Genomic DNA, 115,343 nt, shown 5'->3' with positions numbered 1-115,343 from the left:
AAATGCTAAAATCGGAATTACGGCGATGTCCTGAAAAAGAAGAACAGCAAATGACGAACGTCCCACGGAAGTATTAGATAATCCTTTTTCTTTTAAAGTTTGCAATACAATGGCCGTAGAGGATAATGCGAGCGCTAAGGAAACGGCCAGTGTGGTTTCCCATTTCCAATCCATAAAATAAAGACATCCAAAAAATAAAAGAAGCGTTGTTCCAACTAATTGTGCGGAACCCATTCCAATAATAAATTTCCTCATTTTCCAAAACTTACTGGGTTCCAGTTCTAAACCAATTAAAAACAACATCATCACAACGCCAAATTCAGCAAAATGCATAATATCCTGGCCTTCCTGACCAATAAACCCCATTACATAAGGGCCTATTATTATGCCGGCAAATAAATAGCCTAAAGTAGAACTTAATCCTAATTTTTTAGCAATAGGAACACAAATAACGGCAGCTGATAAATAAATAATAGCCTGAAGTAAAAAATTGGTATCCATGTTATTGTTGTATTGTGGCAAACCATTCGTTCAAATAATGGTACTGCAAAAGTACTTCCGTATCTAAATTATTGTTGTTTATGTAATCTAGAAAATGGCCATACATTAAACCGTTTTGTTTATAATCATCTTTGGACATATTGTGTGTGCCATGCACAACAAAAGGGGGTAAGTAAATCATGTTGCATACTTTTGCGGTTTGGTTAAACGGCTCGAGCAATTCGGGAATACTGTACCGTTCACTGCCGGTTTTGCAATAATTTTCTTTGTCTCCGCCGGTAGTAATTACTTGAAAAATAATTTTATCTTGCAAGGCTTTTCCTTTTTTTCCGTATGCCCAGTTGTGTTCCAGTACCATATCAATCCATTGTTTCATCAATGGCGGACAACTATACCAGTACATGGGATGATGCCAAATGATGATGTCATGCTGACTTAACAAAACCTGTTCGTGTTTTACATCAATATCAAAATCAGGATACTCTTCGTATAAATCATGGAAAGTTATGTTTTCTGATTCTGGAATATTTTCCACCAAGGCTTTATTTGCGTGCGATTTCTCGTAAAGTGGATGGGAAAATAGGATTAATATTTTGTTTTTTGACATAAAATTGATAAGGTGATTAGCTTATTGAATTATATTTTTTTTTTCGCATTTAAAATTTAATAATGATATTAATTGCTACAGTACTACTAAAAATAAAACAAGAAATCCTGGCAAAAAAATCGATAGATTTATTGAGAACGTCTCTTAATAAAGATAATAATTTATTTTAGACGATGGTAAAATACATCTCAAATAAAAGAGGACCCTGTTGAATTATAATTTTATCAAACTTGGAGTACAACAAAAGACCTTGTTTTACTTTTCAAAAAAGGCAGTGAGTAATTTTTCGTTTCCTACAATCCAAAGAATATCATTTTTCTCTAAGATAATATCCGAATTCGGGTTAAGAATCCGTTTTTCATTTCTTTCAATCCCGACGATCAGACCATTCGTTTTTTCTCTTAGCTGTGATTTCCGAATGCTTTTTCCGATAAATTCTTCATTTTCTAGTTCTACTTGTTTTAATATTATAGCGGTTTCTTGTACTAATTCAGGAACTTCAATTTCATTCTGATCCAGATAAGATTTAAATATTTGAACTTGGTCATCGGTTCCAATGACGCAAATTTCATCACCGGGAAATACACGTTCATTGCCATCAGGAATATTTATAGTAATGCCTCCACGTTTTATAAAAGCAATATTAATACCCATGTTTTCTCGGATTTCAAGTTCATTCAATGCTTTACCTGCCAGATTTGATTCTTTGGTAATTTCGAAAAATGCCATATGCCCGTCCCAAGGAGTTAAATCACTTCGTTTCTTCTGTGCTTGAGAAATTTCTCTATCATTGAAATTTCGAAAAAAGTGAAGTTCAATTTTATTGTACAAAGTGTTTAATTTTTTTGGGAACAATAAATAAACAGATATTGCAGCGATCAAAGCGACGAAGGCTATCCAAGGCGACAAAAAATTATTTAATAAGAAGCCAATAAAAAAGATTCCTAAACTAATTCGGATTAGAATCAATACCATTATTGGACCACGATGTTTGCCGGCTTTTTGTAAAGCTTCAATCTGCTCTACCGCCACTTTTCTGAAGGATAACGCCCATAAAAAAGGAGCTATTATTATGGATGTTACCAAGGCTGCTGCTGCGTTTCCAAATTTAGAACTTTCTGTCATTGGAATAATATAGCGGTCAGATAAAATAATTATGGCAATAATAATTACAGAATGAACCACAATTTGTGACAACTTTGCTTTCAAAACAATCTGCCAATTACTGGTCGTTTTTACAGATTGTGAATTCACACTATATCGATCTATAGCATCTATCAATTTTTTAGGCAGTATTTTTATTAAGCGTTCATAAACTGGCAACGCTATTTTGATCATAAATGGGGTAGTGAAAGTCGTTACTGCTGAAACTGCAACAATAATTGGATACACAAAATCACTTGTCACTTTTAATGTCATTCCCAAGGTGGCAATGATAAAAGAAAACTCGCCAATTTGTGCTAAACTCATCCCTGACTGGACTGATTGCTTTAGGGGCTGACCGGCAATTAGCGCTCCAAACATCGTACTTATCGATTTTCCAAAAATTGTAATTAACGTGATTACTACAACAGGGACTGCATATTCTACTAAAGTATTTGGGTTGATTAACATTCCTACCGATACAAAGAAAACAGCTCCAAATAAATCTTTTACGGGTTTAATTAAATGCTCAATTCTTTCTGAATGAATGGTTTCAGCAATGATAGAGCCCATTATAAAGGCACCTAGTGCTGGGGAAAAACCTGCTTTTGTAGCTAAGATAACCATCATTAAACAGAGTGCGATTGATATTATCAATAGGGTTTCCTCATTGAATAAATTTTTTGCTTTTTTAAGAAGGGTGGGTATGAAAAAGATACCACCTACAAACCATAATATTAAGAAGAAAAAGAGTTTTAAAACAGATTCGAATAACTCCATTCCTGAAAATTGTTTACTGACAGCTATTGTTGAAAGTAAGACCATCAGCAAAATGGCTACAATATCCTCTATTATCAAGGTTCCAAAAACAATTCCAGCAAATTTTTTCCCCTTTACATTCAGCTCATCAAAAGCACGAAGAATAATTGTTGTTGAAGACATCGATAAAATAGCGCCTAAAAAAATACTATCCATCAAGGACCATCCCATCCATTGTCCGACGAGATACCCTAAAACGATCATAGTGGTTATTTGAAACAGCGCCGTAATAGCGGCTGTACCTCCAACTTTCATCAGTTTTTTAAAACTAAATTCCAGGCCTAAACTAAATAAAAGGAAAATAACACCAATCTCAGCCCAGACTTCGATACTGTTTATTTCTTGTACTGATGGAAAAAAAATAAAATTTGGCCCCGCTAAAAAACCAGCGATTAAATATCCTAAGACTAAAGGTTGTCTTATTTTTTTGAATAAAAGTACCGCAACTGCAGCGGTCATTAATATTAATCCTAAATCACTGATCAGAGGATGTAAATGTTGTGTTATTTGTGATGTTGCTTCTATGGGATTCATTGATGGATGTACTGATTTGTATTAAATGTTTTTTGGTATTGTTGTAATATATAATTTTATTATTATTTATCAAAAAAAACGTTAAAGGATAACTTTTTTTTATGATAATTTTAGTCTTAAAAGAAAATTCTGCTCCCATAAAACGTTAAAATTTTATAGAAGCAGAATTTAATAAGAAGACGGGTTATTTTTTTTTAGCTGATTCCCAAAAAATTACTAGGAGTTATTTGCATTAATTCAGCTTTAATGGCATCCGAAACTTCAAGTGTTGCTATAAAACCGTGAATCGCTTTTTTATCAATAGCTTCATTGGTTCTGGTCAATCCTTTTAATGCTTCATACGGATTAGGATATCCTTCACGACGCAAAATTGTTTGAATTGCCTCGGCAACTACAGCCCAGTTTTTTTCTAAATCTTCGTGGAATTTTGGCTCGTTCAATAACAATTTGTTCAAGCCTTTCAAAGTAGCTTCAAAAGCGATTAACGTATGTCCTATTGGTACACCAATATTTCTCAAAACGGTACTGTCCGTTAAATCACGTTGCAATCTAGACAAAGGTAATTTAGCTGATAAATGTTCGAAAATCGCATTGGCCATTCCTAAATTTCCTTCTGAATTTTCAAAATCAATAGGATTAACTTTATGTGGCATAGCTGAAGAACCTATTTCTCCCGCTTTGATTTTTTGCTTAAAATATTCCATCGAAACATACGTCCAAATGTCTCGGTCCAAATCAATGATGATTGTATTTATTCTTTTCAACGCATCAAAAAATGCAGCAAAATGATCGTAATGTTCAATTTGAGTAGTAGGGAAGGAGTGGTGTAAACCAAGGTTGTCCTCCACAAATTTCCCTCCAAATTTTCTCCAGTCAATTTGAGGATACGCCACATGATGCGCATTGTAATTTCCAGTTGCACCACCAAATTTAGCTGCAAAAGGAATATTAAACAACAAACGCATTTGTTCTTCCAGACGTTCTACAAAAACACCAATTTCTTTACCCAAGCGCGTTGGTGAAGCCGGTTGTCCGTGGGTACGGGCAAGCATTGGAATATCGCGCCATTCGACACTTAGATCTTTTAATTTTGATGTCAAAGTGATCAAGGAAGGCATGTATACTTTCTCGAAAGCTTCTTTTGTCGAAAGCGGAATCGCCGTGTTATTAATATCTTGAGATGTTAATCCAAAGTGAATAAACTCTTTATATTGGGATAAGCCTAGTTTTTCAAAAGCATCTTTGATGAAATATTCTACCGCTTTTACGTCGTGGTTGGTTACTTTCTCCGTCTCTTTGATCCAAAGGGCATCTTCAGTAGAGAAGTTTTTATAAATATTACGTAAACTGTCGAATACATCTGGGTTTACGGTTGCAAGTTGAGGCAAAGGTACTTCGCACAAAGCAATGAAATATTCAATTTCAACCAATACACGGTATTTGATTAAGGCTTCTTCAGAGAAAAATGGAGCCAGCGAAATAGTCTTGTTTCTATATCTTCCATCAATAGGAGAAATAGCATTCAATTCGTTTAAAGTAGTCATTGTTTTGTTGTTTGTTCGAAAGGCGCAAATATAACCCTTTCGTGACAAAATAGAAAACGAATGGTTTTTAAATAAAGCCGATTAGCTTCTTTTTTAGTGTTTTCATTCCTTCTGATGCCACTTCAGGAATCACATCTAATGGATTTCGGAGATTTGGAATTTTTATGGGTTTTGGATCAATATAAAAAATAGGTGTTTCGCGGGATGTAAAATCGATTAATCCGGCTGCAGGATACACTTGCAAAGATGTCCCAATCACCGCAAAATAATCTGCACCTTCACTAATTCTAATGGCTTGATCAAGTGCTGGAACTTCCTCGCCAAACCAAACAATATGTGGACGCAATTGATTTTTATTTTCATCGCAATCGCCAAAATTCAAATCGTCCTGCCAATCCAGAATGTAATTTGGGTTTTTGGTGCTTCTTACTTTCAACAATTCGCCGTGCAAATGCAACACATTCGTGCTTCCGGCGCGTTCGTGTAAATCATCTACATTTTGTGTGATGATGAAAACATCAAATTCATTTTCTAATTCAGCCAGAATTTGGTGGCCTAAATTAGGGTGCACTTCCTTGAGTTGTTTTCGTCTTTGATTATAAAAATCCAGCACCAAAGCCGGGTTTTTATGCCAACCTTCTGGAGTGGCCACATCCAGCACATTATGCCCTTCCCAAAGTCCGTCGCTATCCCGAAAGGTTTTGATGCCACTTTCGGCACTAATCCCCGCTCCTGTCAAAACCACTAATTTCTTTTTCATTTTATATCAATTTGGGCGTGACCACAAGGGTCGGGCTTTCAGCTTTATCTTTTTGGCTAAAAAGCCCAAAAAGGATACCGCCTCTATCCCTCACGCAAATTCCGCAATCATTTATAATTCAGCTTTTATGGAACAATCCCAAAAGCAGCTGTCAGAATCTACTTTTGAAGCTATAAAGCTAGTCTTTTTTACTATTTTTGCATAAATAAATATTCTAATGGTCGACATTGATTACCTTAATTTTCTTGAAAATATCCTAACGGATAACCGCAAAGAAAAATTCCTGAAAATATTAGAAAACAGAACCAATCATTTTACCATTGCTGTAGAAGATATTTTTCAAATGCACAATACCAGTGCAGTGATGCGAAGCTGCGAGATTTTTGGAATTCAGGAGTTGAACGTTATCGAGCAACGCTACGGAAAAAGTATCGACAAGGAAATTGCCATGGGCGCCCAAAAATGGGTCGATATCAATACCTTCGACAGCATTACAAACTGTGTGGACGCGTTAAAAAGTAAAGGATATCAAATAATCGCTACCACGCCACATGAGAATGATTGTTTGATGGAAGATTTTGACATTTCGAAACCCAGCGCTTTATTTTTTGGAACAGAAAGAGACGGATTATCAGAAGAAATTTTGAAGCGCTCCGATGGTTTTCTAAAAATTCCCATGGTGGGTTTTACAGAGAGTTTAAACATTTCAGTCTCAGCTGCAATCATCATTCAAAACTTGACGAATCGATTGCGCAATTCAAATATTGATTGGCATTTATCCGAAAATGAAATTTTAGAAAAGCGATTGGCTTGGGCCAAAAATTCAATAAAAGACATTAAGCGAATTGAAGAACGGTATTTTGAGGAGCATTAAAACGTTGTTTCACTTTCTAGTTGTATGTCTTTTATATTGTTCGGATTCATTTTATAGCGATAGACGCCGTTATTTCCAATGACAAATAAAGCGAATCAAGGGTTAAAATATTAAGTTTATAAAGGCAGCTGCAATCTTGCCAAGCAGCTGCACTAATAATCCTTTTGCGGATCTAACTTTGCATGCTCTTTGAATATTTGTGTTTTTAATCAACTAATTAAAAAGAGATTCTATAGACTGTCTGATTCTAGACCTTCGCTAGCGCGAGCGTCCCGCTCGTGCCCACAATCTAAATCAATTCAAATCAATTTCTAAAATCGTTTGGTCGTTATTTCCATAATTCCTAGCACTACTATATTTCCAATAGATCCCCGCTAGCGCGTGCGTCCCGCTCGTGCCCACAATCTAAATCAATTCAAATCAATTTCTAAAATCGTTTGATCGTTATTTCCATAATTTCTAGCACTACTATATTTCCAATCTATCGGATCGGTTACAAAACCAGATTCTACAGGGTTTTGATGAATATAGGTAAGCTTTTGTTCAAAAACTTTTAACGACCAAATCTCAATGGGATGATTATCCTGTCGCCAAAATTGTCTATGCTTTACATTGCTATTCTTTTTTCCTGCTCGTTCCATAATCCAAAGCATCCATTCTCTTCGACTTTCTTGAGCGTTTTCTTCAATTGTTTTGAGCAATTTTTTTGATGTAAAACCTTTGAAGTCAAGCATCAATCCTGATGGGTCTCCATTTTCGGAACGAAATATTAAATGCACATGACTAGGCATAATACAATAGCCGTAAATCTCCATTCCCTTTTTCTTTCGACAAAAGTCCAATGACTCAATAATATTACAAAAATATGCGTCTCTAGTAAATACATCAATCCAATTTACAGTTGCGAAGCTCACAAAATAAGCTCCCGTTTTCTCTCCAAATTTATATTTTGTGCTCATTTAGTTTATATTGTGTTTACTTTGTGGGCACGAGCGAGACGCTCGCGCTAGCGGGGGAATTATGCAAATTATTTGAACGATTTTTTGTATAAATTATCTAACATAGAGAAAGGAGGTATTAGACAGTTTGACGTCCCAGCGCTTTGCGAGGTTGCGGACTAAATAAGCCTTAACTTTTAGGTTATTACTGAACTTTATTGATATGCCAAAACTTTGAATTAATCACTTACCCCGCAATCTTGCAAAACGCTTGTTATACCACGTTATACAAAAAAGTGAACTCCATAATTTATGAAATTCACTCTTTATTATAAGTTAAAATTCAGATTTAATCATTCAAAGTACATTTTGTGCAAGAACCAGCATCACAATATTTTGCACCCATAAATGATTTTTTTACACAACCAGAACCACTACTACAACTGCAAGTAACAGCTGCATCATCAATTTCAGAAATACCTAATTCTGTTGAAAAAGAATTTGATTTTACTGGAACCATTATTTCATTACCAAATAAATTAACTTTTGAAAATGAATAACCCGCAGGTGGATTTTTGTTTTCAGTAATAAAACTTGGTATATTTTTATCATAAATTACAGAATAAAATTCCAAAAGTGCTTTTTTAACTTCTGTTTTATTTAAAAAATGCTCTGAAATACTTTTAGAAATAATTTTGTTTTTCGATGAAGTTAAAAGACTTTTTGATTCAGATACAAAACTAACCCCCATATTATAATCAATTATTCCAAGAATTTTAATATTTTGTTTTGTTCCAATTCTAGCTGTTGACATCGTGCATGTTGTACAACCACTATTCATTACACAATAATATTCACCTTGAGCTTTTACAGGAGAACAACCTGAACCTTTTGTGAATGAACATGTAACACTTACATCAGAAATTTCAGCGATTGCTCGATGACCTGAATTACCATTTGAGTCTAATTCTGAAATTAAAAAGTAAAAATCTTTTGGCAAACGTATTTCAAAGTTATCTTCGGATTTTTTAAAAACTTTGCTACCTTCAGGAAATGGAATGCCTTCAGTTCCAGAATTTATAATATCTGCAATTCTTTTTGCATCTTTACTTGAGTCAAGTGTTTCTACTTTTATCTCATTTTCTTCATTGGAACAGCCAATAAAAAGAATAGATAATGCCATAATGATTACTAGATTTGTAAAATATTTTTTCATTTTTTATATAGTTTAAATTATTACTTTTAAAAGTATAAAATTTATTTTATTTGTTCGCAAGTAATTAAATTATAATTACTTGCGAAAATTCGGAAAGATTTTTTATCTTTTTTTCATAACGTTATTCAATAATGTGGTATAACGTCCCGCTAGTAGGCGATGGTCGGGCTAAATAAAGCTATTATTTCGGATAATCACTATTTTTTCAAGTACAAAACCAACTTCAAATTAAGCCTAATTCCCGACTATTGCTTACTAGCTGTTAGCGGTAGTGCTTAGTTCTCTTTAAATTCTATTCCGTTAAATTTCGCCCCATTTTTTGTCATGTAACCTTCATATTTTTTTTTATCTAAAACATCTTTAATATCACCATTTTCTCCAACTTCAACTATTGGTGGGCAATCACTACATTTATATTCAACAGCAACAAAACTCAATTTATTTCCATTCTTTTTAACCGCTCCTTTGTAACGATACATTTCACCAGTTTTTTTGAAAGCTGATTTTTCATCTGTTGTTATCGAAACTGAATTTCGTTCAACTATTACGCTATCATTTTTAAAAGTTAAATTTGTTTGAAAGTGCTGGTTTGCAGCATCAAAATATTCATCTTCCTCAAGTCCCGATAATGTTTTTCCATTGAGCGAGTTATTTTGACAAGACGATAAAACTAAACATAAAAAAGTCAAAATAATTTGGTGTGTTTTTTCCATAATAGTGTTTTTGCGTTATTTTTTCAGAGCATTACCGCTAACTTGTATATAGGCGATACAAACTTTCGCATATACACCCATATATGGGTAGATTGGCGAAGGTTTCTTTCGCTTTATTAATTTCCAAATATGTAAATAATTCTTTACAAATCATCAAATGCGTTTTTTATTTATTGTACGTTTTTTTGTAAACGTGTATTTGATCGCTACTCTTTTATGTATCGCAAAATCACTAGCCCCGACAGCAGCGGAAAGCCTATGCCGGTTGAAAAACATTTTTTTCTGGTGGTGGCAGAGCAACCAAAGGAAGCTACTGACAGCGGCTAGAAAAAGGGTTTGAAACCAAATAGCTTGCAGCGTAGGGCGGGAATGGCTCCTGAAATAAATTAAGAACAAAAAAAATTCCCCAACTACTTTCGTAATTGAAGAATTTAATTTTGAGGAATTTAAACGGTTTTTAGTTCACGATAACCCATTGTCCTGAAGCGATTAAGCTCTCGGCTTTTTTGTATTTCATTTCCTGCGTTTGTCCGTTGGCCACGTTCTGAATCGTAACAGTATCATTGCGATTAATTTTTGGCATATCTCTCACGATAGTTTCGGTAACTTGGCGTTGTTGCGTTTGTCCCGCTTCACGATTTTGTGTTGCTAATTCATCAGAATTCAGCACCTCGTCTTTGCTCAATTGAAAGTCTTCTTTCTGACGTACTTCTTTTGCCTCCTGAATTTGTTGGTTTTCTTGAGCCGGTAAATCGCCTTTGAACAAGAACGAAATTACTTCTTTATTGACATTGTCAATCATAGCTCTAAACAAATTGAAAGCCTCGAGTTTGTAAATTAGCAATGGATCTTTTTGTTCGTGAACCGCAAGTTGTACCGATTGTTTCAACTCATCCATTTTACGCAAGTGTTTTTTCCAAGCTTCATCAACAATAGATAATGTAATATTTTTTTCAAAATCAGCAACAAGTTGTGCTCCCTCAGTTTCGTAGGCTTTTTTCAAATCAGTAACTACATTCAACGATTTGATTCCATCTGTAAATGGAACAACAATGCGTTCAAATTGGTTGTTTTTGTCTTCGTAAACATTTTTTATAATAGGAAATGCTTCTCTGGCGCTTCGTACTGTTTTTTCGGTGTAATATTCTAATGTAGCTTTGTATACTTTGCCAGTTAATTCCATTTCGCTGAGTTTTATGAACTCACTTTCAGTAACCGGTGATGTAATAGAGAAATAACGAATTAACTCAAACTCAAAGTTTTTGAAATTGTTAGTCGCTTTGTTTTGATCAATAATGAGTTCGCAGGTGTCATACAGCATGTTGGCAATATCCAATTTCAATCGCTCTCCAAACAAGGCATGACGACGGCGTTTGTACACTACTTCACGTTGCGCATTCATGACATCATCATATTCCAGTAAACGCTTACGAACACCAAAATTGTTTTCTTCTACTTTTTTCTGGGCACGCTCGATCGATTTAGTCATCATAGAATGCTGAATCACTTCGCCTTCCTGCAATCCCATTCGGTCCATTACTTTTGCCACTCTTTCAGAACCAAACAAACGCATGAGGTTGTCTTCCAGAGAAACATAAAACTGAGAACTTCCCGGATCACCCTGACGTCCTGCACGACCACGCAACTGACGATCCACACGACGCGAATCATGACGTTCCGTACCTACAATTGCTAATCCACCTGCGGCTTTTACTTCGGCAGATAATTTAATATCGGTACCACGACCAGCCATGTTTGTTGCAATTGTTACCACACCAGGTTTCCCTGCTTCTTCAACGATTTGCGCTTCTTGTTTGTGCATTTTTGCATTCAAGACATTGTGTGCAACACCTCTCATTTTCAACATTCGGCTTAACAATTCTGAAATCTCTACTGAAGTTGTACCAATAAGAACCGGTCTCCCTGCTTTAGATAATTCTGAAACGTCTTCGATTACGGCATTGAATTTTTCACGAGTAGTTTTATAAATAAAATCTTCTTTATCTTTTCTGGCCATTGGTCTGTTCGTAGGAATTTCTACTACGTCCAGTTTGTATATTTGCCACAACTCACCTGCTTCAGTAGAGGCTGTTCCTGTCATTCCTCCCAGTTTGTTGTACATTCTGAAGTAATTCTGTAATGTAACTGTTGCAAATGTTTGTGTTGCTGCTTCAATTTTTACATTTTCTTTGGCTTCAATAGCTTGGTGTAAACCGTCAGAATACCGGCGACCGTCCATTATACGTCCCGTTTGCTCATCAACAATCATGATTTTGTTGTCCATGATTACATATTCTACATCTTTTTCGAATAAAGCGTATGCTTTCAAAAGTTGTGTCAGGGTGTGGATGCGCTCACTTTTGATTCCGAAATCTTGAAATAATTTTTCCTTCTCTTCCGCTTCTGCATCTTTATCAAGTTTTCTTTTTTCGATAGCGGCAATTTCGGTTCCAATGTCCGGAAGTACAAAAAAGTCAGAATCAGTATCTCCGGAAAGGAATTGGATACCATTGTCAGACAGTTCTACCTGATTGTTTTTTTCTTCAATAACAAAATACAAAGCCTCATCAATCTTGTGCATTTCTCTTTTGTTATCCTGCATGTATTGATTTTCGGTTTTTTGAAGCAATTGTCTAATTCCTTCTTCACTCAAAAATTTAATCAATGCTTTATTTTTTGGTAATGCTCGGTAGGCTCTTAACAATTGGAATCCACCATCTTTGGTATTTCCTTCTTTTATTAATTTTTTAGCTTCAGATAGGAAGCCGTTTGCCAATTGACGTTGTAAACTAACCAAATTTTCAATTTTCGGTTTCAATTCATTAAACTCATGGCGATCTCCCTGAGGAACTGGACCTGAGATAATTAATGGTGTTCTTGCATCATCAATCAAAACAGAATCGACTTCATCGACAATCGCATAATTGTGTTTTCTTTGAACCAAATCTTCTGGTGAATGTGCCATGTTATCTCTCAAGTAATCAAAACCAAACTCATTATTGGTTCCGTACGTGATATCAGCATCATAGGCTTTTTTTCGTCCTTCTGAGCTTGGCTGATAATTGTCAATACATTCTACTGACATACCATGAAATTCAAATAAAGGTGCTTTCCATGTACTATCTCTTTTTGCCAAATAATCGTTGACAGTCACTAGATGTACTCCGTTTCCTGTCAATGCATTTAAGTAAAGCGGCAAAGTTGCCACTAATGTTTTTCCTTCACCTGTTTGCATTTCTGCTACTTTTCCTTCATGTAAAACCATTCCGCCAATTAATTGTACGTCATAGTGAATCATGTCCCAAGTAATTTCTTTACCCGCAGCACTCCAAGAATTTGCCCAGATCGCAGTGTCTCCATCTAGAGTTATATAGCTTTTTGTTGCCGAAAGTTCACGGTCTTTTGCAGTGGCAGTTACAATTACTTGTGTACTGTCTTTGAAACGTCTAGCCGTTTCTTTGACTACAGCAAAAGCTTCCGGAAGAATTTCTAACAACGTTTTTTCCGAAATATCATAAGCCTCTTTTTCCAGCGCATCAATAGCGACGTAAATATCCTCTCGTTTGTCGATATCTTCAATACTTTCAACTTCTACTTTCAGAGCACTAATTTTAGCATCTTTTTCAGAACGGTCTTGTTTTATTTTTTCTTTGAAAAATGCAGTACGCGCTCTAAGCTCATCATTAGATAATGCCATTAAAGGAGTTTCAAAAGTTTTAATTTTGTTAAGATACGGCTGTAAAGCTTTCACATCTTTTTGAGATTTATCCCCAACAAAGACTTTGATAATACTATTTATAAAACTCATAATATGTTTTTATTTCTGTTTGTGTAATTCTGTAAATTTAAACAAAAAAAAAGCCTCTTTAGAGACTTTTTCTTGGTTTACTTTTTAATATTCATCCTCATTCCAAAGATAATCTTCGTCTGTAGGATAATCTGGCCAAATTTCTTCCATTGATTCATATATCTCGCCTTCATCTTCTATAGACTGAAGGTTTTCTACTACTTCTAATGGAGCTCCAGCTCTAATAGCGTAGTCAATAAGTTCGTCTTTGTTAGCAGGCCACGGTGCATCACTTAGATAGGATGCTAATTCTAATGTCCAATACATCTTGTTGTCTGTTTAGTTTTGTGCAAAAATAAATTTTTTACTGAAAAAGACAAGTAAAAAATCATTTATTTTAATAAAAAGTTAAGAACGTTTTTTTTGATTTAAATTTTGCGGTTAAAAAGTTTGCATTTTTTCACTATAAATACAACTGAAAAAGACCTTAAATGCTGCAAATTATTTTCTAGGAATCCATTGAACTTCCGTAGCTTTCAGATCATGAGACAACTTTCGTGCCAACACAAAAAGGTAGTCAGAAAGTCGGTTCAGGTACTTTATTGCGATTTCTGCAACCGGTTCGTTGTGGCTTAAATGAACTGCTAAACGCTCCGCTCTACGGCATACGCAACGTGCTATATGACAATATGACACGGTTGTATGTCCTCCAGGAAGTACGAAATGAGTCATGGGTGGTAATGCTTCTTCCATGCTGTCAATTTCATTTTCCAACAGTTCAATATCTGATTCAATTATTCCGAGTTTTTTCAAACGAAGTTCGCCGTTTTTCAGTACTTCTTTTTCCGGTGGCGTTGCTAATATAGCGCCTACTGTAAACAAACGATCCTGAATCTCGATTAGAATTTCTTTGTAATGGGAATTCATCTCCTGATCTCGGATTAGTCCAATGTGAGAATTCAATTCGTCTACCGTACCATAACTTTCTATTCGTGCATGATCCTTTGGGACTCTGGTTCCGCCAAAAAGTGCCGTGGTTCCTTTATCACCAGTCTTTGTATATACTTTCATCCAAGGTTTGTGTTAATTTGTAATTTGTTTGATGGAAACAAATTTACTGTATTAATTCCACTATTGCCGTAACAAATCGTTCCAGTGAACCTTCACTTAAATTGAAATATAAATCAGGTTCAATGCATTCAATTTCCATTAAATAAAGTTCATTATCAATCAGTATCCCATCTACCCTGGCGTACAGTAAGTTCTCTTGAAAAGTATCAACAACTTTTTGTGCTTTTTCAATCAATTCTGAACTGGGATGTACCAAATTATAGATGCCACCAAATAGGGATTGTACTCTAAAATCTCCATTTACCGGCTTTTTGTTAACCGCATGAGAGAATTTTTTATTGAAAAAGATAAATGAAGTTTCACCTAGAGTCTGAATCTCCGGCATAAATTCCTGTAACAGCAAGTCTTTCTCTGCAGCTATGGTCGCATATTTCTGGTTTATTTCTTCACTATCTGATGTTTCAAAAACTTCAGTGAGATACGATCCTGCCGAAAATGCGGGTTTTATGACTGCTTTTTTCCAATGGGAAGGTAGGTGTTCAGCTAGATTCAGAGTGTCTGTTTTGTCAATAAATACGGTTGGTAATATTGTGATTCCTTGCTTTTGCATTTCACGCAAATAAAACTTGTGTATGTTTTGTTTGATTATTTCAATCGGGTTAAGTGTTTTGATACCCAGTTTTTCTATTTGGTGGAGCCAAATATTAAATTCGGTTTCTTTTTCGAAATAATCCCAAGTATTGCGAAAAATTAGGTAATCAAAATCAGCCCAGTTAATGGTTTTGTCACTCCAAATCACCGCTTTGGCGTTAATATTATGTTTGGCTAGTGCAGGAATTATTTTTTGATCTTCAGGATTTAAATCGGGAAGTTTTTGGCAGGTTAGTATGGCGATATTCATTTTAGGTACTAGTTTTTATTTGGGGTTTAAAAGATATTTGTAAGTGAGATTTTTTAGCCCGGATAGAAGCGGTATCCTGTTTCTTTTTTCTTTTTAAAAAAGAAAGAGATACAAGCGTATAGCCGGAAAAAGCTCCTAAAAAAAATTATTTGGTCGTATCGCTTTCAATAATTCCGTCACGCAAACGTATAATTCGATGCGCATACGCGGCAATTTCTTCTTCGTGCGTTACTAAAATAACGGTGTTCCCATTGGTATGGATGTCTCCAAAAAGTTTCATGATTTCAAGAGAGGTTTTGCTGTCTAAATTTCCTGTAGGTTCATCCGCTAAAATGATGGACGGCTTATTGACCAAGGCACGTGCAATTGCCACCCGCTGGCGTTGACCTCCTGAAAGTTGGTTGGGTTGGTGATCCATTCTGTCAGCAAGATTTACTTGTTCTAAAACTTCCGTGGCGCGTTTATTTCTATCAGATTTAGAGAAACCGGCATAAATCATGGGTAAAGCTACATTGTCTAGTGCGGTTGTTCTGGGTAAAAGATTGAAAGTTTGGAAAACAAATCCTATTTCTTTATTGCGAATTTCGGCTAATTCATCATCTTTCATCTGGCTGACATCCTTCCCATTCAGGATGTAACTACCAGAAGTTGGCGTGTCTAAGCAACCTAATAAATTCATTAAGGTAGATTTTCCGGATCCTGAAGGTCCCATTAATGCTACGTATTCGCCTTTATTTATTTCTAAATCAATGCCTTTGAGAACATATACAATTTCATTTCCAAGCACAAAATCTCGTTTGATATTGGTTATTTTGATTAGCGGGTTTGCCATTAGAATGTATGATTTTTTGACCTTCGACGGTGCGTAGGGTGCTATTAAATTAGATTTTAAAAGTACAAAAGACTTTTGAATTATTAATAAGTAGATGTTTTTTAAATTTGTTACATTTTGAGCTTAGATTTATGCGGTCAGATAATTTTTTATTAATGAAGTACTTGCGTTTATTTCTATTTTCTTGGTAAATGTATTTTTTAATACGTTAAATCATTCTATTAAATTTTATGTTATTATAGTATAAATTTGTATAATTTACACTTTATTGGTATTTATTTCATAATTATTTTAATTATTTATAACATTTTTTGGTTATAATTGATAATATAATAATATTACTTATTTTTGTTAAAAGTATTAATCAAATCAAGAAGTTATGAAAAGTACAAAAATGGTGTTAGGAATAGCGGTAGTCGCTTTAGGATTTGCCTCCTGTAAAGATGAAAAAACAGAGCAAGCGGAGAAAATAGTGGATTCTTATGTGATGTATGTGGATTCATTAGGGAATGTTTCTTCCGAGAATGCTAAAGCAAACTGGCAAGGAATTGAAGCTACGTATCAATTAAAAAGTGGTAATGCAAAGGCAGCATTGGCAAATATGAAAGACAATGCGGAGGCGCAGAAATACCTTGATGAAGCAAATGCTAAATACGAGGCTTTGAAAGCAAAATACGAAGCCGAAATAGAGGCTCAAGATAAAGCCGCCGCTGCTGCAAACCCAAAACAACAAATGAGGAATGCTTTATTTGGTGAAGGGAAAGTGGGTGAGGATATGAGTTTTGTCTGGGTGGATAAAGACAATGTTCTTAGCGTGTACCAGCAATTTGTAGATGCAGTTGAAACGAACAAAGATAAGTATTCTCGTGAAGACTGGGACGAAATCAAATTGATGTATGAAGCATTGGACAGTAGAAAAAATACAGTTGAAAAAGAAGGACTTTCAGTGGATGATAACAGAAAAATTTCGGGTTTAAAATTAAAATTTGCACCAATTTATACGCTAAACAGAATGGGAGCAAAATCTGGAGAAATGAAAAAAGCTAAAGAATAAAAAGTAGTTATTCTATATTGAAAATGGCAGTCAGCAATGGCTGTCACTTTTTTTAGGTTCGAATCACAAAATGTTCTTTTGGTTGTTCTCTCCTAAAAAATACCAATCCCCACTGAAATGTGTCAATTGTTACCGTTACTTTGGGATGGTTTTTTATAATTTCCCAAGCTTGTTCCATTTCTGGCGACCAGTGGATGTCATCGAATATCCAAAGGGTTTCGTTCGTAATGGTAGGAAGTAATACTTCAAAATAGTCTAATGTTGCTTTCTTGGAGTGATTGCCGTCGAAGTAAATTAGGTTATGGGTTTTAGGCTTTAGGCTTTCGGTTTGTAAATAAGTACTGAACTCTGTTATTTCGGAACATATAGTATTGAAATTGAATTTTTTAAATTGCAATTGAGCTTGTCTAGCGGTTTCAGGACAACCTTCTAAAGTGATTATTTGGGCTTTTAAATTCCCTAAAGCTAGGGCAGAAGTCGCCAATCCCAATGAAGTTCCAATTTCTAAAATAGAGTCCGGTTGAAAATAATTGGTGATTCTAAAAAGTAATTCAGCTCGCTTGGGAGAAATCCCTGCTGTTTTGGCAATCTTGGCAATAACTCTGGAATTCGATTTAAACACTTTGGAACCCGCACCAAAATCAGTGACTTCAATGGTATTATTGTTTGCTAAAAGCGAGTTTCTATATTCTCTTAAAATCGTATATTCCGGTTTTGATTTTTTATCATAAAAGCATCTCGTCAATAAAGTAAACACAAATGGCGAATGCACCGCATGCTCATTTTTTGAGTGCCAAAGGAATTGTAAATACGATTTGATTTGAAACAGCATGGAACTTTTTTGTTACACAGAGATTCTCAAAGAGAAAACACGAAGATACACTGAGTTTTTCAATTTTGTGAATCTTTGCGGTTGCTTCGTGCATCTTGGTGAAAGAACATTGTGGGTGCGAAGATAGTAAGATAATAGTCGAAAGTCAAAATACAATTCTATCATCTTTGCGCTTCGACTTCCGACAGTATTGCTTCGAAACATTACGACTTTAAAAAGGCTATATTTGTAGCCTTGGAATTTACACAAGAATAATATCCATTTTTTTTACGATGATGATTGAACAAATAGAACATAAAACTACGATAAGCTCTGAAGAAATTGACCGCTGCATCGCTATTTTAGCACAATTGAATACGGATACGGATCAAATATTTGATATTCCAAAAGAGCAACGCACCGCTTTAATCAAAGCGGCAGGTATGTTTTCCAGACCCGATCGTGACGAGCTTTCCCGGAGAAAAAAAGACGGTAAAGTGGCTGCTAAACGCAAAATGGAAAAGCGAGACCGAACCGCCCGTAAGGTAACCGGAATCCGCCATGCGCGTGAAGCAAGTGTTTTTATGGCGCCAAAACTTTTGGCTTACAATGATCTTGTGAACAAAGAACAATTGGAACTGGAAACTCCACGAAACTGTTACGTGTGTAAAACGGAGTTTACTAAAATGCACCATTTTTACGATACAATGTGTACCGATTGTGGCGATTTTAATTATGCCAAACGTTTTCAAACCGCAGATGTAAATGGGCAAGTTGCCGTTATCACAGGTTCTCGTCTAAAAATTGGATATCACATTACGTTGATGTTATTGCGTGGTGGAGCAACCGTTATTGCAACAACTCGCTTTCCGGTGGATTCCGCATTGCGTTTTTCTAAGGAAGACGATTTCATGGATTGGGGACATCGTTTGAAAATTCACGGATTGGATTTGCGACACATTCCAAGTGTAGAGATTTTCTGCAATTTTATAGAGCAAAAATACGATCGTTTGGATATTCTGATTAATAATGCAGCGCAAACGGTGAGGCGTCCTGCGGGATTTTATACGCATCTAATGGAAAATGAGGAGCGTTCTATCGCTTCTTTGCCGCAACAGGCACAAGAATTATTGCTGGATCATACCAATTGTTTGGATGAATTAAAAGTGTTGACAGCAGGGGCTTCCTCCAATCAGAATATGCCGGTGACTTGGCACGGACCAGAACCTGGAATTGGGTTGCGGGCTTCCGCTAAATTGTCTCAAATTCCGTATTCGTTTGATAATGCTTTGGTGGCAAATGAAGTTTTCCCGGAAGGGGAACTTGATGCCGATTTACAGCAAGTCGATTTGAGAAAAACCAACAGCTGGCGTTTACGTTTGGGACAAATAGAAACCACAGAAATGATCGAAGTGCAACTGGTAAATTCCGTGGCGCCTTTTGTATTATGTAACCGCCTTTCGGAAGTGATGAAGAAAGAGAACACCGGAAAAAAGCACATCATTAATGTGTCGGCGATGGAAGGGAAGTTTCATCGCTTTTTCAAAGAAGACCGTCATCCGCATACTAATATGGCCAAAGCCGCTTTGAATATGCTGACGCATACTTCCTCAGGAACTTTGGCAAAAGACGGCATTTTTATGAATGCGGTCGATACCGGCTGGGTAACCGACGAAGATCCTGCAGAATTAGCCAAAAGAAAACAGGAAGAAGAGGATTTTCAACCGCCATTAGATATTGTGGATGGAGCAGCACGAGTGATGGATCCGTTGTTTGACGGTATTAATACAGGAAAACATTGGTGCGGGAAGTTTTTGAAAGATTACAATCCGATTCCTTGGTAGAAATCCCCCTAACCCCCGAAGGGGGAATTAAAAAAGGATATAGAATAAAACAACCACAGTAGAATTGGATTTTGCTGTGGTTGTTTTGTGACTACTATTGTGAGCGCAAAGTCAGAGACATTTGCGCAGCATAATCAAGAACTATTTTATGCTTTGAAGAGCGGGGCTTCTAAAAAAATAAGGAAAAAATCTGAAATTATATTTAAACCAGACTTTTTTTCAGGGTAATAAAATACTTAAAGCCTGTTTAGATGAGCTAGGAAGGGAACTTTTGATTTTTATTAAAACTTTCGGATAGCTGTGAAAAGAAAACTACAAAGCGTCAAATGGACTTTCTATTAATTCTAATATTTCTTACTAATTTGTAATCACTGTTTTTCCTAAAAAACACAACCTCAACATTTCTAGCGTTACCGCTAAAAATATTGGGGTTGTGTATTGATAATTAGTCAGTTTTGTCATTGCGAGGCACGAAGCAATCACATAACGAGAGCAAAAAATGGGATTGCTTCGTGCCTTGCAATGACTCTAGCCTTCTATCTTCGCGCTCAGTTCAAACCAGCGTTCCTCTTTCTCTTCAATTTTATTGATGAGGTTTTTTTTAATTAGTTGAATCTAGTTTTTAAAAAGATTTGATACAGAAACATTGTGATGAGGTATTATTCTTTAACTTTAAAACGCTTTAATTCTGCTACTGGTTCAATAGCATGGTATCCTTTCCATATTTTAGGATCGTATGATTTTAAGGATACAATGTTGAATTCATTTTCAACAACTTTAGTAACATCAGTATCTGTTACAAGGGAATGTGATAGATTTAAAAATTCAGTTTTAGTCGTAGAGTTTCCTTCATATTTTATGTCTAATGATAGAATGTCTTTGTCTTCTTTGGTGATTTCAATAAATTTCAAAGGTCGGTTTATATAAAAATAATTCCCATTTTCTTCAGAGGCATAATGCAAGTAATAATTCTTGTTTTCAGATTTTTTGCGAAACATTAAAATTCCTTTGTTGTTATTTTGGGCTACTTTAATGCCTAAAAGCCATTTTAAATTAACATTGTGTAGATTTTCTCCTTCATCAAGTTGGTATTCAGCTCTAAGAACTGCATAATCCGACTCATTAATGTAGAGTTTACCGGTAAATTTTGCACTACCTTTTTTTGGTAAAAATGAAAGTACAAATGCATAATCGTTATCCTCAGTAAAAGTAGTTCCTTCAAATTTGTAAGTGTACAGTTCTGGATTATTTATAAAATCATGCTCAGAAGATTTACCTAAATTATTGTTCTTGATGAATTGTGTTAAATTGTATTTGGTAGTTGTTAAGAGCGTACTTTGATCTGCTGTTTTAGATTTTGTTTTCTTTTTGTTGAAATCTTTTCTTAAAGAAATAGTATCTCGAGAACCGATGAGTCCACTTTTAATGCGGTAATACTTTGTAGAATCTAAGTGCTTTAACATTGTTTTTATACCAATTTCTTTCAACTCTTCTGATGAGGTTGTACTTCCTTCATTTTTGAGAACAGTTGCTTTAAGAACGTTAATTTTATGTGATTCAAATGACTTATTATCTTTTTTAATAGTATGAGTAAATAAATTACACAACATGTCTGTATACTCTTTTGGGGGTGATTTAATTAAGGCATTGGTGAAATTTTGAACATCACTATTGACTTGCTTAAGCGCTTGTTTTGAAAAACCTGTCGACTGATTTATATCAACTACAACTTCTTTAGGATATGTCGCCGTTGATTTTCTCACAAATAACATGTCTTTAATAGGATTATCGGTATTTCTATAATTTATAGAAAGATTAGCCTTTACCGCAGCCATTATAACATAAGGATTGGGTTTTTTACCATTTACTTGTACATCATTTAATTCAAAAATAGTAGGAGTGAGTGCTATGATATAATCTAGTTTTGATAATTGACTCACCTTAACTTCAAGATTTTTGTAGCCTAGATAGGTAATGATTAGTGTATTTTCATCTTGAATTGCAGTTTCAGATAGGTTAAAAAAACCTTCGGCATTTGAAATCAAATGCTCTTTTTTATCAATATTGATGGTGGCGTAGGGAATAGGTTCTTTAGTAGTTGCATCAATTATTTTTACTGAAATATTTTGTGACCAAGAATATTGAAAAAACAAAATAGTACTCAACAAGAGCAGGTATGGAATGAATTTAGATTTTTTTTTGATGGATGTGTTTGTAGATTTTACGTTCATTTGAGTTGATTTACAGTTTGATGATTGAAATTGATAGTCAAATGTATATGTTATTTCAATACTCAAGTTATGTAATTGTGCTAATTTTCTGTCAATATACTCATGCGAAAAACCCCACCACAAGCTACTATTATGTAATTTGTGATGGGGTTTTTACAAAAATTGAATACAATTATAAGTTTTTTATCCTTCCATTTTGGCACTTAATTCAAACCAACGCTCTTCTTTGAGTTCCATCTTTTGGATGAGGTTTTGCAATTCATTTCCTTTTTTCTCGATGTCAGCATCAGTAATTTTTCCGTCCGAAAATAATTGCTCAATAGCTATTTTCTGAAGCTCTAAGTCCTTGATTTCTTTCTCTGTTTTCTGGAATTCTTTTTGCTCGTTGAACGTTAGGTTACCGGTTGGATTGTTTTGTTTCCAGTCTTTCTTTTCGGCTTTGTTTTCTTCTTTTTGAGCAACATCAGCACTGTCTTCATAAGCTCTAAAATCAGAATAGTTTCCAGGGAAATCTTCCACTACACCTTGTCCTCTAAAAATGAATAAGTGATCCACAATTTTATCCATAAAATACCTGTCGTGAGAAACCACTAAAAGACAACCGGGATAGTCCAAAAGGAAACTTTCCAAAACATTCAGTGTCACAATATCCAAATCATTCGTAGGCTCATCCAGAATCAAGAAGTTCGGATTCTGAATCAAAACTGTACACAAGTACAAACGTTTCAATTCTCCACCACTCAATCTATCGACAAAATCATATTGTTTTTTGGCATCAAACAAGAAACGCTCTAACAATTGCGAAGCGGAAATTAATTTTCCTTTCATCAACGGAATAAATTCTCCATATTCCTTAATCACGTCAATCACGCGCTGACCCGGTTTTGGGTTGATTCCGCTTTGCGTATAGTAACCTACTTTTATCGTTTCACCAATCACCACTTTTCCACCATCAAGCGGAATAGTTCCAGTCAATAAATTCAAGAAAGTAGATTTACCAGTTCCGTTTTTCCCAATGATTCCAATACGTTCGCCACGTTGAAAATCAAAACTGAAATTATCCATAATGACATGATCCTTGAATTTTTTGGAGATTTTGTGAAGCTCGATAATCTTGCTTCCCATACGTTCCATGTTAATTTCAAGCTCTACTTTGTTTTCACGGCGGCGGCTTTGTGCTTTTTCTTTGATGTCATAGAAGTCATCCTGACGGGATTTAGATTTGGTCGTTCTCGCTTTTGGCTGACGACGCATCCATTCCAGTTCTTTTACAAAAAGGTTTTGCGCTTTATCCACACTCGAATTTTCTGATGCAATGCGTTCCTCTTTTTTCTCTAAATAATACGAGTAATTTCCTTTGTATTGGTATAATTTTCCGTTATCCAGTTCGATGATTTCGTTACAAACACGCTCCAAGAAGAAACGGTCGTGCGTCACCATAAACAACGTAATATTTTCTTTAGTAAAATAGCTTTCCAGCCATTCAATCATCTCTAAATCCAAGTGGTTGGTAGGCTCATCCAGAATTAATAAATCGGGACGATTGATCAAAATAATAGCTAATGAAAGTCTTTTTTTCTGTCCACCAGAAAGATTTTTTACTTTCAGTTTGAAATCTTCCAACTTCAGTTTGAACAGAATTTGCTTGTATTGTGTTTCAAAGTCCCACGCATTGTGCTGATCCATTCCGTCAAAAGCTTTTTGGTAGGCTTCTTCGTCTTCCGGATTTTCTAATGCTTTTTCATACGCTTCAATCACTTTCAAAGTCTCATTATCCGATGCGAAAATGCTTTCTTCAATCGTCAATTCTTCCTGCAAATTGTTATTTTGCGAAAGGAAGGCCATTTTGATACCTTTTCTGAGTACAACTTGTCCGGTATCTGATTCTTCCAAACCGTTAATGATGCTCATGATAGTCGTTTTTCCAGAGCCATTTTTGGCAATGAAGGCGATTTTTTGGTCTTTACTAATTCCAAAAGAAATGTTTTCAAAAAGTGTTCTTTCTCCAAAAGATTTAGAGATATTTTCGACTGATAAGTAATTCACTTTGTAGGGTATGAGTTATAAATTATAAGAGATGCATGCATTACTAAACATAACTTTTTTGCAAAAGTAATTCATTTATATTAGGTTTCAAGTTTTATCGTTTAAGTAATGTTAAAACTAAACATGATAACCTGTTTTTTAGGAGCGAATGACTTGGTTTTAGTTGGAACTAAAGGTCCAGCTTTCATTCTAAATGAAATTCACTGAACACCGATGAAAATATTAACTTGGTGAAGTACTCTTTTAGTCCTTAAAGAAAGAACAAAAAAAATTTTTCCCTTCCTTCGGGGCTAGTGGAGAAACATGTTTTTTTTAATTTTCAATAAAATGACGTAAATTTGAGTGGTTAAAAATTTGTATCATGAAAACGGAGACTTTAAAAATCAGCATCACGCAAAGAATCTTAAGTATTAACGACAATAAGATTCTTAGTAAAATAGCAAAACTTCTTGATGAAGAAAATATAGTTGGTTATGACGCAGATGGAAACCCAATTTCTGAAAAAGAATATACTAAAGACATTCATGAGGCTTTACATCAATTGAATGAAGGAAAGTTAGAAACCTATTCTAGTGAAGATGTCAGAAAAAAAATTCTAGGTTAATGAGGGTGCTTTGGAGTAAAAAAGCATCAAATGAACTAGAAGCTATTTATAAGTACATAAAAAAAGAAAGTCCTCAAAATGCTATTTTAGTATTTAATGAAATTTATGATTTGGCAAATTCTCTGCCGAATTTTCCTTATAAATTTCCGGTTGAGCCAATAATTAATATCCAAAAAGTTAGATTTGTGGTCATTTGGAGTTTTAAAATTATCTATTCCGTAGAGAAAGAAAGTGTTGTAGTTTTGAGAATTTTCAACACGAAACAAAATCCCAAAAAACTAAAACAATAAGCTTTGCAACTATCCGTCATTATTCTCAATTACAACGTTCGCTATTTTCTGGAGCTCTGTGTTTTAAGCGTTCAAAACGCATTAGAAACCATTGACGCCGAAATTATTGTAATTGATAACAATTCTTCGGATGACAGTTGTGCAATGATGCAAAAGCTTTTTCCTAACGTAAAACTCATTCAAAACAAAGAAAATATTGGCTTTCCCAAAGGCAATAACATTGGGGTAGCCCAAGCGCAAGGCGAATACATTTGCGTTCTGAATCCCGATACTGTTGTTGCCGAAGATACGTTTGTGAAAGTATTGGCTTTCGCCCAAAAACAATCGGATTTAGGAATTGTGGGTTGTAAACTCATTGATGGAACCGGAAGATTTCTGCCCGAAAGCAAACGTGGCGTTCCGACACCTTGGGTCGCTTTTACCAAAATCACGGGTTTATACAAATTATTTTCTGGAACATTCGGGAAGTATTATGCGCAACATTTAAGTGAAAACCAAACCGGAAAAGTAGCCATTCTTGTGGGTGCTTTTATGGTTATGAAAAGAGATTTGTATCTTGAAGTAGCCGGATTTGATGAAGATTGTTTTATGTATTCTGACGATATTGATTTGTCGTATCGAGTCCTGAAAGAAGGAAAATTCAATTATTATTTCCATGAAACGACCGTAATTCATTACAAAGGAGAAAGCACGGTTAAGGATGAAACGTATATGAAACGGTTTCAGGAAGCGATGAATTTCTTCTACAAAAAGCATTTTAAAAGTGCTTTATTTTTCTCCCTTTTTATGAAAATTGGGATTATCTTTTTTTCTTTAGCGAAAATGTTTCAAGGGAAACCAGGAATAAAAATCATTCCAAAATCATATCTTTTGTATTCAGCTAACCAAAAATTAGCAGATAAGCTCCATTTGGTTTTGCAAAAAAAAGTCCTGTTTCACGATTTGAAAACAGAAAAAACAGTAATTTCGTCTTCTGTTAAAAGTAAAATAGGTGCAGAAATTATTTTAGATAACGAATTCATTTCTTTCAAAAAATGTATCGCAATTCTCGAATCTTCAAGGAATAAAGGATTTACCTTTAAAATTATACCAAAAAACGCTAATTTTTTAATAGGAAGTAATAATAGTAATGAGAGAGGTGAGATTATAGAAATAGAGTAAAAAATTACATTTAATGTAATTTATGTTTGAAATATTTAGTAATTTCGCAAACTGAAAATCAATATCACCTTTTAGGTTAACAATATGGCAAGATTTGAATTAAAACTTCCAAAAATGGGAGAAAGCGTTGCAGAAGCAACCATTACAAACTGGTTAAAAGAAGTTGGCGACAAAATTGAAGCGGATGAAGCAGTACTTGAAATTGCTACTGATAAAGTAGACAGTGAAGTGCCAAGCGAAGTTTCGGGAATTTTAGTAGAACAACTGTTTGGTAAAGATGATTTAGTTCAGGTAGGGCAAACTATTGCTATTATTGAGACTGAAGATGGAGCGCTTGTGCCAATTGTTAAAGAAGCTGTAGCTCCTGAGGGTATTGCTGAAGTAACAAAAATGGTTAATCCCGAAGCTTCAGGATCCAACGAAAGTGTTGCGACTCCGGTAGATTTGTCTTCCGATTACTCGGAATCTGAAAAATTCTTATCGCCTTTGGTAAAAAATATTGCTAAAGAAGAAGGGGTTTCTGTGGCTGAATTAGCAGCAATTTCGGGAACAGGAAAAGAGGGAAGAGTGACTAAAAATGATATTTTAGAGTATGTAAAAAACAGAACTAGTCAGCCTGCTATTGCAGTTCCGGTGGCAGCAGTTCAAAAACCGGTTGCAGTTCCAACAGCTCAAAAAGCCGCTCCGGTATCCGTAAGCGGTGGTGATGAAATTATAGAAATGGACAGAATGCGCAAGCTAATTGCGGGATACATGGTCGCTTCGGTACAAACTTCGGCTCACGTACAATCGTTTATCGAAGTCGATGTGACAAATATTGTGAAATGGAGAGAGAAAAATAAAGTTGCTTTCGAAAAAAGAGAAGGGGAGAAGTTGACGTATACTCCAATTTTCATGGAAGCGGTTGCTAAAGCGATAAAAGATTTTCCAGGAATGAATATTTCTGTGGATGGCGATTATATTATCAAGAAGAAAAACATCAACTTAGGAATGGCTGCTTCGTTACCAAACGGAAATTTAATTGTTCCCGTTATTAAAAATGCGGATCAGTTGAATTTAGTTGGAATGGCTAAAGCGGTCAATGATTTAGGAGGTCGTGCAAAAGCTGGAAAACTAAAACCGGACGATACTCAAGGCGGAACCTATACAGTTACTAATGTGGGAACTTTTGGAAGTGTTTTTGGTACGCCAATTTTAAATCAGCCTCAAGTGGGTATTTTAGCCCTTGGAGCAATCCGTAAAATGCCGGCAGTAATCGAAACTCCAGAAGGAGATTTTATCGGGATTCGTCAGAAAATGTTTTTGTCACACAGCTATGATCATAGAGTGGTAGATGGAGCTTTAGGGGGCAGTTTTGTAAAAAGAGTCGCTGAATACTTAGAAGCATTTGATGTAAACAGAGATGTTTAAAAGCTAATATTTAGAATAAAAACCCGATTGATTTTTAAAAACCAATCGGGTTTTCTTTTTTTAAGATTTTATGAAACTTTAAACGGTGAACTTTAAATGAAATTAAACCCAAATTTCTATATTTGTAACCACACAAAAATTAAAAATGGAACTCAAACTCAATAAACCAATTTGTTTTTTCGATCTAGAAACCACAGGGATTGATATCGGAAAAGATAGAATTGTAGAAATCTCAGTTTTAAAAGTTTTTCCGAACGGAAATAAAGAAAGTAAAACTTGGTTGGTCAATCCAACAATCCCAATTCCACCTCAAACAACCGCTGTTCATGGTATTACCGATGAAAAAGTAGCAAATGAACCTACATTCAAAGAATTGGCGACTCAAGTGTATAATATGATTAAAGACAGTGATTTGGCTGGATTTAATTCGGATCGTTTTGATATTCCGTTATTGGCTGAAGAAATGCTACGTGCCGGAGTAGATTTTGATATGAAAGGAAGGGTTTCTGTTGATGTGCAAACCGTTTTTCATAAAATGGAAGAGCGTACATTGAGCGCAGCTCACAAATTTTATTGTGAAAAAACACTTGAAAATGCACACTCTGCAGAAGCAGATACCATGGCAACTTACGAGATTCTGAAAGCGCAACTGGATCGCTATCCGGAACTTGAAAACGATATGAAATTATTGTCCGAGTTTACAACAAGAAAGAAAATTGCTGATTTCGCAGGAATGATTGCTTTTGATAAGGATGAGGAGGAGATTTTTACTTTTGGAAAACACAAAGGAGTCAAAGTGGGTAAAATTCTGGAAACAGAGCCCGGTTATTTCAGTTGGATTCAAAATGCCGATTTTCCGTTGTACACCAAGAAAGTTTTAACGGCAATTAAACTACGAAAACTGAATAATAAATTAAGTTAATTTTTGAATTTTTCAATCATTAAATTTTTTAATTACTAAAAAATGAAAATAATCTGTATCGGTAGGAATTATACCAATCACATAGAGGAATTACAAAACGAGCGGCCCACGGAACCTGTGGTTTTCATGAAACCGGATTCAGCCGTTTTATTAAAACAACATCCGTTTGTAATCCCGGAATTTTCGGAAGAGGTGCACCACGAAATCGAAATTATAGTCAAGATAAGCAAAGTAGGGAAATACATCGAGCCTAAGTTTGCTCATAAATATTATGACGAAATTAGTGTGGGAATCGATTTTACCGCTCGGGATTTACAAGACAAATTAAAAGCAAAAGGGCTGCCTTGGGAAAAAGCCAAAGCATTTGATGGCTCGGCAGTTATAGGTGAATTTGTATTAAAAAATCAATTTAGTTCCGTAGAAAATATTACTTTTGAATTAAAGAAAAATAATGAAACGGTTCAAATGAGTAATTCGAGTTTGATGCTCTGGAAAATTGATGAGCTGATTTCATACGTTTCTCAGTTTTTCACATTAAAAATTGGCGATATCATTTTTACAGGAACCCCGGAAGGAGTGGCAGCGGTAAAGCCGGAGGACGTTTTAGAAGGATTTTTAGAAGGGCAACAACTATTTAGAATACAAGTAAAATAATGGCAATAAACTACAACCTGTCAAAAGTGTACGCACTGTCGGACAACGACCCTGAATTTGTAAATGAAATTCTGACTTTGTTTGTGACTGAAGTTCCGGCAGATCTAGAGCAAATTAAAGAAGGAATAAAAAAGAAAGACCACAAGCATGCCTATGCTTATGCACACAAAATAAAGCCAACCCTGGATTTGATGGGACTTAATGTTGCTTTTGAAGAAATTCTTCAAGTTGAAGCCTGGACAAAGACTGAAGGTAAAAAGAAAGAAATCAAAGAAACGTTTAAGAGTGTAAAAAATCAGGTGAAAGAAGCCATTAAAGAAATTAAAAAAGACTTTGATTTGTAAAATTTGGGCGTGACCACGCTTTCACTTACGTTAAAGCGTGGTCGGGCTATCCGTTGCAAACGAAGTTCACTGAACCCCTATTAAAATAATTGTTTAGGTGAAGTAATCTTCCGAAAAAACGGAAGGATTTTCACTGTTATCCCTCACGCAAAAAAAGGAATCTGCCAATTTACACTTTCCTTTTTTAAATACAGTTTTACAAAATAAGCAGCACCAAAAAAAATGAAAGCAACCATAGTTACCATAGGTGACGAAATTTTAATAGGCCAAATTGTCGATACAAATTCTGGTTTTATAGCCAAATCGTTAGATAAAATTGGTGTTGAAATCAACGAAATGATTTCGATTAGTGATGATAAAAAACACATTTTTGATACGTTTACAGCACTTCAAAACAAAGTCGATTTGGTTATTATAACTGGAGGTCTAGGGCCAACAAAAGATGATATTACCAAGAAAACATTTTGTGATTACTTTGAAGATGAATTAGTTGTTGATCAAAAAGTGTTAGCTCATGTCACGCAACTTATAGAAGGTTTTTATAAGCGAACCATTACGCAAATCAATAAAGATCAGGCGCTGGTTCCTTCGAAATGTACGGTACTTCACAATCAGGTAGGTACGGCACCAGGAATGTGGATGAAAAAGGAAAACACTGTTTTTATTTCGCTTCCTGGAGTTCCTTATGAAATGAAGTATTTAATGGAGCATGAAATCATCCCGAAAGTAGTTCGGGAATATGAGCGCCCTTATATAATTCATAAAACAATTCTGACCTATGGTCAGGGCGAGAGTCTGGTGGCGGAACGAATAGAGGATTGGGAAAATAACCTTCCTGTATTTATTAAGCTGGCTTATTTGCCTGCTCCGGGACGCGTACGATTGCGTCTTTCGGCACGTGGTACAGATAAAAATAAATTAGAGACTGCGCTACTTGAAAATGTAAACTTGCTGGACGCAATTATTCATGATATCATCGTTGGTTATGATGAAGACGAAACGATTGAAGTTGCAGTAGGGAAACTTTTGACCCAACAAAACAAAACCATAGCCACAGCCGAGAGTTGTACAGGGGGTAAAATAGCAACGCTTTTAAGTGCTGTTGCCGGTGCTTCCAATTATTTTGCAGGAAGTGTAGTTTCGTACTCAACCCAAGCTAAAATAGATGTTTTGGGTATTCCGGAAAGTCTGATAAAGGAATATTCCGCAGTCAGTAAGGAGGTAGCTTCTGCAATGGCTTTGAGCATAAAAAAGAGAATGAATACGGATTATGCAATTGCGACAACAGGAAATGCCGGACCAACAAAAGGCGACTCAGATGCAGAAATTGGCACTGTTTTTATTGCAATAGCAACACCAAAGGAAGTAATTGTTGAAGAATTCAATTTTGGTCAACCCCGTGAAAAAGTGATAGATAGAGCGGTAATAAAAAGTTTAGAACTAGTACAGAAAGAAATTTTAAAAAATGTGCAGTAAATATGTTGCTTAATAGGTTTATTTTTCTTTTCTTTGCACCCTGATTTTGAATAACGATAAAAGATAAGTATAATGTCAAGAGTTTGTGACCTTACAGGTAAAAGAGCGATGGTAGGAAATAACGTTTCTCACGCTATGAACAAAACTAAGAGAAAATTTTCTGTAAACTTAGTTAAAAAGCGTTTTTATCTTCCAGAAGAAGATAGATGGATTACTCTACGAGTAGCTGCATCTACGGTAAAAACAATTAATAAAAATGGAATCGCTGCAGTTTTGAAAAAAGCAAAAGCAGAAGGATTTATTAAATAATCCCTTCCAAAATAAAAAAATAGCAAGATGGCAAAGAAAGGTAATAGAATCCAGGTAATTTTAGAATGTACTGAACACAAAACATCAGGTGTTGCAGGGACTTCAAGATACATAACAACAAAGAACAAAAAAAATACTCCAGACAGATTAGAGATTAAAAAATTTAATCCAATCTTGAAAAGAGTAACTGTTCACAAAGAAATTAAATAATAATTAGAGATTTTAATAGAAATCTAGAAATGGTCACATTTAGAGATTTTATTTAAATTTAAATAACATTTGAATCATGGCAAAGAAAACCGTAGCATCGTTACAGACATCTTCTAAGAGATTATCAAAAGCCATCAAAATGGTGAAATCTCCAAAAACAGGTGCATATACATTCGTAGAATCTATTATGACTCCAGAATCAGTTGATGAATTCTTGAAAAAGAAATAATTTACAACAGCAGTATATAGAAAAGCTACTTTCATTCGGAAGTAGCTTTTTTATTTTCTATATTTACCATTAGAAATTGTATTTGTTCTTTGGACTTAAATACTTCATTCTTAATACTATTTACACAATGAGTTTTTTCAAAAGAATATTTTCATCAGACAAAAAAGACCCGAGCCTAACCGAACAGGCGAAGCAAACATTAGATAAAGGTCTTGAAAAATCAAAAACAAATTTCTTTTCTAAGTTAACCAAAGCGGTTGCCGGAAAGTCAAAAGTGGATGAGGAAGTCCTGGATAATTTAGAAGAAATTCTGGTTGCTTCCGATGTTGGTGTCAATACGACTTTGAAAATCATTGAAAGAATAGAAAGTCGGGTAGCAGCAGATAAATATCTGGGAATTGAAGAACTCAATCTGATCCTTAGAGAAGAAATTGCGGCTTTATTATCAGAGACTAACTCCGGTGAAGCCACTGAGTTTGTAATTCCAACTCAGACTAAGCCGTATGTTTTGATGGTAGTGGGTGTAAATGGAGTTGGTAAAACTACTACTATTGGTAAATTAGCCTTTCAGTTTAAAAAACAAGGATACAACGTTGTGCTGGGCGCAGCTGATACTTTTCGAGCCGCTGCCATTGACCAGTTGCAAATTTGGGCAGATCGAGTAGGAGTTCCTATTGTTCGTCAGGATATGGGAAGTGATCCGGCTTCGGTGGCTTTTGATACCTTGCAATCCGCGGTGGCGCAAGATGCGGATATCGTTATCATTGATACCGCAGGTCGTTTGCATAATAAAATTAATTTAATGAACGAATTGACCAAAGTAAAACGAGTGATGCAAAAAATTGTTGAAGATGCGCCACATGATGTTCTGCTAGTTTTGGATGGTTCAACGGGTCAGAATGCTTTTGAACAAGCCAAACAATTCACTGCCGCTACTGAGGTTACTTGTTTAGCGGTTACAAAACTTGACGGCACTGCTAAAGGCGGTGTGGTGATAGGAATTTCAGATCAGTTTAAAATTCCTGTAAAATATATTGGTGTTGGAGAAGGAATTGAGGATCTTCAGGTTTTTAATAAATATGAATTTGTAGATTCATTCTTTAAATAAAAGACAATTATGGATTTTTCTTCTTTAAAAAATGTACCACCACTATACCTTTATTTTGGGAGTATAGTTTCTTTTATAACGGCTAATCTTATTCGAGATATAAGTATCAGTCTGTATTATTTTTTGATACTTATGGGATTGGTTTTCTTTGTTTTAGGTTTTCTTAAACGTTTGAAAGTCAAGTAGATTTACTGATGTAAAACGCTAGGTTTCTGCTGTAATATTTCATCAAAATCAGGTAAAGCTAAAGTTGGATTATCAAGGTTTACCACCTCTCCCATTCTGATAACGACCATTTTCTTGCTCGGAATGACATAAATTTTTTGATCGTTTTTGCCTAAGGCCATAAACATGTCGGCAGGAGCTGTTGGTATTAAACTACCGTTGAATTCCAATTGGCGTGATGACCATTGAAATGATTTTCCATAACAATTCGGCCGTTGACAAGAATGATACTAGATTTTGTTACCCAAGTGGCGCCGGTTAGTGGAAGGAAATAGAGTGTATCTGTTGGAGTAGGCGTTGGTTCTGAAGTTTCAGAACTGTAGCTTATGCAAAATATTGTGAGGACGATACGGTAGATTATTTTTTACATTTTGCTCTAATTTAGTTCTAATTGCCTTATGGTTATTAATATATAAAATAGTTTAATGTGTTCTACTTTTTTTGTTTTCTGTGAATTTAATAAGAGTAACTTTGTTGTATGCAATTTAAGTATGGTTACTTCAAAATACCTAGCCCTGATTGAAGCGGAAATCCTTTTTTAGCCGCTTTTTAGGCGGATAAAAAGATTGAAGTGAAAAGCAGGAAATAGCTCCTAAAAATATTAATTATATGAAAAATACATTTAGCTTTCTTTTTATTGCATTCCTTTTTGTGGGATGCCAGCAAGAAATTATACCTGCTGATATTGCCAACATAAACGGCTATTGGGAAATTAAAAAGGTTGTTTTTGATAAGGGGGAAAACAAGGAGTATAAGATGAATGAAGTGTATGATTATTTTGAAGTTGACAAAAAGAATAAAGGGTTTCGAAAGAAAGTCATGCCACAACTAGACGGTACTTTTATGGTGAATGATGCGTATGAAAAGGTTTCAATTCGATTTGCAGATGACAAGGCGTTTGTGGATTATTCAACACCTTATATGAAATGGAGTGAGGAAATAATTGCAGTGTCAGCGGAAGAATTAGTATTACTGAACAAAGAAAAAACAGCATATCATTACAAGAAAGCAACACCAATAAATTTACTGGGCGATGGCAAAGAGACTAAATAATCAAAGTACGATAGGGGATGTTTTGAAACAAATTATCCAAGTAAATAAGCTGCAGCCCGGAATGGATCAAATGGACGTAAAATACGCTTGGAAAAACTTGATGGGTAACGGTGTGAACAGTTATACCAATAATGTAGTTTTGAAAGGAAGTACGTTGTATGTAGAGTTGACCTCGTCCGTTTTACGAGAGGAATTAAGTCATGGTAAATCAAAAATTGTGGCTATGATTAATGAGGAACTAAGACGAGATGTGGTGAAGGATGTGGTTTTAAGGTAATGATTTTAGATTGTTGATTAACGAATTTAGATTTCAGATTTTTGATATAAAAAAATCCCGTTTCAATTTTGAAACGGGATTTCTATTTTATTATAATTCGTAACTGTCAATTGCGACTGAAAACCGATACTAGAACTGCTCTCTTCCGGCAAAATGGAACGCACCTTCGATAGCTGCATTTTCATCGCTATCAGAACCGTGAACTGCATTTTCTCCAATAGAGGTTGCGTATGCTTTACGGATAGTTCCTTCAGCAGCGTCAGCTGGGTTTGTAGCTCCAATTAGAGTTCTGAAATCTTCAACAGCGTTGTCTTTTTCTAAAATAGCAGCAACAATTGGTCCTCTTGACATAAACTCTACTAATTCACCATAGAAAGGTCTTGCAGCGTGCACTTCGTAAAAAGCTTGTGCATCAGCAACAGTTAATTGTGTCAATTTTAAAGAAACGATTTTGAAACCTGCCGTAGTAATCATTGCAAGTATGTTTCCGATGTGTCCGTTAGCAACAGCATCCGGCTTGATCATGGTAAAAGTTCTATTAGTAGCCATTTTTATTTTTTTTAATTTTATGCAAAATTAGCATTTTTTTATTGAATATTTTTACAATTAAGTCATTCAAATAATCGTAATCTGATTAAAGTACAATAATTTCAAATTTATTATCCAGCGGTTGGAGTTGTTTGACTAATGTAGGAATCAGATTGTCTCCGTATTCCAAATAAAATTCGGAAAAATTAGTTTGTCGTTCCTGTAAACTTTGGTTGGGAAACAGCTCATTTTGCAAGTAGGTGATGCGTTGTAAAACGTCACTTAGTTTTCTTTTTTGTGCTTTTAGCAATCGTTTTTCCAGATTTTCTAATCCTTTGTTTTGCTTTGTTTCCTGGGCTTTTACCGCTCCAATAAAAGATTTATCGGTTTTGGTCGCAACATCATAAAGCTCCTGAAATTGTTTTTCCAATTGGATTTTGAGATGCGTTAAATCGACTGGGAAATCTGATAATTCTTTGGTTTTAGTAGGTACTAAATTCGCCTGTTTCGAAAATAAATTTTCCCAATTCAATTCTAATTTGTCTGCTTTTTTAGCTTGCTTTTCGGTTGCTAATAGTACGGAATTTCTAAGCAAAAGTATTGGAAAAGTTACTTTTGCAGCGGCAAAAAACGATTGTAGCTCTAGCCAATAGGCAATCTCTCCTCCTCCGCCAATGTAGCATAAGTTGGGGAGAATCACTTCTTGATATAACGGACGCATAATCACGTTAGGACTGAATTTCTCTGGATGATTTTCTAAAAGGGATAGAATTTCTGTTTCAGAAAACTCAATTTTAGTATGGTTTATTTTGTATCGATCATTTTCAAAGATGATGCGTTCTCTGATACTATCTTCAATATAAAACAAATTGATTTCACGAGGATTCACTTGAATCGTATACTCTTTTAATTTTTCGGCAGTTTCTAGTACTAATTTATGCGAGGATTGGTGTAGTAATTCTTCTTTTGCAAAAGGAATAAAAGCTCTTTTTAAGTCTGAATTATCCGCATCTAAAATGACTAAACCATTTGCACCAAATAATGCATTTGCCAAAAATCGTGTGGCATCGGCTAAATTATCGTGTTTCAGATAAGAGTCTTTGAATAATTTTTTTAGAGTATCTGCATTCGTACCGGAACCTAATTCCAGCGCATATACTTCTAGAAAATCGGATAAACCTTTAGTAGACAATCGTCCAACAGGACCTGTACTTTCTTTGTTCCAACGGAATTTTTTGCCTTTAAAATTAAAATAATTGATTTCTTCAAAATCATGGTCTTCGGTAGCCATCCAGTAAATGGGGACAAAATTATAGGTGGGATATTTCGCTTTTAATTCGGTTGTCAAATTAATTGTCGAAATAATCTTGTATAAAAAATATAAAGGTCCACTGAATAAATTTAGCTGATGGCCAGTGGTTACAGTAAATGTATTTGGAAGGGCTAAAGTTTCAATATTTTGTTTTGTTAAAACAGAAGTTGAAATAGCCGAATATTGTTTTTTTAATACTGAAACTAAAATATTTCTTTTATTGTCATTGACATTTTTTTTATCCATTTCGACTCCCTCTCCTTCGGGGAGGGCTGGGGAGGGGAAGTTATTTTGCTTTTCAAGGATTTGCTTTTCAAAGTTTTCCAGCGTTGGAAATCTATTGTATAGAGAATGTAAATTATTTTTTTGATCTAAATAATCGTTCATCAAAGAAGAGAAATATCCTGAATTTTGATAGCTGATACAGTCGGTTGGCATATGGAATTTTATTTGAGGCTAAATTACCGAAAAATATTGGAACTATAATATTTGTTACTTTCGAAAAATAGTATCAATTTTATCAAAAAAAATTAACAATTTTATGAAAGATAATTTAAAGCTTACGAATAAAAATTCTTTAAAACATGTTCTTTTTGGCAGTTTAATTGGTACAACTATAGAGTTTTTTGATTTTTATATATATGCTAATGCAGCAGTTTTAGTTTTTCCTCAATTGTTTTTTCCTTCAACAGATAATACTAATTCTGTTTTATTATCTCTTGCAACTTTTTCGATTGCTTTTCTTTCCCGACCTTTAGGTTCCGCAGTCTTTGGCCATTATGGTGATAAAATTGGACGTAAAACCACCTTAGTAATTGCATTATTAACAATGGGGATTTCAACTGTTTGTATTGGTTTTTTACCAAGTTATGCCAGTATTGGAATTACAGCTCCTTTATTACTTATGTTGTGTCGCTTTGGTCAAGGAGTTGGTTTAGGTGGCGAATGGGGTGGAGCGGTTTTATTGGCAATCGAAAATGCTCCGCCTAATAAGCGTGCTTGGTATGGTATGTTCCCGCAATTGGGAGCTCCAATAGGCTTGTTGCTTTCAGGTGGTACTTTCTTGATTTTGACAGACACAATGAGTGCCGAAGCTTTTCTGGACTACGGGTGGAGAATTCCGTTTATAGGGAGTTCGTTATTGGTTGTTGTAGGTTTCTATATCCGATTAAAAATTGATGAAACTCCTGCTTTCAAAAACTCGAAAAAAGAACAACAAGAGGTTAAAATTCCCTTTTTTACTTTATTAAAATTTTATAAAAACCAATTGATTTTTGGCACATTTGCGTCGATTACAACTTTCTTGGTTTTTTATCTCATGACGGTGTTCACGCTTAGCTGGGCAACGTCAGATTTAGGTTATTCCAAAAGGGATTTTCTATTGATGCAATTGTTTTCGGTATTGTTTTTTGCGCTTTTTATTCCTGTTTCTGCTTTAATTGCGGATTGTATTGGGCGTAGAAAAATGCTTATTTATGCAACGATAGCAATAGCTGTTTTTGGTTTTGCATTTTCATTTTTCTTAAATTCTGCCAGTTCGGTTCTTGTGACTTTGTTTTTATGTGTTGGAATGGCGCTGATGGGATTCACATATGGCCCATTGGGGACTTTTTTATCGGAACTGTTTCCTACAACAGTGCGTTATTCAGGGACCTCTTTGGCATTTAACATGGCAGGAATTATCGGAGCCGCTTTTGCCCCTATGATTGCGATTTGGTTAGCTACACAGTATAGCCTGACCTACGTTGGGTTTTACTTAAGTACAGCAGCCTGTGTCTCTTTATTTTCATTGTTGATGGTCAGCAAAAAAGAGCATAAGTTTTGATAATTTGCTATCGCTTCAAACTAAAATGACCTTTGTATTCATTTTCATCAGTTCTGGTTGCTGTATACCAATAATCACCTGATGGAAGTTGATGACCATTAAGACTTCCGTCACATGAACTATTTTTGAGTTAATTGTTTAATTCTTTGCTATGTATATACCATCGCTTGCTTTCTTTAAATCGGCAGCAGCATCATCATTGCAACCACGTAGGTTTTTGGCACAATCAAAACATTGACTTTGCATTGTAAATGAAAAAGGAAAAATTCGCTTCAGAAGTAAGATTTACAGCAAGATAAATATAATTAAATACCTATATATTACGTTGAAACTAAAAATAGCTTTGTTTTATATTTGAATCCAAAGAATAAATAATAATATGGACTTTTACTTTGGTGATAAGAACAGAATTATCCCTTATTTTTGCACAAAACTTATTTCTTTTGAAAACCAAATTATTCATCATCACGCCTCCGTTTACCCAACTCAACACACCGTATCCGGCGACCGCTTATATTAAAGGGTTTCTGAATACCAAAAACATTGAGTCTGTTCAGGCGGATTTGGGTATTGAGGTGATTTTGGAATTGTTTTCTAAAGAAGGTTTGCAAAATGTGTTTGCTATTGCCACAGCTAGGACCCAAAAGCTAACACCTAATAGCCAAAGAATTCAAGCTTTGCAAGATGAATATGTAAAGACGATTGATCCCGTGATTGCTTTTCTGCAAGGAAAAAATCCAACATTGGCGCTTCAAATTTGTCAGGAAGATTTCTTGCCGGAAGCGTCCCGTTTTGCACAATTGGAAGAACTTGATTGGGCTTTCGGAACGATGGGAACACAGGACAAAGCCAAGCATTTAGCGACTTTGTATCTCGAAGATATTTCAGATTTTATTGTGGAATGTGTTGATGCTAATTTTGGTTTCAGCCGTTATGCAGAACGTTTGGGACGAAGTGCGAATTCTTTTGACGAATTGTATGAAGCCTTGCAACAGGAACCAACTTATATTGATACCGTTCTTCTTTCTATTTTAAAAGAAAAAATAGAAACTATAAAACCTACATTATTCTTGATTTCAGTTCCGTTTCCAGGAAATTTGTACGCGGCTTTTCGTTCGGCACAATGGGTTAAAAAGCATTATCCCAATATCAAGATTTCGATGGGTGGTGGTTTTCCAAATACAGAATTGCGTTCACTTTCTGACGCTCGTGTGTTTGAGTTTTTCGATTTTATTACTTTGGACGATGGGGAAATGCCAATAGAAGAATTAATCTCTAATATTGAATCCCGAAATTTCGGGACAGATTACAATTCTTATAAACGAACCTTTCTGTTGGAAGACGGAAAAGTAGTTTATAAAAATAATTCCCTGAAACACGATTACAAACAATCACAAGTAGGAACTCCGGATTATTCGGATTTATTTTTGGATAAATACATTTCGGTTATCGAAATTGTGAATCCCATGCACCGCATGTGGAGTGATGGGAGATGGAATAAACTTACCATGGCACATGGTTGTTACTGGGGGAAATGTACGTTTTGCGATATTTCTTTGGATTACATCAAAATTTACGAACCCGTGGCGGCCAATTTATTGTGCGACCGAATGGAGGAAATGATTGCCCAAACAGGTGAGAACGGATTTCATTTTGTAGATGAAGCGGCGCCACCGGCTTTGATGCGGGCTCTAGCTCTCGAAATTCTTCGTAGGAAAATAGCCGTGACGTGGTGGACGAACATTCGATTCGAAAAAAGTTTTACCAAAGACTTGTGTTTGCTACTTAAAGCTTCCGGTTGCATTGCGGTTTCTGGTGGTCTCGAAGTAGCTTCTGATCGATTATTAAAATTGATTGACAAAGGCGTTACGGTGGAGCAAGTGGCTAAAGTCACCAGAAATTTTACCGAAGCAGGAGTCATGGTTCATTCCTATTTGATGTACGGCTATCCTACGCAAACCATTCAGGAAACGATAGATAGTTTCGAAATGGTGCGTCAGTTATTTGAAGTTGGGGTATTACAATCGGGATTTTGGCATCAATTTGCTATGACGGCGCACAGTCCAGTAGGCTTGTATCCAGAGAAATTTGGTGTGACAAAAGAAACCGAAATCATTGGAACTTTTGCCAATAACGATATTAATTATACCGATGCAACAGGAATCGACCATGATAAATTCAGTTTTGGACTTAAGAAATCGTTGTTCAATTTCATGCACGGAATCTGTTTTGATTACGAATTGCAGGATTGGTTTGAATTTAAAATTCCAAAAACTAAAATTTCACCTGATTTTATTTTTGATGCTCTACAAGAAGACAATGATTTTAGCGTCAAACCCACTGCTAAAATCGTTTGGTTAGGCGGCAAACCATTTGTGGAACATTTTACCAAATCTAAAAAAGGAAATTCTTGGGAACTAATGACTTTGATATTTCATGATAAAAAAGAAAGTTTCAGTATTCAAACGAATAAAAGGGAGGGAGAATGGCTGGTAGAAATGCTACAGAAAATCGCTGTTTCGAATTCTAAAACTCACAGCTTTCAAGAAATAAAAATAGATTTCGAATCATATCTGGAGGACTTTGAATTGTTTTGGTACTCCAAACCAATTAAAACGCTGCGGGAATATGGGTTATTAGTATTATAATTTTATTTTTGATACCTATACTAAATTAGCATAAAACTTTCTTCATTGGTTTACGAAAACGTTTTCTTTTGCCTATTTTTACGACCATAAAATAAAAGCAAATGAGTATTGGTTATAAAGTTAATGTAAATGACACTTTTCATTTTGATTTAGAAAAGAAAAGTATTTCACAACTGGATGCAGTAAGTGTGGAAACGAATAAGTTTCATGTTTTGCACTCAAACACTCCTTATCAAGCGGAAATCATCACTTCTGATTTTCTTCAAAAAAGCTACACCGTAAAGGTAAACAATAACACCTACACCGTTGCCATTTCAAATCCTTTGGATGTTTTGATTAAGGAAATGGGATTCGAAGTAGGGCTTACCAAACAAGTCAATTTTATCAAAGCACCCATGCCAGGTTTAATTCTCGAAATCAGTGTGGTAGTAGGACAAACCGTCAAAGAGAATGACAACCTTATTATTTTAGGGGCCATGAAAATGGAAAATAGCTTTCTTTCTCCGCGTGATGGCGTTATCAAAACCATATCAGTAATGATGGGCGATGCCGTAGATAAAGGACAGTTGTTAATTGAATTCGAATAAAACACCACTAATTTAAAAGAAAATTTTAAATTATATAACGCAATTGATTGTGAGAGAATTAAAATTAGCGAATCTGCGGTTAAAAAATATAAAATGAAAAAATTATTAGTTGCCAATAGAGGTGAAATCGCCATAAGAGTGATGAAAACCGCACAAAAAATGGGCATTAAAACTGTAGCAGTATATTCTACTGCCGACAGAAATGCACCGCACGTAAAATTTGCTGATGAAGCCGTTTGGATTGGCGAAGCTCCTTCTAATCAATCCTATTTATTGGGAAGTAAAATCATAGAGGTTGCGAAATCATTAAACGTAGATGCAATTCATCCCGGGTACGGATTCCTGAGTGAAAATGCTGATTTTGCCGAAGAAGCAGAGAAAAATAACATCATTTTTATTGGTCCAAAGTCGAAAGCGATCAAAATCATGGGAAGTAAATTAGCGGCGAAAGAGGCTGTTAAGCAATACAACATTCCAATGGTTCCGGGCTTTGACGAAGCCATTACGGATGTCGAAAAAGCGAAAGTGGTTGCCAAAAAAATTGGTTTTCCAATTCTGATTAAAGCCTCTGCAGGTGGTGGCGGAAAAGGAATGCGTGTGGTAGAGAGTGAAGCTGATTTCGAATCTCAAATGGATCGCGCCATCAGTGAAGCGATTTCCGCTTTTGGTGATGGTTCTGTTTTTATCGAAAAATATGTGGGTTCGCCAAGGCATATCGAAATTCAAGTTATGGCAGACAGCCACGGGAATGTGTTGTATTTATTCGAAAGAGAGTGCAGTATCCAGCGTCGTCACCAAAAAGTAATAGAAGAAGCGCCTTCTTCGGTTTTAACACCTGAATTGCGTAAAAAAATGGGAGAAGCTGCTGTTTTGGTAGCTAAATCATGTGATTATTTAGGAGCAGGAACTGTCGAATTTTTATTGGATGAAAATAATAATTTCTACTTTCTTGAAATGAATACTCGTTTGCAGGTAGAACATCCTGTTACGGAATGGATTACAGGAACTGATTTGGTTGAACTTCAAATCAGAGTGGCCAGGGGAGAAGCATTAGCAATAAAACAAGAAGATTTGAAAATAAAAGGGCATGCAATGGAATTACGTGTGTATGCCGAAGATCCGATGAATGATTTCTTGCCGAGTGTGGGGAATTTGGAGGTGTATCAATTGCCAGTTGGCCAGGGTATTCGTGTGGACAATGGTTTTGAACAAGGCATGGACATTCCTATTTATTATGATCCTATGTTAGCCAAATTAATTACGTACGGCGAAACCCGCGAAGAGGCCATTCAAATTATGCTCAAAGCCATTGAAGATTATCATGTGGAAGGCGTACAAACAACGTTGCCTTTTGGGAAATTTGTTTTTGAACACGAGGCATTTCGTTCCGGGAAATTTGACACGCATTTTGTAAAGAACTATTACAATATGGATGTATTGAAAAATCAAATGGAGCAAGAAGCCGAAATCGCTGCTTTGGTGGCGTTGAAACAGTATTTTGAAGATCAAAAAATCGTACACTTACTAAACTCTTAAAACGTCAGTTCGAGTTGAGCAAAGGTTTTAAACAAAAAACCTTTGGGAAGTATCGAGAACTTTACATTTCACAAGGCTTCTCGATACAATTTTAAACATTAAAGCTATCGCATTACTGTTCAAAACCACTCGAAGTGACGAAATTTTAAAAAACAATAGTATCCAATTAAATAAAGTATGGAATCTAAAATAAAAACATTAAACGATAAAATTGCTGAAGCTCATTTGGGCGGCGGTAAAAAACGTATCGAAAAACAACATTCCAATAAAAAACTATCGGCAAGAGAGCGCGTCAATTATTTGATGGATGAAGGCTCTTTTGAAGAAATCGGGATGTTAGTTACCCATCGAACGTCTGATTTTGGAATGCAAAAAGAACTGTTTTTTGGAGATGGTGTCATTACCGGATACGGAACTATAAACGGTCGATTGGTCTATATTTTTGCGCAGGATTTTACCGTTTTTGGGGGATCATTATCTGAAACTCATGCCGAAAAAATTTGTAAAATTATGGATATGGCAGTCAAAATGGGCGCACCCATGATTGGCCTGAATGATTCTGGTGGGGCACGTATTCAGGAAGGTGTTCGTTCGTTGGGTGGTTATGCTGATATTTTTTATAGAAACGTACAAGCCAGTGGCGTAATTCCGCAAATCTCTGCAATTATGGGTCCCTGCGCTGGTGGAGCGGTATATTCACCAGCCATGACTGATTTTACGATGATGGTTGAAGATACCAGTTATATGTTTGTAACAGGCCCGAATGTCGTGAAAACAGTAACCAATGAAACGGTGACTTCAGAGGAATTGGGAGGGGCAAGCACGCATTCTACGAAATCCGGTGTGGCGCACATTACTTCTGCTAATGATGTGGAATGTCTGGAAGATTTGAAACGCTTGTTGAGTTATTTACCACAAAGCAACAAAGAAAAAGCACACAATTTACGGTATGAACTCAATGATGAGGTTCGTCCCAAATTAGCGACTATTATTCCGGATAATCCCAATAAACCGTACGATATGCACGAGGTAATTAGCGGCATTATTGACGAAGATTCGTTTTATGAAATTCATAAAAACTATGCCGAAAATATCTTGGTGGGTTTTGCTCGATTGGGAGGAAAAAGCATTGGGATTATAGCCAACCAACCGATGATTTTAGCGGGTTGTCTGGATGTGAACAGCTCGAAAAAAGCAGCTCGATTTACTCGTTTTTGTGATTGTTTTAATATTCCGTTATTGGTTGTAGTGGATGTGCCGGGTTTTTTGCCGGGAACGGACCAAGAATGGAATGGAATTATCGTTCACGGAGCGAAATTATTGTACGCTTTAAGCGAAGCGACCGTGCCACGAGTTACGGTAATTACACGTAAAGCCTACGGTGGTGCGTATGATGTGATGAACTCGAAACACATTGGTGCCGACATGAATTTTGCTTGGCCCAGTGCCGAGATAGCTGTAATGGGAGCCAAAGGGGCCTCTGAAATTATTTTCAAGAAAGAAATCAATGAGGCCGAAGATCCTGCAGCTAAACTTTTAGAAAAAGAGGCGGAATATGCGGATTTGTTCGCAAATCCGTATACCGCTGCTCAACGTGGTTTTGTGGATGAGGTAATCTTACCGGAAGACACCAGACGCAAACTGATAAAAGCCTTTAGCATGCTAGAAAATAAAGTTAGTGTTACTCCAGATAGAAAACACGGGAATATTCCGTTGTAGTATTTTTTTAAGAAATGAAAAAACCACCTGATTATTTTAGGTGGTTTTTAGTTTTACATTTAATATCAAAAACTAGTTGGTGTTTTGGGGGATCATTTGACGTTTTAGTATCTTTCAATCGGACTATAAAAATTAAATTAGAATTTGGTTAAAAAAACAACTAGATGAAATAGGACAGATGTGGAAAAAGTGGTTTGTTACTGCCACAAATTTCTTTTTTATTCGAATCGTTTTGATCCGGAAACGCTATTGGAGGAAACCATGATGGCGCTGGATTACGCCGTACGAAGCGGAAAAGCATTGTATGTGGAAATTTCTAATTATACAGCAGCGCAAACCAAGGAAGCTACTGAAATACTGAAACAATTGGAGACACCCTGCTTTATTCATCAAGTGAAATATTCCATGTTTGCGTGGCAACCAGAAGCGGGATTATTAGATGTTCTCGAAGACAAAGGAGTGGGTTGTGTTGCTTTTTCTCCTTTGGCACAAATGGCCTTGGCTTGGTTGCTAAAAGAGAACCGAATCACTTCTGTTTTGACAAGGATAAAAAATAATCTTTTTTTAATTCTGAAAAAAAATGAAAAGTTGCCATTTAAAAGAGATTTAAGAAAGATTAGAATGCTTTTTTAAAAGTATACCGCTGATAAATAAGGTTTTATTATAAAAAAAATACTTAGTTTGAAGTGGCTTATTTTTTTTACTGATAAAAATGGTTAACTTGCGGCATAGAAAAAAACTGATATGTCTTACAAAAGTAGGCTGTGTTTTAGTTTTATTCGAGTGATTCCATGAAAAGATTGATTAGATTAAATACGTACTATAAACTACTGATGTTGATACTTTCGGCAAGTATTTTCTTTTTTGTAATTTACATCACCTTATATCTTTATACTATTCAGGAAGAACGGAATTTTTACAAAATCACTTACAATCAATACGATAAAGAAGTGAGATCTTTGTTTAGACTCAATTCTAAAACCACTACCGCCACCATTATTGATGTTACCCATTGGGATAATTTGGTTAGTTATACTATAACAAAAGATAAAAAATGGTATGATAAATATATTCTAAGCGAATTTGAAACCTATTCTGCTGATTACATTGGTGTTTATGGTTTAGATCAAAAAATAATAAATAAAACAGCTTCCCCTAAGATTAAAAGCCTTGACTTTATCCCAAAAGAGATGATGACAGTGCTTTATAAATCGAAACTAAAAAAATTCTATATTAAAATTCCAGAAGGAATTGTCGAGGTTTTTGGTGCAACGATTCATCCTTCAATAGATCCCAAAAAGAATAAAACAGCGCCGTCCGGTTACTTTTTTATAGCTAGACTTTTAGATAAGCCTTTTTTGAATTCTTTAGGAAATATAAGCAGTTCAAAAGTTAATTTAGTTCCGGCGCATCGTACGGTTCTTGAAGAAAGTGATTTTGTAATTGTAAGTTTAGATCTGAAAGACTGGAAAGATGACGTTGTGGCTACATTGCTTTTCAAAAGGCCGTTCAATTTGAATTATAAAAATTCAAAAGAAATTCTTTTTATTGTGGTGCTGGTTTCTTTATTGAACATTTTTATTTTTGTGTATTATACAAAACGATGGGTTTATAACCCACTAAAATTAGTCAAAAGTATTCTAGAAACAGGTAATATTAAAGCGATAGCTTCTTTAAGAAAATTCAAAGGAGAGTTTGGGTATATAGGGAATCTTTTTGAAGAGAACAGCAATCAAAGGAGACAATTAGAGATATCCAAACAAAAGGCGGAGGAAAGCGATACCTTAAAATCTTCTTTTTTGGCTAATTTATCGCATGAAATCAGAACTCCTATGAATGCCATAATGGGATTTAGTGATTTGCTAACGGATGCAAATTTGACAGAAAGTGAGAAATTGGAATATTTAAAAATAATAAAAAACAGTGGGAACAACCTGGTTTCAATAATTGAAGATCTTATTGAAATGTCTAAAATTGACGCCAAGCAAATTACACCTAATTATAAAGGATTAGACATTGAAAAATGTATGACAGAGTTGTATGATTCCATCAAAGTTACGATTCCTAAAGATAAAAATATTCAATTTTATATTCTTGAAAATTCAGCTAAAATTACAGAAAATATTCTTACTGATGAAACGAAACTGAAACAGATTATTGTGAATTTAATTACAAATGCGGTAAAATTTACCGATAATGGATTTGTTGCTTTTGGATACACAGTCCACAAAGAAAAAGGAATTTTAGCGTTTACTATTGAAGATTCAGGGATCGGTATGAGTACAAATCATCTGAAAGTAATATTTGATCGTTTCCGAAGAATTGAAGGGGACGGCACTACTGAATTAACGGGATTAGGTCTTGGTTTGTCCATCTCGAAGGCGTATGTAGAGATGCTGGGTGGGGAAATAACAGTGACATCTACAATTGGAGTAGGATCTGTTTTTACCTTTTCGTTTCCATTAAAATTTGATCAGACTGAAAAAGACATTGTGTCAAGTAAGACGATATCTTTTTCAGGAAACCAGGAGAATGAAATAATTTTAATTGCTGAAGATGATACTATCAATTTCTTGTTGTTAAAGAAAATTATTGAGTCAAAAAACCATACAGTTTTGCGTGCTTTTAATGGTCAGGAAGCAGTTACTATTTGTACCGAAAATCCGGATATCAGTTTGGTTTTTATGGATATAAAAATGCCTATTTTGAGTGGTTATGAGGCTTTTGAAAAAATAAAGTTAATTAAACCGGGACTTCCAGTCATAGCCCAGACAGCGTATTCATCCGCAGAAGAGAGAGAAAAAATAGTTCAGTGCGGCTTTAATGACTACATTACAAAACCTTTGGACAAGGAAAAAGTCTTTGCGATATTGGATGTTATTTTTATGGAAATTAATTCCTAGAATTATCTGAGGAGTTCCTCTTGTAACACTTTTTGGTTTTTTATTCTCAACCTCTAATGAAAGGCATAAGCCAAATTCTTTTGTCGGCTTTTTTTGGATTTTTACTAAAGTTTTAAGGAGTGTCTTTGGTTATATACAATTTTCAAGAAGAAATAGTGTCGCTTTTTATACAGTAAGACGATACAATTTCCTGTTTCAAAACTACATTTTCAAAAAAATTAAAACATAAAAAATGATATTTAAATCGATAAATCCATTCTCGCAAGAAATTATCGCTGAACATGAAGTGCTTACGAATGGGGAATTAAATCAAAAACTGCAACTGTCTGAGCGGGCCTTTAAAAAGTGGAGGAATACCACTTTTCAGGAAAGGGCGGATAAAATGAAAAAATTAGCTTACGTTTTAAGAGCAAATAAAGAAAAATTAGGATTGCTTATTACCAATGAAATGGGTAAAATTGTGTCCGAAAGTATTTCTGAAGTCGAAAAATCAGCAGCAAACTGCGATTTTTATGCGGAGCATGCGGAACAAATGTTGAAAGATGAATATTATGATACGTCTTTCAAGAGCCTTTCCGTTTACGATCCTTTGGGAGCTGTTTTTGCCATTATGCCTTGGAACTATCCTTTTTGGCAGGTATTACGCTATGCTGCGCCGGCAATTATGGCGGGGAATGTGACGCTTTTGAAACATGCTCCTAATGTTATAGGTTGTGCCAAAGCTATTGAAAATGCCTTTTTGGAATCGGGTTTTCCTGAAGGTGTTTTTCTGCAAATTACTATTGATATTCCCCAGGTTGAAAGTGTTATTGCTTCAAATATTGTGCACGGAGTGACTTTGACCGGAAGCGAAAAGGCTGGCTCCTCAGTGGCTTCCTTGGCTGGAAAGCACATCAAGAAATCAGTGATGGAATTGGGTGGTTCAGATGCATTTATCGTTTTGAATGATGCTAATCTAGAGAGAGCCGCCAGTATTGCAACACAATCCAGAATGCTCAATGCAGGTCAGGCTTGTATTTGTGCAAAACGTTTTATCGTTACTGAGAAAGTAGCGGATGAATTCTCTGCTCTTTTTGCTCAAAAAACACAGTTGTTGCAGCAAGGGAATCCGCTCCAGCAAGGGATTGATATGGGGCCTTTGGCTCGATTGGACTTAGCGAAGCAATTGTCCAGCCAATTGCATAAAGCATTGGAACAGGGTGCCAAGTTAATTGTGGGCGGGGAGCGGGAAAATTGTAATTTTCAACCCACATTGATTGATTTTGTAACTGTAGATAGTATTGCTTTTCAGGAAGAAACTTTTGGTCCGTTAGCAACAATTATAAGGGCTAAAGATGAAAATGACGCCATTGCCATTGCCAATAATCATCATTATGGCTTGGCTTCTGCCCTGTGGACTGAAGACCGTGAAAAGGCATACACCTTGGCGAGGAGAATAGAAGCAGGAAATGTATTTGTAAATTCATTAGTGCGTTCTGATTCCAGAGTCCCTTTTGGAGGCATAAAAAAATCAGGCTATGGCAGGGAATTAGGGGCCGTAGGGATCAAAGAATTTATGAATATGAAATCATTGGTTATAGAATAGTTTTGTTCAGCTACTAGTATTCAGTTGGTGTGGATAAAAAAAGGAAAACGAGAACCGGAATTGTAAGTACAAAACCAGTTCTCGTTTTTTTTATTTAGTTTTTTTGTTTCGTAAAACCTTTTTGTCCTAGTTTTTTGGACTAGTAGGTATAGACTGCTGCTTTTATATCGTTAGGTGTATTGGATAGAATAACAATAAATGGATATCCTTTGCGAGCAGCATTCTCTTTTAATCGCTTTTCTCCTCCATGTATAAAGGAGGTATTAGTTTCTCCTTTTGCTTTTCCATAAAAACTAGTGATGACCCCGGATTTTTTTAGACCAATTGTCTGAAAGTCTTTTAAGACGATTACTTTTTTATAATCTGATTTTGCAAGGACATTGATTTTTTCCGAAACTAGTTTTGAATCGGCAGCTGATTTTTCATTTAATTGAGCAACGGCATATTGGCTTATTTTTTTTTCTTCACTACTGCCTGGTACTGCAAAATAAACCAGATTATTCTCCATTTTGATGAAGTTTACATCCATTTTTTTGTTGTCATGCGTAATGATTTCGTGAGTTTGTGCAACTAATGCAACATTGAATAAAATTGTGAATAATATAAATAGATTTTTCATGTGTTCAGATATTAAGGGATTGTTTGCTTTTGCTGTTTTGCCAACTTCTTTAATTTAATTACAGCGCTTTACTTTCAGCTAATAAAAAAATACTAGAGTACAGTTCATTGCTATCGATAGTAAATCATATCTCAAGTGTGTAATGGCTTTATATGGGTATAGCTCCTTTTGGTGTATTAGGAAACATATAATAAAATCAAGCGATGCCCTCCGGAGGTGGAGTTGAATTTTTTAAATGCGACTCTTTTGCTTTGAATAAATCCAAAGCGTTTATTCTGTTTGGAACAATGGAATCGTATGCTAATGCATTTGGGAGGGCTACGGTACCTATGAAAAGCGTTTTTAGTTTATTCTCGAAATTGTTTTCTTCCGTATTATTTTCAAACACTTCGTACACTTCGTATTTCCTGTCAATGACAAAAACAGCAACTGCCTCACTAATCCATGTAACGGAAAAAGCAATAAAAAGGACTATAAGATTTAATTTAATTAGGGTACGAAGCATGGTATAAATTTAATACAATTGAATGGGAGTTACCATTAAAATTTTCATAAAATAAAAAATAGAAAAAACGGTTTTTGTTACTGTTTAATTCTCATTGAAACTCGTTTCTTAGACTTAAAAAAAAAGGATAATTTTTTGTGTTACAAAACGTAGAACTATAAAAAACAAAATTATTTAAATTTAGTGAAAAACATATAATTTTTTTTAACTGTTTTTTTATGGGGGTTGTTGTTATTAAGTATATTTATTTATTGATAATATTCTATTTTTTATATTTTAAATTTATTTTAATCAAAAAAATAGGGGGTGTAATGTAAAATTTAATTATTGAATTTTTAAAATACTTTCGTAAAAATATGAAATTATGATTTTTTTTCATTGATTTTTCGTTATTGATAATTCTTTTCTTAACGAGATAAAAAAGTAAAAAATAGTAATTTAAGTGGAGTAAAAGTTAATAAATTCGCTTTAGGATTAGGGAAAAATTAACACCTAAAGCAGCATAAAATAATGTTTTTAGCAATTATTTTAGTTCTGATTTTTTTAAATAGTAACCAAAACCAAATAATTACCAAGCTGTATTATTAATTAAAACACCTTAAAGATGAAAAAAACAGTAACTATCTTAGCAGTATTGCTAACCACAACTTTTATATTTGCACAAGAAAGCTCTGCGGTTCCAGCAACAACTTTTGCAGGATCTGCAGATGCATATTACAAATATGATTTTTCCGGAATAGACAACAGTTTGACAAGTTTTACTAATTCTCATAACTCGTTTGAACTAGGAATGGTTTCTATTGAAGCATCACATAAAAGGGGTAAAGGTTCTGTTTTTGTAGATTTAGGTTTTGGTAACAGAGCCGCTCAGTTTACTTATAATGATACCAATGCAACTTTTATGATTAAGCAATTAAATTTCACATATGAATTTTCAGATAAGTTCAAAGTTACTGCTGGTAGTTTTGGAACTCATCTGGGATATGAATTATTGGATGCTGTCGATAATAAAAACTACAGTATGTCCTATGCCTTTACTTACGGACCCTTTTTTAATACAGGGGTAAAAGCACAATATACTACTGGAAAATTCAGTTTTATGGCGGGAGTTACTAATCCTACAGATTTTAAATCTACTATTGATGCAGGCTCAACTCAAAAAACGTTTATAGGGCAACTTGCGTTTCTGGGCGACACAGGTAGCGCCTTTTTTAATGTAACATCTGGTAGTAGTAATCCAGCTTCTGATGAAAATAAGACGCAGTTTGATTTCGTTGGAACAAAGAAACTTAGTGACGCATTTTCCTTAGGGTTTAATGGTACGTATGCAATGACTGATAACGACTTTGACAGTTCATTGGATGGAGAGTGGTTTGCATTAGTAGGCTATGCAAATGTTGCTATAAAAGAATCTCTAAGTCTGACATACAGATTGGAATATTTAGATGCAAAAGAGGCAACTCCTGCGCTGGGATTGCTTGCTGGAACTAGTGTTATAGGGAATACATTGTCATTAAACTACAAGGTTGGTAACTTGACTATCATTCCGGAATTCAGACTTGACTCCGCCTCTGAAGCTATTTTTTCAAATAATGATGCTGCTCCAAAAGTCTTGACCGCATTTGCACTGCTCGCTACAACCTATTCATTCTAGTATTTAAAACAATATTTTTTTTGCTGCCAGGATACTCTTTTGTATTTTGGCAGTTTTTTTTGTTTAAAATTTCCTAAAGTACCCGTTGGGTGTAATTAGTTTTTGATGGAAATTTTCGTCAGTTCGAATGATCCCGCTTTTGGGCGGGATTATATCAAGAACTAGAAAATTAGTATTAAAAACGGTTCTCGATACACGTCACTTCAAGTGCGAAGCGTATCGAGAAGCTTTGTTCCGTTTTACTCCACAAAAAACACTCGGACTGACGTTTTGAACAATTGCACTCAACGAGTGCCAATGTATGACTAAAAACTAATGCCGATTTTGGTTTTACTTCAGTACTCATTAATAATTTCGGCAGTGGTTTGGAGAAATATTAATTATTCAATTTTGGACACAAAAAACGGCTCTTTGAAAATTCAAAAAACCGTTTAGGATTGTTTTAGGGGCTTTTGCTATTGTTGTTTGTAAATAGAATAAATGGTATTTCTTGTTTTCTCATCTAAAACATCAGTAACTTCATCTTGAATATAATGAAGTTTAAAAGCAATAATAGCAGCAGATATGTTTTTAGTGTCATACCCAATAATTCGTAATCCCTGATCGACATTAAAATCAAAAGGAGCTGTTTGTAGAAATTCATCAGGCCAAATTCCAAAACCTTTTTCGGCTAAAATTTTCCAGGGAAATAAGGCGCTGGGATCTTTTTTTCTGGTTGGGGCAATATCCGCATGACCTAAAATGTTTTGAGCAGGAATGTTATAATCTTTTTTTAACTTAGTTAGAAGGGCTAATAAGCTATTGATTTGTGATTCTGAAAACACTTCGGATCCGTTATTGTCGAGTTCAATTCCTATAGAAGCTGAATTAATATCCGTATTTTTTCCCCAAGAACCATTTCCGGCATGCCAGGCTCTTAGGTAGTCATTCAGCATTTGCACGACTTTACCATCATCTGAAATTACATAATGGGAACTTACCTGAGTTTCTGTTTTTGTAAATGTATTTATGGTTTGTTGCAATGAATCTTGCGCTGTATGATGAATAATGATAAAATTAGGCTTGCGTAAATTAAAATTGACGGTACCAATCCATTTTGTATTGATTCCATTCTCCAAAAACGTAGATCCCATTTTGAAAATAGTATCCTTATAGGTATGTAATTGCTGCGTGTATAATGTATCTCTGTTTAATTCAACCGGAGGAACAACCGGAAGGGGTTTAGGATCCTTATTAGAAATCGTTTTTTTTAATGTTTTGAGTTTGGTGTCATATACCTTTTCAGTTTTCTTGTATGGATTTGTGGAGCAAGCAGCAATAGCAAGGGCGAAAAATAGGGTATAAAAAATATTTCTCATTAGGATTTGAGTTTTATAATGAAATAAAAAAACGATTATTTCGATTTCTTTTTAGACTTTGATTTTTTTGGATTTTTCTGCTCTTTTTTTAAAATAATGAATTTTTCCTTCTGATCTTCATTTAATAATGCCATTAATTTTCTATCGGTAACTTCAGATAGTGCCTCGATGTTTTTAATTTTATCTTCCTGACTGGTTTCTGCCTTTAGAAGCATTCCTTGAGTTCTGAAGCTTTCAATGAAGATATTAGACATTGCTACCACTTGGAGTTCATCCAGATTAAGTTCCGGTTTTATAGTTTCCATTATTTTAGCAACTGAAACTTCAACAGGAATTTCTTTAGGTTTTTCAGGAGTTCTGGTTTGATCCATTCCGCTATTCATCCTACGATTTCCTCCGTAACCGTTCCCGTTTCCATATCCATTATTATAACCGCCGTTTCCGTATTGTGCTGAAATGGTGTGGACTGATAATAATACAAATGTGATCACTAGTACTGATTGAATTGTTTTCATGTGTAGCATTTTAAAATATTAAAAAATCGTTTAAAAAATTATACCGGTTCTCCGTACAAATCAAATTCCGTTGCTTCGATAATTTTGATCATCACAAACTCTCCTGTTTTTACATAATGTTTTGATGCATCTATTAAAACCTCATTGTCTACGTCTGGACTGTCAAACTCAGTTCGGCCTACAAAATGGCCACCTTCTTTTCTGTCGATGATGCATCGGAACGTTTGACCTACTTTTTCCTGATTTAAATCCCATGAAATTTGTGATTGTAACTCCATAATCTCATTGGCGCGCTCTTGTTTTACAGTATCTGGAACATCATCTTCCAGTAAATAGGCATGTGTGTTTTCTTCATGAGAATAAGCAAAACAGCCCATTCTATCAAATTTCATTTCCTGAACCCAGTCTTTCAATATATTGAAATCTTCTTGTGTTTCTCCGGGATATCCTACGATCAAAGTGGTGCGTATTGCAATTCCAGGTACTGCTTCGCGAAACTCTTTTAATAATTTTGTTGTTTTTGCTTGCGTTGTTCCGCGACGCATGGATTTCAAAATTGAATCTGAAATGTGTTGCAACGGAATATCAATGTAATTACAAATCTTAGGTTCGCGTTTCATGATTTCCAGTACATCCATAGGAAAACCGGTTGGAAAAGCATAATGCAAACGAATCCACTCAATTCCTTCTACTTTAACTAAAGCTTCCAGTAGTTCTCCAAGCGCTCTTTTTTTGTAGATATCTAATCCGTAATACGTCAAATCCTGAGCAATCAAGATCAATTCTTTAACGCCATTTTTTGCTAGACCTTCGGATTCTTTTACCAGTTTTTCAATTGTTTGTGAAACGTTTTTTCCTCGCATTAAGGGTATTGCACAAAAACTGCATGGTCTGTCACAACCTTCGGAAATTTTTAGATAGGCATAATTTTTTGGAGTTGTAGTCAGTCGTTCTCCAAGCAACTCGTGCTTGTAGTCCGCTCCCAAGGCTTTTAATAATTGTGGTAGCTCTGTAGTTCCAAAAAATTGATCCACATTTGGAATCTCTTTTTCTAAATCAGGTCGGTAACGCTCGGACAGACATCCAGTAACAAATACTTTATCAACTAATCCTCTTTCTTTTTTGTCCGCATATTCCAGAATCATGTTGACAGATTCGGCCTTGGCATTATCAATAAATCCGCAGGTATTTATTACAATGATATTTCCCTCTTCGGCTTCCGGAGCTTCATGCGTAACGTCTTTGCCGCTTGCGCGTAGCTGACCCATAAGCACTTCACTATCATATACATTTTTTGAACACCCAAGAGTGATCACGTTTATTTTATTCTTTTTTAAAGACTTCGTTCTCATAACATTAGAATCCCGATAATTTGGGAATTTTGCAAAATTACACTTTTTTATTCAAACGGAACTTGTTTCTGTTTCTTTTTCTTTTACACTTTTTAAGGAGCTATTCCTGCTGTACGCTACAAACAAAGTTCACTGAACTCCTATAAAAATGACTACTAGGGGAAGTAATCTCCCGAAAATAATCGTGAGGATTTTCACTGCCATCAGGGCTAAAAAAAATCCGTTTCACAATCACGAAACGGATTTTTCTAATTCATTTTTCAGGACGTTACAACTCAAACAATAGTGTCAAAGAAACATTGTTGTTAATAGCATCTATACTTGCTCCATCAGTGAATCCTTGATTAAAAAAACCTTGTTGGGAATTTCTTTTGGCATAGGAATAGGCTAAATCCAGTTTGGTAGATCCAAAATTATATCCTAAACCTGCGGAATACCCAGTTAAATCACCCACGGTTACGGCATTTTTATACGGACTTTGTTCGTACCGGTATCCTGCTCTTAGACTTAATGCCTTAATTTTATATTCGGCACCTATTCTTAACTCTCCGGTAACGTTGAGCAATTCATTCATGTCATTATTTAAGGTTCTGAATAAGGGATCGTTTTCAGGTTTAAATTTGGTGTCACTGTAATCTTTAAAAGCGTAATCGATACTGATTAATCCAGATTTTCCAAATACGTAGGCAAAACTCCCGGTCAACTTACTTGGCGTTTGCAATTTATAGGGTTCGTAAACATTAACCACTTGCGGGTCTACCACATCTTGTGGTAATTCACCGGTTGAATTGCCGCTTACCGTAATTAACTTTTGTGAAAGCTCGTCGTTCAAAGTATACCATGTAGAAGATTCATAGGCCATACCTACTCGAATTTCGTTAGTAATTTTTGCAATAGCACCTACTTGAAATGAAAATCCCGATCCGTAAGTATAAAGATCATTGTCAAATTGTACTCTTGTGATTTGATCATTAGTGCCTAATGGGTTGCTATTGTCTTCGTAAAAGCTAGACGATTTATTGAAATCAGTAAAGTGAGAATTTAAATTTAGTCCAAAATAAAATTGGTCATTATAAGAGGTTGCTGCATTAAAGGATAATTTTCCGTTGTATCCCGTACTGTAAACGGAATTTTCTTGATAATAATTTCCTCCAGCAGGAACGTTGGATAAAAAAGTAGAGTTGTTATTGGACTCGTCTGCGGCATTTAAAACATAACCTTGATACCCCAAAAAAGCTTGCTGAGCTGCGAAGCCACTTAAATTTGGATATTGACCATTTGGAAGATTACTACCCAAGAAAGAATACAATTGGGATATAGATTCTCCCGGATTTGTGTTTACAAAATCCTGAGGAACTGGAGCACCACCGTTCCCATTATTGGCATAACTCAAAAAATAATTAGCTATAGAATTGTTTGGATTGGTTCCTGCTGAAAACAGCCCATTATCAAAATTATTGGCGTTTTCATAATTTATGGCTAAGGAAATTTTTCTCCACTTGCTGTTTGGGTTTCTGGTATTAAAAACAAATACAATTCCTGCTTGATTCAAATCAAAGGAGTTTTCTTTCTCTGTTGCTGTCCCGCCAAAGTAATTTGAATTATTTTTAGTATCGAAGTTAGTCAATGTAACAGCCATTTGATTATTGGTAAACACCGCTGAACCAGCAGGGTTTACATTGATAGATGACAGGTCGCCCCCAAGCGCTCCAAAAGCACCGCTCATGGCTCTGAAACGGGCTGTTCCATTTAAATTGTCCTGTGAATACCGAAGTGCATCAGAAATTTCTTGTGATTGGGCTACGGTAAACGATAAGCCAGCGAGTAATAAATATAGGTGTTTTTTCATTTTTTGTTGGGATATTTAATTTTTATCAAAAAGGATGGTTCCGCACTATTTTTTATCCTCTTCCACCTCTTCCACCACCGCCAGATGATCTACCACCACCACTACCACCAGATCTTCCGCCACCTGAATTATTAGATCTGGACATGTTTGAACTAGGGCTATAAGACGACGGGCTGTTGTTGTCATTTCTTGTTGGTGTGAAAGATCGTGAAGGCGCATTGTTTTGATTGCGCACATTGTTTATATCGGATCTTCTTCTGGGAGTATTGTACGAACTGTTTTGTGGTTGACCTTGATTCCTAGAGAATGTAGGACTTGTTCGGTTGATGCTATTCGTTGCGTTTCGTCGCAAATCAGTGGTGTTGTTTCTAAAGTTGGCGTTATTAGCTCGTCTGCCAATAGTGGTATTGGTTTGGTTTCTGGAATATTCTCTGCTTGTTTGATTGGTGTTGTTTATCGTATTTGAATTGGAATACGAAGACCCTCTTCGGCCTGCATTAGAAGAATAATTGACATTGTTTTGACCATCTCCATAGTTTCCCCAGCCGTTACCGTACCAATTGTTCCATCCCCAATTGTTTCCATACCAGTTGTTCCATCCCCAATTGTTGCCATACCAGTTATTCCACCCAAATCCCATGCTCATTCCCCATCCAAAACCACCGTTAAATCCCCAGTTGTTTCCGTACCAGTTATTCATGCCCCAATTGTTCATACCCCAATTGTTTCCGTACCAGTTATTCATACCCCATCCGTTGTCATAGACATTTACGGATTGCGCATTACCTCCCCATCCAGGATAAGTAGTGTAGTTTTCCTGAAGAGTGTCATTTTCTAAATCATAATCACTGTAAGTATCTACATCTGTAAAAATTTCATTGGATTGGTAGTTGTTTTGAAGTGAATTGAAATACGCAGTATATTGGTTATTTGGATCATTTTGTGGTTCTCGTTCAGTAATTTTGTAGGAAGTGTTACCATATATTCCGTCAGAATCATAGTACGAACTGTTTTGATAAGAGCTGCAAGAGGTCAACAATAGTGTTAAAAAACTGATCGTATAATATATTGATGTGTTCGGGGCGGAAAAAGGGGTAGTTTTCATATATGTGGAGTTTTTATTGTTGGACAATACAAAAATAGTTAGTTTTGCGTAATTATTAGTTAAATAAATATTAAACAAAATTTGTGCCAAAATATAAAACATGGGTAAGAACTTAACTACAAGAGCGGAAGATTATTCAAAATGGTATAACGAGTTGGTTGTCAAAGCCGATTTAGCCGAAAATTCAGGGGTGAGGGGGTGTATGGTTATCAAGCCTTACGGATATGCAATTTGGGAAAAAATGCAAGCGGAGTTGGATCGAATGTTTAAAGAAACCGGACATCAAAATGCATATTTCCCTCTATTTGTTCCTAAAAGCATGTTTGAAGCCGAAGAAAAAAATGCAGAAGGTTTTGCTAAGGAATGTGCTATTGTTACCCATTATCGATTAAAAAACGATCCTGACAGACCTGGTAAACTAATGGTGGATCCCAATGCAAAATTAGAAGAAGAATTAATTGTACGTCCTACAAGTGAAGCTATTATTTGGTCTACTTATAAAGGATGGGTACAATCGTATAGAGATTTGCCATTACTGATTAACCAATGGGCAAATGTGGTGCGCTGGGAAATGAGAACGAGATTGTTTTTGCGTACCGCAGAATTTTTATGGCAAGAAGGGCATACCGCTCACGCTACTAAAACAGAAGCGGTAGAAGAATCAGAAAAAATGATGCATGTGTATGCTGATTTTGCCGAGAATTTTATGGCAATTCCAGTTATAAAAGGAATAAAAACTGAAACCGAGCGTTTTGCTGGAGCAGAAGAAACCTATTGTATCGAAGCGTTGATGCAGGATGGTAAAGCATTACAAGCGGGGACTTCACATTTTTTAGGGCAAAACTTTGCTAAAGCATTTGATGTCAAATTTGCTACAGCCGAAGGAAAGCAAGAGTACGTTTGGGGAACTTCGTGGGGTGTTTCTACTCGTTTGATGGGGGCATTAGTGATGACGCATTCAGACGACCAAGGCCTGGTATTGCCTCCTAGTTTAGCGCCTATTCAGGTCGTGATTGTTCCTATTTATAAAACAGAGGAACAATTAGCGGCAATAACTGAAGCAGTAACTGTTTTGACTGTGGCTTTGCGAAAATTACAAATCGCTGTCAAATATGATAACAGAACCACTCAAAAGCCTGGTTTTAAATTTGCAGAATGGGAATTAAAAGGGGTGCCGGTTAGGATTGCTGTAGGTCCTAAAGATTTAGAAAATGGAACTTTTGAGGTTGCAAGAAGAGATACATTGACTAAAGAAGTCGTTTCTAAAGATGGAATTGAAACGTATATCAACGATTTACTAGCGCAAATTCAAAAAGAATTATTTGAAAAAGCATTGCAATATAGAAATACACATGTTACTGAGGTAAACAGTTTTGAAGAGTTCAAAGCGGTTTTAGATGCGAAAGGAGGTTTTGTATCAGCACATTGGGATGGAACTGCAGCAACTGAGGAAAAGATTAAAGACTTAACGAAAGCAACCATCAGATGCATCCCTTTAGACCGAATAGAAGAAGCGGGAAGCTGCGTTTTTACTGGTGAAAACTCAGTAGGCCGAGTACTGTTTGCGAAGGCATATTAAAAAAAAATAATTTTTTTTGCATGTACTATTGTACGTTTCAAAAATAGTTGTATTTTTGCATCCGCATTAGAGAAGCAGGGCCCGTTCGTCTATCGGTTAGGACGCATGGTTTTCATCCATGTAAGAGCGGTTCGATTCCGCTACGGGCTACTATTTTTTTTGCAGGTTAAAGTGATCCTGAACTCAGAGGGAAAATGGCCCGTTCGTCTATCGGTTAGGACGCATGGTTTTCATCCATGTAAGAGCGGTTCGATTCCGCTACGGGCTACAAATTCAATTTTGATTAATTGATAAAACTTAGGGGATAATGGTCCGTTCGTCTAGGGGTTAGGACGCCAAGATTTCGTCTTGGTAACAGGGGTTCGATTCCCTTACGGACTACAAAAATATAGTAAAAGATAAAAACATAATAAAATGGCAAATCATAAATCAGCTCTAAAAAGAATTAGAAGTAACGAAAAGAGAAGAGTATTAAATAGATACCAACATAAAACTACTCGTAATGCTATAAAAGCATTAAGAATAGCGACTGATAAAGTAGATGCTACTTCTAAATTATCAAACGTGATTTCTATGATTGATAAATTAGCTAAAAAGAATATCATTCATGATAACAAAGCGTCTAATTTAAAATCTAAATTAACGAAGCTTGTTGCTAAATTGTAATTAAAACAATTTATTTTATATAAATAAAAAGCTCTCATTCTTAGGATGGGAGTTTTTTTTATGGGTAATATTAGCTAATCTTATTCTTTAAATATTCAAGCATAGATAGGGTTATTGGTTTTGATAAAAAGTCAATTACCATGGGGTATTTTTTTGCTTTTTCTAAGTCTTCCGGATCAATTGTAGAAGAAAGTACAATTACCTTAATAGCACTAAAATCTGAAAACTCCGGGCTGTTAAAATAATCCAGAAATTCCCATCCTCCCATTACGGGCATATTTAGATCCAAAAAAATTAATTGCGGATGGTGGTGTTTGTCATCATTATTTTGTCTGATAGTATTAAAGTATTTCAGCGCTTCTTCGCCATTTTGAGAAGTAATTATTTCGTTAGAAAAGGATGATTTGTTGATTACTTTTTTGCATAGCATAAGTGTTATTGGGTCATCATCAACACATAAAATTGTATCTAACATATTATTTATTTTTAAAAGTTAATGTAAATATAGTTCCTTTATTGACTTCACTTTCAATATTAATTGTTCCTCCCATAGTTTCAACTTGAGATTTTACTAAATAGAGCCCTAATCCTTTGCTGTCCGGATAATTATGAAATCTCTGGTAAAGGCCAAAAACTTTATCTCTGTTTCTTTCCAGATCGATGCCTATTCCGTTGTCTTTGAAAATTAATACAATTGTGTCGTCAATTTCGCTGGTTGTGATTGTTATTTTTAGTTTTCTATTTTCGGATTTGTATTTTATAGCGTTGGTTAATAGGTTTAGTAAAATGCTTTCTATATACGCTTTATTGATGTTGATAATTGAAACTTTTTCAAAATTAATTTTTATAATGGGTTTGTATAATTCAATTTGAAAGTTGAGTTGATTGAACACATTTTCAAAAATATCTTGAAGAAGTACTGCTTCTTTTTTGATTGATGGATTGTCTTTGATGATGATTACTTTGACTAAGTCATTAATGGTTTCGTTTAATAAATGCGTAGATTTATTGAAGCCATATAAAATTTCTTTTAACTCTGGATTGTCAATAGGAATGTCTTCGATTAAGTTCAAAAGTCCTGTCAAATTTGATAATGGAGCCCTAAGGTTGTGTGAAGTAATGTACGAAAACTGTTTTAGATCTTTGTTGTTTTGTGTTAGCTCTCGAATAAGCTGTTCTTTTTCCTTTTCTTGTTTTTTTTCATCAGTGATGTCTCTCTGGATGGAGATCCAATGTGAAAGTTCGTTATCAGTATTGTATATTGGTATCATGGAGAAGCGTACCCAGTATTCTTTTTTGTTTTTTGTATAGCTGATGGTTTCAATAATGCACTCTTCTTTATTTTGTATAGCGGCTATCAGTTTTTTTAATTCCTCGTAATCTGAATTGGGACTATTAAAAAGTTCTGGGGATTTTCCTATACTTTCTTCGGAATTGTATCCTGACATGATTGAAAAAGCCGGGTTTACGTAGGTGATATTTGGGATATTTCCGTCGATCGAATTGGCTTCGGTGATGATGATGGAATCTTTTGATTGAATAATAACAGTCTCTAGCAATTTTAGTCTTTGTTCTTCTTCTTTTTGTTTTGTGATGTCTTGAATGGCTCCAATCATTCTAACGGCTTTCCCATTTTCATCTTTCAAGAGAAAACCTCTGTCAAGAACATACTTATAGGAATCGTTAGCGCATTTAAAACGGTATTGATCTTGCCAGTTTTCGGTTTTTTGTTCGATAAAAGAGTAGAGTTTGACAGACATTTTAATACTGTCCTCGGGGTGAATTTTATCAAACCACCATTTTGAACTATTACCAACTTCGTATTCTTTATAGCCAAAAACAGTTTCAATACCTTTGTTCCAAGAAAAGCTGTCTTCTTGTATTTTCCAATCCCAAATAGTATCACTTGTCGCTTTTGCTACAATATGGTATTGTTCATTCGATTCCTTTATTTCATCATTTGTGTTTTTCAGCTTTTCAAAAATGGATATGTTTCGAGTGTCATTTTTTGATAAAATGAGTTTGAAAATTATTCCGGTTAAAAATATGTATAAGATGTCTTTTGTGAAAGTGTAAAATTGGTGGTTTGAATCAGAAATAAAAGGTTGTAATAATTTATGACTAATGGTTGCTACAAACATTGAAATTACAATGTAAATGATAATTATTTGATTGGTTTTACTTTTCATTACTCAAATATAAATAATTATTTGTGAATTATTAAACAACATAATAACTTATTTTTCGTGATTTTTTTAAAGACCTATTTCTGTGTCTAATGCGTTAAGAATATGTAAACTATTACATAAATATTTTTTATATCAAAATAAAGTGTACCTTTGCACCCATTAAAAATCACAGATGGAATCTATTAGAAACATTGCAATTATTGCCCACGTCGATCACGGTAAAACAACTTTGGTTGATAAAATTATGTATCACTGTCAGTTATTTCGCGATAACGAAAATACAGGTGACTTAATCCTTGACAACAACGACTTAGAGCGTGAAAGAGGTATTACCATTACTTCAAAGAATGTTTCTGTAGTATACAAAGGAACAAAAATCAACATTATTGATACTCCTGGTCACGCCGATTTTGGTGGAGAGGTAGAGCGTGTATTGAATATGGCTGATGGTGTTTGTCTACTAGTAGATGCATTTGAAGGGCCTATGCCACAAACTCGTTTTGTATTACAGAAAGCACTAGACCTTGGTTTGAAACCATGCGTTGTTATTAATAAAGTAGATAAAGAAAACTGTACTCCTGAAGAAGTGCATGAAAAAGTTTTTGACTTAATGTTCGAATTAGGAGCAGAAGAGTGGCAGTTAGATTTTCCAACAGTTTACGGATCAGCTAAGAACAATTGGATGTCTGATCATTGGGAAAACGTAACTGATAATGTGGAAGCATTATTAGATATGGTTATTGCTAATGTACCGGCTCCTAAAGTATCAGAAGGAACTCCTCAAATGTTGATTACTTCATTAGACTTCTCTGCTTTTACAGGTCGTATCGCTATTGGTCGTTTAGAAAGAGGTGTTTTGAAAGAAGGAATGCAGATTTCTTTGTGCAAAAGAGATGGTGTAATCATGAAATCACGTATTAAAGAATTACATACTTTTGAAGGATTAGGTCGTAAAAAAGTGCAAGAAGTAATTGCTGGAGATATTTGTGCAATTATTGGAGTTGAAGGTTTTGAAATTGGGGATACTATCGCTGATTTTGAAAATCCGGAAGCCTTACAAACAATTACTATTGATGAGCCAACGATGAGTATGTTATTTACCATCAATGACTCTCCTTTCTTTGGGAAAGAAGGTAAATTTGTAACTTCTCGTCATATCAGAGACAGGTTGAATAAAGAATTGGAAAAAAACTTAGCGATGAAATTGGGTGAAACTGATTCAGCGGATAAGTTCATGGTTTTTGGTCGTGGAGTACTTCACTTGTCTGTTCTTATTGAAACAATGAGAAGAGAAGGGTATGAGTTACAAATTGGGCAACCACAAGTTATCATCAAAGAAATTGATGGCAAAAAATGTGAGCCAATTGAGGAATTGACAATCGACTTACCAGAGAATTTGTCTGGAAGAGCGGTAGAGTTTGTTTCTTTCCGTAAAGGAGAAATGTTGAGTATGGAAACTAAAGGGGAGCGTATGATCATAAAATTCAATATCCCGTCTCGTGGAATCATTGGATTGCGTAACCTATTGCTTACTGCTACAGCTGGTGAGGCTATTATGGCACACCGTTTTATAGGATATGAGCCTTACAAAGGAGAAATTTCTGGACGTAACAAAGGGTCATTGATTTCTATGGAAAAAGGAAAAGCGATTCCTTACTCTATCGATAAATTGCAAGATCGTGGTAGATTCTTCGTTAATCCTAATGATGAAATTTACGAAGGTCAAGTAATTGGAGAAAACTCCCGTAGCGATGATATGTGTGTCAACGTAACTAAAGAGAAAAAACAATCTAACGTTCGTTCATCAGGAAATGATGATAAAGCTAGAATTATTCCTCCAGTTATTTTCTCTCTTGAAGAAGCTTTAGAGTACATTCAAAAAGATGAATATGTTGAGGTAACTCCAAAATCGATTCGTTTGAGAAAAATATATTTGACAGAAACGGATAGAAAAAGATTTAAAATCTAATTTTATTTTTATAAAACTGAAAAGCCATTCGTTGATTCGAATGGCTTTTTTTTTGGTGTTTAGATCCCTTTTATTGGTTTTAATTCGCTGTTTGCTACACAATTTTAATGGTCTCTTGTGAGGTATAAATGTCAGTTGTTTTTTTTGCGACACATTTTAACTATGACGGTATTGTACCATAAAATTTAGATTAATTGATATTCATAAATAATATTATCCGGGATTTGCATGAGGGATAGCAGCAAGCTACCGAAGTAGCGCGGATAGCCCGACAGCATAAATAGAAAGGGCTAATTCCGCATATTGATGAGTAGGCCTTTTCTATTTATGGTGGCATGCCCTATTAATTGTTTTATCGTTTCAAACTAAAATGACCTTTAGCTTCTCTTCCATCAGCTAATTTTATGGTATACCAATAATCATCAGAGGGTAATGGCTGCCCTGTAAAAGTACCGTCCCAGCCTTGACTGGAAGCTGTAATTTGTTTTAGTAATTTGCCGTATCTATCATAAATATAGATGGTAGAATTTGCATTAAAATCAGCATTTACTCCTTTTACATTCCAATAATCATTTTGGCCGTCTCCATTTGGAGTGAAAAATTTAGGTACGCCAATTAAGGCTATTTTTTGGCTCACTGTTCCACAACCATTTTTGTCATTGATGTATACTTCATGAATTCCAGCTGGTACATAATCAAAGAAATTTGAATCTTGAAAAGGTCCGGACGGAGCATCAAGACTGTATTCATAAATTCCTTTTCCGGATACATTAACGGTTACCGTATTTGTATCTGCTAGATCAACTACATCAATGCTGGTAATACTAGCAATATCAGAAGCTGTAACTTTTATAGTTCGAATTCTAGAACATCCTGAAACTGTTCTTACTTCTACAGTGTAGTTTCCTTCTTGATTTACATCTAGCGTGTAGTTGTTCTCATTTGGTAGAAGAACGTTATCTTTAAACCATTTATAGGTGTAGTCAGTAGTTGGGGATCCATCTTGAATCCCTGCATTTAGTGTTACAAAAAAAGTAGGAAGATTAGAGCATACCAATTCGTTTTCTGATCCATCAGAATTTAAGTTTATAGGTGGTAAACTATTTACAATGAAAGGTAAAATAATTGAAGCTTTACAGGTTGAGTTAGCAGTATTCTCCACAACGGCTGTAATGTTTTGGGTGCTGCTAATGAAAGGATTTGGCAACGGACTAGATAAAGAAGCTCCATTTGCATCAAAATATTTGACAACCATTCCTGTTTGATTTCCTAAAATCGTATTCTGAAAAGTACTCGTATTAAAACCAAACTTACCATCTTGTAACAGAGGATCTATTTCATCATCACATACGGTTGTTAAATTTACAGTTACTTGGAAAGCTTCTGGAAGATCATCCACTGTGAATGTTATCAAAGTTTCGTCAAAACATTTTAAAGTTGAATTATTAGTAACAATTGCTTTTATCGTTTGTGTGCCTGTAGTATAGGTTGAAGGAAATGGGCTTGATATCGAATTGTTGTTTTGATCAAAATAAGTAACAGTAACATTAGTTTGTCCTTGTTTTAAATCAGATTCTAATGTAGCTGTATTAAAAGTATATTTTCCATCTTGGTTGTCATCACATTGTCTTGGGATAGACACAGCGTAAGCAAACGGAAGTTTTTCAACTGTAAGTGTTACGTAATGTCCCAAGCCATAACAAGCATTATCTGTATCACTGTCTACGCGGCCCCAAATTTCTTGAGTGTTTACGTAACCAATATTTCTGTAATTAGAGATATTGGTGATTGCATTTATTTCTGCTAATGCATCGGCTTGATTGCGATAAAATGTTATTGTATAATTTCCCGCGGGTAATAAATTTTTTATATCTGTTTCTGCACTGCTAAAGTCAAAAGTACTTACACCATCTCTTTTATCATTGTTTGCATTGTTATTGCCGTTTATGTCTAATAAATCATCACATTGCACGAACTTTCTTTTGAATGTACTTGGAATTTGTGTTGCTAAAACTTTTAGGGTCAATTCAGCTACACTAAAACAACCATTAGAATTAAGTACTCTTGCATATACTTTCATAATTCTAGGTGTTGTATTCGTAAAAGCCTTAGGCGTACTAATTAACTCTGAAGCGTTTGCCGTTGTAGCACCTAAAAATGAAGTGTAGTAAGAAAAGGTTTCATTTGCAAAATTGCTTGAAATCTCATCATTTTTAACCGTTAGATTAAATGTGGTTACCTCATCTAAATCATCGTCACATTGAATAATCGTTGCATTATTTACTGTTGGTAACGTATATACAATTAAAGTAGTGTCATTTGAAAGTAAGCCACAACTGTTTCCAATTTTATCTAATTTTACACGATATTTATATCCATTCATTGTGGTTTTTACACTGGTAACAGTCAAGGAATTTGTAGTTACTCCAGAATATGTTGCGTTGTTTGTAATATTATTCCAAATAGTTCCATTAGTGGATACTTGCCATTGATAGATGTTTCCACCATTATCAGCTAGAGTAATTACTGCATTTTGTAGTTCACAAGTTGGCGAAACTGTTGGTTGTGTTGTTATAGTTATAGGAGCAGCGGTAGTGTAATTACTATTTGGTGTAGTATATCCTAAGCCGCTTATTACTTGACCATTTGTATTTACTGAAACTGGATTATTGCCCAATACTCCGTCATTGTTTGGGTCTAAGAATCCGGCTTCGATGACATCATTGCATAAATCACCATCAGCATCTAAATCACGATAATTTCTGATTCCATCAGAATCAAGGTCATTTCCCGTTTCTATTGAATCTAAAATCCCATCGTTATCACTATCTAAATCCAAATAATCAGGGACACTATCGAGATCGGTATCAATAGGAGTAAGTCCTGGCTCAAACGCATTATCAATTCCGTTTTTATTGGTATCGGTATTTGTTGGTACTACAGTAGCATTTATTTGTGCTTCAATGGTATCTGCAATTCCATCATTATCGCTATCACTGTCTAATTGATCCGCAATTCCGTCATTATCGGAGTTTTTAGGAACGCAAACAGCGTTTACTGTTAATGTGGATTTATTGGAATTAGTATCCGATAAATTTTTATGAGTGAAACTAATTGAGTTCGATAAATAGGTTAAAAACTGAAATGTCCCTGTACCTGCTGCCAATGGAGTGATGCTGTTTAATCTAAATCTGATTTCAAATGAAGAATGCTGTTTTACCCCACTTTCATAGATGCCATCATAGTTAGTATCAATTAATAGTTGGTCACTTGGATTTAGTACAGTAATGGTTTTGTTTACATCTGAATTTACTATATATTCAGCATCAGCATTCAGCAAGTCAGTTGCATTTGCGGTAATAGGATATTTCATTTCGAGACTGATTGGATTAGAAAAAGTCATTTTATAACTAACAAAGTTTCCTTTTCCTGCTGGTACATTGGAAATAAAACTTCCGTCACTGCTTCCAATAAATGGCGTTGTACTTGCAGTTGTTGACGTGGTAATTGTTCCAGTAAATGAATTTAAGTAAAGACCAACTGCTACAGTTCCATTTGAAGGATTTGAAAGATCCAAGACTTGATTTCCATAGGATTCTGTGCAATTTGTAATACCGTCTTTGTCATTATCAAGATCAATATTGTCATTTACGGTGTCAAGATCTGTATCTGTTTCGCAAGTACTAACAGGAATTAAATCAGACAATACAGGTGGAGAATTACATCCTGAAATACTGCCTCGTACTTGATAGTAACCTGGCTGCGTTGGGGTATAAGAATTGCTGTTTGTATTAGGTATTACTGCGTTATTGAAATACCATTCAAAACTATCATATGATGAAAGTGAACTTACTTTTAGAATAACATTTGGGATGCAATTTGAATTAGATACTGTAATTTTATCAGTTACAATTTCTGGTTTTGTGTCAAAACCGGAATAATAACCGCCATAAGTAGCCGCGCCATTTGTCCCAAAGTAAGAAACATAGACTTGTCTGGTGGATTTTACTGATATATTGCCGAATAAACCATTACTTGTATATCTCACAAAACCTGAATTTCCTGTTACAGGAATAGCAGTGTTATTATTGAGCGTATTGTTGTTTACAGTCACGGTAGCTCCTGTTTCAGTAACGATATTCAATCCGCCATTATAAATTGTGCTTCCTATCAATTCAATAGAAGGTATATTATCAACAATGCTTGGCGTTGCACAATTTAAGGGCGGGACAAAAAATAAATTTTGATTGGCAGGAGAATTACTTCCCCCAATACTTTGATACGCAAATACACTTTCGGATGCTTTTACATAAAGATTTCCATTGACAAATTGGTTCCCATCTATAGCGATATAATCACCAGGATTATTTAACGTTATATAGGGAGTTATGCCATCATTGAGGTATATTGAGGTTAATGGTTTATTAGCAATCAATAAAACACGTTCTAACTCCTCGTTCGGAACCGCACCAAGTCCTTTAACAAAAATATATTCTTTACCCGTTTTTTCAAAAGGGACAATTTGGTCAAAACCGACATCTCTGCCTGCGGGAGAGCCCTGAGCATTAAATAATGTACTGTTACTGCCTCCAAAAGATCCTGAATTAACTACTACTGGTTTGTCTGATTCAACTAAAGCGCCAATCATTTTAGAGCTGTTAGACACGGAATTGTTGTAGTTTTCAAGTGCAATAACATAACTTTCGTTTTTATTTAGATTAGCAGTGATAGGTCCAGAAACAACTGTTCCATCTGTTAAAATAGTTCCAAAAGGAATATTAGAAAGAGTAATCTTTGTTCCATTTTCTGTAGCAAATACTGAAGCGAAATTTAAAAGTGATGTATCAAAAAGAGGATTTAGCATTGCGCCCAATCTAAATGTAGTTCCCAGCGCACTATTTCCTTTTGACACTAATCCTCCCGCATGCACATACGATACTATTCCATTTTGTATATTTCTACCGGCATTGACTCTAACGCTTACATAAATTAAATCCTGAGCTTCAACAATGTAACCTTTATTAGCAATAACTCCTATTTGAGTTTTAGAAGTAAATAACTGTGTGTCGATTCCTTGTCCAATATCATGTCTGTAAGGATTACTGTTATTGACTGTTGCTGAAATAGTCGCTCCGCCAATCGCTGTAATTTCGAGTTTTACATTGGTAATACTAGGAGTAGAAATATATAAATAATGATCACCGGGTAAATTATTACTTGCCGCCGTAAGAGGCGGTATATAATGTGTTTTGCTAAATTGAGCAAAGCAACTTATTGATAAAAAAGTGAAGAAAATAAGTAAAGTTTTTTTCATGTGTTAAAAATAACAAAATTTATATTATCTTCTTACTGAAAAATCGCCTTTTATTACTTTGCCAGTATCAAATTCCAGCTTTTCACTGACTTTTGCAGATTGGATTCCTTTGATTTTGCAAACCAACTTTAAGTTTTCCTTAGCCGTCATGTAGGGATAAAAGTTAGGTATTTCAATAATGGTACCCACTTTTTTCAAGGCTTCATGAGTTTTCATTGTCCCGCCAAAAGCGGTATACACTGGAGGTTTTATTGACCACATTCAGCGCAATTCCTAAAGTAGTTGATTTCCCGCTGCCGTTAGGACCTAGAATCCCGTATACAGTACCTTTTTGTATTTCGAAAGAAACGTTTTTTAAAGCTTGAAGTGTGCCATAACGTTTGTGGAGATTTTTAATAAAGAGTATCGTTTCCAAAGGGGTCATCTTTATAATTTTATATAGGACGAATAAGGTATGATTTTGGTACTCTAAAATTCATTTTAGTTTATTTCTTCGATTAATTTACGTAATAAATCTAATTTTTGTGACGTAATAGGTTTGTCGATATAGTCTTTTACTACACGGTATTTTTTTGTCTTTTCAATATCATTAGGGTCAATTGAGGATGTCATGATGAAAATTGTAATTTTTTTTTCTAAGGCTATCAGCAAAAATTCATCTAAAAATTGCCAACCATCCATGACCGGCATATTTAAATCTAATAAAATAGTGTCCGGCAGGTTTTCATTAGTATCAAAACAATGTTTTAATTTATCTAAGGCTAATTGGGGATTATGAAAAGATTCAATTTCGTCACAAAACTTATTTTTAGAAATGAGAATGCTCATCAATTTTACATTTAATTTATCATCGTCAATGATGTATGTTAATTTATTCTTCATATAAATAAATTTTAAAATTAGAACCTTGCCCCACTTCACTTTCTACTTCAATTTTTCCACCCATGGCTTCCAGCTGGTTTTTGGTTAAGAATAATCCAATTCCTTTCGCGTCTTCATTGCCGTGAAACGTTTTGTACATACCAAAAAGCTTGTGACCATTTTTTTCTAAATCTAATCCCAAACCATTATCTTTGAAATTGATAATGCTGTAATTGTCTTTAGCTTCGTAGCTAATTTCTAAAGTTGCAGTTCTATGGGGGGATTTATATTTAATCGCATTGGTAAATAAGTTAAGTAATATGCTGTCTAAATAAGCGGGGATAGCATTTACAATCAAATGGTCAGGAATGGTGTGAGTAATTACTATTTGACTCTCTTTGATGGCCTGACTCAAAGCCATTCTTGTTTTTTCAATTTCTTGCCTTAAGCGAATTCCTTTCTTTTCAATATTTATTTTTTGCTGAATGGTTATAATCTCATTCAAATATTCAATTGTTTCAGAGAGTTTTTGGGTGCCTTCTTTGAATAAATCAAAATAAGATAGTTTTTCAGTAATATCATCGGTATGATCTATCACATCAATTACCATAGATAGATTGCTGGTGTGGGAGCGGATGTTGTGGGAAACAATATGCGTGAAATTGTATAATTTATTATTTTGAATGTTGGTAATATCCAATAATTTTTTTAACTCTATTTCTTTTTCAATTCTTGAGGTTACATTTCGGCCTACGCCTATGAAATGAATAAAGGTATTATGGCTGTCAAATACCGTTGTTATATTAAGTTCAAACCAATATTTTTCTTTGTTTTTAGTGTAATTAAGAATGGTGATTTTTATACTTTCCTGATTCTGAATTGCCTTTCGCAGGAATTCGCAGGCTTGTTCATCCGTTTCTGGACCTTTAGAGGCATAGCCGGGTTTTTGGCCTATTACTTCTTCCATTTTCAACCCTGTAAGGTCTAAATAAGCCTGATTTGCCCATACTGCTTCACCGTTAGGATTTGCAATTACAATGGTGTCTGTAGTTTCGGAGGCTGCTAGGGAAAGCAAACTCATTTTTGCTTCAACATTTTTTCTTTCGCTGATATCTCTGACAAAACAGACTAAATAGGTAATGTTGTCCACCATAAATTTTTTGCCTGAAGCAATTTCAACAGCAATTGATTTTCCAGATTTGGTCCTTAAGGATGTTTCGTTGACAGTATATTCATTCTTTGTTAAATTGTATTTCAAGAAAAAACGAAGCTCTTTTCTAAATGTCATAGGAAACAGTTTCGAATGGTGTATTCCTTTGATTTCCGAATCATAATATCCGGTAAGTTCGGTGGATCTGGAATTACAGTCTGTAATAATACCATTAGAGGTATCTATAATTAGGATGGCATCATTGGCACTGGAAAAAACAGAAGAGAATTTTTCAACACTGAGCTGAAGTTCATTGATTAGATTTTGCTCCTTTGTAATGTCTTGAAAAGTACCTAGTAGAGATACTGCTTTTCCATCAATCACATCGACTTGACAAATGCATTCTACATATTTGATATTGTTTTTTGCGGTCGTAATCTCAAATTTATCACTAAATGGAATCCCGTGGTTTATTGCACTATTAATAAGAACTTTGATTCGGTCTCTATTCTCACCCATGGTGTAAAAATTAATTCCATTCCCAATTATGGGTTCATAATTTTCAGGAACTTCTAGAATACATTTCGTAACCGCATCCCAAAAAATGTGATTCGTTTGCAGGTCCATTTTCCATATTCCAATCTTAGCTGATTGAGCCGCCCTGAAATAAAGTTCTAGTTTGTTCTTCATCAGTAGGTTTTAAATAGTTAAAGAGTCTTGGAGACTACCAAATATAAAGGTTATTTTTTTTTGTATCAAATATTTTTAACATAAAATGATGGTTTTGCTATTTATATCTTATTTTATTGTCTAGTCAGTATTTATTTTATGAAAAAAAATGAGAATTTATTAAAATATCTTTTAGAAACTAATCGCAAGCAACGCCTTAATTTATCGTAAATTTGTATTAAATTTTTTTTTCAATGAGTGAGCCAGTAATGCTTTTTAAAAAACCATCCTATCCTGTAAATAAATCACTTTTAGAATACTTGGGACGGTTTGATCGCTTGTCAAAAGTTTCTATTTTTTACGATGACTTATTGCGTTTTTCCGGATCAATAACGGTCTATGATAAAAATGACCAGGATACGTTATGGATACGGGTATACTACAATGATTTTGAGCGAGAAGAAATTGATTTGAATCTAAAAAAAATCTATTCACTACTCCATTCTGACGGTAATCTGGGGATTATCAAATTCTTGAATGTGGATTCCATTGATTACTGCACTTTTGGAAATTCAAAACCTTTTCGAATAAAAGTCAGGAACATACTAAATGATAATTACACCCATTTTTATATTAAAAAAGCAGATGCTTCTCGTATTTACGGACTGGAGTTAGAGCATATTCTTTCTCCGGACAAAATAAATTTTTTAGTATATGAAGACACTTTAATAGAAGAACATATTATGGGGATTCCTGGTGATGTGTTTATGAAAACACTGCTCATTGATTGCACCGAAACCGAAAAAGCGCAAATAGCCAAAGAATTTGTCAAGTTCAATGAACGCTGTATGATTCGATTATTAGGGGATATGCGTTCCTATAATTATGTAATTGTGCCCACCCATGATTTTGATCAAGTGGTCTATAAAATACGTGCTATTGATTTTGATCAGCAATGCTACGAAGGAAATTTCAAAGTGTACCGCCCTCAGTTTTTTAAAGAAAATTACCCCATGGTAAAATTAGTTAAAGAAAAGCTTCAAAACAGTTCCATAGAGCAATATAAGGATGAAGAAAGAGCCGTTTTAGCCAAAAGAATCCTTTCTGCCGAAAACAGGATCAAGCGGTTGTTGAAAATTATGCGCGAGGACGTAATTGCTCCCGAGGCACATATTGAACAATTGCGATTAGAGCTTTATCGGTACACCAATGATTTGAATTTTAAAAGTGCAAAATCAATGGGCGGTATCATGAGTGCAGCTTTTCATTTTATTACCAGAAATTTCAAAACCAGTACTTTATTCAAAACAAAAGTATAAATTTCCTTGTTTTTCAGTTGAATCACGGTATTGCTGTGTTTTAAAAAAATTACCTAGTTTAAACTGGAAAACGCTCGATTTTTAGGAGTAATGCTTTGGCATAATTGGCGTGACAATCTACATTGGCACCCGCAATTTCTTCCAAGGCTTCGATAAGCTTATGAAATGAAATCAAGGTTTTAAACGGACTTTCTTTGAAAAATGGATGCGCCATTTTTGGTAGTTTTTAAGAACCGTAAATTTACAAGGTTGGTTTTTGCATTTATTTCTAAAAAAAATCTCCAATTACACTTTCGTAATTGGAGATTGATATCATTATTGGTGCTTTAAACGGCAATAGAACACTGTAAACTTAAACTAGCTCTTCTCTTCTTTGTTGAAATAAACGAGATAGTAGTACATTTGTTTTTCCTCGTCCCATCCTTTTTCAACATATTTTTCAGCACTTTCAGGATTGATAAAATCCATTTTAATTTGGATGTGTGTGTCTAAATTAATGATGTTTTTGATTGATTTTCTAGCATCAGAAACTGCTGCATTTGCAATAGGAAAAGAAGTAACATCTTCAATACTGTATTTTTCTCCTTTGTCCATTTTGTAGTTCTTGAATTCAGGAATAAGGTCTGGATTGTCTAAAACTTCGTTCAGGAAATTAGTTTCTTCAAACTGATCATTTTTGGCAAAATAGTTCACGGAACGGTTCATGAACATTACTTCTTCTTTCTTGTCCTCGGCTGGGAAAACAACATCCTTAGCAAAGTTCTGACAAAATTTTAAATACTTTTTAGTGATAAAGTTTTCATCCTCAAAAGCATCTACTGATAAGAAATGCTCTAGCCAGTATCTGGCATCGTAGCGGTTGCTGTCAACAGTCAGGATTTTGTATCCTTCCTCTTTTTTATAATTAAAAATGATGCAGCCTTTATCTAACTTGTTTAAACTCACACCTTGTTGCAAAATCATCTCTAAATGGGTTGCTTTTTCTTCAAACTGCAAGAAATCTGCTTGTATTTCACTTTTGAAAATCCCTATCGCATCCACGACATTATTATCAATACTTACGTTAGATAAATATGTAACGTACACTTCGCCATTCTTGATATGCGGATGATTGGATTGCTCAAATAAGTGGGTTGTGATTTTTTTAGAAATCTCATGAACGCTACTTGGATTGTCAAAAACTTCTGTTGCAAACTTGAACATATCATTGTAATCCAAATCAATTTCATGGGCAAACTGAAAATAGTTTTCTTCTTTTTCTCTAAAGGGTTTAAAGAAAAATTCTTTCATCAAGGGAACAATTTCATCATTTAAATTAAAGGGCTGCTCTGATAAAAAAATGGCTTCGTTTCTGCTTTTATTACCCACTCTATGAATGGATAAGTTCTCGATGTGTGTGTTATATAAGTTGATCATGTTTTTTATAAGATTTCCTCCCCTCAGTCCCTTCCTAAGGAGGGGTAGATGAGACGTAATTTTGTATTTGTTAATTTTTTTTATAATTGTCTGGAATCATACCTAACAAAGAAAGCCACGTAAAAAAATGTTCATTGGGTATCAATACGGACATTCATTTTATTTTTATATGGTTAGTCGCCCTCACCTTTGGAGCAGGTTGGGGAGAAGGCTAATTCCAATTCTCCTCAAATCCGTAGTCTTCAAAACTATCATCGCCTTCAAACATGTCCAGATCATCTTCGTCCAAGCCATCTTCAAATTCATCATTATAGTTATCGGCATTGTCAGATTCAAAGTTTTTCTCCATCGCTTCATCCGGCATTTCCCCGTGAGAAAAAATAGTTTCCGGATATAAATTACCCAGCACTTGGTCTTCTACAGCAGCAAGTTCTACAAGGAATGTCCACATATTGATAAAGTCATAGACATAAAGAATTTTGGTATTTTGTTTGTCTAAAATATCAGATAATTGATAGTCACTCATGATTTTTTGCTCACCGGGAACATCACCGGTATCAAAAAGTGAAATTTCCTCTTCTTGGTTCCAAGTCTCATCACAAGTATAAAAAGAAGCTACTTCCATCCCGTCAAAACCAAAAGAATTGAAAATAGCATTGTGTAAATCTTCTAAAGTATCGTCTTCAAGTATTGCAATGTCTCTAAAAACATCTTCTTCCGCGTCTAGAATCACTCTAAATTTATAAACCATAATCTTTATTTATATTAAAAGTCCAAAGGTAAAATATAATTTTAGATTTAGATTTCAGATTTCAGATTTGTTAATAAGATTTTTGCGTATGCACGAGAAAGGAATACATCAATGTCAAAGTCTTTTTGAAGAAAAGAAGGAAAGTGTATTTTGTTTTCAAATCACTTATTTGAATAAAAAGTTACAGTTTTTTTATTTTAAATACACGGGCTACTCTTTTTCGGTACTGGTGGTATTTTTTATGATTTGGGTATTGTCTTTTTGATGTCATGTTATTTACAATCAATGCAATAACAAGGAGTATGAGTGAGCCAGTTAGCACAGGATACAGCACATACCAGTATCCCAGTTCTTTAATTTTTGAGGAGCCAATTATGGCTATCAATGCTGTGGCACCTCCCGGCGGGTGAAGCGTCTTTGTCATTTGCATCAAAACTATAGACAAGGAAACTGCAAGCGGTGCGGATAACCATAGAATATCAGGGGCAAATTTAGCAATTGTTACACCTATAATAGCTGAAACCAGGTGGCCGCCAATAAGGTTTCTAGGCTGTGCTAATGGACTTTGAATCACACCATATACCAATACACTCGATGCGCCAAAGGATCCAATTAAATATATAACATCAGATTCTGGTAAAGCTTTTGATTGCAAATAGGCTATTATTCCAATGCCAATAAAAGAACCCAAAAAAGCCCAGGAATGTTCTTTGAAATCAACCAAAGTCTCCTTGTAGAGGATGTATTTGGTTTTGCGATAACTCCTTTTTATTTTTTGAACGTGCATAGGAGATTATTTTATTAAACTTGGCGAATAGGAATAAACGGTAAAAGGGTAAATCATTTTTGCCGTATATTTTGATATTAAGCAAACCAACAAAATAGGAATAAACAAAGTGTAATCATTCGTTAGCCCACAAACTAAGAAAATAGAAGTAAAAGGGGCATGAATACTGGCGCTTAAAACGGCAGCCATCCCCATGATAATAAAGTTTATCGGAATTACATGAGCATTAAAATAAGTGTTTGTAACTAAAGCAAGAAGCAATCCTAAAAAAGCACCCATGAAAAGACTGGGTGCAAAAACGCCTCCATCTCCTCCTGAAGCAAGTGTGGCTGATGTTACAATGGGTTTCAGGATGATGATGCCAATGATTGTTAGTGCCAGAGGGAAAGTCAATGACATTTCATTCGAACTAACAAAAATAGTTTTAATAGCATGATAGCCTTCGCCATAAAGCTGTGGAAACAGGAATAAAGAGGAACTTAAAATCAGCGATCCTATTATAATTTTGAAATATGGAATTTTTATTCTCGTAAATTGGGCTTTGAAAAACAATACACTGCGCGTTAGATACACAGAATTCAATCCTGACAAAATGCCTAAAAGAATAAAATAGGGAATGGCTTTAAGATGCCAAGTTGTAATATTTACTGCAAACAGTGGTTTTTCGTCCAATAAAAATACCAGCCCAAAAGCAATGGCAACCGCAATCAAGTTACTAAGTAAGAATGCTCGAGTGACTTTTCTAGAAATAACCTCTATCGCAAAAAGAATTCCAGCGATCGGGCTGCTGAATATAGCTGTAATTCCAGCGGCAATTCCGGCACATATCAATTCAGTTTTGTATTGTCTAAACACATTTTGCTTTCTTTGAGCAACGGAGCCAATGGTTGCCGAAGCCACAACAGTTGAGACTTCTATCCCGGTGGAACCGCCAAAAACGACGGTCAATAATCCGTTAATGAAATGAGAAGGGATTTTATAACTGGGTAAATTTTTAGATTTAGAATTGGTGCTTTCAAAGATTTCTTTTATGCCTTTATTTTCCTTTTTCTTAAATAAATATTCCCTAAGAAAATAAATAATCGACAATCCAAATACGGGGAAAATAACTAAGAATAGTGGATTGATAGTCGCTTGATGAAAAAATATTTCCTCATAATATTCTGTAGCATTTTTTAAAATAACACCTAAAAAAGCAGAAAGAAAACCAATCAAAACAGAGACAATAACTAATTTTCGGAATTTAATGAAGCGATAATTTTTTTTTATTCTTGCAGTAGTGTTCATTTAAAAGGGGGATGGAATCTTTATTAGTGTAATAAAAAGAATTTAACTCAATGTTGCAAAGATAAAGAAACAAAGCCAGATTAGAATTAAAAAAAGAAAGGCATGGTTTTCTTTTGCGATTCTGGTATTATTTTATTCTTTTAAATTTAGGAAGTATCTTATTTTTCATAAAATTCTAAAGGTAATTCATCCGGATCGGCAATAAAGAAGAACTTTTTTTGGGTAAATTCATCGATGCGTATTTCTTCGGAAGGGATGTTTTGATTCACAAAATAATCGCGTGTTTTCTGAATATCGGCTACTTCAAAAGCTAAATGACGCATTCCTGCCGCTTCAGGAGCGGAAGAACGTTTTGGCGGATTTGGAAAAGAAAATAATTCTATTACATATTCTCCGTTAAGTGCCAAATCAAGTTTATACGATCGTCTTTCCTCACGGTAAATTTCCTGAATAATGGTAAGTCCTAAAACAGTTGTATAGAACGTTTTAGATTTTTGATAATTGGCACAAATAATGGCAATATGATGAATTTTGTTAAGTTGGATCATATTATTGTTGATTTAATTGCCGGATCACTTTTGCCGGATTTCCTACCGCCAAAGAATTGTCAGGAATGTCTTTAGTAACCACTGAACCTGCACCAATAACGCAGCCATTTCCAATAGTGATTCCAGGACAAATAACGGAATTCCCTCCAATCCAGCAATCATCACCAATGGTTATTGGCAAGGCATTTTCCAGCGTTTTTCTCAGTTCAGCATCCAGCGGATGTGTGGCGGTGTACAATTGAACTCCCGGTGCAAAAAAGACATTGGAACCAATAGTGACATTGGCACAGTCTAAAACAACACAGTTTACATTGAAATACACATTTTCCCCACAACTGATATTGTAGCCGTAGTCGCAAAAGAATGGAGGTTCAATATATAGATTTGCTCCGGCATTGGGAATCAATTCTTTTAGAATTTCTCGTGCTTTTTTAGTTATTCTGTATTCCACAACATTTAATCGGTGGAGCAAATTTTTAGATTTTCGCCTGTCTTTTACTAAAACAGGATCGCCTGCTAAATAATATTCTCCGGCAATCATTTTCTCTTTTTCGGTTTTTATTTCCATACTTAGTTTTTTTGTTTTTGGGCATGCCCTGCGCAAAAGCTCCGGTCGGGCTATTCGTTACAATCTTTCTTGTCTAGCTTTAACAGCTTGCCAAGAAAGGATTTTCACTACTATCCCTCATGCTGATCCTGCTTTTGAAGCGCAATAGTACGTTGTAAATATAATCTAAAATTAAAATTATTACAACTCATCCTCGTATTTCAACAGTTCAGTATTGTATTGTTTTTCGACCTTCTTTTCTAAAATATATTTGATTCATAAAAAAATTAAATACGATGAAACTAACATGTATTAAACAGCCAAATCATTCCAAGAAAAGTCTTAATTCGATTTTTTTATTTGCCTTTTTATTATTCAGCTTGACTATTTTTTCACAAAATACAGTTTCCGGGAAAGTGGTAGATGAAAAAGGAAAACCGGTTTCTGGAGCTAATATTTTTATCGAAGGAACGTATGATGGTACTTCCAGCAGCGAAAAAGGCGATTTTAGTTTTACGACTACAACAACTGGAAATCAGAGTTTGGTGGTGAGTTTCCTGATTTATGAAACTTTAAAAACCATAATTGATGTCGCTAATTTTAAAAATAAAATCATCAAATTACGAGAAAGCGTTACGTCTCTAGATGCAGTTGTGATTACGGCTGGAACTTTAGAAGCGGGCGATAAAGCTAGAGTTTCGGTTTTGAAACCATTAGACATCGTAACTACAGCGGGTTCTGCGGGAAATATTATTGCGGCTTTGCAAACGTTGCCAGGAACACAAACGGTAGGTGAGGATGGGCGATTGTTTGTTCGTGGCGGCGAGGCTAATGAAACACAAACTTTCGTTGATGGGATTCGGGTGGCGCAACCTTATGGCGCAACCATGAATAATCTGCCTACACGAGGAAGGTTTTCTCCTTTTCTGTTCAGCGGAATTTCATTTTCTACAGGCGGCTATTCAGCGGAATATGGCGAAGCGTTATCCAGTGTTTTACTTTTGAATACACAAGATGACCCAGACCAAAATAAAACTGAAATAGCATTGATGACTGTGGGTTTAGGAATTGGAAACACCCAAAAACGGAAAAAAAGTTCGTTGAGCGTAAATGCGAATTACATCAATTTAGCGCCGTATCAGGCTTTGATTCCACAAAATGTGGATTGGAATAGTCCTTTTCAATCGTTGTCTGGAGAAACGGTGTACCGTTATAATTTTAATAATGGGATTTTGAAAGTATACGCTGCTTTTGACTCTTCAAAATTTGATATTAATCAGGAAAATATCAATTCGCCGGAGAAAATCAGAGTTGATTTAAATAACAATAATTTCTATTTAAATTCGTCTTACAAAGGCGTTTTTGGGAACAATTGGCAAATTACTTCTGGATTGAGTTATGGCTACAGCAACAACAAAATAAATTTAGATTCAGATAAAGTGGCGAATGATGAAAATGCAGCTCATTTGAAATTAAAATTGAAAAAAAGTTTTTCTGAAAGAGTAAAAATTTCCTTTGGGGCAGATTATTTTATTACCCAGTTCAATGAAGATTTCAACGAAAATTCAGGGTCGGTTTTTACCAATGGCTACAATGCGAACATTGCGGCTGTTTACACGGAAGCTGATATTTTCTTCTCTAAAAAATGGGCTGCAAAAGTAGGCTTAAGAGCTTCGAATAACAATTTGCTGAACGAAACCGCTATTTCCCCCCGAATTTCATTTGCCTATAAAATGGCAAAGAACAGTCAGTTTTCATTTGCTTATGGCGATTTTACTCAAACTCCAAGTGCTGAATACATTAAATATTCCAACAACAATCAGTTTGAAAGCGAAAAAGCCTCGCATTACATTTTGAATTTTCAATACCATAAAAACGGGAAAACATTTCGTGCCGAAACCTATTATAAAGACTACAGTAATTTAGTAAAATTCGACACCCAAATGGCCGCATATAATTCGGTTTACAATAATACCGGTTCTGGCTATGCTAAAGGTTTGGATTTGTTTTGGAGAGATGGAAAATCAATCGAAAATTTAGAATATTGGGTTTCTTATTCCTACATCAATACCGAAAGAGATTATAAAAATTTCAGTTCTCAAGTTACACCAAGTTTTGTTGCGGATCACAGTTTATCAATCGTTACTAAATACTGGATAAACGATTGGAAATCGCAAATAGGTTTCACGAATTCATACAGTTCCGGACGATCCTACAATAATCCAAATGAAACGAAATTTATGAATGGAAAAACCAAATCGTACAACAGTTTGAGCTTCAATTGGGCGTATTTGCTCTCACAACAAAAGATTTTATACTTCTCGGTCTCTAATGTTTTAGGAAGTCAAAATGTTTTTGGATACGAATATGCGAACAATCCGGATAATGCGGGCTTTTATAACAGAAAAGCAATTATTCCTACGGCCGATCGTTTTTTCTTCGTAGGATTCTTTTGGACGATTAGCAACGATAAAAAAGACAATCAGTTGAAAAATCTTTAAAAATGGTCATAATGTCAAAGGTATAAAATCCTAATAAACGTAAATTCATTCCACTTTATGACTTTCGGCTTTAAGACCTTTGACTGAATCACAATTCATCCATCAAAATTGACAGTTCAGTATTTATAAATTTTAATCCAATGAAAACCGAGATACTTTTGAAGTATAAATAACACAATGTTTCAATCATCAAAAAAACAACCATTAAAAACAAGAAATCATGACCAAAATTATCACCACAATCGTATTTTTTATCTGTAGTTTATTATCGGCTCAAGGGCAATTTGAACAAGGTATGGGAAAAGCATTCCAATTATGGGGCGAAGGAAAAAACACGGAAGCTTCTGATTTGTTCGAAAGAATTTCCGGTGCTGAAAAAACAAGCTGGTTGCCAAATTATTATGTTGCATTGGTGAATACCACAACTGCTTTTAGAACAAAAGATAAAGATCAAATGAATTTATTACTTTCGAAAGCGCAAAAATCATTAGATTTAGAAATGGATAAAAATCCAAATAATGCCGAATTATTGGTTATGCAAGCAATGATTCATACGGCTTGGATTGCTTTTGACCCAATGACAAACGGACAAAAATTATCCGGAACGGTTATGGAATTGTACGGAAAAGCACAAGCAATTGCTCCGGAAAACCCAAGAGTTGTTTTTGGTAAAGCCGAATTTGAAATTGGTGGAGCTCAATTTTGGGGAACAGACACGAAGCCAATGTGTGCGCAAATTGAAAAAGCTATCGGACTTTTTGCTACTTTTAAACCTGAAACACCTTTTTCTCCAAAATGGGGATTGGACAGAGCATTAGCAGCACAGAAAAATTGTAAATAATTCAGTTGATTGTTTCGAATTAGTCATTTTAATGAACAAAATAGAGAATAAAAACTATTGAAAAAAAGAGAATAATGTATATAAAACCACAATTACTAAAAGCTTTATTTATTGGGGTTATAATTTTTTTAGTGTCATTTCTTATTGAATTTATTACTGTTGGGAGTGAGGTGTTTAGTCCTAGATTGTACGTTTACTTTTTATATTGTATGCTTTATAGTGTTACTTTGTATCTTGTAAATGCTGCTTTGTTCGTATTTTTGGACAAAGTTTTTAAAGATAATATTTACGTTCCAAAACGGATACTAATTGGATTTGTAAGTTCTTTTTTTCTCACCTTATTTGTGATTTTTTTGTTGCGAATTTTTATAAAAGTAATTATAGAAAGAAACTCATTTTCAGAATTTTTGTCCAATGAAACTCCTCAGGCTTATATAGAATCATCAATTATTACTTTTATTGTACTGTTAGGCGTTCACGCTTTGCATTTTTATAAAGCTTACAATGAAAATAAAGTCAAAGAACAGAAAATCATCGCAGGAACCGCAAATGCTAAGTTTGAAAGTTTAAAAAATCAAATAGATCCCCATTTTCTTTTCAATAGTTTGAATGTTTTAAGTGCTCTTATTGAAGAAAATCCAGAAAATGCGCAACGATTTACGACTTCATTATCTAAAATTTACCGGTATGTTTTAGAACAAAAAGACAAGGAATTGGTTCCAGTGGAAGAAGAACTGGCTTTTGCCAAAACCTATATGAATTTATTAAAAATGCGTTTTGAGAACAGCTTGTTTTATGAAGTACCAACAACAGCTATAAATCCAGAAGCCAAAGTGGTGCCACTTTCTTTACAGCTTTTGCTCGAAAATACGGTAAAGCACAATGTGGTTAGCGAACAAAGACCGTTATATATCAGGATTTATGTGGAGGGTGATTATCTGGCTGTTCAAAACGATTATCAAAAGAAAGAAGTGTTGCAAGATCGGCAAGGTGTTGGCTTACAAAATATTGTCAACAGATATAGAATTATTACTACTAGAAAAGTCCTGATTGCTCAAAACGAACAAACCTTTACGGTCAAAATCCCCATTTTAACTAAACAAATTACAGGTATGGAAACACAATATAGTAACGATGAAACTGGAGCATATTTGAGAGCATCAGAACACGTAAAAAAACTAAAAGGATTCTACGGAAATTTAATTTCATATTGTTTAGTAATCTCGTTTTTGATTTTTATTAATTTAAGTTATAGTGCAAATTTTCAATGGTTTTGGTTTCCGTTATTGGGTTGGGGAATGGGACTTACTTTTCATGGTTTTGAAGTTTTTGGGTACGGAAAATCATGGGAAGAGCGAAAGATTAATGAGATTTTGAAAAAAGACAATCAGAATAATAAATGGAATTGAGATTCCCTAAATTTTAAAAAAAATACAAACTAATATGGACAACTCAGAAAAATATTTTCAAGCAAAAAAGCAGGTAGGAAAAATAAAAGATTTTTACAGACATTTAACGGTTTATAGTATTGTGATTATTTCTTTGGCAATCATTAATTTGACTACATCCCCTCAATACTTATGGTTTTTTTGGCCGTTATTTTGGTGGGGAATTGGATTGTTTTTTCATGGCATGAAAGTCTTTAATTATATGCCGTTTTTGGGAACTAATTGGGAAGAAAAAAAGATTAATGAGTTGATGGATAAAGATAAAAATCAAAACCGCTAATATCATGAAAACAGATGCAATTACAGAGTTACAGTATAATGAAGCGCTCGCACGTGTAAAAAAAATAAAAGGATTTTACATACATTTGATTGTTTATCTAGTAGTGAATTTAATGATTGTGTTTGTCAATATTCAAGATTTAGATGTTGGTGAAAGCTATTTTAAAATGGAGAATTTCTTTACGGCTTTCTTCTGGGGAATTGGATTAACAACTCACGCTTTTTCTACTTTTTTGCCCAATTGGATTTTTGGAAAAAACTGGGAAGAGAAAAAAATTAAGGAATTGATGGAAAAAGAGAAAAGCGAAAAATGGCAATAAGGATAAATGTTCAGTGTTCAGTTTTTTTAGTATTCAGTAAAACCTCTTACTTCTATTCTCTATTTTCTAACCTCTAACTTAAAAAATGACAACAATAATTATCGAAGACGAAAAACCAGCGGCGAGGTTGCTCCAACGAAAACTGGAAAAACTAAATATTAAAGTTGGAGTGCTATTGCATTCCGTGGAAGAAGCTATTGCTTGGTTTTCTAATAATGAACATCCGGATTTGATCTTTCTGGACATTCAATTGTCAGATGGATTATCGTTTGAAATATTCGAAAAAGTATCTATTAAAAGTGCAGTAATTTTCACCACGGCTTATGATAAATATGCTTTACGGGCTTTCAAATTGAACAGTGTTGATTATCTTTTGAAGCCTATTGACGAAGATGATTTAGAGGTTTCCGTTACAAAATTTAAGGCGCGTTTACCTAAACTGGAAACAGTACAATTGGATTTTGAACAAATCAAAAAAATGCTGTCTAATCCATTTGAAAAAAATTACAAAAAAAGATTTTCTGTAAAAATAGGCCAACATTTAAAGGTGATTTCTGCCGATGAAATTGAGTGTTTTTTTAGTGAAAATAAAGGAACCTATTTGCATACTTTTGACAATAGGAATTATTTAATAGAAACAACTTTAGAACTTTTGGAACAGGAATTAGATCCAAAGGATTTTTATCGGGTAAGCCGAAAATTCATAGTTCCTCTTAAAGCAATTAAAGAAATTGTAGTCTATAGCAACTCCCGTTTGAAAGTTATTTTACCTTCTTACAAAGACGAAGAAGTAATTGTGAGTAGAGAAAAGGTTTCTGATTTCAAGAGTTGGATAGGCTGATAATGGTATTAAACAGATAAAGTATATAATGGGTATTAAATAACTCTTTTTTAGTGAATTAGGTATTTAGTATAGAATATGTCTATAGTGCTTTTATACCTTTAAAAATGTTTTTCGGATTCCAATTAGAACAAAAATGAGTGCCGTGTAAAGTATAAAAAACGGAATGATATATTCAATTAAATTCATAGGTAACATTACCGCAATTATCAATAGTTGGAAGCCCAAACCGTAGATAGAAAGTATCGTCATAAACCAATTAGGAAACGTTTTTACTTTGTAAGCTTCTTTATCAAGTGTGTGAATGATCTTGTCGAATGTGCCATAAACGAGGGTGTAAACACGGAACAGAATATCGACAGATTTTTGGGTTTCGCCGGGTAAAGCTCTGGGTGATTTGTACTCGAAAATTTTACTGGTAGTGTCTCCGCCAACGGATTTATTTCTTAAAATCACATAGTAGTAATTGTATAAAGTGCCCTGCAATTGGATGCCGATAAAAGCCAAAATAGTAACCCAAAATGATGTTTTTGAAACATAACAAATAGTCATTAAAAGCAGAAAATTTAAGATGATATCAAATACACTGTCCAAGTATCTTCCAGTATAAGAAGGCGTGTTTTTTAAGCGTGCCAGTTCACCATCTGCTGCATCAATCATTGATTTCAAAATGATAAAAAAACTTGCGAAATAGTAACTTCCTTGCAGAATACAGTAAATAGCAATCAAGCCCGAAACACCAAAAAGTAAGGTGACATGAATAGGAGTAAACCGAGTGTTTTTTAATTGATTGGCAAGAAATTTTCCAAATGGTCTTCCATAATCTGATAAATCTAAAAATTTATCTTGAGCGGCAAGTTTAGACATTTATGTTGGTAAACAAAGAAATGCGACAATATAGTCAGGTATTATTTTGAATTGAACACGGTTTAAACCGTGGGTTATGTTTATTTCTTATTTTGATAATCGGTGTAAAGTGAATGTCATTGCCGTTAATAAAAAGAAAGCCATCACTTGATGTAGTAATCCCAACCAAAGTGGGACACTGTAAAGCAGAGTAAGGATACCTAATGCAAATTGCAAGAAGACAATCAACACCAATATATTGATTCCTTTTTTCTGAAGTGAGGAAAGAGTGTATTTTCTGCTTGTAAAATAAAGAGCAAGAATTAATCCTACCACGACATACGCCATAGTTCGATGTACGAACTGAACGCCGCTTTTTCCTTCGATAAGATTTAAAAACAAGGTGCTTTTTTCTATAAAGACACTCTCGTGAATGAATTGACCATCACTCATCAGCGGCCAATGATTGTGAATCAAACCCGCATTTAAACCCGCAACAAACCCGCCATAAATGATTTGGATAACTAGAAAAATTAATGCGACACGCGCAAGATTTCGTAATGGAGGTATAGCTGTCGCTTTGTTTGGGTAGATTAAATCCAAAGCTACCCAGAGTGTGTAAGCAAACGTTATAAAAGCAAATGTAAGGTGTAATGCCAATCTAAAATGACTTACATCCGGATTGTCGATTAATCCGCTACGTACCATAAACCAACCCAGAAATCCTTGAAAACCACCCATGAATAGTAGAACAACACATTTTTTTATAGTCTCTGTCGAAAGACGTTTCTTGAACAAGAAGTATATAAAAGGAAGGATAAACGCTAAACCTATTATTCTCCCTATAAAACGGTGAAACCATTCCCAGAAATAAATGAATTTGTAATCACTTAACGTAAAATCATTGTGGATGTTTATTTTTTGGTACTCCGGATATTTTTTATATTCTTCAAAAGCGTGTGACCATTTTTCTTCTGTTAAAGGAGGAAAAGTATCAGTTACTAAATGCCAGTCGGTCATTGATAAACCGGAATTGGTCAATCGGGTAATTCCTCCCACTACAACCATCATAAACAATAATAAGCATCCTGATAACAACCAAATGATAACGTAATTATTCTCTTTTTTCATTGTTTGAAATTAATTTTTGCAAAGATATTTGAAATGTAATTAATTGTTAATTCAACAAGCGTTAATCTTTAATCCGATTTTTGCGGCTCTTTTTAGCATAAATTGAAAAGCAGCTTCATATTCATTTGGAATTTCTCCTTCTAAAATGGCTTCTTTTATGGCTTCTTTCAGCATTCCGATTTCTTTTGAAGGCTTTAAGTTAAATTTTTCCATAATTTCTTCACCTGATATTGGTGGCTGGAAATTACGTACCTGATCCCGTTCTTCGACTTCTACAATTTTCTGGCGGACGATTTCAAAATTATTGTGGTATTTCTTGAATTTATTTGGATTCTTCGTTGTGATATCCGCTTCGCATAGTGTCATTAAATTCTCAACGTCTTCGCCAGCGTCAAAAACCAAACGGCGCACTGCAGAATCCGTTACCGTATCTTGGGATAAAACAATCGGTCGTGAACTCATCATGACCATTTTTTGCACAAATTTCATTTTTTGATTCAACGGCATGTGCAAACGTTCAAATATCTTTTTTGCCATTTTGCCACCAAGAAATTCATGTCCGTGAAAGGTCCAGCCTTGTTTTTTAGTAAAACGTTTCGTTGGTGCTTTACCTATGTCGTGCAATAATGCTGACCAGCGCAACCAAACATCATCAGTATGCGGACAAATATTATCGACAACTTCCAGCGTGTGATAAAAGTTATTTTTATGGGTATGGCCTTCAATTTCTTCCACTTGATTCAGAGCAGTCAATTCTGGAAGAATAATATCTAAAAGTCCAGTTTTGAACAATAGCAAGAATCCTACGGAGGGTTTGTCTGTCGAAAGTATTTTATTCAATTCATCGACAATTCGTTCTCCGGAAATAATTTTGATTCGTTCCGCATTTTTGGTTATCGAATTCAGCGAATCTTCTTCGATTTCAAATCCCAATTGGTTTGCAAAACGAATCCCTCTCAACATGCGCAAAGGATCGTCAGAAAAAGTAATATCCGGATCCAAAGGGGTTCTGATTATTTTGTTTTTTAAATCTTCCAATCCGTTAAAAGGATCGGAGAGTTCTCCAAAATTAGCGGTGTTCAAAGATAAAGCCAGTGCATTTATGGTGAAATCACGACGATTTTGGTCGTCTTCTAAGGTGCCGTTTTCTACAACTGGATTCCTGCTTTCAAAATTATAGGATTCTTTTCTGGCTCCAACAAATTCAATTTCGGTGTCTTCAAAACGCAGCATCGCTGTTCCGTAAGTTTTGAAAACCTGAACTTTTGGTTTGTTAGGAAGCAGTTGTGACACTTTTAAAGCCAATTCAATTCCGCTGCCCACGGCAACAATATCAATGTCTTTTTTAAAGTCTCTCTTCAAAAGTAAATCTCTTACGAAACCACCAATCACATAACTGTCAACGCTAAGTTCTTGAGAAGCTTGAGAAATTACTTCGAATATTTTGTTATGTAAGGCTGTTTTGTAGTTCATTTTTTATTACCGCAAATTCGCTAATTATTTTTTGGTATCAACGATACGTTTGTATTCTAAAGAGGTCAAGTTAAAATTAACCAATATTGCAAGTTTGTTTCCAGAAATTTTTAAATAATTTAAACACTGATTGTAATGACTATTGTTAAAACATTCGACAGTTTTTATTTCAAGAATTATTTTGTCATGGATAATAAAATCTGCATAAAATTTATGTTTTAAAATTGAATTTTTATAATTAACTGAATACTCTTTTTCCCTCTCATAGTGAATATTATTTTCGTTAAATTCAAATTCTAAGGCATCTTTATAAATTAAATCATCCATTTTTAAAATTGAATTAGCGGTAAAAAAACAATTATTTCCGAATCACTTTTACCTGAGAATCACTTGTCAATTTTATAATTGTAGATGGTTTTCCGGCAATTTTTTCGCGATGCAAATTTACAACATAGTCCACGCCTTTTATAATTTCAGGACTGATTTCTTTGAAACTTTTTGGAGTAGGTTGTCCGGAGATATTTGCTGATGTGGAAACCAACGGTTTTTTCATTTTTTCCATCAATTTAAAACAAAAAGGTTCCTTTACAAGTCTAATTCCTAGTGAGTTGTCAGCTGCGATTAAATTGGGTGCTACGTTTCGTGGTTTGTCCAGAATTAAAGTGGTTGGGTTTTGATTTGCCAGTTCACTATCGGTCAGGTCAGAGAAATCCATAATTTGCCAGGCTACTTCCGGAATGTCTTTGAATACATTGTAAATCATTTTATCGCCATTCATCAAAACAATCATGCTTTGGGTTTCGGCTCTTTTCTTGAGTTTGTAAATTTTAGCGACAGCCTCTGGATTTGTGGCGTCACAACCAATTCCCCATACGGTATCAGTGGGGTAGAGGATGATTCCTCCATTTTTTATGACTTCGTAAGCATTGTGTATTTCTTGATTGATATCCATGATTATAGATCGATTATTTTATAAGTGGGAATTGCTTTGATTTTTAATTTATTATGATAAACATAAAGATTAATTAATCTTTCAGATATAAACCCGAAAATTCGTGCTTGATAGTCATCCTTGGGAATACTGACTTTAGATTCCAATTCAAATAGAATAGAAAAAAGCCAGGTGTAATAATCATCCCAAATTTTCTTGGAACAAATCATCATATTTGCTACATGAAACAGTCGACCTTCGTCTAAATGGGTTACAATACTTTCTTTGTATTGCGGGTACTTCTCACTAATTATTTTTTTTGTTAAATCCCAATCTTCTTTTCGGTGATCTTCACAGTAGTTTTGAGTCAGTGTAGTATTTTTAAATTTATATGGTTTACAAAGAATTACATCGTACTCCGAGAGTATTTTAATGATTTTTTTTTCTAAAATTTCTCCATCAGTTTTAACTAATTTTGTTTTTTTAAAATCATCAATCTTAATTTTTTTTTGAGCGGAAGGTTGGAAATTATAAAAGGGATTGAAAAAATTAAAATACCTCCTGTAATGACAGATTCCAACGTATTCAACATCCGTAATATTTTTCCAAATCCAATAAGAAGCAGTTAATTCACAGTAGTTTTTGTTTTTATTAGCAATGTTATCGAGCGTGTTGTCTCGCAAAATATTTGTTGCAATGTCTACATTTTCGCCGACTTGTATCGGGATATGCAATTCGTTAAATAAAATAGGGGTCTCTTTATGTGTAACTGTAAAAATTTTAACCATTTTCTAGTTCTTTTTTAGATTTAATTAATGCGGATGCAATTATTTGGTGCATGTCGTAATATTTGTATTCTGCCAATCTGCCTCCGAAAATTACATTATTAAGGGTTTCGGAAAGCTTTTTATAATTGAGATATATCGCTTGATTTTTTTCGTCATTAATAGGATAATAAGCCTCTTTTTCGGACGTCCAATTTTCAGGATATTCTTTTGTCACTACAGTTTTCTTTTGGTTGCCAAATTCAAAATGTTTATGCTCTACGATCCTAGTATGTTGATATTCAATGTCATTATAGTTAATGCCTGCATTTCCTTGAAAATTCTCGGTATCCAGAATTTGTGTTTCAAATCGCAACGAGCGATATTCTAGTTTTCCAAACCGGTAATCAAAATATTCGTCAATTTTCCCCGTGAAAACAATTTTTGTTGCGATATTTTCAAAGTACTCTTTGTTTTCGAAATAATCTGTATCAAGTTTCACTTCAATGTTTTCCAATAAATTTTCTATAATTTTATTGTAACCTCCAATGGGGATTCCTTGGTAGCGATCGTTAAAATAATTATTGTCAAAAGTAAATCTAACGGGAAGTCTTTTAATAATGAAAGCAGGCAGTTCGGTGGCCTTTCTGCCCCATTGCTTTTCAGTATACCCTTTGATCAAGGTTTCGTATATGTCTTTTCCCACCAATGAAAGTGCTTGTTCTTCGAGGTTTTTAGGGTTGTCGCTTCCAAACTCCTTAATTTGCTGCTCAATTTTATTTTTTGCTTCAGCCGGCGTTTTGGTTCCCCATAGCTGATAAAAGGTATTCATGTTAAAAGGTAGATTATAAAGTTTACCCTTTGAAAGCGATAGAGGCGAATATACGAAATGATTAAAATTCACGAATTGATTTACATAATCCCATATTTTCTTGTCATTGGTATGAAAAATATGCGGGCCATATTTGTGGACATTTATTCCTTCAATATTTTCACAATAAATATTTCCTCCGGTGTGTTTTCTTTTATCTAAAATTAAACACTTTTTACCCGCTTTTGTTGCCTCATGCGCAAAAACACTACCGAAAAGACCTGATCCTACTATTAAATAATCATATTCTTTTTTCATTCAACAAAAATAGATATTTAATACTAAATTGCAACAAATTTCAAATTGATGTTTATGTTAGGAAAAATACAAGTAGGTTATTTAGTCTCGTACGATTATGAACTATTAAAAAATTCGATACCAACAATATACAAAGAATCTAATACTATTTTTTTAGCTATTGATAAGGAACGAAAAACATGGAACGGTGAATTTTTTACTATTGATGATACTTTTTTTGAATGGATTGATGCATTTGATGTTGAAAATAAAATTGCTATATATGAAGATGATTTTTACGTGTCAAGTTTAACTACAATGGAATGCGAGGTTAGAGAAAGAAAAATGCTTTCTGATAAAATGGGAATAGGAAATTGGTTAATTCAAATTGATGCAGATGAATACTTTTTAGATTTTTCAGGTTTTATAAATGATCTTAGGAAGTATGATTCTTTTTTGAAAAACCCAAAAGAAAATCCTGTTCAAATAGGTTGTTTTTTAACTCACTTGTACAAATACACTAATGAAGGAATATTGTATGTTGAAAATCTTACAAGAGTTTTACTTGCTACAAACTATCCAAATTACAAAGTAGGCAGAAAGACAAAAGCAAGGGTAATTTACACGGATAAAATTCTTTTGCATGAATGTTTATCAAGAACCGAAGACCAATTAGCTTTCAAATTAAAAAATTGGGGACATAATGTACAAATTAATAACTCTTTCTTTGAAAAATGGAAATTAGTAAATCAAGAAAATTATAAAACATTTAAAGATTTTTATTACATAGAAGCTGATACATGGAAGACTTTAGGTTATTTTCCTACAAAAAATATAGATGAAATTAAAAACTATGTTAGTAATAATAAAGTACTTAGAATTTCATCACTTTATCTTTTTTTTAAAAATTTCGGACAATGGTTTAAGTATTTAGCTAAATAATATTTTTGCTTTTATTAAAACAATCGACTAATCTTATAATAAAACAATTGAAAAGAACTATAATTTTTAATACGTCATTGATAACCAATCAAAAGGTGTTAATTGATATCATTGAAAGCTTCAATTCAAAAGGAATTCTTTTTGGCGACGGAGTGCGAAACAAAATAAAACTTTTTAAATTAGAAGGGAAAACGATAAATATCAAATCTTTCAAAACCCCAAATCTGATCAATAAAATTGCCTACAAATATTTCAGAAAATCTAAAGCCAGACGTTCTTTCGAATATGCAGCTATTTTATTAGAAAAGGGAATTGGTACGCCACAACCTATAGCTTGTGCTGAAAATTTCACTTTGTTGGGATTACAAGAAAGTTTTTATATCAGTGAGCATCTTCAGGCAGAGTTAACTTTCAGAGAATTAGTGCTGCAACCTGATTATCCGGATCATGAGAATATCTTGCGGCAGTTTACCCGATTTACATTTGATTTACATCAAAAAGGAATTGAGTTTTTAGATCATTCTCCAGGAAATACTTTGATTAAAAAAGCAGATGATGGAAGCTATAGTTTCTACCTAGTTGATTTAAATAGAATGAATTTCCATCAGTTTATGGACTTCGAGCTACGCATGAAAAATTTCAACAGGCTTACGCCAAAAAAAGAAATGCTGGCAATAATGAGTGATGAATATGCCAAACTTTACAATAAGAAATACGATGAAGTTTTTGTAAAAATGTGCTTTTATACCAACGATTTTCAAATGAAATTTCATAGAAAAATTGCTCGTAAAAAGAAATTATTGTTTTGGAGATAACTGTTGTTGTCTTTTCCAAAGTTGTTCTAATTCTTGATATCGGATGTGAATTGAATTGGCGTTTAAATAGCAAATAATCAAACCTTTTTTTCCGTCAAGAAATCCTAATCGGATAATGTAATTGAACAAAAAATTATAAGCAGGATGTAAAAAATTTAATAAAACCGAAGGCTTTTGCTTTTTTAAAAACTTCTCCTGTGCTTTGAATTCTCCGTACCGAATCGTTTTCGATTTATACGCTTGAAAATTAGCATAGGAATAATGAATCAGTTTGTTTTTTAGAACACCTATTTTTCCATTTACTTTTAATTTTTCATGAACAAGCCGGTCTGTGTTATATTCAGCTTGATTTTTATTAAAAAGCCTAAATATTTTATCATTCTGATTCCCGCTGAAATGCAATACTTTGCCTTCAAACATAAAAGTTCTATAGAAAAGAAAAGCCGAAAAGGTTTCATTGGTTTTTATTGTGGCTATAATTTCATTCTTTAATGCAGGAGTCAGTCTTTCATCTGCATCCAAAAATAAAATCCAGTCATTTTTTGCATGTAAAATAGCAAAGTTCCTTTGAGAAGAATAGTTTTCGAATTTATTTTGAATGAAAGTGACTTTTTCAAATGATTTACAAATAGCTTCTGTTTTATCGGTACTGAATGAATCGACAACAATAATTTCATCAGCAAAATCTAAATCAACCAAAAGTGGCTTAATTTGATTTTCCTCGTTTAATGTAATTATTAAAACTGAAATGTTCGTGTTGTGATTGTATTTCATTAATTTTTGAATGTTTTACAAAAATAGAATATTATTCTAAATGTGTTTCCAAGAAAGTATGTAAAGCAGGAATAATCAACTCGGGAGTAAACTCTTTGTAAAACGCAATGGTTTCTTTTTTTATGATTTTAGCCGTTTTACCTTCAAATAAATCAGGTTTAAACTCTTGTAAATGCAGAGAAACATGATTAATTCCATCTTCAAATGTGGCCCATCCTTTTTTGTCAATCCAAGGCGAAAAAATAATAAAAGAGGGTTTTTCTAATGCTTTTGCCATATTTATTGCCCCGCCATCGTTGCCAATTATCATATCACAATGATTCATGATGGCGATAAACTCTCGAATGTTTTTTCCTAAGAGGGAGAAATAAATTTTTTGTCTAGTACTTTCTTTACACCCATTGTAAATTGTTTTTGCATCTTCAATTTGCTTTGGAAAATAATTAAAAAGAATATTCACATCTTCCTTATCTGCAATAAAATCGACTAATTGAGACATATATTCCAACGAATAGGTTTTGTCTGGACTGCTTCCAATTATGCTGACCATAACTGTTTTTTTAGATTGGTCTATACCGTGAGATTCAAAAAGTGAACTAGCAAAATCATTCTCTACTTTTGTGACATAAATTCTAGGAAATGTTTCTAATTCAATATCCAGATGCAAAGGATTTAGCAATGCTAATCGCTGTTCAATTATTAAACCTAAATTGGTATTGGTCGTTTTTTTTCTAATCACCGTATCCGTATAAAGAAAGTCTCTTCCTTTTTTCCAATACGATATTTTTTGTTTTGCATCCGATAACAATACGACAAGCCAGCTTTCTAATTTGGAATACGCATCTATAATAATATCATATTTTTCAGTTCGAATGGATTTCAATAATTTAAAATATTCCCATTTGCTTTTTTGATGTTTTTCCTGGAAAAGGATGAGATTATCGAAACTTGTATTTCCTTGTAAAACAGCAATGGTAGATTCGTAAACCATATAATCAATTTGCGCTTTTGGGTAGGCTTTGCGCAAATTATTGCATAATATGGAGCTTACTAAAACATCTCCAATCATTTTTTGTTGAATTACAAGTATTTTCATTTGAAGTAAATTTGAAAAGTTATGCTTTTGTTTTCAAGTAATTCATTGCACGAGGACTAATCCAGGTTTGTTTTCGTAGGACATTTAAATAATAAATGGATAAATTTTTAAGCATCAATCGATTCACTTTCAATTTTGGAATAAAAAATAAAAACACGCTTAAAAGCGACAAAAATAGTTTCTCACTAAGAACTCCTAAAATTAATAATGTATGTAAATAGAGTTGTATTCCTGTTGAAAATTGATTGCTGATGTACACGTGTTTTGAGATGATCACTTCTGTTTTCGTGAGTGCTTTTGTCTTTACGTTTAATCGGGATGCACCACCATGTTGATGGAAAATAGTAGCTTTTCGGGTAACGGCAACTTTTCCATCCGTATCAGAAATTTTTTTACAAAGTGCAACATCTTCAAAATAAAGCCAAAAATCTTCATTCCAGCCTTGAATTTTGTTAAACCATTCTCGGCTTATGAAAATGACCGCTCCGGTAACCCAATCTGGATAAAACAACTCATTGTTGTTATTAAAACGTTTTTCTAATTTTGCCTTATTCAGTTTTCTAAAAATAGATCTTGACACTCCGAAAAATCGTCCTAAAGCCGGAAATAAATTGTTTTGTTTGTAAAAAACTTCGTTTTCGTTTATTTGTAAACAGGATAAAATTCCAATTTCTGGATGGGAAACAGCCGTTTCTAAAAGAGTTTCAAGGGCTTCAAGAGTAAGTTTTGTATCTGGATTTAAAAAAAGGAAATGGTTTCCCGTAGCAATGCTTGCACCAAAGTTGCAACCATTTGAGAAACCATTATTACCAGTGTTTTCTATAAATGTAAACTTGGAATATTTTTGTTTAAAAATGTTGAATTGTCCGTCATTCGAAAAATTATCAACAATGATGACTTCGAATGAGAATGTTTTCGAAATAATTGTATCAATGGATTCTAAACATTCGTCTAAGGCTTTCCAACCACGGTAATTGACAATAATTATTGAAATATCCAATAGGTCTTTTTATAAAGATTTTTAAACGAATACGGATTAAACCGCTACGTCATATTCACGTAAAGCATTATTCAATGATGTTTTTAAATCAGTTGAAGGTTTACGAGTTCCAATGATTAAAGCACAAGGAACCTGGAAGTCTCCTGCTGGAAATTTCTTAGTGTAACTTCCTGGAATCACAACGGAACGGGCAGGAACATATCCCTTCATTTCAACGGGAGTTTCTCCGGTTACATCAATAATTTTTGTGGAGGCAGTCAGGCAAACATTGGCACCAAGTACAGCTTCTTTCCCAACATGTACCCCTTCAACTACGATACATCGGGAACCAATGAAAGCGCCGTCTTCAATAATTACAGGAGCCGCTTGCAAAGGTTCAAGTACGCCACCAATACCAACGCCACCGCTTAAGTGTACGTTTTTACCTATTTGAGCACAACTACCTACGGTTGCCCATGTGTCTACCATAGTTCCTTCGTCTACATAAGCACCAATGTTTACATAACTTGGCATCAAGATAACACCACTGGAAATATAAGCACCGTAACGCGCTACTGCGTTAGGAACAACACGAATTCCTTTCTCGGCATAGCCTCTTTTCAATAACATTTTGTCATGGTATTCGAAAATTCCAGACTCTAATGTTTCCATTTTTTGAATAGGGAAATACATTACTACTGCTTTTTTTACCCATTCGTTTACTTGCCATCCCTCTCCAACTGGTTCAGCAACACGTAATTTTCCGGTATCTAATAATTCAATAACTGCTCTGATAGCATCAGTTGTTGTAGTTTCTTGTAACAAAGCACGGTTTTCCCAAGCTTGTTCTATAATCGGCTGTAATGGATTCATTTTTGATAGATTTTTGACAAAGATAGGGTTTTTAACTAAAAGCAAAAAGTCAAATTAATTTGAAAATGTTATATATTTGTACTTTAAATTGTAGGTACTATGGAAACCATTAGATTAGAATTTCAACCCGAAATCAAAGCCAAAATTCTGGAGTTATTGAGTTCCTTTTCATCAGATGAACTTACAATAGTTCAGGAAAGGTCAATTTTTGAAGAAGAAAAAAGAATGCTTCAGTCTAGGATTGATAAGATTGATAATGGTACTGCTGTATATTCTACTTTTGAGGAATTGGATATTTTGCTGGAAAAAACGATATCAAAATATGAGGATTAAATTAACTATCGAATTTAATCATGATTTAGATGATATAATTGATTCCATTTCAAAAGACAAACCGCTTACTGCAAGAAAATTTAAAATTGCATTGATAAAAAAATAAAAAAAGAGATGCAGCAGCCTTTTCTTTTCAAAAAATCAATTTATTTTGATAATGAAAACACAAGAGATTATGTTTTTAAAGGTTATACAATCGTTTTTAAAGTTGATGTTGCACACGAAACTGTTTTAGTTGTCGCAATTTTGAAACATAGGAATTCGTTTTAAGTAAAAATAGTATGGAAACCATTAGATTAGAATTTCAACCCGAAATCAAAGCCAAAATTCTGGAGTTATTGAGTTTCTTTTCATCAGATGAACTTACAATAGTAAATAGTACAGGAAGACGAGGCGTTTACTAGAAATAAAAAAAAATTAGACGCTTCACTAGAAAAAAATCATAATGGTACTGCAAAACTTTATACAATATACTAAGTTGATGCCTATCTTGATAAAGTGATTTCAAAATATGAAAATTAATTATTCTGATTTTTTTTATGGATTTAGCCGATTAAGCTCAATATGTTTGTAAAACTTCTTATAAATGCCTAGAATTCTCTCCATAGACTACGGTCAAAAACGAACCGGAATAGCGGTTACTGATGAAATGCAAATTATAGCTTCGGGTTTAACCACAATCCCATCGGCAACTGCAATTGCTTTTTTGAAGGATTATTTTGCCAAAGAAAAAGTAGAAGCCGTTCTTATTGGTGAACCCAAACAAATGAATGGCGAACCCTCAGAAAGTGCATCGATCATTAAAGGATTTGTCACGCACTTTACCAATCATTTTCCGGAGATGAAAGTCATTCGGGTTGATGAACGGTTTACTTCAAAAATGGCTTTTCAATCCATGATAGATAGCGGCATGAGTAAGAAACAGCGTCAAAACAAAGCACTTATTGACGAAATATCGGCCACGATTATGCTTCAGGACTATTTGACCAGGAAAAAATTTTAAAATCAGTGTAAAAAAGCTATTTTTTTGCTAAAACGGTTTGATAAATGTAACTTTTGAGGTAAAATTTATGCTTTTTTTTGTGAATATATCATTTACCTTTGCACTTTAAAATCTAGTTATGCCTGACACAACCATACGTACAAATAGTGAAGTAGTTCTTATTGGAGCTGGAATTATGAGCGCCACGCTGGGCTTAATCCTAAAAGAACTGCAACCGGATATAAAAATTGAAATTTACGAACGATTAGATAGAGCGGCGGCTGAAAGCTCTGATGCATGGAATAATGCAGGAACTGGACATGCTGCTTTTTGTGAACTCAATTACACTCCCGTAGGACCTGATGGAAGCATCAGCCCAAAAAAAGCGATCAGTATCGCGGAGTCTTTCGAAGTTTCCAGACAGTTCTGGGCATATCTCGTTCAAGAAAACAGAGTTCCTTCTCCTGAAAATTTTATTAAAAGCATTCCCCACATAAGTTTTGTATGGGGAGAAAAAAATGTTGCTTATCTTAAAAAAAGATTTGACGCGTTGCATTTGAATCCTCTTTTTAAGCAAATGGTTTTTAGTACTGATTTTGCACAATTAAAAGAATGGATGCCGCTGGTTATGGAAGGGAGATCAGAAACCGAAAAAGTGGCCGCCAGTTCAATGGCAATTGGGACAGATGTAAATTTTGGAGAATTGACCCGAAGTATTTTTGGTTATTTAGCAAAACTAGATGGGGTTACCATTCATTATAACCACGAAGTTCAAAAATTAAAACAACGAGAAGATAAGTTATGGCGCATAAAAATCACTGATTTAGCTTCCGGTCAAAAGAGAAAAACATACTCTAAATTTGTTTTCATTGGTGCTGGCGGTGGTTCCTTGCCATTATTAGAAAAAGCAAATGTGCCCGAAGGCAAAGGCTATGGCGGCTTCCCAGTGAGCGGACAATGGCTAAAATGCACAAATCCGGAAGTGATTGCAAAACACCAGGCTAAAGTATATGGTAAGGCAAGCGTGGGAGCACCACCAATGTCTGTACCACATATTGATTCCCGAATGATAAATGGAGAAAAGCAATTGCTTTTTGGTCCTTTTGCGGGTTTTTCGACTAGGTTTTTAAAAAATGGCTCCTATTCAGATTTACCTTTATCGATAAAATCAGATAATATTATTCCAATGTTAGCCGCAGGTATTAAGAATATACCCCTTACCAAATATTTAATTGAGCAAGTGCGCCAATCCCCTAAAGACCGAATTAATGCGTTAAGAGAATATGTTCCCAAGGCACGATCCAAAGACTGGAAAATTGAACGTGCCGGACAACGGGTACAAGTGATAAAAAAAGACGAAAAAGAAGGAGGCATACTGGAGTTTGGTACCGAAGTAATTACCACTGCAGATGGATCTTTATCCGTTTTGCTGGGGGCTTCTCCAGGTGCTTCAACAGCAGTTTCTATTATGATAGATTTGATAGGAAGATGTTTCAAAGAGGAAATTAAAACGGCGGAGTGGCAGGAGAAATTAAAAATCATGATTCCTTCTTATGGTCAAAATCTCAATGAAGATCCAATTTTATTAGAGAAAATCAGAAAAGAAACGGCTGCCGTCCTAAAACTGAATAATTAGAAAGTCAGCACAAAAATAAAAAGCGTTTGAATTAGATAGGAATCTGGTTCAAGCGCTTTTCTTGTTAAGATTCCTTTAATGCTGTTGTGGTTTTTAAAATAGTTTCGGATAAACTGGTCAGCCAGATTAATTGTTCGATTACCAATTGTGCTTCTTGCATTTTCAATTGAAAAGCCTTTTCATCAATAGGAATTCCTGCTTTCAATTCTCGGGCACGTATATTTTTCAATTCGGTAAAACGTAGCGCTAAATCCTCTTTGGGAAGGTTTTCTTTTAGCTTGAAATCATTTTCCTTCAAAAGCGCTATGGCCTCATCCAGATTTCTAATCACAGTATCCACCACCACATTGAATGCTTCAGATGCGGAGGTTGTTTTATGGGATTGAATGTAAGTTCCTAAAGACGCTAATGAGGAGAGAAGAGAGTGATTTAATACCGTTAGTTTATAGACTTTAGGCAGCTGTTTTTGTTTTGATTTAGGCTCTTGTGCCATTCTCTGAAAAGAAGCCATTAAATTCCCAATCTCGATGAAAGCATTTTTACGAGCCAAGCGGTACGATGTAGAAACGGTTCCTTTTTTATTATAAAAAATTGAAATTTCCTTCAGGTAATTTTGATTGGCATTGATGGATTTTTCTAAATGCATGGGCATGTTTAAAAATTCCCAAGAAGGCCATAAAAAATGATTGGCCAAAAAAGCAAGACCGGCACCTACAATGGTGTCCAGTATTCTAAATTGAACAAGATCCCCTATGTTAGGAGTCACAATTCCATAAATAAAAACAACATACATGGTTACAAATGTGGCACTGACTTTGTAATTTGTTTGGGTAAAAGAGAATCCTAAAAGCAAGCTAAGAATAGAAAGAATACTGATTATAATGTTGTCTTTGACAAAGAAAAGAATTCCAAAGGCAATTAATCCACCTAAAACAGTACCTAGAATTCTATGAAAAGAACGTTGTTTAGTCAAGCCGTAACCGGGTCGCATGATAACGATAATAGTCAATAAAATCCAGTATACATTATGAAAAGGCAGTATTTTTCCAATAATAAAACCAACTAATAGCGCTATTGTTAATCGTAAGGAATGCCTGAAAATAGTGGAGGAAAAACTCAGATTCTCTGTCAAAGTACGCCACGGATAATACTGCGGCGTTAAGAATTTTTCTAAATCGGTATCGATTCCTGTAAAATCCTGTAAATTAACAATTGAGGTAAAAGCACGTTCTACAATTTTTATTTTCTCGACTTGCTTTTCCGCATATTCCAGCATAGTGGTAAGCATAAAAACGCCTTCTGAGGCAGAATTTTTTCCTAAATCTTTTTCATAATCAGTGATTGCCAGCTGTAAGGCGTTCAAATCGTTTAGCAATGTGTGTTTTGGAATATAATTCTTTCGTTTTTTTACACTTTCAGATAATTGCTTTAAACTTGTAGCCAAATTGTAGGCTAAGTTTTGATACGTCAGCAAGACCCTTGGATGATTGTCGAATTTTTGGTGCAATTTTTCATGGTCAAATGCTGTAGACAATGCCACTTCAAGGATTTCTACCATTGCTATAAATACAAGCAACATTTTTCGATTTTGATTAGAAGAACCTGCGCTGATATGGCTGTTAATCAATACTTCTCTTATGTTTTGATGAATGGTGTTCAACTCGACCTGAAGGTTTAACTGCTTTTCAATAATTGCTTTTTTATCGGCGTCTATGGTCCATAAATCTCCTCTTAGTTTCAAATATTTAGCCGTAAGTTTGATGCATTCAGCAATTTGTAATTCGATGTAGCGATGTGGTCTGATGTAGTGAAAAATAAGGGAAACAACGAGGTAGAATAATCCTCCTGCTAGAATCAAACCCGAATGTTGCACCATTGCCCAACCGGTATTTATATTAGAAAATGTCAAGGAGAGTGAAATCAGGGTGGAGAAAGAAACCATTGTAGCTCGTTGTCCGTAAACGGATAACATGGATGTCAGGAAAACCAACAGGGCTAAAAAAGGATAAAAAATCCAAGAATACGGATAAATTATATTTACTAGCAAATTCACACCAGCAACAAGAATGGTGGCTACAAGAATCCCGTTGACTTTATGTTTCAGACTACTTGGAATGTCACTGGGATAAGTAAAAAAGGCTCCAAGAGCTATTGTAAAACCTACTTCGAATTTGCCAAAAAAAGAAAACAGCATCACCGGAATTACAGTGGCGATAGTTACTTTTAGGGCATTAGTGAAATACGTCGTATCAGTAAATTTTTGGATTTTATGAATCATACAATTGCATTGTTTGCAAAGGTAAGGATTGTAAGAATTTTTAAAGGGAATACTATCGGTCTTTTAACCTAAATTTTAAATAGTGATGAATTATCATTAGAGCATTATTCATTGGCTATTTTTTTACTATTTTTGCAGACCGAATTAAAAGAGAACTTATTTCGATTTTAATAGCTAATATTTAATACAACACGAATGATTTTACCAATTATAGGATATGGTGATCCAGTTTTAAGAAAAACAGGGGAAGTTCTTTCACCAGAACATCCAAACTTGAAAGAAACGATTGCCAATATGTATGAAACAATGTATAATGCCTATGGTGTGGGTCTTGCTGCACCACAAGTAGGATTAGCGCTTCGTTTATTTGTAATCGACACGACTCCTTTTAGCGACGATGAGGAATTAGAAGATGCAGAACAAAAAGAATTAAAAGGATTCAAAAAAACCTTTATCAATGCAAAAATGATACAAGAAGAAGGTGAAGAATGGAGTTTCAATGAAGGCTGTCTGAGTATTCCGGATGTCAGAGAGGATGTTTATAGAAATCCAACCATTACAATTGAGTATTGCGAAGAGGATTTTGTAATGAAAACCGAAGTTTTTGAGGGATTAATCGCCAGAGTAATCCAACATGAATACGATCATATTGAAGGAATTTTATTCACCGATAAAATTTCGTCATTAAAAAAACGATTGATTCAAAAGAAACTGAAAAACATTTTAGAGGGAAAAACATTCCAAGACTACCGAATGAAATTTTTTGCCAAAAAAGGAAGATAAAACAGTTTTTTAACTTCGCTTGGTATGATTTTTGGTTTCAAATAAAAATAAATAAGTCAAATTCTTAATAATAATTCCACAATAACATGAATTTAGAAAAAATATTAGCCATTTCTGGGAAACCAGGTTTATATGTATTGAAAGTGCAAACAAGAACCGGATTTGTAGCAGAATCATTAGCGGATGGAAAAAAAATCACCGTAAATTTGAAAAGCAATGTAAGCTTACTATCGGAAATTTCAATTTATACCTATGAAGGCGAAAAACCTTTAGCTGAAATCATGCAAAAAATTGCTGATAAAGAAAGCAAAGGTGCGGCAATATCCCATAAAGAAGACAACACTACATTGATGGCTTATTTCAAAGAAGTTTTACCTGATTATGATGAAGAAAGAGTATATCCTTCTGATATCAAAAAAGTGCTGAACTGGTATAATATGCTTCAAGCAAAAGGACTTGTTACTGATGAAGCTCCTGCTGCTGCAGTGACAGAAGAGGTTGCAGCCGAAGAAACTCCAGTAGCGGAAGTTAACGCTCCTGCTAAAAAAGCAAAAGCTAAAAAAGAATAATCATATTTTAAAATACTATTTAATCCTGTTCAGTTGTTTTTCTGAACAGGATTTTTTTATTTTTACCAAAAACTATCCCTAATGAATTCAAGACAAAACCAACTGCAAGCTTTCGAACGAGTATTAGATATTATGGATGATTTGCGTGAAAAATGTCCTTGGGACAAAAAGCAAACTATGCAAACCTTGCGCCATCTTACCATTGAAGAAACCTATGAATTAGGCGATGCTATTTTAGACAATGATTTGAACGAAGTCAAAAAAGAATTGGGTGATTTGTTGTTGCATATTGTTTTTTATGCCAAAATAGGAAGCGAGACGAACGATTTTGACATTGCTGATGTGTGTAATGAAATTTGTGAAAAGCTAATTCACCGTCATCCCCATATTTACAGTGATGTGGTGGTAAAAGACGAGGAAGAAGTGAAACAAAACTGGGAAAAACTAAAACTCAAAGAAGGCAGAAAGTCCGTTCTGGAAGGTGTTCCAAGAAGTTTACCCGCATTAGTAAAAGCAAGCCGAATCCAGGAGAAAGTAAAAGGAGTGGGTTTTGATTGGGAAGAATCGCATCAGGTTTGGGATAAGGTTCAAGAAGAATTAGACGAATTACACGTTGAGGTTGAAGCAGGAGATCAGGATAAAATTGAAGCCGAATTTGGGGATGTTTTATTTTCAATGATCAATTATGCCCGATTTTTAAATGTAAATCCAGAAGATGCTTTGGAACGAACCAATAAAAAATTTATCAAGCGCTTTCAATATTTGGAAAGTAAAGCAGGAGAATTGGGAAAACCTTTAATGGATATGACACTTGCTGAAATGGATGTTTTTTGGGAAGAAGCGAAGAAACTATAGTGTTTATTATTAAATAATTAAATTAGGATCACTTATAAAATTATCCAATGCCAGAAAATAAAACCGAGTTAAAACGTTCTTTAGGATTAATTGATGCCACGAGTTTAGTTGCCGGTTCTATGATAGGATCCGGAATTTTCATTGTAACATCAGCCATGGCAAGAGATATTGGTTCTGCTGCCTGGTTATTAGTTATTTGGTTGGTAACGGGATTAATCACGGTTGCCGCGGCATTGAGTTATGGAGAATTGGCAGGAATGATGCCTAATGCGGGCGGACAATTTGTGTATATTCAACGCGCTTATGGGCGATTGGTTTCTTTCCTGTATGGTTGGACTGTTTTTACAGTAATTCAAACGGGAGTTATTGCGGCTATAGCGGTTACTTTTGCGAATTATGCCGCTATCTTCTTTCCTGTTTTAGATCAAACTCTTTTTAGGGTTGGTACTGGTTTTATTTTTTCGTATCAAAAAGTATTGGCTATTTTTAGTATAATCCTGTTAACCTACATAAATACCAAAGGAGTAGAAAGCGGAAAAACAGTTCAGTTGCTCTTTACTTCGGCAAAATTAATAGCGCTTTTTGCCTTGATAATTTTAGGATTATACGTGGGTCTGCAAACGGATGTTTTGTCCAATAATTTCGCAACTATGTGGGAAGCCAGCAAAACGGTAGTCAATCCTGATGGAACAATTACAGTAACAAAATTAGCAGGAATGGCTATTTTGGGAGCAGCAGGAGCTACCATTATTAATTCCTTGTTTTCTAGTGATGCTTGGAATAATGTCACTTTCATTGCAGGGGAAATTAAAGAACCTAAAAAGAATATCCCCCGTAGTTTGTTTCTTGGAACCTTAATTGTTACTGTTATTTATGTTTTAGCAAATCTGGCGTACTTGGCTTTATTGCCAATGCAGGGAGCTCCAAACGCTGCTGATATTGCCAGTAACGGAATCATGTTTGCCAGTAATGATAGAGTAGGAGCGGCCGCAGCAAGTATGATTATGGGAAATGTAGGTGTTTTTGTAATGGCTGCATTGATTATGGTTTCTACTTTTGGATGCAACAGCGGATTGATTCTTTCGGGAGGACGATTATTTTTTGCTATGGCAAAAGACGGACTTTTTTTTAAACAGGCTACAGAACTGAATAAAAACCAGGTTCCGGCCAAAGCATTGTGGGTGCAATGCATTTGGGCTTGTATGCTTTGTGTTTCAGGAAAATTCGGGGACTTATTAACCTATGCTACTTTTGCGTCATTGTTGTTTTATATCCTGACTATTCTGGGAGTTTTCATTCTTAGAAAAAAAGAACCCAATGCCGATAGGCCTTATAAAGCGTTTGGATATCCGGTTGTACCCGCACTTTATATTGTGGTGACATCAGCCATTTGTCTGACTTTACTGATTTATGACACCTTCAATACGGGATTGGGATTGTGCATTGTGGCGTTAGGAATTCCGGTGTATTATTTTGTAATGAACAAGAAAGAGTAAAGCAAATGGAATTAATTAGCTAATTTTTTGAGTGAATTGATGTCTTTTTAAAACGATTTTTTTACCGGTTAATTCAATCAATCCTAGTTTTTTTAAATCCGAAAGTAAACGGATACAGCTTTCAATGGCTGTTCCAATCATGCTGGCTAGTTCATTTCTCTAAAGTTGTACTTTTAAGGAGTTATCTTCGTTTTTTCCAAAGGTGTCATGCAAATAGAGAAGCGTCCCGGCTAATCTTCTCTTGACTGTTTTTTGGGCTAAATGCACCATGTGATCGTCGGCTTCTTTTAGATCACCGCAAATGCTTTTCATCACATTCATCGAAAACTGATTGTTCTTGCCAAAGCATCCCATCACTTCTGATTTTGGAATACAAATACCATCTTTTAGACAGTAAATACCATTTACATTCTCTCCCTCTTCAAATGTAACCGCTCCTTTTTTACTACTATGGGAGGTTTTACAATAAGAAAGTTTTAGTAATTCGTCTTTTGTTAAGGTTTTTAAAGAGCTAAATTATCTGACGAAACGTTGTTCGCATTTGCTCATATTCTTTGGTGTTAAAAGGCAAATGGATATACAAACTGATACCTTCAGAACGATTGCTCTCTGTGAAAGATTTCTTCAAAATTTCTTTAAAATTTCTTTTAAAAAATCAGTTTCATCCCAATACGGAACTGTAGGATAACTGGTGTATTTTGGTTCCGAAACATTGTATTTTTGAATTAAGGAATTTTTCATGGCAAAATCATTTATCGTTAGTCAAAAGTAAAGCGACTGCTCACATATTAAAATGACAATTATCATATTGAAAAAAAACTTTTACAAAAAAAAGAGGCTTCAAAAGCCTCTTCACAAAAAAATTTGTTCTTTAAATAGTAATAGAACGATCATGTAAAGCAAATACAGGATGTACCTGTGGTTGAATAAAAGCTGAAGAATGAATGCTGTCAGCAGAAAAGAATGAATGTGACTTTTCTGTTTGAATTGAATCCAATGAAATAGCATTTGCATTAAAAGCAAATAACAGAGCTATTGAAAAGCCAATAAAAACAACAGTTTTCTGAATCCATTTCATTTTGTAAACATAAAAAATGAGACTGACTTTATGAAATTTTTTTTAATAAATGAACGTTAAATGTTAAAATCAGCTAAGTCGTGTCTCCCCATAAAAAAACCTCGAGCAGTTTATTCTCGAGGTTTTGATCACCAGTATGTGCTGAAATTTATTCGGTTTTTAAGTTTCGTAATTGTTTGAGTTTTTCTTTCCAAACATCAAGACTCTCTTTATGAATAGCAATGTTTTTACGAACTTCTAATACGATGGAATTTTCTTTTTTTGCATTTCGGGTATTGGTAAAAAACTGAATGTTATTTTCCAATTGAAAAATTTCATTTTGAACTTCATCAATTTTACGCATTACAAAAATCTTTTCATTATCTAATTTGCGCGTATCATGGCTTTCTGACAAATGATCCATTCTGTTTGAGAAACGCAACATATCAGTATCTTTTTTACTCAAACTTAATTTTTCAAAAAGGGCATCCAGTATTTTGTTAAATTTTCCCTCAATATGTCTTCTTGTGAACGGTACTTTACCAAAGTTTTTCCAGGTTTCAATATGCAATTTTATGGAGTCTAAATCTGTTTTATGGTCTCCGATCAATTGGAACTCTCTTAAGGTTTCCAGGTAGGTTTTTTTAGCATCAAAAGCGGCTACTTCTTCCCCATTTTCCTCATTTTTTTGCTCTTTTAATTTGTCAAAATAATGATTGCAGGCATCCTTAAACTCTTTCCATATTTTATCCGAATATTTTCTTGGTACATGCCCTATTTGTTTCCATTCATCCTGAATTTGTTTCATGATAGGAGTTGTAGCATCAAAATCAGTGCTTTCCTGCAATTCTTTGGCTTTAGCTACAAGAGCTGTTTTCTTGCTTAAATTGTCGTTTTGGTCTTTCTTAATGTCTTTATAAAATGAATTTTTGAAAGAATTGAAATTTCTTACAGCAGTTTTAAAACTGGCCCAAGTATCCTCATTTACCTCCGATGGCACTTTTCCGGCAGAGAAGAAAGCAGTTCTCAAGGCTTCTACCTTTTCTATTTGAGCTAGCCATTGAGAATGTGCATTCACTTTCTCGGTCGCCAAAACTTCAATATGAGCAATAATTTCTTTTTTCTTTTCTAAATTCTCTTGTTCAGTTCCTCTTTGATTTTCGAATAAAACTTCCCGTTTATCATGCATTTGCTTGGTCAAATCACTGAATTTATTCCAAATATCATCTCGATGTTCTCTGGAAACCGGTCCAATATCCTCCTTCCAGATTCGATGTAAATCCTGTAGTTCTCTGAAGGCTTTGTTAATATCAGCTTCAGTAACCAATTCTTCAACACGCGCTACAATTTTTTGTTTTTGTTCTAAGTTGTGTTTAAAATCCAAATCTCTCGCTTCCCGGTCTAAATGCAGATAATCATAGAAATTTTCCACATGAAAATGGAAGTTATTCCACACGTGGTTGTATTTGTCCTTCGGAATTGGCCCGGCAGTTTTCCATCGTTCTCTTAAATCATTAAAATGTTTTAAGGTGTCTTTGATGTTTTCCTGAGGGTTAATCAACTCTTTTAATTCCTCAACAATGGCCAAACGATTTTCTAAATTTGTTTTTAGATTCGTTTGCAAGCTCTTGAAATGGGTATTTTTAGTATCTCTAAAAAGAGTGTAATAAGTATCAAATTGAGATTTCAACGGAGAATGATATTGAAATTCTTCGTTAGGGTCTTGATTTTCTGTTAGAAATTCTTCTTTTTTCTCTTCGAGGAGGTGGTTGTATTTAGCTAAAAATGCTTTTTTAATTTCTTCAATATGCTGCTTAAAAGTCAAAATTTTGTCGCTGGAAACTAAATTTTTCAGTTCGTTGACCAATACTTCAAGTGATAAGGTATCATAATCCTGCATCGGAATATCGTGACTTTCTTTGAGTGTTTCGTCTTCACTTTCAGCTGCATTTGTTTGTGTAATGGCATGAAGCGCAGTTGTATTTGCTGTTTCTGGCGCTATTACATTCTCTTCGGCGGGAACAGCAGCTTCGGGTTCATTTGTTGGATCAGTGGCGTGAGTTGCTAAAACGTTTGATTCTAATGAATTAGATTCAATAGTATTTTTGTCTAATTTTCCGTCTGCTTCAGGCAGGTTATCATTCTTTTCTTCTAACATTTTTTCAATGTGTAAGGTTTCTAAATAGATTCAACTCGAAAGATACTAAAGCAGTATGAAAATACAAAACAAAAACTTAATTTATAGTCATTTTAGGTTAAATGGCTTTTTTTTTGGAGCTATTTCCTGCTGTCCGCTGTATTCCCAATTAATAAAAACTACGGCTGAAAAGCCTTGTTTTTCTAAATTGGGAGATGCCGCTTCCATCAGGGCTAGGGATTTGGGTTAAAATTATGAATTGTTTTCAAAAAAAAAGTCCCACCGAAGCAGGACTAAAGATTTTCATCTACGGCATATAGCCTTATTGTGATAAGATTAAAGATTAGAAATTTTAATCAGTTGTAAATATACATATAAAATAATTAGGTTGCAATGAGGGAAACCGTAAAGCAGGTAATTATTTTCTCCGTAGCTTTAAAAATTCTTACAAAATACAGATTGTTACGGCAAAAATATTAGGAATTGTATAAAAACAACGAACCTCCAATAAATTGGAGGCTCTGATTAGGTCACCTTTCGGTTCAATCCCACGGTTCACTTGAAAACAAGGACCTTATTGTGATTTGATTAAAACAAATGTAATCAATAAATTGAAAAAAACATAAAAATGGAAAAAATAAGACTTGGATTAGATATAGGAACAAATAGTATTGGTTGGACGGTTGTAGAAAAACAAGATGGAGTTTATGATTTTAAAAAACAAGAAGACAGGAATGGAGAATTAATTCCTTCTAAAGGAAGTTATATTTTTTCTAAGAGTGTTGATGCAAATGAGAATTCTAAAGCGTCAGAGCGAAGAGGTTTTAGAGGAGCAAGGAGAAGAATTGATAGAATAAGATTGCGAAAAATATCAACTTTAAAGGTCTTAAATGAATTTCTATTGTGTCCCAAATTTACAGCTGGTGAATTGAATAGATGGAAAAACAAGAAAATTTATCCTTGCGGGAATGATAAGTTTATTGAGTGGCAACGTACAGGGAAAAAGAATGGAAATAGTCAAACCGAAAAATTAAAACAACCTTATTATTTACGCGATTTAGCAGCTACTAAGGAAGGAATGATGGACACTGAAAATGGTAAATTGCAACTAGGCAGAGCTTTTTATCATTTATCACAAAGAAGAGGGTATTTATCAAATTCAGAAGAGGATCAATCTGATGATAAAATTGATTTATTTAAATCTGCTATTTTAAATTTATTAGAAAATACTTTTGATTCAGTATCCTTTAAAACTGGACTTGAAGTTATTTTTGACCAATATAAATCAGATGTAAAGGTTAAAAGCCTGAATACTAAAATAGGCAAGGAACTTAAAAAAGAAATTGTTTTTGAAAATATAAAATCGTTTGTCAATACCGAATTTAATAAACCTGAAAATTTGGGTAAAGTGATGTCGAGTATTGGAGAATTATCAAATGAGATTAAAGGATTTTCAACTAAAGAAGGTATTCCAACTGGGGAAGTTTTTCCAACGATGGGATGCTATTTTTATTCAATTTATAATACTGTAAACAAAAAATCAGGATTAATAAACAAAATTAGAGGTAGATATACACATAGAGAAGAACACTATTTAGCTGAATTCAATTATATCTGTAAAATCCAAAATATTACTGGCGATTTTAAAGACAAATTACAAAATGCAATCTTCTATCAAAGACCTTTGAAAAGTCAAAAAGGATTAGTCGCAAATTGTACGTTAGAACCAAAAAGAAAACGTATAGCCACTTCGCATCCATTATTTGAGGAATTTAGAATGTGGGAATCAATAAATAGAATAAAAATAAAAAGAGAATCGGAGGGTAAGTTATATTTTCTGAACAAGGAAGAAAAGGATTTAATTAAAAACGAATTTTTACAAATAACAGATTTTGAATTTGGGAAAATTGCTAATAAATTAAGCGAAGGACAGTCTTATGGTTATATAAAACGACCAGAAGAAGTTTATTTAAAAGGAAAAAAAGTAGAAACTGAATCCGTTGCTGTTATTTGTTTTAATTTTCCAATGGATAAGAAGTTTTCAGCTTGTCCTACAATTGCATCATTAAAGAAAGTGATTGGAGAAGAAGCATACAATAATATGCAGTTGTTAAATACGGGTTATGGACATGAGAAGGGTAAAAAACAATTAAGTATTGAAGATATTTGGCATTGTTTGCAAATGGATACTTTTGGTTCAAAAGATAAAAAAACAGTACGAACAGAATTTGCTAAAAAGCATTTAAAACTTGATGATAAGATTGAAAACTTTGTAAAAATTAAGTTAGTTAAAGGATATGGAAGTTTGAGTAAATCTGCCATTAAAAAAATAATTCCTTTTTTAGAAAAAGGAGAGATATATACTAATGCAGTTTTCTTGGCTAATGTTACAGAAGTTTTAGGGCGTAAAATTTCAGATACTGAACAAAAGCAAATAGCAGAAATAATCAAAGAAGCTTTAGATAATTTTGGGATTGAAAAGCAAAATAAAGGAATTGTAAATAATTACATAAGCAAATTTAAAGGCGACAAAGAGAATTCTTTGGGCAATAATCAATTTAGTATTGAAGCATATAAAAAAGGTTTAGATTATGAAATAGCAAACTGGATTGGGGAAGTTCAATTGGGAATTATGGAGAAAGAAGTTATTTCTGAAATAACAAAAACTTGTTGGGGATTATTTTATAATGCAGCTTGTGACAAATCTCCAAAGGAAATCATCTATTTGTCTTCAAAAACTATTCCTGAATTTATTTATGATGGATTAAGTACTGTTTTTATAAATGATAAAATTAATGTAAGTAAATTGTATCATCCTTCTGCGATGGAAGCTTATTCCAAGGCTGATAAAAAACTTGGGAATCCTGAAATCTCATCAATAAAAAATCCTGTTTTCGATAGAGCAATGCACCAAGTAAAAAGATTGTGTAATGAATTAATTAGAAAAGGATTAGTCGATAAAGAAACCGAAGTGAATCTTGAAGTTGCGGGGGAAATCAATAGTGCAAGTTATAGAAGAGCTTTGACACTTTGGCAGAAAGAACAAGAATTCATTAGAACTTGGGCGAAAAATAAAATCATAGGATTAAATGCAGTTGAAAAACGAAGTGAAGTTATTCCGACTTCAACTGAAATTGCAAAATATATATTATACAAAGAACAAAATCACAAATGTTTGTACACTTCTGGTAAAGAAATTTGTGTTACGGATTTCTTGGGAAACAAAACAACTTATGATATTGAGCATACAATACCAAGAAGTAAGTTTAATGATAATTCTTTGAAAAACAAAACGTTAGTCAATTATGATTTTAATAGAAATTATAAAAAAGCAACTTTACCCGCTTTGTTGAAAGTTGATTTTAACGGCAAAACAATTGATGCAGAATCAATTTTGCAAAATCGCGATACCTACTTAAAATCGTATACTATTAAGGGTGAAGAAGTGACTTGGACTGTTTCTTTAAACGATTTGAAATTTGAATACAAGAAATTTAAAAATGCGGCAAAAGCGATAACTGATGCAGTCGCACACGAAGAGGTAATGACCAAGGCTCATTATACAAAAATGAAGCTGGATTATTTAAGAGAGAAATACAGAAATTTTGAAATAGAAGAAATAAATAATCAGTTTACAAATGCGAATTTGGTTGATACCCGAATAATTACAAAATATGCAAGAGCTTATTTGAATTCGTATTTCAATAAAGTAAATGTGGTCAACGGGAAGATAACAGATACTTTGAGGAAGATATGGGGGCTGCAAGGGGAAGAGGAATCTAAAGACAGAAGTAATCATATTCATCATTGTATTGATGCAATAGTGGTAGCTTGTGTAGAAAAAGGTACGGCTAATAAAATTTCGGAACTTTATCATAAATACGAGAATGATTATTTCAGAGGCAATGATAATCCAAGAATTCACGCAAAAGAGCCAATGAATAATTTCGTTGAGAGATTGAAAAACTTGCATAAAGAAGTTTTGGTTTATCATAAACAAACCGACAGAATAAAACCATTACTGATAAATGCTCAAAATGAGAATGTTCAAAAATTAAATTTAAGAGGAAGGCTAAATAGTCAGAATCCGTATGCACATATTAAGAAAAATGATGAGCTGATTTTTGCTCAACGAAAACCAATTACAAGTATAGTAGGTAGTGATATTGAAAATATCATTGATGAAGGAATTAAAAAGAGATTATTGACTTATGCTGATTTAAAAGGTTGGGAAAAACTTATGGAAATTCAAGCTGATGATAGAGATGAAGTTGTTGAAAAACAAATCGAGTTGAAAAAGATAGTTGTTTTTAGGCTTTATGAGAAATTAAAAAAGGATAAGAAGAATGAGTCTTTGATAAAAAGAAGCATTGTAAGGGATGATGTTGAGATTGATTTTTTTGATTCAAATTCTTTAATTGATGTTGTTTTTAAAGGTTCGGTTATAGAAAATTTAGATGAAGCTAAAATTGGTCTTTTTAAAAATAAGATAGTAAAAGAAGTCAATAATTTAATTCGAAGTAAAGGTCTTGAAACTCTTTTGAAAGAAAGCGAAGGTGTAATCGTTCTACCAGAATATAAAGACGAGAAAAGTGGCAAAGATATTTCAAAAATGATTCTTAAAAGAATTAGATTGAAGTCCTCAAAATCAAATTTGAAAGATTATAAAAAAATTAGAGAAATTGATAGAAAACAAACTGATGATAATAAATTCGATCACAAGCACGATTATTATTTTGATAAAGAATCATATACTAATTATGAGGCAAGAATATATGGAGATTTGGTTCCTAATGATAAAGGAAAGTTTAAAAATAGAGAATATAAAGTGATTAATCATCATAATATTGTAAATAATATATTTGAAAAAGAGAGTAATAACTCCATATTGCAATTACATCAAGATGATATGTTTCTTGTGTTTGATTTGAAACCAAATGATGAAATTAATTGGAAAGATATTTTTGATTTACAAAGCAGACTTTTTAAAATAGTTAAGTTTGATGAAAATGGGATAATTGTTTTAGTAAGACATAATTATGCGGGGGGAAGTGTTGATTCAGCTCCAGCAATTAAATCAGAAAGTGATTTATCGAATAATTCTCAAGTTGTTTTAAGGAGAAGTCCTTCAACCTTGAGAATTATTCCTGTGTGTCTTGATACTTTAGGTAAGATTGATGTTGGTTTTAGTAAGGATTTTGTGGATTTGAACAGTAAGTAAAATTTTAATTCAACTTCAAAAATTTGGTATAAATTTACACCAATTAAACAACTAGTATTATGGCACGACAAAGTATCACTTTAGCCAATCAAAACGATGAATGGTTAAAACAACAAGTTGCCAACGAAGAATTTACCAGCAAAAGTGAAGCGGTAAATTATTTAATCAAGCAAGCTCGTGATCGAGATGAGTATGTTGAATTTGTTCGAATGAAGTTAGATAGAGCTGAAAAAAGCGGATTTAGCACCAAAACAAAAGAGGAATTATTAGCAGAAATTAAGAAAAAACTAAATGTTTAGTTATAAACTTAATATACAAGCAGGGAAGATTTGACTCGAATTTTTGAATATGGAATTGGTCGTTTCGGATTTCTTCAAGTTAATAAATATTATGAAATGTTTTTTGATTGCTTTTCAAAAATCGCATCAAATCCATATCTATTTCCTGAAGCTATTCGTTTTCGTCAAGGTTATAGATATTGTATTTGTGGAGTGGATACTATTTTTATAAAATTAATGCCAATGAAATAGAAATAATGGCAATTATAGGAAGACAAGATTTTTAAAGGTTCTTTGACATACAGTTTTTCATTGTCTTAAACAGCCAAACCACAACTGAAAGGTATGGCATCCGCCCAGCAGGGATGCAGTAGCTTTCAGTTGTGGTTTGATTAAAGATTAGAAAACACGATATTTAGTCACGAGCCTAAAGATAAAAATATCATGTTGTGGTTTGATTAAAGATTAGAAAACACGATATTATATAAATATATCGTTGCCGATTATAACGGGTTGTGGTTTGATTAAAGTGCAAATTCCAGTGATATTGACCACCCAATTCCAATTTAAAGTGAGCACCTGATTCCAATTCAAAATGACCACCTA

General features: G+C 34.4%; 101 protein-coding genes, 3 tRNA genes and 5 pseudogenes (1 of these 109 running past the window's edge). 53 read left to right on the top strand and 56 right to left on the bottom strand.

From position 1 onward, the window contains the following. From EKL98_RS07480 to EKL98_RS07460, 5 genes are all read right to left on the bottom strand, one after another. Window positions 1-501, bottom strand: partial view of a monovalent cation:proton antiporter-2 (CPA2) family protein gene (locus tag EKL98_RS07480; protein ID WP_126561939.1) — the start only. 1,383 nt of this gene lie to the left of the window's left edge; the window shows 501 of its 1,884 coding nt (coding positions 1-501); the start codon lies at window positions 499-501; the stop codon falls past the left edge of the window. Between the two features lies 1 nt (window position 502). Beyond that, window positions 503-1,108: an NAD(P)H-dependent oxidoreductase gene (locus EKL98_RS07475; protein ID WP_126456328.1), complete on the bottom strand. Its 606-nt coding sequence runs from the start codon at window positions 1,106-1,108 to the stop codon at window positions 503-505. Window positions 1,109-1,363: 255 nt separating this feature from the next. Beyond that, complete coding sequence (locus tag EKL98_RS07470) at window positions 1,364-3,604, bottom strand: cation:proton antiporter domain-containing protein (RefSeq protein WP_126554341.1); 2,241 nt, start codon at window positions 3,602-3,604, stop codon at window positions 1,364-1,366. Window positions 3,605-3,798: 194 nt separating this feature from the next. Further along, on the bottom strand, window positions 3,799-5,148 hold the full coding sequence (purB, locus tag EKL98_RS07465) for an adenylosuccinate lyase (RefSeq protein WP_126561938.1): 1,350 nt from the start codon (window positions 5,146-5,148) through the stop codon (window positions 3,799-3,801). A 67-nt stretch (window positions 5,149-5,215) separates the two neighbouring features. After that, on the bottom strand, window positions 5,216-5,908 hold the full coding sequence (locus EKL98_RS07460; RefSeq protein WP_126460274.1) for an SIR2 family NAD-dependent protein deacylase: 693 nt from the start codon (window positions 5,906-5,908) through the stop codon (window positions 5,216-5,218). A 217-nt stretch (window positions 5,909-6,125) separates the two neighbouring features. Here EKL98_RS07460 and EKL98_RS07455 point away from each other — a divergent pair, with 217 nt between their 5' ends. Further along, window positions 6,126-6,782: a TrmH family RNA methyltransferase gene (locus EKL98_RS07455; RefSeq protein ID WP_126561937.1), complete on the top strand. Its 657-nt coding sequence runs from the start codon at window positions 6,126-6,128 to the stop codon at window positions 6,780-6,782. A gap of 410 nt (window positions 6,783-7,192) precedes the next feature. Here EKL98_RS07455 and EKL98_RS07445 read toward each other — a convergent pair whose 3' ends face one another. The 8 genes from EKL98_RS07445 to EKL98_RS07410 form a co-directional block, all read right to left on the bottom strand. Next, window positions 7,193-7,741, bottom strand: coding sequence for an REP-associated tyrosine transposase (locus tag EKL98_RS07445; protein ID WP_126561936.1), 549 nt, complete (start codon window positions 7,739-7,741; stop codon window positions 7,193-7,195). A gap of 328 nt (window positions 7,742-8,069) precedes the next feature. Continuing rightward, window positions 8,070-8,936 (bottom strand): hypothetical protein, encoded by an 867-nt coding sequence (locus EKL98_RS07440; protein ID WP_126561935.1) that lies wholly within the window; start codon window positions 8,934-8,936, stop codon window positions 8,070-8,072. Between the two features lie 275 nt (window positions 8,937-9,211). Then, on the bottom strand, window positions 9,212-9,649 hold the full coding sequence (locus tag EKL98_RS07435; protein WP_126561934.1) for a hypothetical protein: 438 nt from the start codon (window positions 9,647-9,649) through the stop codon (window positions 9,212-9,214). A 457-nt stretch (window positions 9,650-10,106) separates the two neighbouring features. Then, on the bottom strand, window positions 10,107-13,457 hold the full coding sequence (gene secA, locus EKL98_RS07430; RefSeq protein WP_126561933.1) for a preprotein translocase subunit SecA: 3,351 nt from the start codon (window positions 13,455-13,457) through the stop codon (window positions 10,107-10,109). Window positions 13,458-13,541: 84 nt separating this feature from the next. Next, complete coding sequence (locus EKL98_RS07425) at window positions 13,542-13,763, bottom strand: DUF2795 domain-containing protein (RefSeq protein WP_007138072.1); 222 nt, start codon at window positions 13,761-13,763, stop codon at window positions 13,542-13,544. Window positions 13,764-13,937: 174 nt separating this feature from the next. Next, window positions 13,938-14,507, bottom strand: a complete 570-nt coding sequence (locus tag EKL98_RS07420) for a cob(I)yrinic acid a,c-diamide adenosyltransferase (RefSeq protein ID WP_126455107.1) — start codon at window positions 14,505-14,507, stop codon at window positions 13,938-13,940. A 43-nt stretch (window positions 14,508-14,550) separates the two neighbouring features. Beyond that, on the bottom strand, window positions 14,551-15,408 hold the full coding sequence (locus EKL98_RS07415; RefSeq protein ID WP_126561932.1) for an ATP-grasp domain-containing protein: 858 nt from the start codon (window positions 15,406-15,408) through the stop codon (window positions 14,551-14,553). A 145-nt stretch (window positions 15,409-15,553) separates the two neighbouring features. Beyond that, a complete protein-coding gene (locus EKL98_RS07410; protein WP_126455103.1) occupies window positions 15,554-16,240 on the bottom strand; it encodes an ABC transporter ATP-binding protein in 687 nt (228 codons plus the stop codon). Window positions 16,241-16,619: 379 nt separating this feature from the next. Between EKL98_RS07410 and EKL98_RS07405 the strand changes: the two genes are divergently transcribed. Beyond that, window positions 16,620-17,294, top strand: coding sequence for a DUF6565 domain-containing protein (locus EKL98_RS07405; RefSeq protein WP_126561931.1), 675 nt, complete (start codon window positions 16,620-16,622; stop codon window positions 17,292-17,294). Window positions 17,295-17,346: 52 nt separating this feature from the next. Here the strand turns inward: EKL98_RS07405 and EKL98_RS07400 are convergent, their stop codons facing one another. After that, a complete protein-coding gene (locus tag EKL98_RS07400) occupies window positions 17,347-18,126 on the bottom strand; it encodes an O-methyltransferase (protein WP_126561930.1) in 780 nt (259 codons plus the stop codon). A gap of 272 nt (window positions 18,127-18,398) precedes the next feature. On the opposite strand from EKL98_RS07400, the gene EKL98_RS07395 reads away from it, so the two are divergent. Further along, window positions 18,399-19,949, top strand: a complete 1,551-nt coding sequence (locus EKL98_RS07395) for an SDR family NAD(P)-dependent oxidoreductase (protein ID WP_126561929.1) — start codon at window positions 18,399-18,401, stop codon at window positions 19,947-19,949. Window positions 19,950-20,608: 659 nt separating this feature from the next. On the opposite strand, the gene EKL98_RS07390 is transcribed toward EKL98_RS07395, so the two are convergent. Continuing rightward, window positions 20,609-22,180 carry a carboxypeptidase-like regulatory domain-containing protein gene (locus tag EKL98_RS07390; RefSeq protein ID WP_126561928.1) on the bottom strand — a complete coding sequence of 524 codons (1,572 nt, stop codon included), beginning with the start codon at window positions 22,178-22,180 and terminating at the stop codon, window positions 20,609-20,611. A gap of 183 nt (window positions 22,181-22,363) precedes the next feature. Further along, on the bottom strand, window positions 22,364-24,226 hold the full coding sequence (locus tag EKL98_RS07385; RefSeq protein ID WP_126561927.1) for an ABC-F family ATP-binding cassette domain-containing protein: 1,863 nt from the start codon (window positions 24,224-24,226) through the stop codon (window positions 22,364-22,366). Window positions 24,227-24,587: 361 nt separating this feature from the next. Between EKL98_RS07385 and EKL98_RS07380 the strand changes: the two genes are divergently transcribed. The 12 genes from EKL98_RS07380 to ftsY all read left to right on the top strand — a co-directional run bounded on the left by EKL98_RS07380 (window position 24,588) and on the right by ftsY (window position 32,943). Next, window positions 24,588-24,830, top strand: coding sequence for a hypothetical protein (locus EKL98_RS07380; protein WP_126455093.1), 243 nt, complete (start codon window positions 24,588-24,590; stop codon window positions 24,828-24,830). Next, window positions 24,830-25,120 carry a type II toxin-antitoxin system RelE/ParE family toxin gene (locus tag EKL98_RS07375; RefSeq protein WP_126561926.1) on the top strand — a complete coding sequence of 97 codons (291 nt, stop codon included), beginning with the start codon at window positions 24,830-24,832 and terminating at the stop codon, window positions 25,118-25,120. The genes EKL98_RS07380 and EKL98_RS07375 overlap by 1 nt, the downstream gene beginning before the upstream one ends. 3 nt (window positions 25,121-25,123) lie before the next feature. Then, the gene (locus EKL98_RS07370) at window positions 25,124-26,281 is read left to right on the top strand and encodes a glycosyltransferase family 2 protein (RefSeq protein WP_126561925.1); all 1,158 of its coding nucleotides are present in this window, start codon (window positions 25,124-25,126) and stop codon (window positions 26,279-26,281) included. Between the two features lie 84 nt (window positions 26,282-26,365). Beyond that, complete coding sequence (locus EKL98_RS07365; protein WP_126561924.1) at window positions 26,366-27,691, top strand: dihydrolipoamide acetyltransferase family protein; 1,326 nt, start codon at window positions 26,366-26,368, stop codon at window positions 27,689-27,691. Window positions 27,692-27,836: 145 nt separating this feature from the next. Then, entirely contained in the window at window positions 27,837-28,613 is a 777-nt protein-coding gene (locus EKL98_RS07360) for a 3'-5' exonuclease (RefSeq protein ID WP_126561923.1), read from the top strand. A gap of 42 nt (window positions 28,614-28,655) precedes the next feature. Then, window positions 28,656-29,267, top strand: coding sequence for a fumarylacetoacetate hydrolase family protein (locus tag EKL98_RS07355; protein WP_126561922.1), 612 nt, complete (start codon window positions 28,656-28,658; stop codon window positions 29,265-29,267). Further along, a complete protein-coding gene (locus EKL98_RS07350; RefSeq protein ID WP_126455081.1) occupies window positions 29,267-29,611 on the top strand; it encodes an Hpt domain-containing protein in 345 nt (114 codons plus the stop codon). The genes EKL98_RS07355 and EKL98_RS07350 overlap by 1 nt, the downstream gene beginning before the upstream one ends. Before the next feature lie 222 nt (window positions 29,612-29,833). After that, window positions 29,834-31,087 carry a CinA family nicotinamide mononucleotide deamidase-related protein gene (locus EKL98_RS07345; protein WP_126561921.1) on the top strand — a complete coding sequence of 418 codons (1,254 nt, stop codon included), beginning with the start codon at window positions 29,834-29,836 and terminating at the stop codon, window positions 31,085-31,087. Between the two features lie 72 nt (window positions 31,088-31,159). Then, window positions 31,160-31,396 carry a 50S ribosomal protein L28 gene (rpmB, locus tag EKL98_RS07340; protein WP_126455077.1) on the top strand — a complete coding sequence of 79 codons (237 nt, stop codon included), beginning with the start codon at window positions 31,160-31,162 and terminating at the stop codon, window positions 31,394-31,396. A gap of 27 nt (window positions 31,397-31,423) precedes the next feature. Beyond that, a complete protein-coding gene (gene rpmG, locus EKL98_RS07335) occupies window positions 31,424-31,606 on the top strand; it encodes a 50S ribosomal protein L33 (RefSeq protein WP_017495179.1) in 183 nt (60 codons plus the stop codon). 76 nt (window positions 31,607-31,682) lie between these two features. Then, on the top strand, window positions 31,683-31,835 hold the full coding sequence (locus EKL98_RS07330) for a DUF4295 domain-containing protein (protein ID WP_091205215.1): 153 nt from the start codon (window positions 31,683-31,685) through the stop codon (window positions 31,833-31,835). A gap of 127 nt (window positions 31,836-31,962) precedes the next feature. After that, a complete protein-coding gene (gene ftsY / locus EKL98_RS07325) occupies window positions 31,963-32,943 on the top strand; it encodes a signal recognition particle-docking protein FtsY (RefSeq protein WP_126561920.1) in 981 nt (326 codons plus the stop codon). A 188-nt stretch (window positions 32,944-33,131) separates the two neighbouring features. On the opposite strand, the gene EKL98_RS07320 is transcribed toward ftsY, so the two are convergent. Beyond that, window positions 33,132-33,338, bottom strand: coding sequence for a hypothetical protein (locus tag EKL98_RS07320; RefSeq protein ID WP_394343474.1), 207 nt, complete (start codon window positions 33,336-33,338; stop codon window positions 33,132-33,134). A gap of 439 nt (window positions 33,339-33,777) precedes the next feature. Here EKL98_RS07320 and EKL98_RS07315 point away from each other — a divergent pair, with 439 nt between their 5' ends. Together EKL98_RS07315 and EKL98_RS07310 are read left to right on the top strand one after the other, a co-directional pair. Next, window positions 33,778-34,221: a hypothetical protein gene (locus tag EKL98_RS07315; RefSeq protein ID WP_126455073.1), complete on the top strand. Its 444-nt coding sequence runs from the start codon at window positions 33,778-33,780 to the stop codon at window positions 34,219-34,221. Next, entirely contained in the window at window positions 34,202-34,498 is a 297-nt protein-coding gene (locus tag EKL98_RS07310) for a DUF721 domain-containing protein (RefSeq protein ID WP_126460325.1), read from the top strand. Before EKL98_RS07315 ends, EKL98_RS07310 begins: the two co-directional genes overlap by 20 nt. Window positions 34,499-34,627: 129 nt before the next feature. On the opposite strand, the gene EKL98_RS07305 is transcribed toward EKL98_RS07310, so the two are convergent. After that, window positions 34,628-35,047, bottom strand: coding sequence for a nucleoside-diphosphate kinase (locus EKL98_RS07305; RefSeq protein ID WP_126460327.1), 420 nt, complete (start codon window positions 35,045-35,047; stop codon window positions 34,628-34,630). Window positions 35,048-35,132: 85 nt separating this feature from the next. Beyond that, window positions 35,133-36,776 carry a bacillithiol biosynthesis cysteine-adding enzyme BshC gene (bshC, locus tag EKL98_RS07300; RefSeq protein ID WP_126561919.1) on the bottom strand — a complete coding sequence of 548 codons (1,644 nt, stop codon included), beginning with the start codon at window positions 36,774-36,776 and terminating at the stop codon, window positions 35,133-35,135. A gap of 103 nt (window positions 36,777-36,879) precedes the next feature. On the opposite strand from bshC, the gene EKL98_RS07295 reads away from it, so the two are divergent. Continuing rightward, a complete protein-coding gene (locus tag EKL98_RS07295; protein WP_126460332.1) occupies window positions 36,880-38,163 on the top strand; it encodes an MFS transporter in 1,284 nt (427 codons plus the stop codon). Between the two features lie 7 nt (window positions 38,164-38,170). On the opposite strand, the pseudogene EKL98_RS18410 reads toward EKL98_RS07295, so the two are convergent. Then, window positions 38,171-38,275: pseudogene (locus EKL98_RS18410) on the bottom strand (T9SS type B sorting domain-containing protein); the annotation flags it as partial. 331 nt (window positions 38,276-38,606) lie between these two features. Between EKL98_RS18410 and EKL98_RS07285 the strand changes: the two are divergent. The 7 genes and pseudogenes from EKL98_RS07285 (at window position 38,607) to EKL98_RS07255 (ending at window position 49,141) form a co-directional block, all read left to right on the top strand. Then, window positions 38,607-40,811 carry a B12-binding domain-containing radical SAM protein gene (locus EKL98_RS07285; RefSeq protein ID WP_126561918.1) on the top strand — a complete coding sequence of 735 codons (2,205 nt, stop codon included), beginning with the start codon at window positions 38,607-38,609 and terminating at the stop codon, window positions 40,809-40,811. 101 nt (window positions 40,812-40,912) lie between these two features. Beyond that, entirely contained in the window at window positions 40,913-41,398 is a 486-nt protein-coding gene (locus EKL98_RS07280) for an acetyl-CoA carboxylase biotin carboxyl carrier protein subunit (RefSeq protein ID WP_126460338.1), read from the top strand. Window positions 41,399-41,491: 93 nt separating this feature from the next. Then, on the top strand, window positions 41,492-42,934 hold the full coding sequence (accC, locus tag EKL98_RS07275; protein ID WP_126561917.1) for an acetyl-CoA carboxylase biotin carboxylase subunit: 1,443 nt from the start codon (window positions 41,492-41,494) through the stop codon (window positions 42,932-42,934). A 177-nt stretch (window positions 42,935-43,111) separates the two neighbouring features. Next, window positions 43,112-44,653, top strand: coding sequence for an acyl-CoA carboxylase subunit beta (locus tag EKL98_RS07270; RefSeq protein WP_126554380.1), 1,542 nt, complete (start codon window positions 43,112-43,114; stop codon window positions 44,651-44,653). A gap of 213 nt (window positions 44,654-44,866) precedes the next feature. Next, window positions 44,867-45,193, top strand: a pseudogene (locus EKL98_RS07265) (aldo/keto reductase); the annotation flags it as partial. A gap of 251 nt (window positions 45,194-45,444) precedes the next feature. Next, window positions 45,445-47,556, top strand: coding sequence for an ATP-binding protein (locus EKL98_RS07260; protein ID WP_126561916.1), 2,112 nt, complete (start codon window positions 45,445-45,447; stop codon window positions 47,554-47,556). A 232-nt stretch (window positions 47,557-47,788) separates the two neighbouring features. Beyond that, window positions 47,789-49,141, top strand: coding sequence for an NAD-dependent succinate-semialdehyde dehydrogenase (locus tag EKL98_RS07255; RefSeq protein ID WP_126561915.1), 1,353 nt, complete (start codon window positions 47,789-47,791; stop codon window positions 49,139-49,141). 139 nt (window positions 49,142-49,280) lie between these two features. On the opposite strand, the gene EKL98_RS07250 is transcribed toward EKL98_RS07255, so the two are convergent. Beyond that, window positions 49,281-49,760 carry a hypothetical protein gene (locus tag EKL98_RS07250; protein ID WP_126561914.1) on the bottom strand — a complete coding sequence of 160 codons (480 nt, stop codon included), beginning with the start codon at window positions 49,758-49,760 and terminating at the stop codon, window positions 49,281-49,283. Between the two features lie 196 nt (window positions 49,761-49,956). Beyond that, the gene (locus EKL98_RS07245) at window positions 49,957-50,265 is read right to left on the bottom strand and encodes a hypothetical protein (protein WP_126460363.1); all 309 of its coding nucleotides are present in this window, start codon (window positions 50,263-50,265) and stop codon (window positions 49,957-49,959) included. A gap of 604 nt (window positions 50,266-50,869) precedes the next feature. Between EKL98_RS07245 and EKL98_RS07240 the strand changes: the two genes are divergently transcribed. Next, the gene (locus EKL98_RS07240) at window positions 50,870-51,919 is read left to right on the top strand and encodes an outer membrane beta-barrel protein (protein WP_126561913.1); all 1,050 of its coding nucleotides are present in this window, start codon (window positions 50,870-50,872) and stop codon (window positions 51,917-51,919) included. Window positions 51,920-52,374: 455 nt separating this feature from the next. On the opposite strand, the gene EKL98_RS07235 is transcribed toward EKL98_RS07240, so the two are convergent. The 5 genes from EKL98_RS07235 to EKL98_RS07215 form a co-directional block, all read right to left on the bottom strand. Then, window positions 52,375-53,277: an N-acetylmuramoyl-L-alanine amidase gene (locus tag EKL98_RS07235; protein ID WP_126554391.1), complete on the bottom strand. Its 903-nt coding sequence runs from the start codon at window positions 53,275-53,277 to the stop codon at window positions 52,375-52,377. 35 nt (window positions 53,278-53,312) lie between these two features. Continuing rightward, window positions 53,313-53,792 carry a hypothetical protein gene (locus tag EKL98_RS07230; RefSeq protein ID WP_126460371.1) on the bottom strand — a complete coding sequence of 160 codons (480 nt, stop codon included), beginning with the start codon at window positions 53,790-53,792 and terminating at the stop codon, window positions 53,313-53,315. Window positions 53,793-53,830: 38 nt separating this feature from the next. Beyond that, window positions 53,831-55,144, bottom strand: coding sequence for a 30S ribosomal protein S12 methylthiotransferase RimO (rimO, locus tag EKL98_RS07225; protein ID WP_126460374.1), 1,314 nt, complete (start codon window positions 55,142-55,144; stop codon window positions 53,831-53,833). Between the two features lie 268 nt (window positions 55,145-55,412). Continuing rightward, on the bottom strand, window positions 55,413-56,993 hold the full coding sequence (locus EKL98_RS07220; protein ID WP_126561912.1) for an OmpP1/FadL family transporter: 1,581 nt from the start codon (window positions 56,991-56,993) through the stop codon (window positions 55,413-55,415). 52 nt (window positions 56,994-57,045) lie between these two features. After that, window positions 57,046-58,098 (bottom strand): hypothetical protein, encoded by a 1,053-nt coding sequence (locus tag EKL98_RS07215; protein ID WP_126561911.1) that lies wholly within the window; start codon window positions 58,096-58,098, stop codon window positions 57,046-57,048. A 100-nt stretch (window positions 58,099-58,198) separates the two neighbouring features. Between EKL98_RS07215 and proS the strand changes: the two genes are divergently transcribed. From proS to rpsT, 5 genes are all read left to right on the top strand, one after another. Next, window positions 58,199-59,677 carry a proline--tRNA ligase gene (gene proS / locus EKL98_RS07210; RefSeq protein WP_126554393.1) on the top strand — a complete coding sequence of 493 codons (1,479 nt, stop codon included), beginning with the start codon at window positions 58,199-58,201 and terminating at the stop codon, window positions 59,675-59,677. 78 nt (window positions 59,678-59,755) lie between these two features. Further along, window positions 59,756-59,827, top strand: a tRNA-Glu gene (locus tag EKL98_RS07205). 46 nt (window positions 59,828-59,873) lie between these two features. Beyond that, window positions 59,874-59,945: transfer RNA gene (locus EKL98_RS07200), tRNA-Glu, on the top strand. 41 nt (window positions 59,946-59,986) lie between these two features. Then, window positions 59,987-60,058, top strand: a tRNA-Glu gene (locus tag EKL98_RS07195). Window positions 60,059-60,091: 33 nt separating this feature from the next. Then, window positions 60,092-60,343, top strand: coding sequence for a 30S ribosomal protein S20 (gene rpsT / locus EKL98_RS07190; protein WP_091166799.1), 252 nt, complete (start codon window positions 60,092-60,094; stop codon window positions 60,341-60,343). A gap of 70 nt (window positions 60,344-60,413) precedes the next feature. Here rpsT and EKL98_RS07185 read toward each other — a convergent pair whose 3' ends face one another. Further along, window positions 60,414-60,818, bottom strand: a complete 405-nt coding sequence (locus EKL98_RS07185) for a response regulator (RefSeq protein ID WP_126460385.1) — start codon at window positions 60,816-60,818, stop codon at window positions 60,414-60,416. Between the two features lies 1 nt (window position 60,819). Further along, window positions 60,820-62,532: a PAS domain-containing sensor histidine kinase gene (locus EKL98_RS07180; RefSeq protein ID WP_126460388.1), complete on the bottom strand. Its 1,713-nt coding sequence runs from the start codon at window positions 62,530-62,532 to the stop codon at window positions 60,820-60,822. Between the two features lie 172 nt (window positions 62,533-62,704). On the opposite strand from EKL98_RS07180, the gene typA reads away from it, so the two are divergent. Continuing rightward, window positions 62,705-64,501: a translational GTPase TypA gene (gene typA, locus EKL98_RS07175; RefSeq protein WP_126456299.1), complete on the top strand. Its 1,797-nt coding sequence runs from the start codon at window positions 62,705-62,707 to the stop codon at window positions 64,499-64,501. Window positions 64,502-64,853: 352 nt separating this feature from the next. Here typA and EKL98_RS07170 read toward each other — a convergent pair whose 3' ends face one another. From EKL98_RS07170 to EKL98_RS07155, 4 genes and pseudogenes are all read right to left on the bottom strand, one after another. Beyond that, a complete protein-coding gene (locus tag EKL98_RS07170; protein ID WP_126561910.1) occupies window positions 64,854-69,815 on the bottom strand; it encodes a T9SS type B sorting domain-containing protein in 4,962 nt (1,653 codons plus the stop codon). Between the two features lie 72 nt (window positions 69,816-69,887). Then, a pseudogene (locus EKL98_RS07165) lies at window positions 69,888-70,230 on the bottom strand (ATP-binding cassette domain-containing protein); the annotation flags it as partial. A 65-nt stretch (window positions 70,231-70,295) separates the two neighbouring features. After that, window positions 70,296-70,697 carry a response regulator gene (locus tag EKL98_RS07160; protein WP_126561909.1) on the bottom strand — a complete coding sequence of 134 codons (402 nt, stop codon included), beginning with the start codon at window positions 70,695-70,697 and terminating at the stop codon, window positions 70,296-70,298. Then, entirely contained in the window at window positions 70,687-72,516 is a 1,830-nt protein-coding gene (locus EKL98_RS07155) for a PAS domain-containing sensor histidine kinase (RefSeq protein WP_126460397.1), read from the bottom strand. The genes EKL98_RS07160 and EKL98_RS07155 overlap by 11 nt, the downstream gene beginning before the upstream one ends. 233 nt (window positions 72,517-72,749) lie before the next feature. On the opposite strand from EKL98_RS07155, the gene EKL98_RS07150 reads away from it, so the two are divergent. Then, entirely contained in the window at window positions 72,750-73,814 is a 1,065-nt protein-coding gene (locus EKL98_RS07150) for a hypothetical protein (RefSeq protein ID WP_126460400.1), read from the top strand. 58 nt (window positions 73,815-73,872) lie between these two features. On the opposite strand, the gene EKL98_RS17580 is transcribed toward EKL98_RS07150, so the two are convergent. The 7 genes from EKL98_RS17580 to EKL98_RS07120 all read right to left on the bottom strand — a co-directional run bounded on the left by EKL98_RS17580 (window position 73,873) and on the right by EKL98_RS07120 (window position 79,165). Then, window positions 73,873-74,028, bottom strand: coding sequence for a hypothetical protein (locus EKL98_RS17580; protein ID WP_158614849.1), 156 nt, complete (start codon window positions 74,026-74,028; stop codon window positions 73,873-73,875). Between the two features lie 143 nt (window positions 74,029-74,171). Then, complete coding sequence (locus EKL98_RS07145) at window positions 74,172-75,230, bottom strand: nucleoid-associated protein (RefSeq protein WP_126460403.1); 1,059 nt, start codon at window positions 75,228-75,230, stop codon at window positions 74,172-74,174. Between the two features lie 211 nt (window positions 75,231-75,441). Next, window positions 75,442-75,981, bottom strand: a complete 540-nt coding sequence (locus tag EKL98_RS07140; RefSeq protein ID WP_126554398.1) for an IS1096 element passenger TnpR family protein — start codon at window positions 75,979-75,981, stop codon at window positions 75,442-75,444. Window positions 75,982-76,162: 181 nt separating this feature from the next. Then, on the bottom strand, window positions 76,163-76,768 hold the full coding sequence (locus EKL98_RS07135) for an HPP family protein (RefSeq protein ID WP_126561908.1): 606 nt from the start codon (window positions 76,766-76,768) through the stop codon (window positions 76,163-76,165). 6 nt (window positions 76,769-76,774) lie between these two features. Beyond that, the gene (locus EKL98_RS07130) at window positions 76,775-78,055 is read right to left on the bottom strand and encodes a chloride channel protein (protein ID WP_126554399.1); all 1,281 of its coding nucleotides are present in this window, start codon (window positions 78,053-78,055) and stop codon (window positions 76,775-76,777) included. Window positions 78,056-78,213: 158 nt separating this feature from the next. Further along, window positions 78,214-78,603, bottom strand: a complete 390-nt coding sequence (gene gloA2, locus EKL98_RS07125) for an SMU1112c/YaeR family gloxylase I-like metalloprotein (RefSeq protein ID WP_126561907.1) — start codon at window positions 78,601-78,603, stop codon at window positions 78,214-78,216. Between the two features lies 1 nt (window position 78,604). Continuing rightward, a complete protein-coding gene (locus EKL98_RS07120; RefSeq protein WP_126561966.1) occupies window positions 78,605-79,165 on the bottom strand; it encodes a sugar O-acetyltransferase in 561 nt (186 codons plus the stop codon). A gap of 281 nt (window positions 79,166-79,446) precedes the next feature. Between EKL98_RS07120 and EKL98_RS07115 the strand changes: the two genes are divergently transcribed. The 6 genes from EKL98_RS07115 (at window position 79,447) to EKL98_RS07090 (ending at window position 85,380) form a co-directional block, all read left to right on the top strand. Beyond that, complete coding sequence (locus EKL98_RS07115) at window positions 79,447-81,651, top strand: TonB-dependent receptor (RefSeq protein WP_126561906.1); 2,205 nt, start codon at window positions 79,447-79,449, stop codon at window positions 81,649-81,651. A gap of 220 nt (window positions 81,652-81,871) precedes the next feature. After that, window positions 81,872-82,492, top strand: coding sequence for a hypothetical protein (locus EKL98_RS07110; protein ID WP_126561905.1), 621 nt, complete (start codon window positions 81,872-81,874; stop codon window positions 82,490-82,492). Window positions 82,493-82,566: 74 nt separating this feature from the next. Further along, window positions 82,567-83,901 (top strand): histidine kinase, encoded by a 1,335-nt coding sequence (locus EKL98_RS07105; protein WP_126561904.1) that lies wholly within the window; start codon window positions 82,567-82,569, stop codon window positions 83,899-83,901. 34 nt (window positions 83,902-83,935) lie between these two features. Then, window positions 83,936-84,220, top strand: a complete 285-nt coding sequence (locus tag EKL98_RS07100; RefSeq protein WP_126561903.1) for a 2TM domain-containing protein — start codon at window positions 83,936-83,938, stop codon at window positions 84,218-84,220. A gap of 4 nt (window positions 84,221-84,224) precedes the next feature. Beyond that, complete coding sequence (locus tag EKL98_RS07095; protein ID WP_126554411.1) at window positions 84,225-84,539, top strand: 2TM domain-containing protein; 315 nt, start codon at window positions 84,225-84,227, stop codon at window positions 84,537-84,539. A gap of 85 nt (window positions 84,540-84,624) precedes the next feature. Continuing rightward, window positions 84,625-85,380, top strand: coding sequence for a LytR/AlgR family response regulator transcription factor (locus EKL98_RS07090; protein WP_126554413.1), 756 nt, complete (start codon window positions 84,625-84,627; stop codon window positions 85,378-85,380). Between the two features lie 93 nt (window positions 85,381-85,473). Here EKL98_RS07090 and EKL98_RS07085 read toward each other — a convergent pair whose 3' ends face one another. From EKL98_RS07085 to glf, 7 genes are all read right to left on the bottom strand, one after another. After that, a complete protein-coding gene (locus EKL98_RS07085; RefSeq protein ID WP_126460434.1) occupies window positions 85,474-86,247 on the bottom strand; it encodes a CDP-alcohol phosphatidyltransferase family protein in 774 nt (257 codons plus the stop codon). An 87-nt stretch (window positions 86,248-86,334) separates the two neighbouring features. Then, window positions 86,335-87,357, bottom strand: coding sequence for a COX15/CtaA family protein (locus tag EKL98_RS07080; protein WP_126561902.1), 1,023 nt, complete (start codon window positions 87,355-87,357; stop codon window positions 86,335-86,337). Window positions 87,358-87,408: 51 nt separating this feature from the next. Beyond that, window positions 87,409-88,830, bottom strand: coding sequence for a CCA tRNA nucleotidyltransferase (locus EKL98_RS07075; protein ID WP_126460441.1), 1,422 nt, complete (start codon window positions 88,828-88,830; stop codon window positions 87,409-87,411). Between the two features lie 24 nt (window positions 88,831-88,854). Then, a complete protein-coding gene (locus tag EKL98_RS07070) occupies window positions 88,855-89,157 on the bottom strand; it encodes a GxxExxY protein (protein WP_126561901.1) in 303 nt (100 codons plus the stop codon). A 31-nt stretch (window positions 89,158-89,188) separates the two neighbouring features. Next, complete coding sequence (locus EKL98_RS07065) at window positions 89,189-89,782, bottom strand: L-threonylcarbamoyladenylate synthase (RefSeq protein WP_126554423.1); 594 nt, start codon at window positions 89,780-89,782, stop codon at window positions 89,189-89,191. 2 nt (window positions 89,783-89,784) lie between these two features. Continuing rightward, window positions 89,785-90,549 (bottom strand): DUF4422 domain-containing protein, encoded by a 765-nt coding sequence (locus tag EKL98_RS07060; protein ID WP_126460464.1) that lies wholly within the window; start codon window positions 90,547-90,549, stop codon window positions 89,785-89,787. Further along, window positions 90,542-91,654: a UDP-galactopyranose mutase gene (gene glf / locus EKL98_RS07055; RefSeq protein ID WP_126460467.1), complete on the bottom strand. Its 1,113-nt coding sequence runs from the start codon at window positions 91,652-91,654 to the stop codon at window positions 90,542-90,544. The genes EKL98_RS07060 and glf overlap by 8 nt, the downstream gene beginning before the upstream one ends. A gap of 54 nt (window positions 91,655-91,708) precedes the next feature. On the opposite strand from glf, the gene EKL98_RS07050 reads away from it, so the two are divergent. Further along, window positions 91,709-92,575 carry a hypothetical protein gene (locus tag EKL98_RS07050; protein WP_233589387.1) on the top strand — a complete coding sequence of 289 codons (867 nt, stop codon included), beginning with the start codon at window positions 91,709-91,711 and terminating at the stop codon, window positions 92,573-92,575. A gap of 77 nt (window positions 92,576-92,652) precedes the next feature. Continuing rightward, window positions 92,653-93,390 (top strand): lipopolysaccharide kinase InaA family protein, encoded by a 738-nt coding sequence (locus tag EKL98_RS07045; RefSeq protein WP_370273042.1) that lies wholly within the window; start codon window positions 92,653-92,655, stop codon window positions 93,388-93,390. Here EKL98_RS07045 and EKL98_RS07040 read toward each other — a convergent pair. From EKL98_RS07040 to EKL98_RS07025, 4 genes are read right to left on the bottom strand one after another with little or no spacing between them, the layout of a single operon-like run. Next, window positions 93,373-94,164, bottom strand: a complete 792-nt coding sequence (locus EKL98_RS07040) for a glycosyltransferase family 2 protein (protein ID WP_126561900.1) — start codon at window positions 94,162-94,164, stop codon at window positions 93,373-93,375. The two genes, EKL98_RS07045 and EKL98_RS07040, sit on opposite strands and share 18 nt — an antisense overlap. Window positions 94,165-94,195: 31 nt before the next feature. Beyond that, window positions 94,196-95,260, bottom strand: a complete 1,065-nt coding sequence (locus EKL98_RS07035) for a glycosyltransferase family 9 protein (protein ID WP_233589386.1) — start codon at window positions 95,258-95,260, stop codon at window positions 94,196-94,198. 19 nt (window positions 95,261-95,279) lie between these two features. Then, the gene (locus tag EKL98_RS07030; protein ID WP_126561899.1) at window positions 95,280-96,260 is read right to left on the bottom strand and encodes a glycosyltransferase; all 981 of its coding nucleotides are present in this window, start codon (window positions 96,258-96,260) and stop codon (window positions 95,280-95,282) included. 36 nt (window positions 96,261-96,296) lie between these two features. Further along, entirely contained in the window at window positions 96,297-97,112 is an 816-nt protein-coding gene (locus EKL98_RS07025) for a 2,3,4,5-tetrahydropyridine-2,6-dicarboxylate N-succinyltransferase (RefSeq protein ID WP_126460476.1), read from the bottom strand. Between the two features lie 99 nt (window positions 97,113-97,211). Between EKL98_RS07025 and EKL98_RS07020 the strand changes: the two genes are divergently transcribed. From EKL98_RS07020 to EKL98_RS07005, 5 genes are all read left to right on the top strand, one after another. Continuing rightward, window positions 97,212-97,445 carry a hypothetical protein gene (locus EKL98_RS07020; protein ID WP_126460479.1) on the top strand — a complete coding sequence of 78 codons (234 nt, stop codon included), beginning with the start codon at window positions 97,212-97,214 and terminating at the stop codon, window positions 97,443-97,445. 114 nt (window positions 97,446-97,559) lie between these two features. Then, window positions 97,560-97,715 carry a type II toxin-antitoxin system RelE/ParE family toxin gene (locus EKL98_RS18020; protein WP_233589384.1) on the top strand — a complete coding sequence of 52 codons (156 nt, stop codon included), beginning with the start codon at window positions 97,560-97,562 and terminating at the stop codon, window positions 97,713-97,715. A gap of 11 nt (window positions 97,716-97,726) precedes the next feature. Next, window positions 97,727-97,849 carry a hypothetical protein gene (locus tag EKL98_RS18405; protein WP_262706916.1) on the top strand — a complete coding sequence of 41 codons (123 nt, stop codon included), beginning with the start codon at window positions 97,727-97,729 and terminating at the stop codon, window positions 97,847-97,849. Between the two features lie 182 nt (window positions 97,850-98,031). Beyond that, on the top strand, window positions 98,032-98,448 hold the full coding sequence (ruvX, locus tag EKL98_RS07010; protein ID WP_126460485.1) for a Holliday junction resolvase RuvX: 417 nt from the start codon (window positions 98,032-98,034) through the stop codon (window positions 98,446-98,448). Window positions 98,449-98,566: 118 nt separating this feature from the next. Continuing rightward, complete coding sequence (locus tag EKL98_RS07005; protein WP_126515525.1) at window positions 98,567-100,063, top strand: malate:quinone oxidoreductase; 1,497 nt, start codon at window positions 98,567-98,569, stop codon at window positions 100,061-100,063. A 64-nt stretch (window positions 100,064-100,127) separates the two neighbouring features. On the opposite strand, the gene EKL98_RS07000 is transcribed toward EKL98_RS07005, so the two are convergent. Next, entirely contained in the window at window positions 100,128-102,341 is a 2,214-nt protein-coding gene (locus EKL98_RS07000) for an FUSC family protein (RefSeq protein ID WP_126561898.1), read from the bottom strand. A gap of 195 nt (window positions 102,342-102,536) precedes the next feature. Between EKL98_RS07000 and def the strand changes: the two genes are divergently transcribed. From def to EKL98_RS06980, 4 genes are all read left to right on the top strand, one after another. Beyond that, on the top strand, window positions 102,537-103,124 hold the full coding sequence (gene def / locus EKL98_RS06995) for a peptide deformylase (RefSeq protein ID WP_126561897.1): 588 nt from the start codon (window positions 102,537-102,539) through the stop codon (window positions 103,122-103,124). Window positions 103,125-103,210: 86 nt separating this feature from the next. After that, window positions 103,211-103,693: a DUF5606 family protein gene (locus EKL98_RS06990; RefSeq protein WP_126460497.1), complete on the top strand. Its 483-nt coding sequence runs from the start codon at window positions 103,211-103,213 to the stop codon at window positions 103,691-103,693. A gap of 81 nt (window positions 103,694-103,774) precedes the next feature. After that, window positions 103,775-104,548: a nucleoside triphosphate pyrophosphohydrolase gene (gene mazG / locus EKL98_RS06985; RefSeq protein ID WP_126561896.1), complete on the top strand. Its 774-nt coding sequence runs from the start codon at window positions 103,775-103,777 to the stop codon at window positions 104,546-104,548. A gap of 47 nt (window positions 104,549-104,595) precedes the next feature. Further along, window positions 104,596-106,044 carry an APC family permease gene (locus EKL98_RS06980; protein WP_126561895.1) on the top strand — a complete coding sequence of 483 codons (1,449 nt, stop codon included), beginning with the start codon at window positions 104,596-104,598 and terminating at the stop codon, window positions 106,042-106,044. A gap of 11 nt (window positions 106,045-106,055) precedes the next feature. Here EKL98_RS06980 and EKL98_RS06975 read toward each other — a convergent pair. From EKL98_RS06975 to EKL98_RS06960, 4 genes and pseudogenes are all read right to left on the bottom strand, one after another. Continuing rightward, window positions 106,056-106,593: pseudogene (locus tag EKL98_RS06975) on the bottom strand (Crp/Fnr family transcriptional regulator). Window positions 106,594-106,606: 13 nt separating this feature from the next. Continuing rightward, window positions 106,607-106,785 (bottom strand): annotated as a pseudogene (locus tag EKL98_RS06970) (oxygen-independent coproporphyrinogen III oxidase); the annotation flags it as partial. Between the two features lie 130 nt (window positions 106,786-106,915). Continuing rightward, window positions 106,916-107,122, bottom strand: a complete 207-nt coding sequence (locus tag EKL98_RS06965; protein ID WP_126554434.1) for a hypothetical protein — start codon at window positions 107,120-107,122, stop codon at window positions 106,916-106,918. A 148-nt stretch (window positions 107,123-107,270) separates the two neighbouring features. Further along, window positions 107,271-109,259: a DUF349 domain-containing protein gene (locus EKL98_RS06960; protein WP_126561894.1), complete on the bottom strand. Its 1,989-nt coding sequence runs from the start codon at window positions 109,257-109,259 to the stop codon at window positions 107,271-107,273. 55 nt (window positions 109,260-109,314) lie between these two features. Here EKL98_RS06960 and EKL98_RS17575 point away from each other — a divergent pair, with 55 nt between their 5' ends. The 3 genes from EKL98_RS17575 to EKL98_RS06950 all read left to right on the top strand — a co-directional run bounded on the left by EKL98_RS17575 (window position 109,315) and on the right by EKL98_RS06950 (window position 114,758). After that, on the top strand, window positions 109,315-109,488 hold the full coding sequence (locus EKL98_RS17575) for a hypothetical protein (RefSeq protein ID WP_156063269.1): 174 nt from the start codon (window positions 109,315-109,317) through the stop codon (window positions 109,486-109,488). A 378-nt stretch (window positions 109,489-109,866) separates the two neighbouring features. Next, window positions 109,867-114,459 carry a type II CRISPR RNA-guided endonuclease Cas9 gene (cas9, locus tag EKL98_RS06955; RefSeq protein WP_126561893.1) on the top strand — a complete coding sequence of 1,531 codons (4,593 nt, stop codon included), beginning with the start codon at window positions 109,867-109,869 and terminating at the stop codon, window positions 114,457-114,459. Window positions 114,460-114,518: 59 nt separating this feature from the next. Further along, entirely contained in the window at window positions 114,519-114,758 is a 240-nt protein-coding gene (locus tag EKL98_RS06950; protein WP_126561892.1) for a ribbon-helix-helix domain-containing protein, read from the top strand. Window positions 114,759-115,343 lie beyond the last annotated feature (585 nt).

It is taken from the genome of Flavobacterium bomense, assembly GCF_003970355.1.
The sequence above is the reverse complement of the archived record's forward strand: the minus strand, read 5'-3'. Positions and strand labels throughout refer to the sequence as shown.

What these genes read in the sequence shown, in the direction of transcription:
- EKL98_RS07475 (WP_126456328.1), bottom strand. Translation starts at nt 1,108, where the DNA reads ATGTCAAAAAACAAAATATTAATCCTATTTTCCCATCCACTTTACGAG.
- EKL98_RS07170 (WP_126561910.1), bottom strand. Translation starts at nt 69,815, where the DNA reads ATGAAAAAAACTTTACTTATTTTCTTCACTTTTTTATCAATAAGTTGC.
- EKL98_RS07310 (WP_126460325.1), top strand. Translation starts at nt 34,202, where the DNA reads ATGGCAAAGAGACTAAATAATCAAAGTACGATAGGGGATGTTTTGAAA.
- EKL98_RS17575 (WP_156063269.1), top strand. Translation starts at nt 109,315, where the DNA reads ATGAAAATACAAAACAAAAACTTAATTTATAGTCATTTTAGGTTAAAT.
- EKL98_RS07405 (WP_126561931.1), top strand. Translation starts at nt 16,620, where the DNA reads ATGAAAAGTACAAAAATGGTGTTAGGAATAGCGGTAGTCGCTTTAGGA.
- EKL98_RS06965 (WP_126554434.1), bottom strand. Translation starts at nt 107,122, where the DNA reads ATGAAATGGATTCAGAAAACTGTTGTTTTTATTGGCTTTTCAATAGCT.
- accC (WP_126561917.1), top strand. Translation starts at nt 41,492, where the DNA reads ATGAAAAAATTATTAGTTGCCAATAGAGGTGAAATCGCCATAAGAGTG.
- EKL98_RS07255 (WP_126561915.1), top strand. Translation starts at nt 47,789, where the DNA reads ATGATATTTAAATCGATAAATCCATTCTCGCAAGAAATTATCGCTGAA.
- EKL98_RS07425 (WP_007138072.1), bottom strand. Translation starts at nt 13,763, where the DNA reads ATGTATTGGACATTAGAATTAGCATCCTATCTAAGTGATGCACCGTGG.
- EKL98_RS07330 (WP_091205215.1), top strand. Translation starts at nt 31,683, where the DNA reads ATGGCAAAGAAAACCGTAGCATCGTTACAGACATCTTCTAAGAGATTA.
- EKL98_RS07470 (WP_126554341.1), bottom strand. Translation starts at nt 3,604, where the DNA reads ATGAATCCCATAGAAGCAACATCACAAATAACACAACATTTACATCCT.
- rimO (WP_126460374.1), bottom strand. Translation starts at nt 55,144, where the DNA reads ATGAGAACGAAGTCTTTAAAAAAGAATAAAATAAACGTGATCACTCTT.
- EKL98_RS07260 (WP_126561916.1), top strand. Translation starts at nt 45,445, where the DNA reads ATGAAAAGATTGATTAGATTAAATACGTACTATAAACTACTGATGTTG.
- EKL98_RS07460 (WP_126460274.1), bottom strand. Translation starts at nt 5,908, where the DNA reads ATGAAAAAGAAATTAGTGGTTTTGACAGGAGCGGGGATTAGTGCCGAA.
- EKL98_RS07160 (WP_126561909.1), bottom strand. Translation starts at nt 70,697, where the DNA reads ATGAAGAATAAATTAACATACATCATTGACGATGATAAATTAAATGTA.
- EKL98_RS17580 (WP_158614849.1), bottom strand. Translation starts at nt 74,028, where the DNA reads ATGGCGCATCCATTTTTCAAAGAAAGTCCGTTTAAAACCTTGATTTCA.
- EKL98_RS07365 (WP_126561924.1), top strand. Translation starts at nt 26,366, where the DNA reads ATGGCAAGATTTGAATTAAAACTTCCAAAAATGGGAGAAAGCGTTGCA.
- EKL98_RS07005 (WP_126515525.1), top strand. Translation starts at nt 98,567, where the DNA reads ATGCCTGACACAACCATACGTACAAATAGTGAAGTAGTTCTTATTGGA.
- rpmB (WP_126455077.1), top strand. Translation starts at nt 31,160, where the DNA reads ATGTCAAGAGTTTGTGACCTTACAGGTAAAAGAGCGATGGTAGGAAAT.
- EKL98_RS07020 (WP_126460479.1), top strand. Translation starts at nt 97,212, where the DNA reads ATGGAAACCATTAGATTAGAATTTCAACCCGAAATCAAAGCCAAAATT.
- gloA2 (WP_126561907.1), bottom strand. Translation starts at nt 78,603, where the DNA reads ATGATCCAACTTAACAAAATTCATCATATTGCCATTATTTGTGCCAAT.
- ruvX (WP_126460485.1), top strand. Translation starts at nt 98,032, where the DNA reads ATGCCTAGAATTCTCTCCATAGACTACGGTCAAAAACGAACCGGAATA.
- EKL98_RS07105 (WP_126561904.1), top strand. Translation starts at nt 82,567, where the DNA reads ATGTATATAAAACCACAATTACTAAAAGCTTTATTTATTGGGGTTATA.
- EKL98_RS07360 (WP_126561923.1), top strand. Translation starts at nt 27,837, where the DNA reads ATGGAACTCAAACTCAATAAACCAATTTGTTTTTTCGATCTAGAAACC.
- EKL98_RS06950 (WP_126561892.1), top strand. Translation starts at nt 114,519, where the DNA reads ATGGCACGACAAAGTATCACTTTAGCCAATCAAAACGATGAATGGTTA.
- EKL98_RS07350 (WP_126455081.1), top strand. Translation starts at nt 29,267, where the DNA reads ATGGCAATAAACTACAACCTGTCAAAAGTGTACGCACTGTCGGACAAC.
- EKL98_RS07230 (WP_126460371.1), bottom strand. Translation starts at nt 53,792, where the DNA reads ATGAAAACAATTCAATCAGTACTAGTGATCACATTTGTATTATTATCA.
- EKL98_RS07410 (WP_126455103.1), bottom strand. Translation starts at nt 16,240, where the DNA reads ATGGCAAACCCGCTAATCAAAATAACCAATATCAAACGAGATTTTGTG.
- rpsT (WP_091166799.1), top strand. Translation starts at nt 60,092, where the DNA reads ATGGCAAATCATAAATCAGCTCTAAAAAGAATTAGAAGTAACGAAAAG.
- EKL98_RS07140 (WP_126554398.1), bottom strand. Translation starts at nt 75,981, where the DNA reads ATGGTTTATAAATTTAGAGTGATTCTAGACGCGGAAGAAGATGTTTTT.
- EKL98_RS07040 (WP_126561900.1), bottom strand. Translation starts at nt 94,164, where the DNA reads ATGAAATACAATCACAACACGAACATTTCAGTTTTAATAATTACATTA.
- EKL98_RS07395 (WP_126561929.1), top strand. Translation starts at nt 18,399, where the DNA reads ATGATGATTGAACAAATAGAACATAAAACTACGATAAGCTCTGAAGAA.
- def (WP_126561897.1), top strand. Translation starts at nt 102,537, where the DNA reads ATGATTTTACCAATTATAGGATATGGTGATCCAGTTTTAAGAAAAACA.
- EKL98_RS07090 (WP_126554413.1), top strand. Translation starts at nt 84,625, where the DNA reads ATGACAACAATAATTATCGAAGACGAAAAACCAGCGGCGAGGTTGCTC.
- EKL98_RS07400 (WP_126561930.1), bottom strand. Translation starts at nt 18,126, where the DNA reads ATGCTGTTTCAAATCAAATCGTATTTACAATTCCTTTGGCACTCAAAA.
- EKL98_RS07345 (WP_126561921.1), top strand. Translation starts at nt 29,834, where the DNA reads ATGAAAGCAACCATAGTTACCATAGGTGACGAAATTTTAATAGGCCAA.
- EKL98_RS07150 (WP_126460400.1), top strand. Translation starts at nt 72,750, where the DNA reads ATGAGTGAGCCAGTAATGCTTTTTAAAAAACCATCCTATCCTGTAAAT.
- EKL98_RS07100 (WP_126561903.1), top strand. Translation starts at nt 83,936, where the DNA reads ATGGACAACTCAGAAAAATATTTTCAAGCAAAAAAGCAGGTAGGAAAA.
- EKL98_RS07295 (WP_126460332.1), top strand. Translation starts at nt 36,880, where the DNA reads ATGAAAGATAATTTAAAGCTTACGAATAAAAATTCTTTAAAACATGTT.
- EKL98_RS07420 (WP_126455107.1), bottom strand. Translation starts at nt 14,507, where the DNA reads ATGAAAGTATATACAAAGACTGGTGATAAAGGAACCACGGCACTTTTT.
- EKL98_RS07455 (WP_126561937.1), top strand. Translation starts at nt 6,126, where the DNA reads ATGGTCGACATTGATTACCTTAATTTTCTTGAAAATATCCTAACGGAT.
- EKL98_RS07280 (WP_126460338.1), top strand. Translation starts at nt 40,913, where the DNA reads ATGAGTATTGGTTATAAAGTTAATGTAAATGACACTTTTCATTTTGAT.
- EKL98_RS07075 (WP_126460441.1), bottom strand. Translation starts at nt 88,830, where the DNA reads ATGAACTACAAAACAGCCTTACATAACAAAATATTCGAAGTAATTTCT.
- EKL98_RS07445 (WP_126561936.1), bottom strand. Translation starts at nt 7,741, where the DNA reads ATGAGCACAAAATATAAATTTGGAGAGAAAACGGGAGCTTATTTTGTG.
- EKL98_RS07390 (WP_126561928.1), bottom strand. Translation starts at nt 22,180, where the DNA reads ATGAACGTAAAATCTACAAACACATCCATCAAAAAAAAATCTAAATTC.
- ftsY (WP_126561920.1), top strand. Translation starts at nt 31,963, where the DNA reads ATGAGTTTTTTCAAAAGAATATTTTCATCAGACAAAAAAGACCCGAGC.
- cas9 (WP_126561893.1), top strand. Translation starts at nt 109,867, where the DNA reads ATGGAAAAAATAAGACTTGGATTAGATATAGGAACAAATAGTATTGGT.
- EKL98_RS18405 (WP_262706916.1), top strand. Translation starts at nt 97,727, where the DNA reads ATGGAAACCATTAGATTAGAATTTCAACCCGAAATCAAAGCCAAAATT.
- EKL98_RS06990 (WP_126460497.1), top strand. Translation starts at nt 103,211, where the DNA reads ATGAATTTAGAAAAAATATTAGCCATTTCTGGGAAACCAGGTTTATAT.
- EKL98_RS07035 (WP_233589386.1), bottom strand. Translation starts at nt 95,260, where the DNA reads ATGAAAATACTTGTAATTCAACAAAAAATGATTGGAGATGTTTTAGTA.
- EKL98_RS07415 (WP_126561932.1), bottom strand. Translation starts at nt 15,408, where the DNA reads ATGAATATCGCCATACTAACCTGCCAAAAACTTCCCGATTTAAATCCT.
- glf (WP_126460467.1), bottom strand. Translation starts at nt 91,654, where the DNA reads ATGAAAAAAGAATATGATTATTTAATAGTAGGATCAGGTCTTTTCGGT.
- proS (WP_126554393.1), top strand. Translation starts at nt 58,199, where the DNA reads ATGGGTAAGAACTTAACTACAAGAGCGGAAGATTATTCAAAATGGTAT.
- EKL98_RS07220 (WP_126561912.1), bottom strand. Translation starts at nt 56,993, where the DNA reads ATGAAAAAACACCTATATTTATTACTCGCTGGCTTATCGTTTACCGTA.
- secA (WP_126561933.1), bottom strand. Translation starts at nt 13,457, where the DNA reads ATGAGTTTTATAAATAGTATTATCAAAGTCTTTGTTGGGGATAAATCT.
- typA (WP_126456299.1), top strand. Translation starts at nt 62,705, where the DNA reads ATGGAATCTATTAGAAACATTGCAATTATTGCCCACGTCGATCACGGT.
- EKL98_RS07070 (WP_126561901.1), bottom strand. Translation starts at nt 89,157, where the DNA reads ATGGATGATTTAATTTATAAAGATGCCTTAGAATTTGAATTTAACGAA.
- EKL98_RS07115 (WP_126561906.1), top strand. Translation starts at nt 79,447, where the DNA reads ATGAAACTAACATGTATTAAACAGCCAAATCATTCCAAGAAAAGTCTT.
- EKL98_RS07215 (WP_126561911.1), bottom strand. Translation starts at nt 58,098, where the DNA reads ATGAAAACTACCCCTTTTTCCGCCCCGAACACATCAATATATTATACG.
- EKL98_RS07375 (WP_126561926.1), top strand. Translation starts at nt 24,830, where the DNA reads ATGAGGGTGCTTTGGAGTAAAAAAGCATCAAATGAACTAGAAGCTATT.
- EKL98_RS07440 (WP_126561935.1), bottom strand. Translation starts at nt 8,936, where the DNA reads ATGAAAAAATATTTTACAAATCTAGTAATCATTATGGCATTATCTATT.
- EKL98_RS07155 (WP_126460397.1), bottom strand. Translation starts at nt 72,516, where the DNA reads ATGAAGAACAAACTAGAACTTTATTTCAGGGCGGCTCAATCAGCTAAG.
- EKL98_RS07110 (WP_126561905.1), top strand. Translation starts at nt 81,872, where the DNA reads ATGACCAAAATTATCACCACAATCGTATTTTTTATCTGTAGTTTATTA.
- EKL98_RS07185 (WP_126460385.1), bottom strand. Translation starts at nt 60,818, where the DNA reads ATGTTAGATACAATTTTATGTGTTGATGATGACCCAATAACACTTATG.
- EKL98_RS07245 (WP_126460363.1), bottom strand. Translation starts at nt 50,265, where the DNA reads ATGCTTCGTACCCTAATTAAATTAAATCTTATAGTCCTTTTTATTGCT.
- EKL98_RS07065 (WP_126554423.1), bottom strand. Translation starts at nt 89,782, where the DNA reads ATGGATATCAATCAAGAAATACACAATGCTTACGAAGTCATAAAAAAT.
- EKL98_RS07025 (WP_126460476.1), bottom strand. Translation starts at nt 97,112, where the DNA reads ATGAATCCATTACAGCCGATTATAGAACAAGCTTGGGAAAACCGTGCT.
- EKL98_RS07235 (WP_126554391.1), bottom strand. Translation starts at nt 53,277, where the DNA reads ATGAGAAATATTTTTTATACCCTATTTTTCGCCCTTGCTATTGCTGCT.
- EKL98_RS07130 (WP_126554399.1), bottom strand. Translation starts at nt 78,055, where the DNA reads ATGAACACTACTGCAAGAATAAAAAAAAATTATCGCTTCATTAAATTC.
- EKL98_RS07095 (WP_126554411.1), top strand. Translation starts at nt 84,225, where the DNA reads ATGAAAACAGATGCAATTACAGAGTTACAGTATAATGAAGCGCTCGCA.
- EKL98_RS07240 (WP_126561913.1), top strand. Translation starts at nt 50,870, where the DNA reads ATGAAAAAAACAGTAACTATCTTAGCAGTATTGCTAACCACAACTTTT.
- EKL98_RS06960 (WP_126561894.1), bottom strand. Translation starts at nt 109,259, where the DNA reads ATGTTAGAAGAAAAGAATGATAACCTGCCTGAAGCAGACGGAAAATTA.
- rpmG (WP_017495179.1), top strand. Translation starts at nt 31,424, where the DNA reads ATGGCAAAGAAAGGTAATAGAATCCAGGTAATTTTAGAATGTACTGAA.
- EKL98_RS18020 (WP_233589384.1), top strand. Translation starts at nt 97,560, where the DNA reads ATGCAGCAGCCTTTTCTTTTCAAAAAATCAATTTATTTTGATAATGAA.
- EKL98_RS07355 (WP_126561922.1), top strand. Translation starts at nt 28,656, where the DNA reads ATGAAAATAATCTGTATCGGTAGGAATTATACCAATCACATAGAGGAA.
- EKL98_RS06980 (WP_126561895.1), top strand. Translation starts at nt 104,596, where the DNA reads ATGCCAGAAAATAAAACCGAGTTAAAACGTTCTTTAGGATTAATTGAT.
- EKL98_RS07315 (WP_126455073.1), top strand. Translation starts at nt 33,778, where the DNA reads ATGAAAAATACATTTAGCTTTCTTTTTATTGCATTCCTTTTTGTGGGA.
- purB (WP_126561938.1), bottom strand. Translation starts at nt 5,148, where the DNA reads ATGACTACTTTAAACGAATTGAATGCTATTTCTCCTATTGATGGAAGA.
- EKL98_RS07305 (WP_126460327.1), bottom strand. Translation starts at nt 35,047, where the DNA reads ATGGCTACTAATAGAACTTTTACCATGATCAAGCCGGATGCTGTTGCT.
- EKL98_RS07000 (WP_126561898.1), bottom strand. Translation starts at nt 102,341, where the DNA reads ATGATTCATAAAATCCAAAAATTTACTGATACGACGTATTTCACTAAT.
- EKL98_RS07050 (WP_233589387.1), top strand. Translation starts at nt 91,709, where the DNA reads ATGTTAGGAAAAATACAAGTAGGTTATTTAGTCTCGTACGATTATGAA.
- EKL98_RS07085 (WP_126460434.1), bottom strand. Translation starts at nt 86,247, where the DNA reads ATGTCTAAACTTGCCGCTCAAGATAAATTTTTAGATTTATCAGATTAT.
- EKL98_RS07435 (WP_126561934.1), bottom strand. Translation starts at nt 9,649, where the DNA reads ATGGAAAAAACACACCAAATTATTTTGACTTTTTTATGTTTAGTTTTA.
- EKL98_RS07250 (WP_126561914.1), bottom strand. Translation starts at nt 49,760, where the DNA reads ATGAAAAATCTATTTATATTATTCACAATTTTATTCAATGTTGCATTA.
- mazG (WP_126561896.1), top strand. Translation starts at nt 103,775, where the DNA reads ATGAATTCAAGACAAAACCAACTGCAAGCTTTCGAACGAGTATTAGAT.
- EKL98_RS07135 (WP_126561908.1), bottom strand. Translation starts at nt 76,768, where the DNA reads ATGCACGTTCAAAAAATAAAAAGGAGTTATCGCAAAACCAAATACATC.
- EKL98_RS07060 (WP_126460464.1), bottom strand. Translation starts at nt 90,549, where the DNA reads ATGGTTAAAATTTTTACAGTTACACATAAAGAGACCCCTATTTTATTT.
- EKL98_RS07270 (WP_126554380.1), top strand. Translation starts at nt 43,112, where the DNA reads ATGGAATCTAAAATAAAAACATTAAACGATAAAATTGCTGAAGCTCAT.
- EKL98_RS07080 (WP_126561902.1), bottom strand. Translation starts at nt 87,357, where the DNA reads ATGAAAAAAGAGAATAATTACGTTATCATTTGGTTGTTATCAGGATGC.
- EKL98_RS07145 (WP_126460403.1), bottom strand. Translation starts at nt 75,230, where the DNA reads ATGATCAACTTATATAACACACACATCGAGAACTTATCCATTCATAGA.
- EKL98_RS07380 (WP_126455093.1), top strand. Translation starts at nt 24,588, where the DNA reads ATGAAAACGGAGACTTTAAAAATCAGCATCACGCAAAGAATCTTAAGT.
- EKL98_RS07180 (WP_126460388.1), bottom strand. Translation starts at nt 62,532, where the DNA reads ATGAAAAGTAAAACCAATCAAATAATTATCATTTACATTGTAATTTCA.
- bshC (WP_126561919.1), bottom strand. Translation starts at nt 36,776, where the DNA reads ATGCCAACCGACTGTATCAGCTATCAAAATTCAGGATATTTCTCTTCT.